The sequence below is a fragment of the Streptomyces lichenis genome (genome assembly GCF_023218175.1).
GTDB classification, from domain to species: domain Bacteria; phylum Actinomycetota; class Actinomycetes; order Streptomycetales; family Streptomycetaceae; genus Streptomyces; species Streptomyces lichenis.
The window spans coordinates 1-87,036 of record NZ_JALPTH010000032.1 but is presented as its reverse complement, the minus strand read 5'-3'; the positions used below and the strand labels follow the sequence as shown (position 1 = coordinate 87,036).

At 73.5% G+C, this 87,036-nt stretch carries 78 protein-coding genes, 7 tRNA genes and 1 pseudogene; 18 read left to right on the top strand and 68 right to left on the bottom strand.

Annotated features, from left to right (window positions below; all coding sequences use genetic code 11):
- Positions 1 to 392: 392 nt before the first annotated feature.
- The 12 genes from coaBC to pyrR all read right to left on the bottom strand — a co-directional run bounded on the left by coaBC (position 393) and on the right by pyrR (position 13,612).
- On the bottom strand, positions 393 to 1,601 hold the full coding sequence (coaBC, locus tag M1O15_RS26760) for a bifunctional phosphopantothenoylcysteine decarboxylase/phosphopantothenate--cysteine ligase CoaBC (protein WP_248636754.1): 1,209 nt from the start codon (positions 1,599 to 1,601) through the stop codon (positions 393 to 395).
- Between the two features lie 98 nt (positions 1,602 to 1,699).
- Positions 1,700 to 1,972: a DNA-directed RNA polymerase subunit omega gene (rpoZ, locus tag M1O15_RS26755; protein WP_005319902.1), complete on the bottom strand. Its 273-nt coding sequence runs from the start codon at positions 1,970 to 1,972 to the stop codon at positions 1,700 to 1,702.
- Positions 1,973 to 2,012: 40 nt separating this feature from the next.
- Positions 2,013 to 2,633 (bottom strand): guanylate kinase, encoded by a 621-nt coding sequence (gene gmk, locus M1O15_RS26750; protein ID WP_248636753.1) that lies wholly within the window; start codon positions 2,631 to 2,633, stop codon positions 2,013 to 2,015.
- A 163-nt stretch (positions 2,634 to 2,796) separates the two neighbouring features.
- Positions 2,797 to 3,120 carry an integration host factor gene (locus tag M1O15_RS26745; RefSeq protein ID WP_105868359.1) on the bottom strand — a complete coding sequence of 108 codons (324 nt, stop codon included), beginning with the start codon at positions 3,118 to 3,120 and terminating at the stop codon, positions 2,797 to 2,799.
- Between the two features lie 410 nt (positions 3,121 to 3,530).
- Positions 3,531 to 4,403: an orotidine-5'-phosphate decarboxylase gene (gene pyrF, locus M1O15_RS26740; protein WP_248636752.1), complete on the bottom strand. Its 873-nt coding sequence runs from the start codon at positions 4,401 to 4,403 to the stop codon at positions 3,531 to 3,533.
- Positions 4,400 to 5,503 (bottom strand): quinone-dependent dihydroorotate dehydrogenase, encoded by a 1,104-nt coding sequence (locus M1O15_RS26735; protein ID WP_248636751.1) that lies wholly within the window; start codon positions 5,501 to 5,503, stop codon positions 4,400 to 4,402. The genes pyrF and M1O15_RS26735 overlap by 4 nt, the downstream gene beginning before the upstream one ends.
- A gap of 88 nt (positions 5,504 to 5,591) precedes the next feature.
- Positions 5,592 to 8,900, bottom strand: coding sequence for a carbamoyl-phosphate synthase large subunit (carB, locus tag M1O15_RS26730; protein ID WP_248636750.1), 3,309 nt, complete (start codon positions 8,898 to 8,900; stop codon positions 5,592 to 5,594).
- A complete protein-coding gene (carA, locus tag M1O15_RS26725) occupies positions 8,893 to 10,053 on the bottom strand; it encodes a glutamine-hydrolyzing carbamoyl-phosphate synthase small subunit (protein ID WP_248636749.1) in 1,161 nt (386 codons plus the stop codon). Before carA ends, carB begins: the two co-directional genes overlap by 8 nt.
- The gene (locus M1O15_RS26720; RefSeq protein WP_248636748.1) at positions 10,050 to 10,652 is read right to left on the bottom strand and encodes a PH-like domain-containing protein; all 603 of its coding nucleotides are present in this window, start codon (positions 10,650 to 10,652) and stop codon (positions 10,050 to 10,052) included. Before M1O15_RS26720 ends, carA begins: the two co-directional genes overlap by 4 nt.
- Complete coding sequence (locus tag M1O15_RS26715; RefSeq protein ID WP_248636747.1) at positions 10,649 to 11,935, bottom strand: dihydroorotase; 1,287 nt, start codon at positions 11,933 to 11,935, stop codon at positions 10,649 to 10,651. Before M1O15_RS26715 ends, M1O15_RS26720 begins: the two co-directional genes overlap by 4 nt.
- A gap of 29 nt (positions 11,936 to 11,964) precedes the next feature.
- Positions 11,965 to 12,918: an aspartate carbamoyltransferase catalytic subunit gene (locus M1O15_RS26710; RefSeq protein ID WP_248636746.1), complete on the bottom strand. Its 954-nt coding sequence runs from the start codon at positions 12,916 to 12,918 to the stop codon at positions 11,965 to 11,967.
- A gap of 115 nt (positions 12,919 to 13,033) precedes the next feature.
- Positions 13,034 to 13,612, bottom strand: a complete 579-nt coding sequence (pyrR, locus tag M1O15_RS26705) for a bifunctional pyr operon transcriptional regulator/uracil phosphoribosyltransferase PyrR (RefSeq protein ID WP_248636745.1) — start codon at positions 13,610 to 13,612, stop codon at positions 13,034 to 13,036.
- 223 nt (positions 13,613 to 13,835) lie between these two features.
- On the opposite strand from pyrR, the gene bldD reads away from it, so the two are divergent.
- The gene (gene bldD, locus M1O15_RS26700) at positions 13,836 to 14,339 is read left to right on the top strand and encodes a transcriptional regulator BldD (protein WP_248636744.1); all 504 of its coding nucleotides are present in this window, start codon (positions 13,836 to 13,838) and stop codon (positions 14,337 to 14,339) included.
- A 204-nt stretch (positions 14,340 to 14,543) separates the two neighbouring features.
- Here bldD and nusB read toward each other — a convergent pair whose 3' ends face one another.
- The 16 genes from nusB to rpsD form a co-directional block, all read right to left on the bottom strand.
- Positions 14,544 to 14,972 (bottom strand): transcription antitermination factor NusB, encoded by a 429-nt coding sequence (gene nusB, locus M1O15_RS26695; RefSeq protein WP_248636743.1) that lies wholly within the window; start codon positions 14,970 to 14,972, stop codon positions 14,544 to 14,546.
- Positions 14,973 to 14,974: 2 nt separating this feature from the next.
- Positions 14,975 to 15,541 (bottom strand): elongation factor P, encoded by a 567-nt coding sequence (gene efp / locus M1O15_RS26690; protein ID WP_248636742.1) that lies wholly within the window; start codon positions 15,539 to 15,541, stop codon positions 14,975 to 14,977.
- A 57-nt stretch (positions 15,542 to 15,598) separates the two neighbouring features.
- Positions 15,599 to 16,705 carry an aminopeptidase P family protein gene (locus M1O15_RS26685; RefSeq protein ID WP_248636741.1) on the bottom strand — a complete coding sequence of 369 codons (1,107 nt, stop codon included), beginning with the start codon at positions 16,703 to 16,705 and terminating at the stop codon, positions 15,599 to 15,601.
- A 215-nt stretch (positions 16,706 to 16,920) separates the two neighbouring features.
- Positions 16,921 to 17,526: a hypothetical protein gene (locus tag M1O15_RS26680; RefSeq protein ID WP_248636740.1), complete on the bottom strand. Its 606-nt coding sequence runs from the start codon at positions 17,524 to 17,526 to the stop codon at positions 16,921 to 16,923.
- A 252-nt stretch (positions 17,527 to 17,778) separates the two neighbouring features.
- On the bottom strand, positions 17,779 to 18,630 hold the full coding sequence (locus M1O15_RS26675) for an AAA family ATPase (protein WP_248636739.1): 852 nt from the start codon (positions 18,628 to 18,630) through the stop codon (positions 17,779 to 17,781).
- A gap of 131 nt (positions 18,631 to 18,761) precedes the next feature.
- Positions 18,762 to 19,202 (bottom strand): type II 3-dehydroquinate dehydratase, encoded by a 441-nt coding sequence (aroQ, locus tag M1O15_RS26670; protein ID WP_248636737.1) that lies wholly within the window; start codon positions 19,200 to 19,202, stop codon positions 18,762 to 18,764.
- Positions 19,199 to 20,314, bottom strand: coding sequence for a 3-dehydroquinate synthase (gene aroB, locus M1O15_RS26665; protein ID WP_248636736.1), 1,116 nt, complete (start codon positions 20,312 to 20,314; stop codon positions 19,199 to 19,201). Before aroB ends, aroQ begins: the two co-directional genes overlap by 4 nt.
- On the bottom strand, positions 20,311 to 20,829 hold the full coding sequence (locus tag M1O15_RS26660) for a shikimate kinase (RefSeq protein WP_308282405.1): 519 nt from the start codon (positions 20,827 to 20,829) through the stop codon (positions 20,311 to 20,313). The genes aroB and M1O15_RS26660 overlap by 4 nt, the downstream gene beginning before the upstream one ends.
- On the bottom strand, positions 20,826 to 22,010 hold the full coding sequence (gene aroC, locus M1O15_RS26655) for a chorismate synthase (protein ID WP_248636735.1): 1,185 nt from the start codon (positions 22,008 to 22,010) through the stop codon (positions 20,826 to 20,828). The genes M1O15_RS26660 and aroC overlap by 4 nt, the downstream gene beginning before the upstream one ends.
- Before the next feature lie 129 nt (positions 22,011 to 22,139).
- On the bottom strand, positions 22,140 to 22,964 hold the full coding sequence (locus M1O15_RS26650) for a shikimate dehydrogenase (RefSeq protein ID WP_248636734.1): 825 nt from the start codon (positions 22,962 to 22,964) through the stop codon (positions 22,140 to 22,142).
- Positions 22,961 to 24,724 (bottom strand): endolytic transglycosylase MltG, encoded by a 1,764-nt coding sequence (mltG, locus tag M1O15_RS26645; protein WP_248636733.1) that lies wholly within the window; start codon positions 24,722 to 24,724, stop codon positions 22,961 to 22,963. The genes M1O15_RS26650 and mltG overlap by 4 nt, the downstream gene beginning before the upstream one ends.
- A 103-nt stretch (positions 24,725 to 24,827) precedes the next feature.
- Complete coding sequence (gene ruvX / locus M1O15_RS26640; RefSeq protein WP_248636732.1) at positions 24,828 to 25,292, bottom strand: Holliday junction resolvase RuvX; 465 nt, start codon at positions 25,290 to 25,292, stop codon at positions 24,828 to 24,830.
- Positions 25,292 to 27,961: an alanine--tRNA ligase gene (gene alaS, locus M1O15_RS26635; protein WP_248636731.1), complete on the bottom strand. Its 2,670-nt coding sequence runs from the start codon at positions 27,959 to 27,961 to the stop codon at positions 25,292 to 25,294. Before alaS ends, ruvX begins: the two co-directional genes overlap by 1 nt.
- A complete protein-coding gene (locus M1O15_RS26630; protein ID WP_248636730.1) occupies positions 27,961 to 28,314 on the bottom strand; it encodes a DUF6167 family protein in 354 nt (117 codons plus the stop codon). Before M1O15_RS26630 ends, alaS begins: the two co-directional genes overlap by 1 nt.
- A gap of 8 nt (positions 28,315 to 28,322) precedes the next feature.
- Positions 28,323 to 28,754 carry a DUF948 domain-containing protein gene (locus tag M1O15_RS26625; RefSeq protein WP_248636728.1) on the bottom strand — a complete coding sequence of 144 codons (432 nt, stop codon included), beginning with the start codon at positions 28,752 to 28,754 and terminating at the stop codon, positions 28,323 to 28,325.
- Between the two features lie 264 nt (positions 28,755 to 29,018).
- Positions 29,019 to 29,633 (bottom strand): 30S ribosomal protein S4, encoded by a 615-nt coding sequence (gene rpsD, locus M1O15_RS26620; RefSeq protein ID WP_105870769.1) that lies wholly within the window; start codon positions 29,631 to 29,633, stop codon positions 29,019 to 29,021.
- 200 nt (positions 29,634 to 29,833) lie between these two features.
- Between rpsD and M1O15_RS26615 the strand changes: the two genes are divergently transcribed.
- Entirely contained in the window at positions 29,834 to 30,532 is a 699-nt protein-coding gene (locus M1O15_RS26615; protein ID WP_248636727.1) for a DUF2470 domain-containing protein, read from the top strand.
- A 337-nt stretch (positions 30,533 to 30,869) separates the two neighbouring features.
- On the opposite strand, the gene M1O15_RS26610 is transcribed toward M1O15_RS26615, so the two are convergent.
- The 6 genes from M1O15_RS26610 to M1O15_RS26580 all read right to left on the bottom strand — a co-directional run bounded on the left by M1O15_RS26610 (position 30,870) and on the right by M1O15_RS26580 (position 37,135).
- A complete protein-coding gene (locus tag M1O15_RS26610; RefSeq protein WP_248636726.1) occupies positions 30,870 to 31,157 on the bottom strand; it encodes a hypothetical protein in 288 nt (95 codons plus the stop codon).
- Between the two features lie 424 nt (positions 31,158 to 31,581).
- The gene (locus tag M1O15_RS31515; RefSeq protein ID WP_308282404.1) at positions 31,582 to 32,847 is read right to left on the bottom strand and encodes a hypothetical protein; all 1,266 of its coding nucleotides are present in this window, start codon (positions 32,845 to 32,847) and stop codon (positions 31,582 to 31,584) included.
- A 27-nt stretch (positions 32,848 to 32,874) separates the two neighbouring features.
- A complete protein-coding gene (locus M1O15_RS26595; protein ID WP_248636725.1) occupies positions 32,875 to 34,236 on the bottom strand; it encodes a replication-associated recombination protein A in 1,362 nt (453 codons plus the stop codon).
- Positions 34,237 to 34,305: 69 nt separating this feature from the next.
- Positions 34,306 to 34,929, bottom strand: coding sequence for a vitamin K epoxide reductase family protein (locus M1O15_RS26590; protein WP_248636724.1), 624 nt, complete (start codon positions 34,927 to 34,929; stop codon positions 34,306 to 34,308).
- A 220-nt stretch (positions 34,930 to 35,149) separates the two neighbouring features.
- Entirely contained in the window at positions 35,150 to 36,409 is a 1,260-nt protein-coding gene (hisS, locus tag M1O15_RS26585) for a histidine--tRNA ligase (RefSeq protein ID WP_248636723.1), read from the bottom strand.
- 15 nt (positions 36,410 to 36,424) lie between these two features.
- Complete coding sequence (locus M1O15_RS26580) at positions 36,425 to 37,135, bottom strand: MBL fold metallo-hydrolase (protein ID WP_248636722.1); 711 nt, start codon at positions 37,133 to 37,135, stop codon at positions 36,425 to 36,427.
- A gap of 176 nt (positions 37,136 to 37,311) precedes the next feature.
- Here M1O15_RS26580 and M1O15_RS26575 point away from each other — a divergent pair, with 176 nt between their 5' ends.
- Positions 37,312 to 38,097 (top strand): peptidylprolyl isomerase, encoded by a 786-nt coding sequence (locus M1O15_RS26575; protein ID WP_248636721.1) that lies wholly within the window; start codon positions 37,312 to 37,314, stop codon positions 38,095 to 38,097.
- A gap of 169 nt (positions 38,098 to 38,266) precedes the next feature.
- Positions 38,267 to 39,496 carry a DUF349 domain-containing protein gene (locus tag M1O15_RS26570; protein WP_248636720.1) on the top strand — a complete coding sequence of 410 codons (1,230 nt, stop codon included), beginning with the start codon at positions 38,267 to 38,269 and terminating at the stop codon, positions 39,494 to 39,496.
- Between the two features lie 80 nt (positions 39,497 to 39,576).
- Here the strand turns inward: M1O15_RS26570 and M1O15_RS26565 are convergent, their stop codons facing one another.
- From M1O15_RS26565 to pgsA, 15 genes and pseudogenes are all read right to left on the bottom strand, one after another.
- Positions 39,577 to 42,060, bottom strand: a complete 2,484-nt coding sequence (locus M1O15_RS26565; RefSeq protein WP_248636719.1) for a RelA/SpoT family protein — start codon at positions 42,058 to 42,060, stop codon at positions 39,577 to 39,579.
- Positions 42,061 to 42,252: 192 nt separating this feature from the next.
- Entirely contained in the window at positions 42,253 to 42,795 is a 543-nt protein-coding gene (locus M1O15_RS26560; protein ID WP_248636718.1) for an adenine phosphoribosyltransferase, read from the bottom strand.
- Positions 42,792 to 43,901, bottom strand: coding sequence for a protein translocase subunit SecF (gene secF, locus M1O15_RS26555; RefSeq protein ID WP_248636716.1), 1,110 nt, complete (start codon positions 43,899 to 43,901; stop codon positions 42,792 to 42,794). Before secF ends, M1O15_RS26560 begins: the two co-directional genes overlap by 4 nt.
- Position 43,902: 1 nt before the next feature.
- Entirely contained in the window at positions 43,903 to 45,669 is a 1,767-nt protein-coding gene (gene secD / locus M1O15_RS26550; RefSeq protein ID WP_248636715.1) for a protein translocase subunit SecD, read from the bottom strand.
- Positions 45,670 to 45,808: 139 nt separating this feature from the next.
- Positions 45,809 to 46,291, bottom strand: a complete 483-nt coding sequence (gene yajC / locus M1O15_RS26545; protein WP_248636714.1) for a preprotein translocase subunit YajC — start codon at positions 46,289 to 46,291, stop codon at positions 45,809 to 45,811.
- A 259-nt stretch (positions 46,292 to 46,550) separates the two neighbouring features.
- Positions 46,551 to 47,621: a Holliday junction branch migration DNA helicase RuvB gene (gene ruvB / locus M1O15_RS26540; protein WP_248636712.1), complete on the bottom strand. Its 1,071-nt coding sequence runs from the start codon at positions 47,619 to 47,621 to the stop codon at positions 46,551 to 46,553.
- Positions 47,622 to 47,703: 82 nt separating this feature from the next.
- Positions 47,704 to 48,315 carry a Holliday junction branch migration protein RuvA gene (gene ruvA, locus M1O15_RS26535; protein ID WP_248636711.1) on the bottom strand — a complete coding sequence of 204 codons (612 nt, stop codon included), beginning with the start codon at positions 48,313 to 48,315 and terminating at the stop codon, positions 47,704 to 47,706.
- 2 nt (positions 48,316 to 48,317) lie between these two features.
- Positions 48,318 to 48,857 carry a crossover junction endodeoxyribonuclease RuvC gene (gene ruvC / locus M1O15_RS26530; RefSeq protein ID WP_248636710.1) on the bottom strand — a complete coding sequence of 180 codons (540 nt, stop codon included), beginning with the start codon at positions 48,855 to 48,857 and terminating at the stop codon, positions 48,318 to 48,320.
- Positions 48,858 to 48,996: 139 nt separating this feature from the next.
- A complete protein-coding gene (locus tag M1O15_RS26525; protein ID WP_248636709.1) occupies positions 48,997 to 49,749 on the bottom strand; it encodes a YebC/PmpR family DNA-binding transcriptional regulator in 753 nt (250 codons plus the stop codon).
- 59 nt (positions 49,750 to 49,808) lie between these two features.
- Complete coding sequence (gene pdxT, locus M1O15_RS26520) at positions 49,809 to 50,402, bottom strand: pyridoxal 5'-phosphate synthase glutaminase subunit PdxT (protein ID WP_308282403.1); 594 nt, start codon at positions 50,400 to 50,402, stop codon at positions 49,809 to 49,811.
- A complete protein-coding gene (gene pdxS, locus M1O15_RS26515; protein ID WP_308282402.1) occupies positions 50,399 to 51,307 on the bottom strand; it encodes a pyridoxal 5'-phosphate synthase lyase subunit PdxS in 909 nt (302 codons plus the stop codon). The genes pdxT and pdxS overlap by 4 nt, the downstream gene beginning before the upstream one ends.
- A gap of 186 nt (positions 51,308 to 51,493) precedes the next feature.
- On the bottom strand, positions 51,494 to 52,033 hold the full coding sequence (locus M1O15_RS26510) for a hypothetical protein (RefSeq protein ID WP_248636707.1): 540 nt from the start codon (positions 52,031 to 52,033) through the stop codon (positions 51,494 to 51,496).
- Between the two features lie 499 nt (positions 52,034 to 52,532).
- Positions 52,533 to 53,705, bottom strand: coding sequence for a glycosyltransferase family 4 protein (locus tag M1O15_RS26505; RefSeq protein ID WP_248636706.1), 1,173 nt, complete (start codon positions 53,703 to 53,705; stop codon positions 52,533 to 52,535).
- Positions 53,702 to 54,610: a phosphatidylinositol mannoside acyltransferase gene (locus M1O15_RS26500; protein ID WP_248636705.1), complete on the bottom strand. Its 909-nt coding sequence runs from the start codon at positions 54,608 to 54,610 to the stop codon at positions 53,702 to 53,704. The genes M1O15_RS26505 and M1O15_RS26500 overlap by 4 nt, the downstream gene beginning before the upstream one ends.
- A gap of 116 nt (positions 54,611 to 54,726) precedes the next feature.
- Positions 54,727 to 55,401: pseudogene (gene pgsA / locus M1O15_RS26495) on the bottom strand (phosphatidylinositol phosphate synthase); the annotation flags it as partial.
- A 287-nt stretch (positions 55,402 to 55,688) separates the two neighbouring features.
- Here pgsA and M1O15_RS26490 point away from each other — a divergent pair.
- On the top strand, positions 55,689 to 57,890 hold the full coding sequence (locus tag M1O15_RS26490) for an elongation factor G-like protein EF-G2 (RefSeq protein ID WP_248636704.1): 2,202 nt from the start codon (positions 55,689 to 55,691) through the stop codon (positions 57,888 to 57,890).
- Positions 57,891 to 58,092: 202 nt separating this feature from the next.
- Positions 58,093 to 59,748, top strand: coding sequence for an AbeC-like domain-containing protein (locus M1O15_RS26485; protein ID WP_248636703.1), 1,656 nt, complete (start codon positions 58,093 to 58,095; stop codon positions 59,746 to 59,748).
- A gap of 66 nt (positions 59,749 to 59,814) precedes the next feature.
- Here M1O15_RS26485 and M1O15_RS26480 read toward each other — a convergent pair whose 3' ends face one another.
- From M1O15_RS26480 to M1O15_RS26465, 4 genes are all read right to left on the bottom strand, one after another.
- Positions 59,815 to 60,381 carry an HIT family protein gene (locus tag M1O15_RS26480; RefSeq protein ID WP_248636702.1) on the bottom strand — a complete coding sequence of 189 codons (567 nt, stop codon included), beginning with the start codon at positions 60,379 to 60,381 and terminating at the stop codon, positions 59,815 to 59,817.
- 81 nt (positions 60,382 to 60,462) lie between these two features.
- On the bottom strand, positions 60,463 to 62,439 hold the full coding sequence (gene thrS / locus M1O15_RS26475; RefSeq protein WP_248636701.1) for a threonine--tRNA ligase: 1,977 nt from the start codon (positions 62,437 to 62,439) through the stop codon (positions 60,463 to 60,465).
- 270 nt (positions 62,440 to 62,709) lie between these two features.
- Complete coding sequence (locus tag M1O15_RS26470; protein WP_248636700.1) at positions 62,710 to 63,918, bottom strand: hypothetical protein; 1,209 nt, start codon at positions 63,916 to 63,918, stop codon at positions 62,710 to 62,712.
- A complete protein-coding gene (locus M1O15_RS26465) occupies positions 63,915 to 64,487 on the bottom strand; it encodes a DUF4365 domain-containing protein (RefSeq protein ID WP_248636699.1) in 573 nt (190 codons plus the stop codon). The genes M1O15_RS26470 and M1O15_RS26465 overlap by 4 nt, the downstream gene beginning before the upstream one ends.
- Positions 64,488 to 64,651: 164 nt before the next feature.
- Here M1O15_RS26465 and M1O15_RS26460 point away from each other — a divergent pair, with 164 nt between their 5' ends.
- The gene (locus M1O15_RS26460) at positions 64,652 to 65,380 is read left to right on the top strand and encodes a 3'-5' exonuclease (protein WP_248636698.1); all 729 of its coding nucleotides are present in this window, start codon (positions 64,652 to 64,654) and stop codon (positions 65,378 to 65,380) included.
- A 68-nt stretch (positions 65,381 to 65,448) separates the two neighbouring features.
- Here M1O15_RS26460 and M1O15_RS26455 read toward each other — a convergent pair.
- Together M1O15_RS26455 and M1O15_RS26450 are read right to left on the bottom strand one after the other, a co-directional pair.
- Positions 65,449 to 65,520 (bottom strand) — tRNA-Val (locus tag M1O15_RS26455).
- A gap of 39 nt (positions 65,521 to 65,559) precedes the next feature.
- Positions 65,560 to 66,036, bottom strand: a complete 477-nt coding sequence (locus tag M1O15_RS26450) for an SRPBCC family protein (protein ID WP_248636697.1) — start codon at positions 66,034 to 66,036, stop codon at positions 65,560 to 65,562.
- A gap of 100 nt (positions 66,037 to 66,136) precedes the next feature.
- Here M1O15_RS26450 and M1O15_RS26445 point away from each other — a divergent pair, with 100 nt between their 5' ends.
- Positions 66,137 to 68,533, top strand: coding sequence for an SCO7613 C-terminal domain-containing membrane protein (locus tag M1O15_RS26445; RefSeq protein WP_248636696.1), 2,397 nt, complete (start codon positions 66,137 to 66,139; stop codon positions 68,531 to 68,533).
- Between the two features lie 76 nt (positions 68,534 to 68,609).
- Here the strand turns inward: M1O15_RS26445 and M1O15_RS26440 are convergent.
- Together M1O15_RS26440 and M1O15_RS26435 are read right to left on the bottom strand one after the other, a co-directional pair.
- Positions 68,610 to 68,684 (bottom strand) — tRNA-Val (locus M1O15_RS26440).
- Between the two features lie 58 nt (positions 68,685 to 68,742).
- Complete coding sequence (locus M1O15_RS26435; RefSeq protein ID WP_248636695.1) at positions 68,743 to 69,219, bottom strand: TIGR02611 family protein; 477 nt, start codon at positions 69,217 to 69,219, stop codon at positions 68,743 to 68,745.
- 189 nt (positions 69,220 to 69,408) lie between these two features.
- On the opposite strand from M1O15_RS26435, the gene M1O15_RS26430 reads away from it, so the two are divergent.
- Together M1O15_RS26430 and M1O15_RS26425 are read left to right on the top strand one after the other, a co-directional pair.
- Positions 69,409 to 69,822, top strand: a complete 414-nt coding sequence (locus M1O15_RS26430) for an SsgA family sporulation/cell division regulator (protein ID WP_003987206.1) — start codon at positions 69,409 to 69,411, stop codon at positions 69,820 to 69,822.
- Between the two features lie 320 nt (positions 69,823 to 70,142).
- Complete coding sequence (locus tag M1O15_RS26425; protein ID WP_248636694.1) at positions 70,143 to 70,703, top strand: CGNR zinc finger domain-containing protein; 561 nt, start codon at positions 70,143 to 70,145, stop codon at positions 70,701 to 70,703.
- A 53-nt stretch (positions 70,704 to 70,756) separates the two neighbouring features.
- On the opposite strand, the gene M1O15_RS26420 is transcribed toward M1O15_RS26425, so the two are convergent.
- Positions 70,757 to 70,921: a hypothetical protein gene (locus M1O15_RS26420; RefSeq protein ID WP_248636693.1), complete on the bottom strand. Its 165-nt coding sequence runs from the start codon at positions 70,919 to 70,921 to the stop codon at positions 70,757 to 70,759.
- A gap of 172 nt (positions 70,922 to 71,093) precedes the next feature.
- Complete coding sequence (locus M1O15_RS26415) at positions 71,094 to 71,606, bottom strand: transglutaminaseTgpA domain-containing protein (protein ID WP_248636692.1); 513 nt, start codon at positions 71,604 to 71,606, stop codon at positions 71,094 to 71,096.
- 160 nt (positions 71,607 to 71,766) lie between these two features.
- Between M1O15_RS26415 and M1O15_RS26410 the strand changes: the two genes are divergently transcribed.
- The gene (locus M1O15_RS26410) at positions 71,767 to 72,285 is read left to right on the top strand and encodes a DsbA family protein (RefSeq protein WP_248636691.1); all 519 of its coding nucleotides are present in this window, start codon (positions 71,767 to 71,769) and stop codon (positions 72,283 to 72,285) included.
- A 19-nt stretch (positions 72,286 to 72,304) separates the two neighbouring features.
- Here the strand turns inward: M1O15_RS26410 and M1O15_RS26405 are convergent, their stop codons facing one another.
- A complete protein-coding gene (locus M1O15_RS26405) occupies positions 72,305 to 73,144 on the bottom strand; it encodes a GNAT family N-acetyltransferase (RefSeq protein ID WP_248636690.1) in 840 nt (279 codons plus the stop codon).
- A gap of 101 nt (positions 73,145 to 73,245) precedes the next feature.
- On the opposite strand from M1O15_RS26405, the gene M1O15_RS26400 reads away from it, so the two are divergent.
- Positions 73,246 to 73,635: a DUF4406 domain-containing protein gene (locus M1O15_RS26400; RefSeq protein ID WP_248636689.1), complete on the top strand. Its 390-nt coding sequence runs from the start codon at positions 73,246 to 73,248 to the stop codon at positions 73,633 to 73,635.
- 187 nt (positions 73,636 to 73,822) lie between these two features.
- Here the strand turns inward: M1O15_RS26400 and M1O15_RS26395 are convergent, their stop codons facing one another.
- Positions 73,823 to 74,653, bottom strand: a complete 831-nt coding sequence (locus M1O15_RS26395) for an aminotransferase class IV (protein ID WP_248636688.1) — start codon at positions 74,651 to 74,653, stop codon at positions 73,823 to 73,825.
- Entirely contained in the window at positions 74,650 to 75,702 is a 1,053-nt protein-coding gene (locus tag M1O15_RS26390) for a chorismate-binding protein (RefSeq protein ID WP_248636687.1), read from the bottom strand. Before M1O15_RS26390 ends, M1O15_RS26395 begins: the two co-directional genes overlap by 4 nt.
- A gap of 370 nt (positions 75,703 to 76,072) precedes the next feature.
- Between M1O15_RS26390 and M1O15_RS26385 the strand changes: the two genes are divergently transcribed.
- The 5 genes from M1O15_RS26385 to M1O15_RS26365 all read left to right on the top strand — a co-directional run bounded on the left by M1O15_RS26385 (position 76,073) and on the right by M1O15_RS26365 (position 76,525).
- Positions 76,073 to 76,145: transfer RNA gene (locus M1O15_RS26385), tRNA-Gly, on the top strand.
- Between the two features lie 36 nt (positions 76,146 to 76,181).
- Positions 76,182 to 76,255 (top strand) — tRNA-Cys (locus M1O15_RS26380).
- Between the two features lies 1 nt (position 76,256).
- A tRNA-Val gene (locus M1O15_RS26375) sits at positions 76,257 to 76,328 on the top strand.
- A 19-nt stretch (positions 76,329 to 76,347) separates the two neighbouring features.
- A tRNA-Val gene (locus M1O15_RS26370) sits at positions 76,348 to 76,419 on the top strand.
- Between the two features lie 34 nt (positions 76,420 to 76,453).
- Positions 76,454 to 76,525, top strand: a tRNA-Val gene (locus M1O15_RS26365).
- Positions 76,526 to 76,657: 132 nt separating this feature from the next.
- On the opposite strand, the gene M1O15_RS26360 is transcribed toward M1O15_RS26365, so the two are convergent.
- The 3 genes from M1O15_RS26360 to M1O15_RS26350 form a co-directional block, all read right to left on the bottom strand.
- Positions 76,658 to 76,942, bottom strand: coding sequence for a TFIIB-type zinc ribbon-containing protein (locus M1O15_RS26360; RefSeq protein WP_248636686.1), 285 nt, complete (start codon positions 76,940 to 76,942; stop codon positions 76,658 to 76,660).
- A gap of 118 nt (positions 76,943 to 77,060) precedes the next feature.
- A complete protein-coding gene (locus tag M1O15_RS26355; protein WP_248636685.1) occupies positions 77,061 to 78,101 on the bottom strand; it encodes a phosphotransferase family protein in 1,041 nt (346 codons plus the stop codon).
- 178 nt (positions 78,102 to 78,279) lie between these two features.
- Positions 78,280 to 78,486 (bottom strand): hypothetical protein, encoded by a 207-nt coding sequence (locus M1O15_RS26350; protein WP_248636684.1) that lies wholly within the window; start codon positions 78,484 to 78,486, stop codon positions 78,280 to 78,282.
- A 697-nt stretch (positions 78,487 to 79,183) separates the two neighbouring features.
- Between M1O15_RS26350 and M1O15_RS26345 the strand changes: the two genes are divergently transcribed.
- Positions 79,184 to 80,515, top strand: coding sequence for a serine/threonine-protein kinase (locus tag M1O15_RS26345; protein WP_248636683.1), 1,332 nt, complete (start codon positions 79,184 to 79,186; stop codon positions 80,513 to 80,515).
- 61 nt (positions 80,516 to 80,576) lie between these two features.
- On the opposite strand, the gene M1O15_RS26340 is transcribed toward M1O15_RS26345, so the two are convergent.
- The 3 genes from M1O15_RS26340 to cobT all read right to left on the bottom strand — a co-directional run.
- Complete coding sequence (locus M1O15_RS26340; protein ID WP_248636682.1) at positions 80,577 to 81,395, bottom strand: TrmH family RNA methyltransferase; 819 nt, start codon at positions 81,393 to 81,395, stop codon at positions 80,577 to 80,579.
- Positions 81,388 to 82,671, bottom strand: coding sequence for a uroporphyrinogen-III C-methyltransferase (gene cobA / locus M1O15_RS26335; RefSeq protein ID WP_248636681.1), 1,284 nt, complete (start codon positions 82,669 to 82,671; stop codon positions 81,388 to 81,390). Before cobA ends, M1O15_RS26340 begins: the two co-directional genes overlap by 8 nt.
- Before the next feature lie 1,749 nt (positions 82,672 to 84,420).
- Positions 84,421 to 87,036 (bottom strand): nicotinate-nucleotide--dimethylbenzimidazole phosphoribosyltransferase (gene cobT / locus M1O15_RS26330; protein ID WP_248636680.1); only part of this gene is annotated, 2,616 nt, incomplete at its 5' end.

The following is an 87,036-nucleotide window of genomic DNA, read 5'->3' as shown; positions in this document are numbered from 1 at the left end:
AGCGATCTTGTCGGGGTGACCTTCGGTCACGGACTCCGAGGTGAACAGGCGACGGGACACAACGCTCCCTGTGTTTGCAGCGGCTGCTGGCGATGGTTTGCGGACCGGCAGGGGGCTGCAGGCCCCTCGTCGATCCGAGGACAGTTTATCGGGCACTTCCGGCGATGGGACCAGGTGTCTCGCACCGTGGGAGACGGATTGGTCACGCGGACGGATCACCTCCGGCTCCATTCCGCCGCATTCCTGCTCCCAAACGCCCGGTTTCCTGCGGATTCCGACCCCTGAGCGGGGCACTGGAAGTTCATCCGGAATTATTCGGCGACACGCGCCGGGCCTTCGCGGGGCACTCGCGGGCCTCCGCGTGGCATGCCCGGTGGGTGGAACACGGGCGCCTACCCGCCGGTGAGGCGCTCGGCGACCAGGTCCCAGACGGTGTCGGCGAGGTCCTCCTTGGGACCGTACGGGACGGGCGTCTCGGTGCCGTCGGCGGCGAGGACCACGGCCTCGTTGGCGGAGGAGCCGAAGGTCCTGGTCTCCCCCACCTCGTTGACCACGAGCAGGTCGCAGCCCTTGCGGCGGAGCTTGGCGCGGCCGTTGGCCAGCACGTCGTCGGTCTCGGCGGCGAAGCCCACGACCACCTGGCCGGGCCGGGCCGGGTCGGCGGAGACCTCGGCGAGGACGTCGGGGTTGCGGACCAGGACGACGGTCGGCGGCTCCTCGCCGTCGCGCTTCTTGATCTTGCCGGTGGCGTAGGAGGCGGGCCGGAAGTCGGCCACCGCCGCGGCCATGACCACCGCGTCGGCGTCGGCGGCGGCCTTGAGCACGGCCTCCCGCAGCTGGACGGCGGTGCCGACGCGGACCAGGTCCACCCCGGCCGGGTCGGGCAGCGCGCTGTTGGCGGCGACCAGGGTCACCCGGGCCCCGCGGGCCGCCGCGGTGGCGGCCAGTGCGTACCCCTGCTTCCCGGAGGAACGATTCCCCAGGTAGCGGACCGGGTCCAGCGGCTCCCGCGTCCCGCCCGCGCTGACCACCACATGGCGGCCGGCCAGGTCGGGGGCGACGGGTCCCCGGGCGAGTACCCGGCGGCAGACGGCGAAGATCGCGTCCGGGTCGGGCAGCCGGCCCTTGCCGGAGTCGGCGCCGGTGAGCCGCCCCACGGCGGGCTCGACGACCACGGCGCCGCGGCGCCGCAGGGTGGCCACGTTCTCCTGGGTGGCGGGGTGCTCCCACATCTCGGTGTGCATGGCGGGCGCGAAGACCACCGGACATCGGGCGGTGAGCAGGGTGTTGGTGAGCAGGTCGTCGGCGAGCCCGTGGGCGGCCTTGGCCAGCAGGTCGGCGGTGGCCGGGGCGACCACGACCAGGTCGGCGCCCTGCCCGATGCGGACGTGCGGGACCTCGTGGACGTCCGACCAGACCTCGGTGGAGACCGGGTGGCCGGAGAGCGCCGCCCAGGTGGGGGCGCCCACGAAGTGCAGGGCGGAGGCGGTCGGCACCACCGTGGTGTCATGCCCGGACTCGGTCAGCCGGCGCAGCAGTTCGCACGCCTTGTAGGCGGCGATGCCGCCGCTGACCCCGAGGACGACCTTCGGCTTGTCCACTCGCGCCTCCCGGCTGCTGTCGCTGACGGTGCCATCACACACCACAGGCCCGGGGACGGGTCCACCGGGCCTGCGGAATGCGGTGCTGGGGATTGCGCCTACTGGGCGGGGCCCTCGATGGCCTCGGAGGTCAGCAGGCCCGCGTTGATCTCGCGGAGGGCGATCGAGAGCGGCTTCTCGTGGACGTGGGTGTCCACCAGCGGACCGACGTACTCCAGAAGGCCTTCACCGAGCTGCGAGTAGTACGCGTTGATCTGCCGGGCGCGCTTGGCCGCGTAGATCACGAGGCTGTACTTCGAGTCGGTCGCCTCAAGCAGCTCGTCGATCGGCGGGTTGATGATGCCCTCGGGCGCGGTGATGGAAGAGGACACGCTCTACCTTCCGAAAAGGGGATGAAGATCAGGAAAAAGATCAGACAACTGCCATCAAGGCTAGCAGCTCACGCGCCACGTCCTCGACGGAGGTGTTGACCAGGGTGGTGTCGAACTCGGCCTCCGCGGCCAGTTCGATCTTGGCCGCCTCCAGCCGGCGCTCGATGACCTCGGGCGACTCGGTGCCCCGGCCGGTGAGCCGGCGGACCAGCTCGTCCCAGCTCGGCGGGGCGAGGAAGACCAGCTGCGCCTCGGGCATCGACTCGCGGACCAGCCGGGCCCCCTGGAGGTCGATCTCCAGCAGCACCGGCTCGCCCGACTCCAGCCGCTCCAGCACGGCTCGGCGCGGGGTGCCGTAGCGGTTGCCCGCGAACTCGGCCCACTCCAGCAGTTCGCCGTTGGCGACCAGCTTGTCGAACTCGTCGTCGCCGACGAAGTGGTACTGGACCCCGTCGCGCTCACCGGGCCGGGGTCCCCGGGTGGTGGCGGAGACCGAGAGCCAGACCTCGGGGTGCACCTTGCGCATATGGGCGACGACCGTGCTCTTGCCGACCCCGGAGGGGCCGGAGAGCACGGTCAGCCGCGGACGTACGTCCGGGTGCTCTGGGGCGTCCCCCAGCGGAGCGTGGGGGCGGGTGTCCCCCGGGGTTGTTGCAGCCATGGGGCGATTATTCCAGGTTCACCCGGGTGCCCGGGCCGCAGGTCCGAACCGGCCGGAACCCGCCCCGCGAGCGCCCCTGGAACGACCATGGGCGATCGGGAGGCGACCGGAACCGGTCCCCGGAGGGTGCGCATCCCCCCGGGGGCCGCCGGCCACCCGGCGATCAGGCGCCGGCGCCGCCGAACTCGCGTTCCAGGGAAGCGATCTGGTTGGAGCCGAGACCGCGCACCCGGCGGCTCTCGGAGATGCCCAGCCGCTCCATGATCTGCTTGGCGCGGACCTTGCCCACGCCGGGGAGGGACTCCAGCAGGGCGGAGACCTTCATCTTGCCGATGACCTCGTTCTCCTGGCCCTGCTTGATGACCTCGTGGAGGGAGGCGCCGGAGTGCTTGAGTCGATTCTTGACCTCGGCCCGCTCCCGGCGAGCCGCGGCGGCCTTTTCGAGCGCGGCTGCGCGCTGTTCAGGGGTAAGGGGCGGAAGAGCCACGCCTACGTCACCTCGGATGTCGAACTGTCGGATACGGACCGGTGAGGAACCTAGTCGCCCTCACCAGGCGAGCAACGAGCAACGCAGTGCACGCCGTCTCTGCGTCGGAGACTAGCGGCCCGGGCCGCCAGAGTCAGCGAGAACGAACGAAAAGTCCTGGTCAGGATCGGCCTACCCCGACATTGCCGACATATAGACCCGGTTTTCGACCGGATTCCGCCGCAGGTCGCCGCCGTGCGCTCCCCGGCGAGGGTCGGGAAGGCCTACCCCTGGCTGCCCGGGGTAGGCGGACGGTCGCCCTGCGCGGTCGGCCGCGCCGCGAGCGGGGCTCCGTGCTGCCCGCACGCGGATACGGGGACCCAGGCGACCGGCCCCGGACACGCGGACGGCCGCCCCCGCCCCGTACCGCCTCAGCCGCCGACCGCCGCCCGGACCTCGTCCGCGTACCGCTCGGCCGCCGTGCGCAGTGCCGCCGCGTCCGGGCCGTGGCGCAGCACCCCGCGGCTGACGCTGGGCACCACGTTGCGGACCGCCGGGCCGAAGACGGCCGGGAGGTCGGCGGGGGTGGCGCCCTGGGCCCCGATGCCGGGGGCGAGGAGGGGGCCGCCGGTGTCCAGGTCGAAGGAGGACAGGTCGCCGAGGGTGGCGCCGACCACCGCGCCGAAGGAGCCGAGCGGCTGTCCGGCCGAGCGCTCGGCCGCGTTCTCCTCGGTGAGGTGGGCGAGCATGGCGGCGCCCAGGGTGCGGCCGTCGGCACCGGTGGCGCGCTGGACCTCGGCGCCCTCCGGGTTGGAGGTGAGGGCGAGCACGAAGAGCCCGCAGCCGCTGGAACGGGCCAGCTCGACGGCCGGCTTCAGGGAGCCGTAGCCGAGGTACGGGGAGACGGTGAGCGCGTCGGAGAAGAGCGGAGCGCCGGGGCGGAGGTAGGTGTCGGCGTAGGCGGCCATGGTGGAGCCGATGTCGCCCCGCTTGGCGTCCATCACGACCAGGGCCCCGGCGGCGCGCAGTTCGGCGGTGGCGTGCTCCAGGACGGCCAGGCCCCGGGAGCCGAAGCGCTCGAAGAAGGCGCTCTGCGGCTTGAAGACGGCGACCCGGTCGGCGAGGGCGTCCACCACGGTGCGGGTGAAGGAGGTCAGGCCTGCGATGTCGTCGCTCAGGCCCCAGGCCTCCAGTAGGGAGGCGTGGGGGTCGATGCCGACGCAGAGCGGGCCGCGGGCGTCCATGGCCTGGCGCAGCCGGGTGCCGAAGGGGGCGAGGGGCGCGGGGGCAGCCGGGGTGCTCATGCGGTGGCCTTCCGGGTGTCGGCGCCGACGGCCTCGGCGAGGGTGGCGTACGGGGAGGCCGCGAGCCGCGCGGCGAGGCCCTTGTGGATCGCGCGGGCGTAGGTGGGGCCCTCGTAGACGAAGGCGCTGTAGCCCTGGACCAGGGTGGCGCCGGCCAGGATGCGCTGCCAGGCGTCCTCGGCGTTCTCGATGCCGCCGACGCCGATGAGGACGAGCCGGTCGCCGACCCGGGCGTAGAGCCGGCGCAGCACGTCGAGGGAGCGGTCCTTGAGGGGGGCGCCGGAGAGGCCGCCGGTCTCGCTGGTGAGGAAGGCCGGGGACTTCAGGCCGTCGCGGGTGATGGTGGTGTTGGTGGCGATGATGCCGTCCAGGCCGAGTTCGGCGGCGAGGTCGGCGACGGCGTCCACGTCCTCGTCGGCGAGGTCGGGGGCGATCTTGACCAGCAGGGGGACCCGGCGGTCGGGGACGGTGCGGTCGGCGGCCTCGCGGACGGCGGTGAGCAGCGGGCGCAGAGCCTCGGTGGCCTGGAGGTTGCGCAGGCCGGGGGTGTTGGGCGAGGAGACGTTGACCACTAGGTAGTCGGCGTGCCGGGCCAGGCGCTCGGTGGACTTCACATAGTCCGCGGCGGCCTCGGCCTCGGGGACGGCCTTGGTCTTGCCGATGTTGACGCCGACGACCGTCCTGAAGACGGGGGTACGGGTGCGCAGCCGCTCGGCGACGGCGGCGGAGCCGTCGTTGTTGAAGCCCATGCGGTTGATCAGGGCGCGGTCGGCGACCAGGCGGAAGAGCCGCTTCTTGGGGTTGCCGGGCTGGGCTTCGCCGGTGACGGTGCCGATCTCGACATGGTCGAAGCCGAGCATGGCCATGCCGTCGATGGCGACGGCGTTCTTGTCGAAGCCGGCGGCGAGGCCGAAGGGGCCGTGCATCCGCAGGCCCAGGGCCTCGGTGCGCAGTTCCTGGTAGCGGGGCGCGAGGGCGGCGGCGATGAAGGTACGGAGGACGGGGATCCGGGCGGCCAGGCGGATCCAGCGGAAGGCGAGGTGGTGGGCGGCCTCGGGGTCCATCCGGGTGAAGAAGAGGCGGAAGAAGAGCGAGTACATGGGTCCTCGGAGGTCCGTACGGCGGGAGGGGCTGGTCATACGAAGGGGGACACCGGTCGTTTCGGTGTCCCCCTTCGGTGGCTGGTCGCTAGTCGCGGGCCGCGGTCAGGTGCTCGGCGTGCTCCTGGAGGGAGCGGACGCCGACCCCGCCGTGGCCCAGGGCCTCGATGCCCTGGACGGCCGCGGCGAGCGCCTGGACCGTGGTGAGGCAGGGCACGGAGCGGGCGACCGCGGCGGTGCGGATGTCGTAGCCGTCGAGCCGGCCGCCGGTGCCGTACGGGGTGTTGACGATGAGGTCCACCTCGCCGTCGTGGATGAGCTGGACGATGGTCCGCTCGCCGTCGGGGCCGGGGCCCTCGGACTGCTTGCGCACCACGGTGGCGTTGATGCCGTTGCGCTTGAGCACCTCGGCGGTGCCGGAGGTGGCCATCAGCTCGAAGCCGTGGGCGACCAGCTCGCGGGCCGGGAAGACCATCGAGCGCTTGTCGCGGTTGGCGACCGAGATGAAGGCGCGGCCCTTGGTGGGCAGCGGCCCGTAGGCGCCGGCCTGCGACTTGGCGTAGGCGGTGCCGAAGACGGCGTCGATGCCCATGACCTCGCCGGTGGAGCGCATCTCCGGGCCGAGGATGGTGTCCACGCCGCGGCCGTAGATGTCGCGGAAGCGGGTCCACGGCATCACGGCCTCCTTGACGGAGATCGGCGCGTCCAGCGGCAGGGTGCCGCCGTCGCCGCTCTTCGGCAGCAGGCCCTCCTCGCGCAGCTCGGCGATGGTGGCGCCGAGCCCGATGCGGGCGGCGGCCTTGGCGAGCGGCACCGCGGTGGCCTTGGAGGTGAAGGGCACGGTCCGGGAGGCGCGGGGGTTGGCCTCCAGCACGTAGAGGATGTCGCCGGCCATGGCGAACTGGATGTTGATCAGTCCGCGCACGCCGACGCCCTTGGCGATGGCCTCGGTGGAGGCGCGCAGCCGCTTGATGTCGTAGCCGCCGAGGGTGATCGGGGGCAGCGCGCAGGCGGAGTCGCCGGAGTGGATGCCGGCCTCCTCGATGTGCTCCATGACGCCGCCGAGGTAGAGCTCGTGGCCGTCGTAGAGCGCGTCGACGTCGATCTCTATGGCGTCGTCGAGGAAGCGGTCGACCAGGACCGGGCGGTCGTGGCTGATCTCGGTGGACTCGGCGATGTACGCCTCCAGCCGGGTCTCGTCGTAGACGATCTCCATGCCCCGGCCGCCGAGCACATAGGAGGGGCGGACCAGGACCGGGTAGCCGATCTCGTCGGCGATGGCCTTGGCCCCGGCGAAGGTGGTGGCGGTGCCGTGCTTGGGGGCGGGCAGTCCGGCCTCGGCGAGGACCCGGCCGAAGGCGCCGCGGTCCTCGGCGGCGTGGATGGCCTCCGGGGAGGTGCCGACCACGGGCACGCCGTTGTCCTTGAGGGCCTGGGCGAGGCCCAGCGGGGTCTGGCCGCCGAGCTGGACGACCACCCCGGCGATGGGGCCGGCCTGCGCCTCGGCGTGCACGACCTCCAGCACGTCCTCCAGGGTGAGCGGCTCGAAGTAGAGCCGGTCGGAGGTGTCGTAGTCGGTGGAGACGGTCTCCGGGTTGCAGTTGACCATCACGGTCTCGTACCCGGCCTCGCTGAGCGCAAAGGAGGCGTGGACGCAGGAGTAGTCGAACTCGATGCCCTGGCCGATGCGGTTGGGCCCGGAGCCGAGGATGATCACGGCGGGCTTCTCGCGCCGCGCGACCTCGCTCTCCTCGTCGTACGAGGAGTAGAAGTACGGCGTCTTGGCGGCGAACTCGGCGGCGCAGGTGTCGACCGTCTTGTAGACCGGGCGGACGCCGAGGGCCTGGCGGACCTCGCGGACCACGTCCTCGCGCAGCCCGCGGATGTCGGCGATCTGGGCGTCGGAGAAGCCGTGCCGCTTGGCCTCGGCGAGCAGTTCGGGGTCGAGCCGCTCGGCGGCGGCCAGCTCGTCGGCGATCTCCTTGATCAGGAAGAGCTGGTCCACGAACCAGGGGTCGATCTTCGTAGCGTCGAAGACCTCCTCGGGGGTGGCGCCCGCCCGGATGGCCTGCATGACCGTGTTGATGCGGCCGTCAGTGGGGCGGACCGCCTCGCGCAGCAGCTCGGCCTTGTCGCCGGGGTCGCCGGTGAAGGCGAACTGGCTGCCCTTCTTCTCCAGCGAGCGCAGCGCCTTCTGCAGGGCCTCGGTGAAGTTGCGGCCGATGGCCATGGCCTCGCCGACCGACTTCATGGTGGTGGTGAGGGTGGAGTCGGCCTGCGGGAACTTCTCGAAGGCGAACCGCGGGGCCTTGACCACGACGTAGTCGAGGGTGGGCTCGAAGGAGGCCGGGGTCTTCTCGGTGATGTCGTTGGGGATCTCGTCCAGCGTGTAGCCGACGGCGAGCCGGGCGGCGATCTTGGCGATCGGGAAGCCGGTGGCCTTGGAGGCGAGCGCGGAGGAGCGGGAGACCCGGGGGTTCATCTCGATGACGATGATCCGGCCGTCCTCCGGGTCGACCGCGAACTGGATGTTGCAGCCGCCGGTGTCCACGCCGACCTCGCGGATGATCGCGATGCCGATGTCCCGCAGCCGCTGGTACTCGCGGTCGGTGAGGGTCATCGCCGGGGCGACGGTGATGGAGTCGCCGGTGTGCACGCCCATCGGGTCGAAGTTCTCGATGGAGCAGACGACCACGACGTTGTCGTTCTTGTCCCGCATCAGCTCCAGCTCGTACTCCTTCCAGCCGAGGATGGACTCCTCCAGGAGCACCTCGGTGGTCGGGGAGAGCGTGAGGCCCTGGCCGGCGATGCGGCGCAGCTCGTCCTCGTCGTGGGCGAAGCCGGAGCCGGCGCCGCCCATGGTGAAGGAGGGCCGGACGACGACGGGGTAGCCGCCGAGGGTGTCGACGCCCTTGAGGACGTCGTCCATGGAGTGGCAGATCACCGAGCGGGCGGACTCGCCGTGCCCGATCTTCTCCCGTACGGCCTCCACGACGCCCTTGAAGAGGTCGCGGTCCTCACCCTTGTGGATGGCCTCCACATTGGCGCCGATCAGCTCGACGCCGTACTTCTCCAGGACGCCCTGCTCGTGCATGGAGATCGCGGTGTTGAGCGCGGTCTGGCCGCCCAGGGTGGGCAGCAGGGCGTCCGGGCGCTCCTTGGCGATGATCTTCTCGACGAACTCGGGGGTGATCGGCTCGACGTAGGTGGCGTCGGCGATCTCCGGGTCGGTCATGATCGTGGCCGGGTTGGAGTTGACCAGGATGACCCGCAGGCCCTCGGCCTTGAGGACGCGGCAGGCCTGGGTGCCGGAGTAGTCGAACTCCGCGGCCTGGCCGATGACGATCGGGCCGGAGCCGATGACCAGGACGGACTGGATATCGGTGCGCTTAGGCACGCTCGGCCTCCATCAGGGCGGTCTGCATCATTGAAACGAACCGGTCGAACAGGTACGCGGCGTCGTGCGGGCCGGCCGCCGCCTCGGGGTGGTACTGGACGCTGAAGGCGGGCCGGTCCAGCAGCCGCAGGCCCTCCACCACGTCGTCGTTCAGGCAGACGTGGGAGACCTCGGCGCGGCCGTAGGGGGTGTCGGAGACGGCGTCCAGGGGCGCGTCCACGGCGAAGCCGTGGTTGTGCGCGGTGACCTCGACCTTGCCGGTGGTGCGGTCCTGCACCGGCTGGTTGATGCCCCGGTGGCCGTACTTCAGCTTGTAGGTGCCGAAGCCCAGCGCGCGGCCGAGGATCTGGTTGCCGAAGCAGATGCCGAACAGCGGGGTGGAGCGCTCCAGCACGGCCCGCATCACGGAGACCGGTCCGTCGGCGGTGGCCGGGTCGCCGGGGCCGTTGGAGAAGAACACCCCGTCCGGGTCGACCGCGTAGACGTCCTCGGCGGTGGCGGTGGCGGGCAGCACGTGCACCTCGATGCCGCGCTCGGCCATCCGGTGCGGGGTCATGCCCTTGATGCCCAGGTCCACGGCGGCGACGGTGAACTTCTTCGCACCGATCGCGGGGACGACGTAGGGCTCCTTGGTGGCGACCTCGGCGGCCAGGTCGGCGCCCTTCATCTGCGGGGCGTCCTGCACCCGGGCGAGCAGGGCGGCCTCGTCGGCCAGCGCCTCGCCGGAGAAGATGCCGACCCGCATGGCGCCGCGCTCGCGCAGATGGCGGGTGAGCGCGCGGGTGTCCACCCCGGAGATGCCGACGACGCCCTGGGCGGCCAGCTCCTCGTCCAGGGTGCGGCGGGAGCGCCAGGAGGAGGTGGTCCGGGCGGGGTCGCGCACCACATAGCCGGAGACCCAGATGCGCTTCGACTCGGGGTCCTCGTCGTTGACCCCGGTGTTGCCGACGTGCGGGGCGGTCATGACGACGACCTGCCGGTGGTACGAGGGGTCGGTCAGCGTCTCCTGGTAGCCGGTCATCCCGGTGGAGAACACGGCCTCGCCGAAGGTCTCCCCCACGGCCCCGTAGGCGCGGCCGCGGAAGGTGCGGCCGTCCTCCAGGACGAGTACGGCGGGGGCCTTGGCGGCCCCCCGGGTGAGGGCGGTCGTCATCGTGCGGCGCCTTCCTTGGTAGCGGTGATCTCGTTCATGTCGACGGGGCCGATGGCCTCGACCCAGGCGGTGTGCTCGGCGGCGGTGTCGGAGCGGAAGCCGGAGTCCAGCAGCCGGCCGCCGTGCTCCCAGGTGACGACCAGCAGGCCGCCCTCGGCGAGCACCTTGCCGGCGATCCCCTTGTCCAGGCGCGCGCCGCGCAGCTGCCCGGCGGGGACGAAGAAGTCCTGGGCCCCGGGGCGTACGGCGGTGAGCCCGGCGTCGGTGAGGGTCAGCTCCACCCGGCTGCGGGTACCCAGTCCATGGGCGACGATCCGGTCCAGCCACTGCCCGGCGGTGGTGGAGCCGTGGTAGCGGCCGCTCATCGTGAGCCGGGGCGCGCCGGGCGCGTCCGGTGCCTCGGGCAGCTCGGGCAGGTCCGACTGGAGGCTGCCGCGCCATGTCCAGCCCTGCCGCATCAGCCAGTAGACCAGGGCGACGAAGAGCACCAGCCCGGCGACCCAGCCGAGCCGGGCGGCCCAGTCGGTGACCTCCGCCGACTTCTGCTCGGCGGCCAACGCGGCCAGTGCGGGGGTGTTGTCGATCAGTGCAGGTGTCACGCCAGCTTCCCGTCCATGAGCGTCGCCCGGCCCCGCAGGAAGGTGTGGGTGACGCGCCCCGGCAGCTCGCGGCCCTCGTAGGGGGTGTTGCGGCTGCGGGAGGCGAAGCCCGCGGGGTCCACGGTTCCACGGTATGCCGGATCGACCAGGGTGAGGTTGGCGGGCTCACCAGCCGAGACGGGGCGTCCGTGGCCGGTGGCGCGGCCGATGCGGGCCGGGGCGAAGGACATCCGGTCGGCGACGCCGGCCCAGTCGAGGAGGCCGGTCTCCACCATGGTCTGCTGGACGACGGAGAGCGCGGTCTCCAGGCCGACCATGCCCATGGCGGCGGCGGCCCATTCGCAGTCCTTGTCCTCGTGCGGGTGCGGGGCGTGGTCGGTGGCCACGATGTCGATGGTGCCGTCGGCCAGCGCCTGGCGCAGGGCGAGGACGTCGCGCTCGGTGCGCAGCGGCGGGTTGACCTTGTAGACCGGGTTGTAGCTGCGCACCAGCTCGTCGGTGAGGAGCAGGTGGTGCGGGGTGACCTCGGCGGTGACGTCGATGCCGCGGGACTTGGCCCAGCGGACGATGTCGACCGAGCCGGCGGTGGAGAGGTGGCAGATGTGCAGCCGGGAGCCGACGTGCTCGGCGAGCAGCACGTCCCGGGCGATGATCGACTCCTCGGCGACGGCGGGCCAGCCGCCGAGGCCCAGCTCGGCGGAGACGGTGCCCTCGTTCATCTGGGCGCCCTCGGTGAGCCGGGGCTCCTGGGCGTGCTGGGCGACGACGCCGCCGAAGGCCTTCACGTACTCCAGGGCGCGCCGCATGATCACCGCGTCGTCCACGCACTTGCCGTCGTCGGAGAAGACGGTGACCCCGGCGGCCGAGTCGTGCATGGCGCCCAGCTCGGCGAGCTTGCGGCCCTCCAGGCCGACGGTGACGGCGCCGATGGGCTGGACGTCGCAGTAGCCGTGCTCGCGGCCGAGCCGGTAGACCTGCTCGACCACACCGGCGGTGTCGGCGACGGGGAAGGTGTTGGCCATGGCGAACACCGAGGTGAAGCCGCCGGTGGCGGCGGCCCGGGTGCCGGTGAGGACGGTCTCGGAGTCCTCGCGGCCGGGCTCGCGCAGATGGGTGTGCAGGTCGACCAGGCCGGGCAGCAGGATCCGCCCCTCGGCCTCGATGACGGTGGCGTCGCCGGCGGGCAGGCCGGTGCCGGTCGCGGCGATGGTCTCGCCGTCGACCAGCACGTCCTGGACGTCGCCGCCGAGCACCTGCGCACCGCGGATCAGGGTCTTGCTCATCGTTCGTGCTCTCCTCGGTACGAAGGGGGTCAGGCGGCGGACTCGTTGCCGCCGAGCAGCAGGTAGAGGACGGCCATGCGGATGGAGACGCCGTTGGCGACCTGCTCGATCGCGGTGCAGCGCGGGGAGTCGGCGACCTGGGCGGTGATCTCCATGCCGCGGACCATGGGGCCGGGGTGCATCACGATGGCGTGCTCGGGGAGCTTGGCCATCCGGTCGCCGTCCAGGCCGTAGCGGCGCGAGTACTCGCGCTCGGTGGGGAAGAAGGCCGCGTTCATCCGCTCGCGCTGGACCCGCAGCATCATCACCGCGTCGCACTTGGCGAGGGCGGAGTCGAGGTCGTACGAGACCTCGCAGGGCCAGTTGGTGACGCCGACCGGGAGCAGGGTGGGCGGGGCGACCAGGACCACCTCGGCGCCCAGGGTGTGCAGCAGGTCGACGTTGGAGCGGGCGACCCGGCTGTGCAGGATGTCGCCGACGATGACGACCCGCTTGCCGGCCAGGTCGCGGCCGAGCCCGGTGTCGTGGCCGACCAGGCGGCGGCGGAGGGTGAAGGCGTCCAGCAGGGCCTGGGTGGGGTGCTGGTGGGTGCCGTCGCCGGCGTTGATGACGGCCGCGTCGATCCAGCCGGAGGTGGCGAGGCGGTAGGGGGCGCCGGAGGCGCCGTGCCGGATGACGACGGCGTCCACGCCCATCGCCTCCAGGGTCTGCGCGGTGTCCTTGAGCGATTCGCCCTTGGAGACCGAGGAGCCCTTGGCACTGAAGTTGATGACGTCGGCGGAGAGCCGCTTCTCGGCGGCCTCGAAGGAGATCCGGGTCCGGGTGGAGTCCTCGAAGAAGAGGTTGACCACGGTCCGGCCGCGCAGCGTGGGCAGCTTCTTGATCGGCCGGTCGGCGACCCGGGCCATCTCCTCGGCGGTGTCGAGGATCTGCACGGCGTCGTCGCGGGTGAGGTCGGCGGCCGAGATGAGGTGGCGCAGCATCGGGGGTTACTCCAGGTTCGCGTCAGGGTGCGCGGAGGCGTGCGGGCACACGGGGGCGCGGTGCGCCGCGCCGGGGGCCCGTCCGTACGTCCTGCGGGGGGGTACGGGAAGGGGGCTAGCGTTCGCCGGCCGGGGCGGCCTCGCGCACCCCGAGCAGCACGGCGTCCCGGCCGTCCTCCTCGGCGAGCTGGACCTTGACGGCCTCCCGCAGCGAGGTGGGGAGGTTCTTGCCCACGTAGTCGGCGCGGATCGGCAGCTCGCGGTGGCCTCGGTCGACCAGCACGGCGAGCTGGACGGCGCGGGGGCGGCCGATGTCGCCGAGCGCGTCGAGGGCGGCGCGGATGGTGCGTCCGGAGAACAGCACGTCGTCGACGAGGACGACCAGCCGGCCGTCGACGCCGTCGGCGGGGATCTCGGTGCGGCCGATGGCGCGGGCGGGCCGCATGCGCAGGTCGTCGCGGTACATGGTGATGTCCAGCGAGCCGACCGGCACGGGCCTGCCGGTGATCTGCTGGAGCTTCTCCGCCAGCCGGCGGGCGAGGAACACCCCGCGGGTGGGGATGCCGAGGAGCACCACGTCGTCGGCGCCCTTGGCGCGCTCGACGATCTCGTGGGCGATGCGGGTCAGTACCCGCGCGATGTCCGGGCCCTCAAGGACGGGGCGTGCGGCATCGGTCTGCTGGTTCGCGTCCATACGAAGCGGACCTCCTTCTCCGCCTCACGGGACGGATCTTAAAGGACGTCTGATGTGCGCCACCCACCGTACCAGCACGTCGGAGGGGGTCCGTCCGGGGTGGGGACGGCAGCCGGTAGGACCTCTCCGGCTTGACGGGGCCAAGTAACGCTGCGTAACCTCACAGTGAGTTACCAGCCGAGCGGCGAGGCCGCAAAGTTGTTCACAGCGTCCCGGGAGCTATATGTCCAGCGAATACGCAAAACAGCTCGGGGCCAAGCTCCGCGCCATCCGCACCCAGCAGGGCCTCTCCCTCCACGGTGTGGAGGAGAAGTCCCAGGGCCGTTGGAAGGCCGTGGTGGTGGGCTCCTACGAGCGCGGCGACCGTGCCGTGACCGTGCAGCGCCTGGCCGAGCTGGCCGACTTCTACGGTGTCCCGGTGCAGGAGCTGCTGCCGGGGACGACGCCCGGCGGTGCCGCCGAGCCGCCGCCGAAGCTCGTGCTGGACCTGGAGCGCCTCGCCCACGTCCCGGCGGAGAAGGCGGGCCCGCTCCAGCGGTACGCGGCGACCATCCAGTCCCAGCGCGGCGACTACAACGGCAAGGTGCTGTCGATCCGCCAGGACGACCTGCGCACCCTCGCGGTCATCTACGACCAGTCGCCGTCGGTGCTGACCGACCAGCTGATCAGCTGGGGCGTGCTGGACGCGGACGCCCGCCGGGCCGTCGCCCACGAGCAGGACGCCTGAGACCGGCCTCCCGGTCCCGCCCCTCCTGTCACCAGCACCACAGCTGTCACAGCAGCCTCAGCAGAAACGTTGCCGCCGGGTGCGGTGAGCGGTCTCGACCCGCTCACCGCACCCGGCGCCGTCGTCTTCGCCGCCATCCGGCGGACACGAGAACGGCCCGCGGCGCGCAAGCGCGCCGCGGGCCGTTCTGCCGCCGTCCAGGGGTCAGTCCCTGCGCAGCGAGGGCTTCAGGTCCTTGAAGCGGGCCAGCAGGCCGTTGACGAAGGACGGGGAGTCGTCGGTGGAGAACTCCTTGGCGAGCTGCACCGCCTCGTCGATCACCACCGCGTCCGGCGTACCGTCCACCCAGACCAGCTCGTACGTACCGAGGCGCAGGATGTTGCGGTCCACCACCGGCATCCGGTCCAGGGTCCAGCCGACCGCGTAGGACGAGATCAGCTCGTCGATCCGGCCCGCGTGGTCGGCGTACCCCTCGACCAGCTCCATCGTGTACTCGCTGACCGGGGGCTGCCGGTCGTCGGACCGGGCGTGCCGGATCCAGTCCCCGAGCACCTCCCGCGCGGAGGTGTCGCGCTGGTCGGCCTCGAACAGGATCTGGAAGGCGCGCTTGCGGGCCGTGTTCCGAGCGGCCACGGTTAGCTGTTCACCCGGCCGAGGTAGTCGCTGGTGCGGGTGTCGACCTTGATCTTCTCACCGGTGGTGATGAAGAGCGGGACCGCGATCTGGTGGCCGGTCTCCAGGATGGCGGGCTTGGTGCCACCGGTGGAGCGGTCGCCCTGGACGCCCGGCTCGGTCTCCTGGATGGTCAGCTCGACGGCGGCCGGCAGCTCGACGTAGAGCACCTCGCCCTCGTGCGTGGCGACGGTGGCGGTGAAGCCCTCGATCAGGAAGTTGGCGGCGTCGCCGACGGCGGCGCGGGAGACGTGCAGCTGGTCGTAGGTCTGCATGTCCATGAAGACGAAGTAGTCGCCGTCCATGTACGAGAACTGCATGTCGCGGCGGTCGACGGTGGCCGTCTCGACCTTCACACCGGCGTTGAAGGTCTTGTCGACGATCTTGCCGGAGAGCACGTTCTTGAGCTTGGTGCGCACGAAGGCGGGGCCCTTGCCGGGCTTGACGTGCTGGAACTCGACGACGGACCAGAGCTGGTCGTTGTCGAGCTTGAGCACCATGCCGTTCTTGAGGTCGTTCGTGGAAGCCACGGTTGCGGAATCTCCTGGACTGACGCTGGCGGACGACCGGGAGCCGCGGTGTTCGCGCTACAGCGCGAGCAGCTCCTTGGTCGTGATGGTGAGTAGCTCGGGGCCGCCGTCCGCCTCGTGGCGCACGACGAGCGTGTCATCGATCCGGACCCCGCCCCGGCCCGGGAGGTGGACCCCCGGTTCGACGGTGACCGGCACGCAAGCGTCCAGTTTACCCATGGCGTCGGGTGCCAACTGAGGGTCCTCCTGGATTTCCAGGCCCACCCCGTGCCCGAGCAGCGGCGCGAGTCCCTCGCCGTACCCCGCCGAGTCCAGCATCTGCCGGGCCACCCGGTCCACCTCGCGGTACTCGGTGCCGGGCAGCAGCGCCTCCCGGGCGGCCCGCTGGGCGGCGAAGACCAGGTCGTACAGCTCGATCTGCCAGTCCGCGGGCGAGGTGCCGATCACGAAGGTGCGGCCGATCTCGCAGCGGTAGCCGCGGTAGTCGGCGCCCAGGCAGACGGAGAGGAAGTCCCCCTCCTCCACCCGCCGGTCGGACGGCCGGTGGCCGCGCCGCCCGGCGTGCGGCCCGGTGGCCACCGAGGTGGCGAAGGCGGGGCCGTCCGCGCCGTGGTCCACCAGCCGGCGTTCCAGCTCCAGCGCCAGATGCCGCTCGGTGCGGCCCACCAGGATCGACTCCAGCAGCTCCCCCAGCGCCTGGTCGGTGATCTCCGCGGCGATCCGGAGGCAGGTGATCTCGTCCTCGTCCTTGACGATCCGCTCCTGCTCGACCGCGCCCGCCAGGTCCGTCAGCCGCACCCGGGGCGCCTCGGCCGACATGGCCCGGTGCCGGGCCACGCTCAGATGGTGCTCCTCCACCGCCAGCCCCTCGGCCCCCGAGGACTGCGCCAGCGCGGCGGCGGCCACCACCGGGTCGGCCCCCGCGGCGGGCAGCACGGTGACCCGCAGCGCCTCGTCGAGCCGCCCCTCCACCGGGTCGCCGGTGGGCGTCCCCGGGCAGAGCAGCGCATCGCCGTCGGTGCCGAGCAGCAGCACCGCGCCGGGCGGCGCACCGCCCGCGAGGTAGCGGACGTTGGCGGGGCGGGAGACGAGCGCCGCCGCGGAACCGGCCGCCGCGCACCGGTCGCGCAGCCGCCCGCGGCGGTCCGCAAAGACGTCAGGCATGAGTCGAGCGTACGGTCGCCAGGGCGCCCCGGCAGGTCGGACGGGTCCGAGTGGGCGCACCCCGCCCGGAACACGCCCCCACCCCGCGCCCTCCCCCGGCGCCCCTCCCCCCTACGCGCCCCTCAGCGCCCGCGCCCGGCCGCGCCCCGCGCCGCGATGGTCCGGGTCGGCGGCCCGCGGAGGCCGCCGGCCCGGACCGCGGCGTCACCCGATCCCTAGCCGCAGGGGATGACGGAGCGGACGGGCTGCCAGTCGCCCGTGGAGTCCGAGCTGTAGGGCACCGGCGTCCGGTAGATCAGGGTGCCGTTGGGGTTGTACATCCTGGCCCGGCGGCTCTCCAGGCCGCGGGTCTGGTCGTTGACCCAGGAACCGCCCCTCCCCCAGGTGGACACGTAGTACCTCGTCCCGCACTGCCACATCCGGATGATGGTCCCGCGGAAGCCCGACTCCTTGTAGGCGCAGAAGTTCCCCGACACGCCCGGAGTGTCCAGACACGGGTCGGCGACGACGCGCGTCCCGTCGCCGGAGGCGAAGTCGCGCGGGCGGGCCTCGCCGGGCAGGGCGACGAGGACCTCGCCCCTGCCGTCGAGGTCGATCTTGTTGAGCGCGACCTGGGTCCCGCCCATCCCCTTCAGATAGCCGTTCACCTCCGACTGCAGCGCGGTGGTCTGCGCACGGGTCAGCTGCGCGGACTCGGCCTGCCGGGCGAAGCGCGAGGCCTCCGGCGCCGCCGATCCCGCCTCGGCCGTGCCCACGCCCGTGGCGAGCATGAGCAACCCGCCTGCCGCCGCGATGGCGACGCGGCTCCTGGTGACTGCCATGTCTTTCCCCCTGCCTTCTCGCGGCTCTCCGCCGCGGCCGCCGCCCTTCGCGGCGCCGAGGGAAGACTCCCACCGGGGCAAGGTCACTTCGTCAGTCCAGGAGTTGAGCCCGGGTAAACCCTCGCGGTAAGCGCCTCGCGGGACGGCGGGCCGAGGCCGGCCGGGCAGGCCGCGGACGGACACGGGCCGGGGTGCGGGCAGCCGTGAAGGCCACCCGCACCCCGCCCCCGTCCCCGGCCCTCGCCGGGGCCTTCAGGACTCGGCGATGGCGCGGGCCAGGACCTCGTCCAGGACGCGGGCGGTGGTCTCCACGTCGTAGGTGGAGTTGTCGATGATCGGGAGGCCCGAGCCGTACCAGCCGACCATCCGGCCGTGGATGCCGGCGACCTCCTCGTCGGAGAGGCGGCGGTTGCCGCTGCGCTCGGCGTTGCGCTCCAGGACGATCTCCAGGCCGGGCAGCAGGACCACGGGGAGGAGTCCCGGGCCGACGTGGCGCTTCCAGCCGCCGAGGCCGACGACCGGGCGGTCGGGGAAGACGGCGTCGTCCAGGATGCAGGAGATGCCGTTGGCCAGGAAGTTGCGGGCGGCGAAGCCGCAGGTGCGGCGGGCGAGGCGGTACTGCGCCTCGGACTGGTCGTTCCAGCCGGACTGCGGGTCGGCGAAGCCGGAGCACACCCATTCGCGGACGTCGTCCAGGCTGATGTGCGCCGTGGGCACCTGCCGGCCGGCCGCCCAGTGCCGGGCGACGGTGGTCTTGCCCGCGCCGGCCGGGCCGATCAGCAGCACGGCGAGGGTGGCGGTGCCGGTGGACGGGCCGGTGGGCGGCGGGAGGGGGAGGGCGACCGGGGCGGCGGGGGCCAGTCGGTAGTCCCCGGTGGGCTCGGTGGAGGCCGGCGGCGTCCACTGCGGGGAGGCAGGGGGCTGCGCGGGCGGCGGGGGCGGGGCGGAGGGCGCCGGGCCGGGGGGCGGGGCGGGGACGCCGGCCGGGGGGAGGGGCACTCCGGGCGGGGTCGCGGGCTGCGGGCCGGGCCGGCCGGCCCAGTCGTGGGCCGCGTACCCCGGCTGGTGGGGCGGCGGCAGCGGGGCCCCCACTGCGTGCTGCATCCGGTCCACTTTCGTCTCGTACGGCTGACACTCGGGCGTCCGTTCGGACGGCCCGTCACCGAACCGTACCGTCCCCGCCCTTCACCGGTGGCAACGGCCGGGGGGCGGGGAAGGTGCCCGGGGGGGGCGGGTCAGCCGTCGAGCTCCTCGGCGAGGGCGCGCAGGGCGAGCCGGTAGGAGCCGATGCCGAAGCCGGCCACCGTGCCGCTGGCCACCGCGGCGATCACCGAGGTGTGCCGGAACTCCTCGCGGGCGTACGGGTTGGAGATGTGCACCTCGATCAGCGGGGCGGTGCGCTGGGCGGCCGCGTCCCGCATGGCGTACGAGTAGTGCGTGAACGCCCCGGGGTTGATGACCACCGGCAGCGAGCCGTCGGCGGCCTCGTGCAGCCAGCGCACCAGCTCGCCCTCGTCGTTGGTCTCCCGGACCTCGACGTCGAAGCCCAGTTCCTTGCCGAGGGTCTGGCAGGCGTCGACCAGTCCGGCGTAGGAGGTGGCGCCGTAGACGTCGGGCTCCCGGGAGCCGAGCCGGCCGAGGTTGGGGCCGTTGAGGACCAGCACCCGGCGGCTCACGCCGAGACCTCGCCGTAGGCGGCGACCAGCACGGCCGGGTCGGGGCCCTCCAGGACGGTGGGCCGGGCCAGGCCGTCCAGCACGATGAAGCGCAGCAGGTCGCCGCGGGACTTCTTGTCCACCTTCATGGTCTGCAGCAGCTTGGGCCACTGGTCGCCGCGGTAGGTGAGCGGCAGCCCCACGGACTCCAGCACCGCGCGGTGCCGGTCGGCGGTGGCGTCGTCCAGCCGCCCGGCCAGCCGGCCCAGCTCGGCGGCGAAGACCATGCCGACGGAGACCGCGGCGCCGTGCCGCCACTTGTAGCGCTCGTTCTTCTCGATGGCGTGCGCCAGGGTGTGGCCGTAGTTGAGGATCTCCCGGAGCCCGGACTCCTTGAGGTCGCTGGAGACCACCTCGGCCTTGACCCGGATGGACCGCTCGATCAGCTCGGCGGTGTGCGGCCCGGCCGGGGTGCGGGCGGCGGCCGGGTCGGCCTCGATGAGGTCCAGGATGGCCGGGTCGGCGATGAACCCGGCCTTGATGATCTCGGCCAGCCCGCTCACGTAGTCGTTGACCGGCAGCGACTCCAGCGCGGCCAGGTCGCAGAGCACCCCGGCCGGCGGGTGGAAGGCGCCGACCAGGTTCTTGCCCTCGGCGGTGTTGATGCCGGTCTTGCCGCCGACGGCCGCGTCCACCATGCCGAGCACGGTGGTCGGTACGGCGATCCAGCGCACCCCGCGCAGCCAGCTGGCCGCGACGAAGCCGGCCAGGTCGGTGGTGGCCCCGCCGCCCACGCCCACGATGACGTCGCTGCGGGTGAAGCCGGTCTGGCCGAGCGCCTTCCAGCAGTAGGCGGCGACCTCGGCGGTCTTGGCCTCCTCGGCGTTGGGCACCTGCACGGCGACCGCCTCGAAGCCCTGGTCGGCGAGGTCTGCGCGCAGCGCCTCGCCGGTCTCGGCCAGCGCCTCGGGGTGGATCACGGCGACCCGCTTGGCGCCCGGGCCGATCAGCCCGGCCAGCTCGCCCAGGAGCTGCCGGCCGACCAGCACCTCGTAGGCGTCGGTGCCGGCCGTGCCGCCGACCTGGATACGGGTGACGGCGGAACCGGTCGCGGTTTCGGTCTGGTCGGTCATACGTCCTTCAGCTCCAGTGCGTCGAGGATCGCCTGCGCGACCTCGTCGGGCGTCCGCTCGTCGGTGGCGACCACGACCCGGGCCACCTCGGTGTAGAGGTGGCGGCGGGCGTCCATCAGTTCGCGCCACTGGCGGCGGGGGTTGACGGCGAGCAGCGGGCGGGCGGCGCCGAGGCCGACCCGCCGTACCGCCTCCTCGACGTCCATCGAGAGGTAGGCGACCGGCCGGCCGGCCAGCAGGGCGCGGGTGCCGGGGTCCAGCACCGCCCCGCCGCCGAGGGCGAGCACACCCGGGTGCTCGGCGAGGGCGGCGGCCACCGCGGCCCGCTCCAGGGCGCGGAAGTGCTCCTCCCCCTCGTCCAGGAAGATGTCGGAGATCTCCCGGCCCTGGGCGGCGACGATGTCGGCGTCGGTGTCCCGGTAGGGCGCGCCGAGCCGTTCGGCCAGCAGCGCGCCCACCGTGGACTTGCCGGAGCCCATCGGCCCGACCAGCACGATCAGCGGGCCGCTGCTCACCGGATGCGCAGGTGGTCGAGGTAGGAGGTGACGTTGCGCCGGGTCTCGGCCACGCTGTCGCCGCCGAACTTCTCGGCGACCGCGTCGGCGAGGACCAGGGCGACCATCGCCTCGGCGACGATTCCGGCGGCCGGCACCGCGCAGACGTCGGAGCGCTGGTGGTGGGCGGCGGCCTCCTCACCGGTGGCGACGTCGATGGTCTTCAGGGCGCGCGGCACGGTGGCGATGGGCTTCATCGCGGCCCGCACCCGCAGCAGCTCACCGGTGGTCAGCCCGCCCTCGGTGCCGCCGGAGCGGCCGGAGGAGCGGCGCACGCCCTCGTCGGTGGCGATGATCTCGTCATGGGCCTGGGAGCCGGGGACGCGGGCCAGCTCGAAGCCGTCGCCGACCTCCACGCCCTTGATGGCCTGGATGCCCATCAGCGCGGCGGCCAGCCGGGCGTCCAGGCGGCGGTCCCAGTGGACGTGCGAGCCGAGGCCGACCGGCACCCCGTACGCCAGCACCTCGACCACCCCGCCGAGGGTGTCGCCGTCCTTGTGGGCCTGGTCGATCTCGGCCACCATCGCCTTGCTCGCGTCGGCGTCCAGGCAGCGCACCGGGTCGGCGTCCAGCTTCTCCACGTCGGCCGGGGCCGGGTAGACGCCGTAGGGGGCCTTGGCCGCGGCCAGCTCCACCACATGGGAGACGATCTCGATGCCCGCGGTCTCCTTGAGGTAGGAGCGGGCGACCGCGCCGAGCGCGACCCGGGCCGCGGTCTCCCGGGCGGAGGCGCGCTCCAGCACCGGGCGGGCCTCGTCGAAGCCGTACTTCTGCATCCCGGCGAGGTCGGCGTGGCCGGGGCGGGGGCGGGTCAGCGGGGCGTTGCGGGCGGACTCGGCGAGCTCGGCCGGGTCGACCGGGTCGGCCGCCATGACCTTCTCCCACTTGGGCCACTCGGTGTTGCCGACCATCACGGCGACCGGGGAGCCCATGGTGAGGCCGTGCCGTACGCCGCCGAGGAAGGTGACCTCGTCGCGCTCGAACTTCATCCGGGCACCGCGCCCATAGCCCAGGCGCCGGCGGGCCAGGTGGTCCGCCACCATCTCCGTGGTGATCGGCACGCCGGCCGGAAGGCCCTCCAGCGTCGCCACCAGTGCGGGGCCGTGGGACTCCCCCGCGGTCAGCCAGCGCAACCTGCTCAACGGTGCTCCTCGTGTTCGCGCCTCGACTGCGACGGCGCGACCGGGTGCGCGGCCCTGGCCCGCCTCCCCTGATCCTCCCACGGCGCGCGGCGGTGTCCGAATGCCGGTCCAGCAGGCGGGACGGGGAATTCAGCGCGAGCCCAGCGCCCTCTCGCCGGCCGCGCGCATCACCGCGAGCGGGGCGGGGGCCTTGCCGGTCATCTGCTCCACCTGCAGCACTGCCTGGTGGACGAGGAGGTCCAGCCCGCCGAGTACGGCTTCGCCGCGGGCCGACCAGGCGGCGGCCAGGGCGGTGGGCCAGGGGTGGTAGAGCACGTCGAAGAGGGTGCCGACTGTGTCAGGTACGGCGGCTGCGAGGGCGTCGGTGGCCCCGGCCGGGGTGGTGGCGACGACCAGCGGCTCGGCGAGGGCCCGCTCGGCGTCCTCCCAGGGGGCGGTGCGCACCCGCACCCCCAGCCGCTCCCCCCAGCCGAGCATCTCCTCGGCGCGGGCCCGGCTGCGGACGTAGGCGGTGACCGGCCCGGCGCATATCTTGGCCAGCGCGGCGAGCGCGGAGGAGGCGGTGGCCCCGGCGCCCAGCACCGCGGCGGACGGCACGCCCTCCACCCCGCGTTCGCGCAGTGCGGCGATCAGTCCGGGGATGTCGGTGTTGTCGCCGGTGCGGCGCCCGTCGGAGCGGAGCACCACGGTGTTGACGGCCTCCACGGAGGCGGCGGTCTCGCTGATCTCGTCCAGCAGGGGTATGACGGCCCGCTTGAGCGGCATGGTCAGCGACAGCCCGCCCCAGCTGCCGTCCAGCCGCTCGATGAACCCGGGCAGCGCGGCCTCGTCCACCTCGTGGGCCTCGTAGCTCCAGTGGTGCAGGCCCAGGTCGGCGTAGGCGGCGCGGTGCAGCACCGGGGAGAGCGAGTGGGCGATCGGCGAGCCGAGGACGGCGGCGCGGCGGGCCGTCATTCGTCGTCCTTCTTCCGTTCCTTCTCGTACTCGGCCCGGTTCCTCTCGTGCTCGGCGTTGGTGACGGCGAACAGGGTCTTCTCCGAGTTGATGGAGACGAAGTAGTACCAGGGGCCGGGGGTGGGCTTGAGCGCCGAGTGCAGCGCCTCGCCGCCGGGGTTGCTGATCGGGCCGGGCGGCAGCCCCTTGACGTTGTAGGTGTTGTACGGGTCGTCGATCTTGCGGAGGTCGTCGACGGCGCCGATGTCCAGGGTGCTGGAGGCCTTGAGGTAGTTGACCGTGGAGTCGAACTCCAGCCGGCCGACGGTCTCCATGTTCTCCGGCTTGAGCCGGTTGTAGACGACCCGCGCCACCTTGTCGAAGTCGTGCTTGTACTTGCCCTCGACCTGGACCAGGCTGGCGACCGTGACCAGGTCGAAGGGCGATTTGAGCCCCAGCTTGGACGCCTGGCCCTCGACGTCGGCCTTGGCGTACTCGGTGTTGGCGCGGGTGACCATCTTGCGCAGGACGGCCTCCGGCTTGCTGCCCTTGGCCACCGGGTAGGACGACGGGAAGAGGAAGCCCTCCAGCGGGTCCTTGACGCCCTGGCGCTGCCTGGCCCACTCGGGCAGGCCGAGGTCGGCGCCCTGCTCCTTGGCGACCTTGGCGGTGGTGCCGGCCTTCAGGTCGAGCCGGGTGTCGATGGCCTTGTAGATGTCGACGTTCCGCATGCCCTCGCGGAAGATCATGTTGTTCCGGCTGGCGTCGCTGAGCATCAGGGTGACCGCGGCCTTGCCGGACATCTCCTTCTTCAGGAGGTAGCTGCCCTCCTGGATGGAGGTGCCGCGCGGGTTGTCGCCCTGGGCGCGGATGAAGGCGTCGACGCTCTTGACCACGCCCTCGCGTTTGAGGATCTGGCCGATCTGGGCGCCGGTGGCGCCCTTGGGGATCTCCACCTGGACCTCGCCGGCCCCGTCGCCCGCGAAGTCCTCGATCTGGCCGCGGCCCTGCCAGAACTGGTAGCCGAAGTAGGTGACGCCGCCGGCGCCGCCGAGCAGCACCAGGGCGACGAAGGAGCAGGCCAGCCCGTTGCGGCTCTTCTTTTTCTTCTTCGGCTGGCGCCGCCCGCCGCCGGGCGCACCGGCCGGCTCGTCGTCGTCACCGTCATCGGCGCCGCCGCCACCGCCGTAGCGGTCGCCCCGGCCGTCGTCCCGGTCGTCGTCGCCGTCGGAGAAGAAGGGGTGCGGGTCCTCGTCCCGGGGCGCGGCCTCGGGCGCCGGGGCCTGGCGGTGGCCGGGGGGCTGCGGCGGCGGGTACGCCTCGGGGGTGCCGTAGAGGTCCGGGGTCCCGCCGGTGGCGTACGGGTCGGGGGCGGCCGCGTAGAGGTCGGCGACGGCCGGGGCGGGCGCCGCGTAGGGCATCGCCGTCTGCCGCCCGGTGTCCCAGCCCCCGTAGCCCTGCTGGGCCGCGTGCGGGTCGCCGTACCCCTGCGACGGGTACTGCTGCTGGGGGTAGCCCTGCTGCTCGCCGTAGCCCTGCTGCTGGGGGTATCCGCCCTGGTCACCGTAGTGCTGCCCGGCGTAGCCCTGCTGCTCGCCGTACTGCTGCTGGTCGCCGTAGCCCTGCGGCTGCTGCCCGTAAGGGTCCTGGGAGCCGTCGCCGTACTGGCCCTGCGCGTGCTGGTGGTAGGCCGCCTGCTGACCTTCCCACCCCTGGTCCCGGTGGGCCGGGTCCTCGGGGTGCCACGGTTCGGAGCCGTGGCTCCGGCCATAATCAGTCATCGATCCCCAAACAGCCGCGAGGCGTCCGGACGATCCGCCTCTACGTCGTGCACAGCGGATGTTCGAACGCCGCCGCGTCGCGCGGAACGTTACCGTACCGCGATCAGATGACCACTTCGACGCTCTCTCCGGGCGGATTACCCGATACCCGTTCGGACTCAAGAGCGTTCTGAAGGATGATCACAGCGGCCGCCTGGTCGATGACGGAGCGACCCTTCTTGGAGTTCACGCCGGAGGACCGCAGCCGCTGGCCGGCCGTGACGGTGGTCATCCGCTCGTCCACCAGCCGGACCGGGACCGGGGCGACGCCCTGGGCCAGGGTGCGGGCGAAGGCGCGGACCTTGGCCGCGGCCGGACCCTCGCGCCCGCTGAGCGAGCGCGGGAGCCCGACGACGATCTCCAGCGGTTCGTACTCCGCCACGATCAGCCGCAGCCGCCGGTGGGCGGCCGGGACATCGCGTCCCGGCACGGTCTCCACCGGGGTGGCGAGGACCCCGTCGGGGTCGCAGGAGGCGACCCCGATCCGGGCGTCCCCGACGTCGATCGCGAGGCGGCGGCCGCGTCGCATCAGGCCGTCTCGCCGACGAGCCGCTCGACGGCGGCGATGGCGTCGCCGATGGCGTCCGGGTTCTGCCCGCCGCCCTGGGCCACGTCCGGCTTGCCGCCGCCCCCGCCGCCGAGGGTCTTGGCGGCGGTGCGGACCAGGTCGCCGGCCTTCAGGCCGCGCTCACGGGCGGCCTCGTTGGTGGCGATCACGGTCAGCGGGCGGCCGCCCGCGGTGGTGAACAGGGCGACCACCGCCGGGCGGTCGCCCGGGATGCGGCCGCGCACGTCCAGCACCAGCTTGCGCAGGTCGTCGGCGGAGGTGCCGTCCGGGACCTGCCCGGTGACCAGGGCGGTGCCCCGGACGTCCTGGGCGCCCTGGGCCAGGCCGGCGGCGGCCTGGAGGACCTTCTCGGCGCGGAACCGCTCGATCTCCTTCTCGGCCTCCCGGAGCTTGCCGAGCATGCCGGCGATCTTCTCCGGCAGCTCCTCGGAGCGACCCTTGACCAGCTCCTGGAGCTGGGCGACGACCGTGTGCTCCTTGGCGAGGAAGTTATAGGCGTCCACGCCGACCAGGGCCTCGATCCGGCGCACCCCGGAGCCGATGGAGGACTCGCCGAGCAGCTTCACCAGGCCGAGCTGGCTGGTGTTGCCGACGTGGGTGCCGCCGCACAGCTCCTTGGAGAAGTCGCCGATGGTGACGACCCGGACCCGCTCGCCGTACTTCTCGCCGAACTCGGCGATGGCGCCCTGCTTCTTGGCCTGCTCCAGGCTCATCACCTCGGCCTGGACGTCCAGCTCGCGGGAGAGCACCTCGTTGATCTTCTGCTCGACGTCGGTGAGCACCGTGCCGGGGACGGCGGCGGGCGAGCCGAAGTCGAAGCGGAAGCGGCCCGGGGAGTTCTCCGAGCCGGCCTGGGCGGCGGTGGGGCCGAGGGCGTCGCGCAGCGCCTGGTGGGTGAGGTGGGTGGCGCTGTGGGCGCGGGCGATGGCCTGGCGGCGGCGCCGGTCGATGGCGGCGTAGCCGGAGGCGCCCACGGTGACCTCGCCGACCTGCACGGCTCCCTTGTGCACGGAGACACCGGGGACCGGCTGCTGGACGTCGCGGATCTCGATGACGGCGCCGGAGTCCAGCCGGATGCGGCCGGTGTCGGCGAGCTGGCCGCCGCCCTCGGCGTAGAACGGGGTGCGGTCCAGGACGACCTCGACCTCGTCGCCCTCGGTGGCGGCCGGCGCGGGCAGGCCGTTGACCAGCAGGCCGACGACGGTGGTCTCGCCCTCCAGGACGGCGTAGCCGGTGAACTCGGTGGCGCCGGCGGTGTCGGCGATCTCGCGGTAGGCGGAGACGTCGGCGTGGCCGGTCTTCTTGGCCTTGGCGTCGGCCTTGGCGCGCTCCCGCTGCTCCTTCATCAGGCGGCGGAAGCCGTCCTCGTCCACGGTGAGGCCCTGTTCGGCGGCCATCTCCAGGGTGAGGTCGATGGGGAAGCCCCAGGTGTCGTGGAGCAGGAAGGCCTGGTCGCCGGAGAGCACGGTGCCGCCGGCGGCCTTGGTGTCGGTGACGGCGGTGTCCAGGATGTTGGTGCCGCCGCGCAGGGCCTTGAGGAAGGCGGCCTCCTCGGCGAGGGCGACGGCCTCGATCCGGCCGCGCTCGGTGATCAGCTCCGGGTACTGCCGGCCCATGGTGTCGATGACCACGTCGATGAGGTCCTTGACGACCGGCCCGGAGGCGCCCATCAGCCGCATGTTGCGGACGGCGCGGCGCATGATGCGGCGCAGCACGTAGCCGCGGCCCTCGTTGCCGGGGGTGACGCCGTCGCCGATGAGCATCACCGAGGTGCGCATGTGGTCGGCGACCACGCGCATGGAGACGTCGGACTCGTGCTTCTCGCCGTAGCGGACGCCGGTCAGCTCGGTGGCCTTGTCCATGACGACGCGCAGGGTGTCGGTCTCGTACATGTTCCGCACGCCCTGGAGGATCATGGCGAGGCGTTCGAGGCCGAGTCCGGTGTCGATGTTCTTGGACGGCAGGTCGCCGAGGATCGGGAAGTCCTCCTTGCCGTCGCCGGCGCCCCGCTCGTACTGCATGAAGACCAGGTTCCAGATCTCCACGTACCGCTCGTCGTTGACGGCCGGGCCGCCCTCGGGGCCGAACTCGGGCCCGCGGTCGTAGTTGATCTCGGAGCAGGGGCCGCAGGGGCCGGGGACGCCCATGGACCAGAAGTTGTCCTTCTTGCCCAGGCGCTGGATGCGCTCGGCGGGGACGCCGACCTTCTCGCGCCAGATCTGCTCGGCCTCGTCGTCGTCCAGGTAGACGGTGATCCACAGCCGCTCGGGGTCCAGCCCGTAGCCGCCCTGCTCCACGGGCGAGGTCAGCAGCTCCCAGGAGAGCGTGATGGCGCCCTCCTTGAAGTAGTCGCCGAAGGAGAAGTTGCCGCACATCTGGAAGAAGGTGCCGTGCCGGGTGGTCTTGCCGACCTCTTCGATGTCCGGGGTGCGGACGCACTTCTGCACGCTGGTGGCGCGCGGGGCGGGCGGCTTGGCCTCACCGAGGAAGTAGGGCTTGAAGGGCACCATGCCGGCGTTGACCAGCAGCAGAGTCGGGTCGTCCGCGATGAGCGACGCCGAAGGGACGACGGTGTGCCCGCGCTCCTCGAAGAAGCTCAGCCAGCGGCGGCGGATCTCGGCCGACTCCATCAGTGGTCCTCATTCCGGTTGTACGTACGGGGGGTGCGGGTGGTGCGCGGGCGGGCGGGCCGCGCCGGGGCGGGGGGCTCGACGGCCCGGGTGCGCCGGGGCGCCGGCAGCGCCGGGTCCTCCGGGGCGGCCTCCAAGCCCAGTGCCTCACCCAGCTCCGCCTCGCGCTGGAGCATTCCGGCGCGGACGTCGAGGGCGAACTCCCGGAGCCGGTGGCTGGCCTCGACCGCCTTGTCGGCGGCCTGGGCGGCCAGGCTCTCGGGGGTGAGCTGCCTGAGCTTGCGGTTGACCTTGGTGGTGGCCCACACACCGGCGGCGGCACCGGCGGAGAACCAGAAGGTACGGCGGAACATCGTGTGGGTCAGCCCTTCCGCTTGCGGCCCCGGGCGCCCGGCAGCGTACGGCCGGTGATGACCGTGCGCCGGGGCTGCTCGGCCGGCTTGTCGTTCCTGTTGCGGCTGACGGCCTGGCGGACGCCGTAGCCGAAGGCCGCGACCTTGACGAGCGGGCCGCCGAAGGTGGAGGCGACCGTCGTGGAGAGCGCGGAGGCGTTGGAGGTGACCTCCTGGACGTCCGAGGCGATGGCGTCGACCCGCTCCAGCTGGGTCTGCGCGCTGCGTACGGTCTGGGAGGCGTCGCTGAGCAGGGGCACCGCCCGCTCGGTCACCTCGGCCACCAGCCTGGTGGTCGCCCTGAGCGTCTGGGCCAGTCTGACCAGTACCACGGCCAGGAAGGAGACCAGGATCGCCCAGAAGACGGCCACCAGGATGCCGGCCACCTCTCCACCGGTCACTGCGCACCGCTCCTTGCTGTTCGGACGTGCTGTTTCGTGGGTCCGCCCGGGGCCCGGGCCCGCGGGGGCGGGTCTGCTCCCGCGGCCGGCTCGGGGCGCGGGAGACCGTCCATCGAGCCTATCGCGCCCGCGTGGCCGGTCCGCACCGGCTTTTCCGCGCGGACGGCGGCCCCGGGGAAGGGGCGGTCGGGACGGCGCAAGCCCGCCGCTCCGGGAGGGAGCGGCGGGCTTGCGGCACCGCGTGGGTGGGAGTACCGCGCCGGGTCAGCGGGCGTAGTACTCGACGACCAGCTGCTCGTCGCAGATGACCGGGATCTCCTTGCGGTTCGGGTCGCGGTCCAGGCGGAAGGCGAGGGCCTTCAGGTTGACCTGGAGGTAGCGCGGGGTCTCGCCGTCGGGGGCGAAGCCACCCTCACGCGCGACCTGGAACAGGCTCTTGGCACGGCTGCGCTCGCGGACCATCACGACGTCGTCGGGGCGGACGCGGAAGGACGGCTTGTCGACCTTGCCGCCGTTGACCTCGATGTGGCCGTGGACGACCATCTGGCGGGCCTGGTAGATGGTGCGGGCGATGCCCGACCGCAGGACCAGGGCGTCGAGGCGGCGCTCCAGCTCGACCACCAGGGCCTCGCCGGTCTTGCCCTCGGCCTTCTTGGCGCGGTCGTAGGCACGCGCCATCTGGCGCTCGCTGATGTCGTACTGGGCGCGGAGGCGCTGCTTCTCCAGCAGACGGACCTTGTAGTCCGAGTTCTGCTTGCGACCGCGGCCGTGCTCACCCGGCGGGTACGGGCGGGCCTCGAAGTACTTGACGGCCTTCGGCGTCAGGGCGATGCCGAGCGCACGGGACTTCTTGACCTTGGGACGCGACTGGTTAGGCACGTTCTCCAGACCTCCGATATAGGTTAGGTTAGGCTTACCTTAATCAAGGAGATCGCATGTCCAGCCCTGGGAACACCACGCGCATCACAGACGGCAACACGAAAGGCGATGCTCCTGCGCAGGCGCAGCAGGGCATCGACATGACGGAGGTCCGATCAGCTCATGGTCAGCCGCGTCCCAGCGGGCTTGAGATCGCCCGGATGCCGTCAGCAGCCGAACGCACACGAACTCTCGTACAGAGTACATGCTCCGGAGTGCTCATCCTCCCGGGGGTGGACGGCGCCCGTCCCGAGCAGCTGATGCCGGACGCCCGGACCGTGGGCACGGACGGCGAGGTCTTCCTGCTCTTCCCCGCCGACGCCCCGCCGGTGCGCGCGGCCACCCATGCCCAGGACGACGAGCTGCCGGCGGTGCTGGAGCTCACCGACGTCGCCCCGGTGGCGGTGCCCAACCGCATCCGCGGCCGCGCCTGGCTCTCCGGCTGGCTGACCTGCGCCCCGGGGATCGCCACCCCCGGTCAGATGATGCTGCGCCTGGAGGTCGGCGAGGTGCATGTGGACGACCTGTGGGGCGAGGGCTCAGTGGACCCGGACGACTTCGCCTCCAGTGTGCCGGACCCGCTCGCCCCGTACGAGACCGAGCTGCTCCAGCACCTGGCGGCCGCCCACGGCGACCAGGTCCAGGGGCTGAGCACCCTGCTCGGCCAGCGGTCCGCCGACGGCCCCCCGGCAATCCACCGGGTGGTGCCGCTGGCCCTGGACCGGTTCGGGCTGCGGGTGCGCTGCCGGGACCAGGCCGGCCGGCTCTTCGACGCCCGCTTCGACTTCCCCGAGCCGGTCGGCGATGTGCACGGACTGCGCCGCGCGATGCACACCCTCTTCGAGGCCGCCCAGGGCTGAGCCCGGCCCGCCCGCGGTCCCTCTCGCCGCGCGGAGGCCGGTGTCCCGGTCATCCTGCTGGAGCCGCGCTGGCACTGGCGCTGGACGGTGATGAGTCTGACCGCGGTGACGGTGGGGACATCGGGTGCGCTGACGTAGGAGACGACGATCGCGTCGGCTCCGGCGACGGTCACCTCACGGTAGTCCCGTTCGCCGGGCTTGGCCTCCACCGACCCGTGCCCGTAGGGACTGGCGCCGATCGTGGACTTCATGGCCTTGTCCAGCGCGGTGCGGCGCTGGGCGGGGAGCCGTCGGCGGGCGGCATCCGCCTGCGAGGCGTAGGCGATTCTGTAGGCCATCAGGTGGCCTCACCGTCGTGGTCGTCGAGGACGGTGACGCCGGAGTAGTCGCCGGCGCGGAGCCGATCGACCTGTTCGTCCATCTCCTCGATCGCGCCCGGGACGGTGCGCAGGGCCCACATCGCCAGGCGAAGCGGCAGGTCGGGACCCGGGGTGGTACCGATCTCGGTGTCGAACGCGGCCCGCCGGTCCTCGGGGAGGGCAGCGCGGACGTCCGCGATCGTGGACGGCAGCTCCACCTCCTCGTCGTGGACGGTCGTCATCCACCGCTCCGCTGTCTCGTCCACCGCTCTGCCCTCCATACCTGTCTGCGGACCTCTGGCCTTCGGCCGCTCACCGTACGGCGCCCCGGGCGGCCCGCGATCCGGCTCCGGCCGGACTCACCCCTTCGGACGACGAACGGATCCTGGTCATGGTGCTCGTCTGGTCAGCGGCCCCAGTCCTCCTGGCGGAGCCCCAGCCGCAGCAGCGGCGCCCGGGTCCGGGCCGCCATGGCCCACCGGCCCCGGACCCGGGCGCTACGAGCCGGGGCGCGCTGCTCGTCGGCCGCCCCGGGCGGGACCGCCGTACCGCCCCGGTACGCGGAGCGGCACGGGCGGCTCGCGGTGGCGCGGTGCTCCGGCGACCGGCGGACGGCGCTGCTGATCCGGCCGGACGGCTACGCGGCCTGGGCAGCCCAATCCCCCTCCCCCGCTGCCGTGGCGGCGGCCCTCAGGGCCCCTCTGGGCTGAGGCCGCCGCACAGTTCCCGGACCTCGGCCAGCAGGGCCGGGTATCCCTGCCCGCACACGGCCACCGCTGCGGACAGCGCCTTCAGGGCGGCCCGGAGCGGGTCGGCGGCGTCAGCCCGCTCCACGGCGAGGAGGGCCGTGTGCGATGCCGAGAACCGGTGGTCCGAGGTCCCGTGCACACCGCCCGCCATCAGCCCGATGGCCTCCCGAAGCTGGACGTATGCCCTCGCCCGGGCTTCCTCCTCGGCGTGGACGGCGAGTGGGCGGGCAGGACCGAGACGGCGCAGGCCCGCCAGGGCGGGCGCGTCCGGGCGCTCTTCCCGGTGAGCCCCCGCTTCGGGCGGCGGTGCGGCCGCAACGACCGTGCGGTCCGGCACCCGGGGGTCGTCCCGGTCCAGGGCCTCCCCCATGGCCTCCCAGTCGCCGAAGGGCGGCGGGAGCGGACGCCCCTCGGCGAGCGCGGTGAGCGCAGGGGCGACCCAGTCCAGCCCGTCGATCCCGGCGACCTCACAGGCGCGGCGGGCGGCCAGCAGGGCCACCGCGCGCTGGATGTCCGGCCCGGCGTCGTCCAGGGCATGCACCAGAGCGGCGTCGAAGTCGATCAGCGACCGAGCGCTTCCCTCCACCGCGCGTAGGGCAGGGCTCGGCCGTCGCCCTCCCCACTGCTCCCGTTCCTCCTCGGCGAAGCGGGCCCGTTCGGCCTCGGCCCGTTCCTCGGCGGTGGGCGGCGGTGGCTGCTCTCGGGCGAAGCCGTGCCAGTGGGCGGCGATCTCCGAGGTCTGCCGGATCACGCGGTCTGGCTCCGGCGGGGCGGGCCAGAACAGGAGGAGGTAGCGGTCCACCTGGGGCATCCCGCCCCCACGGGTGTCCAGCTCCTTGCCCCGGTCCATGCCGTAGGCGCAGTAGCGCAACCGGTGGTCGGTCGCGGGCAGGCCGAGCGTATGGGAGTCGTGCTCACCCCACACGACCAGGGAGCAGCGCCCGGGCTTCGGAAGTAAGGAGACCTCCACCACGTCCTCCCAGGCCGGGTCGAGCTCTGGGGCACGGTCGTGCACCTCCACCCGGAAGCCCACCCGACCGGTGTGCAGCCCGGTCGTCAGCAACAGCGCCCCGGGTACGGCGGCGCCGCAGAGCCCGGACACCTGCCCGGCGAAGGCCTCGTGGAGCCCCGCGTGGTCCTCCTCGCCGCTCTCCACGAAGAGCTGGCCGTAGTGGACCCACACCTCGCCGCCGACCGGTACGCGCACCAGCCCGTCCCCCCGTTCCTCGGCGGTCTAGCCGCCGGACTCCTCGCCGCGCAGTCGGGCGCGGACCTTCTCCACCACGTCCGCGTACCGCGCCTCCGCGCCGTAGCGGGTCGGTTCGTAGTAGCGCTTGCCGTGCACCGCGTCCGGGGCGTACTGCTGGGCGGCGATGCCGCCGGGGACGTCGTGCGGGTAGACGTAGTCCTGGGCGTGGCCCAGCTTGGCGGCGCCCTTGTAGTGGCCGTCGCGCAGATGCGGCGGGACGGGGCCGGCCAGCCCGGCGCGCAGATCGGCGCGGGCCGCGGATATGGCGGTGGTGGCGGCGTTGGACTTGGGGGCCAGCGCCAGGGCGATGGTGGCGTGGCTGAGAGTGAGGGCGGCCTCGGGGAAGCCGATCATGGCCACGGCCTGCGCGGCGGCGACCGCGAGCGGCAGCGCGGTGGGGTCGGCGAGCCCGATGTCCTCGCTGGCGGAGATCATCAGCCGACGGGCGATGAACCGCGGGTCCTCCCCGGCCTCGATCATCCGGGCCAGGTAGTGCAGGGCCGCGTCCACGTCGGAGCCGCGGATCGACTTGATCAGGGCACTGGCCACGTCGTAGTGCTGGTCGCCGTCCCGGTCGTATTTCACCGCGGCGCGATCCACCGTCTCCTCGACGGTGGCCAGGGTGATCTCCTGCTCCGCCTTGGCGAGCGCGGCCCCGGCGGCGGCCTCCAGGGCGGTCAGCGCCCGGCGGGCGTCGCCCCCGGCGATCCGCAGCAGGTGCGCCTCGGCGTCCTCGGGGAGGGTGACCGCGCCGCCGAGGCCCCGCTCCTCGGTGAGGGCGCGGCGCAGCAGGCCGCGGATGTCCTCGTCGGTGAGGGATTCCAGGGTGAGCAGCAGCGAGCGGGAGAGCAGCGGGGAGATGACCGAGAAGTACGGGTTCTCCGTGGTGGCGGCGATCAGGGTGACCCAGCGGTTCTCCACGGCGGGCAGCAGCGAGTCCTGCTGGGCCTTGCTGAAGCGGTGGATCTCGTCCAGGAAGAGCACCGTCTCGGTGCCGAAGCCGCCGGAGGCGCGGCGGGCGCCGTCGATGACCGCGCGGACCTCCTTGACCCCCGCGGTGATCGCCGACAGCTCCACGAAGCGCTTGTTGGTCGCCTTGGAGACGACATACGCGAGGGTGGTCTTACCGGTGCCCGGTGGGCCCCAGAGGATCACCGAGGACGCCCCGGCCGGTCCGCCCGCTCCGTCGCCGACCAGGCGGCGCAGCGGGGAGCCGGGCTTGAGCAGGTGCTGCTGGCCGACCACCTCGTCCAGGGTGCGCGGGCGCATCCGGACCGCCAGGGGGCTGCTGGTCGGGTCCTTCTCCTGGCGTTCCTCGGCGGCGGCGGTGAAAAGATCGGGCTCCACGCGAGAAAGCCTATGCCAGCCCACTGACAGTCATGCCGGGACGGACGGTCATCCCGGGTGCGGAAGGGCTCAGCCGGTCCAGAAGTCCCACCAGCGGGTCAGGATCAGCATCCCGATCACCCCGATGTGCAGCACCGGCAGCACCCAGGTGAACTCGCCGAAGAAGGACCGCACCCCGGCCGGGGCCGGCAGCAGCCCGTGCCGGATGTTGTGCGAGGTGACGTACCAGAACATCACGATGGTGGCGACCCAGGCCAGCGAGCACCACAGGCACAGCGCGTTGATCTCGTACAGCGACTGGTAGGCCAGCCAGGCGCAGAAGCCCACCCCGAACAGCGTCCCGGCGTTGAACCCGAGCCAGAACCAGCGGCGGAAACCCGCCCCGGCCAGCAGGGCGAAGCCGATGCCCATGACCACGGCGTAGGTCGCCAGGCCGAGCATGGGGTTGGGGAAGCCGAACACCGTGGCCTGTTCGCTCTGCATCACACTGCCGCAGGAGACCACGGGATTGAGGCTGCAACCGGGCGTGAACCCGGGGTCCTCGAGGAGCTTGAACTTGTCGAGGGTGATCACCCACGCCGCCAGCAGCCCCGCCGCGCCGGTCACCAGCAGCATCCAGGCGAACGCCCGACCGGCGCCGACGGTCGCCGGGACGGGGTCGGTGGACTGGTCGTCGACCGTGGCTGTGGTCATCTCGCGGGTGTCCTCACTGCGGGCATACGGAAGGGCGTACGGGGGGGTGTGCGGGGCCGGTCGGGGCTCCGGCTTCGGCTCCGGCCATTCTGCCGCAGAGCGGCCGCCGTCCGCCGTTCGGTGGACATAAGCATGGGCGCGGGCACGGCCCCGTACGGCTGTTTACGGACAGGGGGCCCGGGCGCGCGTCGCACGCGCCCGGGCCCCCTCCTCGTACCGCTCAGACCGTCTGGCGCAGCCGGTCCACGACCTCGGCCAGGGCGACGGCCTGCTGCTCGCCGGACTCCATGTCCTTGAGCTGCGCCACGCCTTCGGCGAGATCCCGCTCACCGGCGACCAGCGCGTAGCGGGCGCCGCTGCGGTGGGCGTTCTTCATGGCGCCCTTGAGGCCCTTGGCGCCGTAGGCGAAGTCGGCGGACACCCCGGCCCGGCGCAGCTCGCTGACGAGGCCGAAGAGCACCCGGCGGGCCTCCTCGCCGAGCGGGACCGCGTAGACGCTGGTGGCGGCGGGCAGGTCGAGGGTGATGCCCTCGGCCTCCAGCGCGAGCACCGTGCGGTCCACGCCGAGCGCCCAGCCGACGGACGGCAGCGCGGGGCCGCCGATCATCTCCGACAGCCCGTCGTAGCGGCCGCCGCCGCCCACCGCGGACTGGGAGCCCAGGCCGTCGTGGACGAACTCGAAGGTGGTGCGGGTGTAGTAGTCCAGCCCGCGGACGAGGCGCTCGTCGTCCTCGTAGGCCACGCCCGCCGCGGTCAGCAGCGCGCGGACCTCCTCGTGGTACGCCGTGCAGGCGTCGCACAGGTGGTCGCGCAGCACCGGGGCGCCGGTCAGCTGCTTCTGGACCTCGGCGCGCTTGTCGTCGAGGACCCGCAGCGGGTTGATCTCGATCCGGCGGCGGGTCTCCTCGTCCAGGTCGAGGCCGCGCAGGAAGGACTGGAGGGCGTCCCGGTAGACCGGGCGGCACTCCTGGTCGCCCAGCGAGTTCAGCAGGATGCGGAACCGCCGCAGGCCCAGCGAGCGGTACGCCTGGTCGGCGAGGATGATCAGCTCGGCATCGAGCGCCGGGTCCTCGGTGCCGATGGCCTCGGCGCCGACCTGCGAGAAGTGGCGGTAGCGGCCCTTCTGCGGGCGCTCGTAGCGGTAGTACGAGCCGGAGTACCAGAGCTTCACCGGCAGGTTGCCGGCCTTGTGGAGGTTGCCCTCCAGGGCGGCGCGGAGCACGGAGGCGGTGCCCTCGGGGCGCAGGGCGAGGCGGTCGCCGCCCTTGGTCTCGAAGGCGTACATCTCCTTGGTGACGATGTCGGTGGACTCGCCGACGCCGCGGGCGAACAGCTCGACGTTCTCGAAGCCGGGGGTCTCGATGTAGCCGTAGCCGGAGGCGCGCAGCGGGGCGGCGATGGCCTCGCGGACGGCGAGGTAGGCCGCGGAGTCGGGCGGCAGCAGGTCGTAGGTGCCCTTGGGGGCCTTGAAGGTGCTCACGGGTGGGTCTTTCCGTCACATTCCTCGTCGGGGAGTGCCGAGCGGGCCTCCCTGGCCGGTCGCCACCTCGCGGAGATACGGGTTGGCGGCGCGCTCACGGCCGATGGTCGTCTGGGGACCGTGTCCGGACAGCACCACGGTCGAGTCGTCGAGCGGCAGGCACACACGGGCCAGCGACGCGAGCATCTCGTCCATGTCACCGCCGGGCAGGTCGGTGCGTCCGATGGAGCCGGCGAAGAGCAGGTCGCCCGAGAAGAGCAGCGGCGGGATGTCCGCCGCCTCGGGCATCTGGAAGGTCACCGACCCCTTGGTATGGCCGGGGGCGTGCGCGACGGTGAGCTCCATGCCGGCCAGCTTCAGCGCGGCGCCGTCGGTCAGCTCGTGGACGTCGTCCGGTTCGCCGACCGTCAGCTCGCCCATGAGCGGCATGCCGATGGAGCGGCCGAGGGCCTTCTCCGGGTCGCTCATCATGTACCGGTCGGCGGGGTGGATCCACGCGGGTACGTCATGGGCGCCGCAGACGGGGACGACGGAGGCCACATGGTCGATGTGGCCGTGGGTGAGGACGACGGCGACGGGCTTGAGCCGGTGCTTGGCGAGTGCTTCCTCGACGCCCTGGGCGGCCTGGTGGCCCGGGTCGATGATCACGCACTCCTCGCCCGCGGCGGGGGCGACCAGATAGCAGTTGGTCCCCCAGGCCCCGGCGGGGAAGCCGGCAATGAGCACGATGGCGTCCTCGGTGGTCGTCGGTTCCGGTCCCGGGCGGTGCCGGGGCGCGTCCGGTCTGGTCAGGACGCCGCGGGAGGAAAGCCTACCGGCGCCGCTCATCGCACAGCGAACCCATATACCGTACGGGCACACCCGGCCAGGACGGGAACAGGTGACCGAGAAGGAGTGACCCGGTGGTCAGCAACGAGCAGCGGCGGCGGCAGCTCGCCAGGGAGAAGTACGAGCGGCAGCGGCAGCGCCGGGAGGAGGCCCGCCGCAAGGCCAAGCGCCGCAACGCGGTGATCGCCGCCGCGCTGGCCGTGGTGGTGGCCGCGGGCGCGACCGCGTACGCGGTGAGCGCGGTGGGCGGGGACGAGGACGACCGGGCGGCCCAGCCGCCGGCCGCCTCGGACAGTCCCGCGCCGAGCGAGTCGTCCTCGCCGGAGCCCAGGCTCGCGGTGGACGCCAAGGCCGCCTACACCATGAAGCTGGCGACCAACCGCGGTGACATCTCGATCGCCATGGAGGCGGCGAAGACCCCGCGCACGGTGAACTCCTTCCAGCACCTCGCCGGGAAGAAGTTCTTCGACGGCTCGCCCTGCCACCGGCTCACCACCAAGGGCATCTTCGTGCTCCAGTGCGGCTCGCCGAAGGGCGCCCCGGACGGCGGCCCAGGCTACACCATCCCGGACGAGAACCTGGCCTCGCTGGGCAAGGCGGGCAAGGACGGCAAGGTCCTCTTCAAGGCCGGCACGGTGGCGATGGCCAACACCGGGCAGCCGGACTCCGGCGGTAGCCAGTTCTTCCTGGTGTACAAGGACACCAGGCTGGCGCCCTCCTACACCCCGTTCGGGACCATGGACGCGGCCGGGCTGGAGGCGGTGCGGAAGATCGCCGGGGGCGGGGCCGAGGGCACCGCGGGCGACGGCGCGCCCAAGACGGCCGTCACCGTGGAGAAGGCGACCGTGAGCAAGGCGTGAACCGGGGCGGCCGACCGCTGGTGAACCGGCGAATTCGGTCCGTCTCGGTGCGGACAGCCGGGCGGCCGGTCGCCTAGATTGGCGTTGTGCAGGGCGGGCCGTGCCCGCCCGAGGAAACTGTGGACGATGCCGGCGGGTACCACCCGCGGCATCAGGTGGAGGAGGCGCTGTGAGCAGCGACCCGTGGGGCCGCGTCGACGAGACGGGCACCGTGTACGTGCGGACAGCCGACGGTGAGCAGGTCGTCGGATCGTGGCAGGCCGGTTCTCCCGAGGAGGCCCTGGCCTACTTCGAGCGCAAGTACGAGGGACTGGTCGTGGAGATCGGCCTCCTGGAGAAGCGGGTGAAGACCACCGACCTGTCCGCGAAGGACGCGACGGTGGCGATCGACCACATCCGCACGCAGGTGGACGAGCACCACGCGGTGGGCGACCTGGACGCGCTGCGCAAGCGGCTGGACGCGCTGGTGGAGACGGTCGACAAGCGCCGCGAGGAGCGCAAGGTCGCCAAGGCGAAGCAGGCCGGTGAGGCCCGGGAGGCCAAGGAGAGGCTGGTCGCCGAGGCCGAGGAGCTGGCGGCCAGCGAGCAGTGGCGGTCGGCCGGCGAGCGGCTGCGGGCGCTGGTGGACACCTGGAAGGGGCTGCCCCGGCTGGACCGCAAGTCCGACGACGAGCTGTGGCACCGCTTCTCGCACGCCCGCTCGGCGTTCTCCAAGCGGCGCAAGGCGCACTTCGCCTCGCTGGACGCGCAGCGCGAGGAGGCCCGCAAGGCCAAGGAGAAGCTGGTCGCCGAGGCCGAGTCGCTGTCGGGCTCCACGGACTGGGGCGCCACCGCGGCCCGCTACCGGGAGCTGATGACCGACTGGAAGGCCGCGGGCCGGGCCCAGCGCGAGCACGAGGACGATCTGTGGAACCGCTTCCGCGGCGCCCAGGACGTCTTCTTCGCGGCCCGCGGCGAGGTCTTCGCCGAGCGGGACGCGGAGCAGTCGGAGAACCTCAAGCTCAAGGAGGAGCTGGCGACCGAGGCCGAGCGGCTGGTGCCGGTGACGGACCTGAAGGCGGCCCGGGCCGCGTTCCGGGCGGTCAACGAGCGCTGGGAGGCCATCGGCCATGTCCCGCGGGACGCCCGGCCGAAGGTCGAGGGCCGGATGCAGGCGGTGGAGCGGGCGCTCCAGGAGGCCGAGGAGGCCGAGTGGCGCCGCACCAACCCGGAGGCGCGGGCCCGCGCGGCGGGTCTGACCGGTCAGCTCCAGGACGCGGTGGACAAGCTGCAGAAGCAGATCGACACGGCCCGGGCGGCGGGCAACGACGCCAAGGCCGACAAGCTGGCCCGTGAGCTGGAGGGCCGGCAGGCGCTGCTGGACCAGGCGCTCAAGGGGCTCCAGGAGTTCGGCGGCTGATCTCCCCGTCCGCGTGGTACGTCCGCGTGGTACGACGAAGGGGCCTCCCGTGATCGGGAGGCCCCTTCGCGTAGGCCGGGCTACGGGCGCCGGGCCGAGGTGACCCGATAGACGTCGTAGACGCCCTCCACACCCCGTACGGCCTTCAGGACGTGGCCCAGGTGCTTGGGGTCGCCCATCTCGAAGGTGAAGCGGGAGGTGGCCACCCGGTCGCGGGAGGTCTGCACGGCCGCCGACAGGATGTTGACGTGCTGGTCGGACAGGACCCGGGTGACGTCGGACAGCAGCCGGGAGCGGTCCAGCGCCTCGACCTGGATGGCGACCAGGAAGACCGAGGACTGGGTGGGCGCCCACTCGACGTCCAGCATCCGCTCGGGCTGCTGGGAGAGCGAGTCGACGTTGACGCAGTCGGCCCGGTGGACCGAGACGCCGCTGCCGCGGGTGACGAAGCCGATGATCGGGTCGCCCGGCACCGGGGTGCAGCAGCGGGCCAGCTTGACCCAGACGTCCTCGACGCCCTTGACGACCACGCCCGGATCGCCCTTGGCGCGCCGCTTGGAGCGGCCGCGGGAGGGCGGCGCGGACTCGGCGATGTCCTCGCTGGCGGCCTCCTCGCCGCCGAGCGCCTGCACCAGCTTCTGCACCACGCTCTGCGCGGTGACATGGCCCTCGCCGATCGCCGCGTACAGCGAGGTTATGTCGGGGTAGCGCATCTCGTGGGCGAGGGTGACCAGGGAGTCGCCGGTGAGGATCCGCTGGATGGGCAGGTTCTGCTTGCGCATGGCGCGGGCGATGGCGTCCTTGCCGTGCTCGATCGCCTCGTCCCGGCGCTCCTTGGAGAACCAGGCGCGGATCTTGTTGCGGGCCCGCGGCGACTTGACGAAGCCGAGCCAGTCCCGGGAGGGGCCGGCGCCGACCGCCTTGGAGGTGAAGACCTCCACCAGGTCGCCGTTGTCCAGGGTGGACTCCAGCGGGACCAGCCGGCCGTTGACCCGGGCCCCTATGGTGCGGTGGCCGACCTCGGTGTGCACCGCGTAGGCGAAGTCGACCGGGGTGGCGCCGGCGGGCAGCGCTATCACGTCGCCCTTGGGGGTGAAGACGAAGACCTCGTTGCGGGAGAGGTCGAAGCGCAGCGACTCCAGGAACTCGCCCGGGTCCTCGGTCTCCTTCTGCCAGTCCAGCAGCTGGCGCAGCCACGCCATGTCGTTGACGTGGTCGTCCTTGCCGCCGGCCCGGCGGGGCACGTCGGTGCGGACCTTGGAGGCGCCGGCCACGGCCTCCTGCTTGTACTTCCAGTGCGCGGCGATGCCGTACTCGGCGCGGCGGTGCATGTCGAAGGTGCGGATCTGCAGCTCGACGGGCTTGCCGTTGGGGCCGATCACCGTGGTGTGCAGCGACTGGTACATGTTGAACTTGGGCATCGCGATGTAGTCCTTGAACCGGCCGGGGACCGGGTTCCATCGCGCGTGGACGGTGCCGAGGGCGGCGTAGCAGTCGCGGACCGTGTCCACCAGCACCCGGATGCCGACCAGGTCGTAGATCTCCGCGAAGTCCCGGCCGCGGACGATCATCTTCTGGTAGACGCTGTAGTAGTGCTTGGGGCGGCCGGTGACGGTGGCCTTGATCCGGGCGGAGCGCAGGTCGGACTGGACCTCGTCGGTCACTATGGCCAGGTACTCGTCCCGCTTGGGGGCGCGCTCGGCGACGAGGCGGACGATCTCGTCGTACATCTTGGGGTAGAGGATCGCGAAGGCGAGGTCCTCCAGCTCCCACTTGATGGTGTTCATGCCCAGCCGGTGCGCCAGCGGGGCGTAGATCTCCAGCGTCTCGCGGGCCTTCTTCTCCTGCTTCTCCCGCTTGAGGTAGCGCATGGTGCGCATGTTGTGCAGCCGGTCGGCGAGCTTGATGACCAGGACCCGGGGGTCCTTGGCCATGGCGACGACCATCTTGCGGACGGTCTCGGCCTGCGCGGCCTCGCCGAACTTGACCTTGTCGAGCTTGGTGACGCCGTCGACGAGCAGGGCGACCTGGTCGCCGAAGTCCTTGCGGAGGGCGTCGAGCCCGTACTCGGTGTCCTCGACGGTGTCGTGCAGCAGCCCGGCCATCAGGGTCGCCGGGTCCATGCCCAGCTCGGCGAGGATGGTGGTGACGGCCAGCGGGTGGGTGATGTACGGGTCGCCGCTCTTGCGCTTCTGGCCCCGGTGCCAGCGCTCGGCGACCTGGTAGGCGCTCTCGATCTGGCGCAGGACCGAGGTCTCGGTTTTGGGGTCGTTGCCCCGGACGATGCGCAGCAGCGGTTCCAGGACCGGGTTGTACGGGGAGGAGCGCTGGACGCCGAGCCGGGCGAGGCGGGCCCGCACCCGGTTGGAGGAGCCGCCGCCGCTGCGGCCGGGCGCGGGCGGCGTGGGCTTGGGCGTCGAGACGGGGGCGGGCCCCGCCGAGTGGCGCACCGACTCCGAGAGGCGGTCGGCCGCCTTGTTCGGGGACGTGGCGGGGGGCGCCGCGGCCTTCTCGGCGTGCTGGTCGGGCTTCGCGGCGGAGAGTGGCTGGGCCTCGTCTGGCAAGAGCGCTCCTCGTGCGGGGTCCGGGTCCCCCGGTCAGGCCCGGAATCCCATGGTACTGACCTCGGGCCGCGGGTTCGCCCCGGGACCTCGGGGCGGGGCAAGGGCGCCTTTCGGCCAATGTCCCGGCCGGACAACGCCACGGCGGGCGTCCGTTGTTCCGGACGCCCGCCGTGTACGCGCTGGTGCGGAGGCTCAGAGGGTGATCAGGGCCTGAAGCGGGGCGCCGCCGAGGGCGGGCTCCAGACGGGCCCGGCCGCCGAGGAAGCCGAGCTCCATCAGCACCGCCACCCCGGCGACCTCGGCGCCGGCCCGGCGGACCAGCGCCAGGGACGCCTCGGCGGTGCCGCCGGTGGCCAGTACGTCGTCGATGACCAGGACCCGGTCGCCGGGGGCCAGGTCCTCGGCGTGCACCTCGATCTCCGCGGTGCCGTACTCCAGCTCGTACCCCTGCTTCAGGGTGGCGCCGGGCAGCTTGCCGGCCTTGCGGACCGGGATGAAGCCCAGCTTGGCGGAGACGGCGACCGGGGCGGCGAGGATGAACCCGCGCGCCTCCAGGCCGACGATCTTGGTGGCGCCGTACCGCTCCGCCAGCTCGGCCAGCTCGGCGGTGAGCGCGGCGAACGCCTCCGGGTCGGCCAGCAGGGGCGTGATGTCCTTGAAGACCACGCCCTCGACGGGGTAGTCCGGGACGTCGCGGATGCGGCTGAGCAGCAGCTCGGCGGTGCTCGCGCTCATCGGCGCTTGCCCCGGCCGCGGGCGGGCTGGCGGCGCGGTCCGACGACCGCTCCGGCCGGGGCCGCGTCCTCCGACTCGTCCTCGGGGCCGTGGCCCTCCTCGTCCACCGCGCTCTCCACGCCGCTCTCGCCCTTGGCGGCCGCCTGGGCGCGCTTGGCGAGGACCCGCTTGCGCAGGGCCTTCATCTGCGGCTCGCGCTCCTTGAGGTCGGCGACCAGCGGGGTGGCGATGAAGATCGAGGAGTACGCACCGGCGGCGAGGCCGACGAAGAGCGACAGCGAGATGTCGTTGAGCATGCCGGCGCCCAGCACGCCGCCGCCGATGAACAGCAGGCCCGCCACCGGCAGCAGCGCCACCACGGTGGTGTTGATGGAGCGGACCAGGGTGCCGTTGATGGAGCGGTTGGCGACCTCGCTGTAGGTCCACCGGGTCTGCTTGGTGATGCCCCGCGAGCTCTCCTTGAGGCTGTCGAAGACCACGACCGTGTCGTAGAGCGAGTAGCCGAGGATGGTGAGCAGGCCGATCACCGTACCGGGAGTGACCTCGAAGCCCACCAGGGCGTAGATGCCGACGGTGATGGTGATGTCGTGGATGAGGGCGACCAGCGCGGCGAGCGCCATCCGCCACTCGAAGGCGATGGCCAGGTAGACCACCACCAGCACCATGAAGATGCCGAGGCCCGTCCACGCCTTGTTGGCGATCTGCTCGCCCCAGCTGGGGCCGACGATGTCGGCGTTGAGGTCGCCCGCGGGGACCTTCAGCTCCTGGGCCAGCTCACCGGTGATGCGGTCGGCCTCGCCGGTGCCGACGTCGGAGATCTGGATGCGCAGACCGCCGGTGCCCAGCTCCTGCACGATCGGCAGATGACCGGAGACGTCCTCGGCGACCTCGCGGGCCTGCTCGGCGGAGACCGAGGTCTTGGGAGTGGTGACGACCAGGCCGCCCTTGAACTCGATGCCCATGTTGAGGCCCTGCACCACCAGGCCGAGGATGGCCGTGATGGTGATCAGGATGGAGACGCCGTACCAGAGCTTCCGCTTGCCGACGAAGTCGTAGCCGACCTCGCCGCGGTACAGGCGGGCGCCGATGCTGCCGAGCCGTGACATCTCACGCCTCCTTCGGTTCGGTGGGGGCGGAGGTGCGGCGCGCGCGGCGCAGCGGGGGCTTGGCACCCAGGCGCTTGGGGTCGAGACCCGACCAGGGGTGTCCGCCGCCGAAGAACTTCGTGCGGGCCAGCAGCGACATCAGCGGCTTGGTGAAGAGGAACACCACGACGACGTCGAGCAGGGTGGTCAGGCCCAGGGTGAAGGCGAAGCCCTGCACCTTGCCGACGGTCACGATGAACAGCACCGCGGCGGCCAGGAACGACACGAAGTCGGAGACCAGGATGGTGCGGCGGGCGCGCGGCCAGCCGCGCTCCACGGCGGGGCGCAGGCTGCGGCCCTCGCGGATCTCGTCGCGGACCCGTTCGAAGTAGACGATGAACGAGTCGGCGGTGATGCCGATGGCCACGATGGCGCCGCAGACCGCGGGCAGGTTGAGCGCGAAGCCGATGGCCGGGCCGAGCAGCGCCATCAGCGAGTAGGTGAGCACCGCGGAGACGCCGAGGCTGGCGATCGCGATGAGCGACAGGCCGCGGTAGTAGACCACCAGGTAGACGATGACCAGCGCCAGGCCGATGGCGCCGGCGATCAGGCCGGCGTGCAGCTGCTCGCCGCCGAGGGCGGCGGTGACGGTGGTGGTGCTCTCCTGCTCGAAGGAGAGCGGCAGGGCGCCGTAGGAGAGGATGTTCGCCAGTTCGGTGGCGGACTCCTGGTTGAAGCTGCCGGAGATCTCGGCGCTGCCGCCGGCGATGGCGCTGCTGACCGAGGGCGCGGAGACGACCTGGCCGTCCAGGGTGATCGCGAACTGGTTCTGCGGCTGCTGCTGGGAGGCGAGCTTGCCGGTGGTGGCGGCGAACTTCTTGGCGCCGCCGTCGGTGAAGCCGAGCTGGACGATCCAGCGGGCGCCACGCGAGGTGTCGTAGACGCCCTTGGCCTCGTCGACGTCGGTGCCGGCCACCTCGGCCGGGCCGAGGATGTACTTGGCGTCGCCCTCGGTGGAGCAGGCCAGCGTCGGCTTGGACGGCTCGGAGTTGGCCGCCGGGTTGGCGATCTTCCTGGTCTTCGGGTCGGGCGCGCAGTCCAGCGTGGCGAACTGGTCGCCGAGCTGCTGGAGGGCGGCGTCACCGGTGCCGCTGGGCTGCGGGTTGGGCGTCGGGGCCCCGCTGGGGGCGGACGGGGACGGGCTGGGCGTCGGCGCCTTCAGCGCGCCGGACGCGGCCCGGCCCTGGGTGGTGGCACTGGGCTTGGGCGAGGGGGAGCCTTCGCCGGCGGAGGGCCGGCCGCTGGGCTCGGTGCTCGGCGTGCCGCTGGGCTTCCCGCTCGGCTCACCGCTCGCGGACGGCTCGGGCGTCGGCTGGCTGCCGGCGGCCGCGAGCACGGGCCGGAAGTACAGCTGGGCGGTGGTGCCGACCTGCTTCTTCGCCTTCTCCGAGTCCGTGGCACGGGGGATGTTGACGATGATGTGCCGGTCGCCCTGCTGCTGGACCTCGGCCTCCGACACGCCCAGACCGTTGACGCGACGCTCGATGATGTCGATCGCGGTCTGCATGTTGGCGTTGTTGATGGCGTTCGGCTTGCCGGGCTGGTTCTCCGCCCGCAGCGTGATGCTCGTACCGCCGGCCAGGTCGATGCCCAGACGCGGGGTGGTGTGCCCCGACCAGAACATGCCGCCGACCAGGCCCACCATGGCGATCAGGATCAGGGCCAGGGTGCGCCCCGGCTTGCCCTGCCCCCCCGTCGCCGGCCTGCGGCCCTTCTTGGCTGCTGCCACCTTCTCGTTTCTCCCTGTCCAACCGCCGCGCGCCGGTCAGGCGCCGTGGCGGCCACGAATGGTGTGGGGGTGCCCCCGCGGGTGTCGGCACGGCACGGACCGCGTACGCCGCTGCGGCGCCGCGGTCCGTGCCCGCGCCCTACTTGGCGTCGGTGTCGCCGTCGCGCTTGTCGGTCTTCTCGGTGGCGGCGGGGGTCTCGTCCCCGGCCGCGTCCTTCTTGCCGAGGTCGATCGCCGCGTCCTTCTTGCCCAGGTCGACCCGGTCGGCGTCGGCGTCCTCGTCGGCGGCGGTCAGCGCGCTGGCGTCGTCCGGCACCACGGGGGTCTCGCTCGCGTCACCGTCGCCGTGGACGATGCGGTTGTACTCGTCGTCCTCCAGGACGGCGCCGATGGCGTTCTTCGCGTAGATGGCGTGCACGCCGGGCGCCACCTCCAGGTGGACGGTGTCGTCACCGACCTCCTTGACGGTGGCGTACATCCCCCCGATGGTCCGCACCCCGCTTCCGGGCTGCATCTGGTTGCGCATCTGCACAGCCTGCTGCTGCTTCTTCTTGGCGGACCGCGTCATCAGGAACATGGCCCCGATGAGGACGATGAACGGGAGGAGAGTCATGAGGCTCACGGGACGACAAATCCTTCGCACGGTCGCGGTCGCCCGCGGCCTGGTCTTCGGGGGTGGGTACGCCGGTCCTAGAGAGGTCGGCATCGGCGGAGTCTAGGCGAGTCCGCATCACTGGAACAACGCCCAGCATGGCACCGCGGTTCCTGGTGGGGCGAGTCTCCCCGCCGTCCCGGCCCGCCCGCGCCGCCCCCGCGACCCCGCTCCGGAGGTTCCCGCCCCGGTCAGCGCGGAGGGCGCCCTTCCGCTCGGGGCCTCACCCTCACGGCCCGAAGAGCCCCTGCTGACCGCCCGGAGCCGCCTGCGGCGGTACGAGGCCGAGGTGCGCCCAGGCCGCGGGGGTGGCCACCCGGCCGCGCGGTGTACGGGCCAGCAGTCCTTCCCGTACGAGGAAGGGCTCGGCCACCTCCTCGACGGTCTCCCGCTCCTCCCCCACCGCCACGGCCAGCGTGGACAGCCCCACCGGGCCGCCGCCGAAGAGCTTCAGCAGCGCCGAGAGCACCGCCCGGTCCAGCCGGTCCAGGCCGCGGTCGTCCACCTCGTACACCTTCAGCGCGGTGCCCGCGATCTCCTGGGTGATCATGCCGTCCGCCTTGACCTGGGCGTAGTCCCGGACCCGGCGCAGCAGCCGGTTGGCGATCCGGGGGGTGCCCCGGGAGCGGCCGGCGATCTCGGCGGCGCCGGCGGTGTCGATCGGCACGTCGAGCAGCTGGGCGGAGCGGTGGATCACCCGCTCCAGCTCGGCGGGCCCGTAGAACTCCATGTGCGCGGTGAAGCCGAAGCGGTCGCGCAGCGGCGGCGGCAGCAGTCCGGCCCGGGTGGTGGCGCCGACCAGGGTGAAGGGCGGCAGCTCCAGCGGGATGGCGGTGGCGCCGGGGCCCTTGCCGACCACCACGTCGACCCGGAAGTCCTCCATCGCCATGTAGAGCATCTCCTCGGCGGGCCGGGACATCCGGTGGATCTCGTCGAGGAAGAGCACCTCGCCCTCCTGGAGCGAGGAGAGGATCGCGGCCAGGTCGCCGGCGTGCTGGATGGCGGGGCCGGAGGTGATCCGGATCGGGGCGCCCATCTCGGCGGCGATGATCATCGACAGGGTGGTCTTGCCGAGGCCGGGCGCGCCGGAGAGCAGCACATGGTCGGCGGTGGCGCCGCGGGCCAGGGCCGCCTTGAGCACCAGGTCGAGCTGTTCGCGCACCCGCTCCTGGCCGACGAACTCGGCCAGCGACTTGGGGCGCAGGGCCGCCTCGACGGCCTGGTCCTCGCCGTCGGCGGAGGCCCCGACCAGCCGGTCGGCGGCGTCGGCGGCTTGTGCGGTGTCGTCGTCCCAGTTCACGGTGTGCGTCAGCCTCGCGGTTCGGCGGATTGCGGTACGGGGGTGGGGCCGGTCCGTCGGTGTGCGGACGCGGGGCCCCGGGTCAGCGGGTGCGGTTCAGGCCCTGCAGGGCGGCCTTGAGCAGCTGCCCGATCTGCGGGTCGCCGCCGGCGGCCTCGGCCTGCGGGGCGACGGCCTCCACCGCCTCCTCGGCCTCCCGGGTGGCGTACCCGAGGCCGACCAGGGCGGTGTGCAGCTGGTCCCGCCAGGAGGCGGGCCCGGCCGCGATCGGGGCGGCGGTGCCGGTGCCCAGCGGCGCCCCGAGCCGGTCCTTCAGCTCAAGCAGCAGCTTCTGCGCGCCCTTCTTGCCGATGCCGGGCACGGCGGTGAGCGCCTTCTCGTCCCCGGTGGCCACCGCGCGGCGCAGCGCGTCCGGGCGGTGCACCGCCAGCATCGCCTGGGCCAGCCGGGGGCCGACGCCGCTGGCGGTCTGGAGCAGCTCGAAGACCTGCCGCTCGTCGTCGTCGGCGAAGCCGTACAGGGTCAGCGAGTCCTCCCGGACCACCAGCGAGGTGGCGAGCCGGGCCTCCTGGCCGATCCGCAGTGTGGAGAGGGTGTCCGGGGTGCACTGCACGGCCATCCCGACCCCCCCGACCTCGATGACGGCGGTGGTCGGCGCGAGGGCCGCGACCGGCCCGGTGACGAAGGCGATCATGTTCAACGGCCCTTCCCGGCTCGTTGGGCGGCGGTTTGGGCGGCGACCGCCTGCTGGAGGCGGTTGGTGGCGGGGGCCCGCCAGATGTGGCAGATGGCGAGCGCCAGGGCGTCCGCGGCGTCGGCCGGCTTCGGCGGGGCGTCCAGCCGGAGCAGCCGGGTCACCATGGCCCCCACCTGCGCCTTGTCCGCCCGCCCGGACCCCGTCACCGCGGCCTTCACCTCACTGGGGGTGTGCAGCACCACCGGCAGCCCCCGGCGGGCCGCACACAGCATGGCGACCGCGCTGGCCTGGGCGGTGCCCATCACCGTACGCACATTGTGCTGGCTGAAGACCCGCTCCACGGCGACCACGTCCGGGCGGTGGGCGTCCAGCCACTCCTCCACGCCCCGCTCGACCGCGACCAGCCGCACCGCGGTGTCCGCGTCGGCCGGGGTGCGCACCACGCCGACCCCGCGCATGGCCAGCGGTCTGCCCGCCACGCCCTCCACGACGCCGACCCCGAGCCGGGTCAGCCCCGGGTCCACCCCGAGCACCCGCACAGCCCCCGCCCCCTCCCACATCCGTACATCTGTTTGTCGCAGGCTATCCGCCACCACCGACAACACCGCGCAGCAACGCCACGGGCCGGCGGGCACGACCGTCTCCGGTGTGCCCGCCGGCCCGTGGCGCGACAGGGGATCAGGCGTCGACCTTCTCCATGACCTCGTCCGAGACGTCGAAGTTGGCGAAGACGTTCTGCACGTCGTCGCTGTCCTCCAGGGCGTCGATCAGCTTGAAGATCTTGCGCGCGCCCTCCTCGTCCAGCTCGACCTGCATGGTCGGGACGAAGTTGGCGTCGGCCGAGTCGTAGTCGATCCCGGCGGCCACCAGGGCGGTGCGGACCGCGACCAGGTCGGTGGCCTCGCTCAGCACCTCGAAGCTCTCACCGAGGTCGTTGACCTCCTCGGCACCGGCGTCCAGCACCGCGGCCAGCACGTCGTCCTCGCCCAGCTCGCCCTTGGGGACGATGACGACGCCCTTGCGGTGGAACAGGTACGACACCGAGCCCGGGTCGGCCATCGAACCGCCGTTGCGGGTCATGGCCACCCGTACGTCGGAGGCGGCGCGGTTGCGGTTGTCGGTGAGGCACTCGATGAGCACCGCGACACCGTTGGGGCCGTAGCCCTCGTACATGATCGTCTCGTAGTCGACGCCGCCGCCTTCGAGACCGCCGCCGCGCTTGACCGCCGAGTCGATGTTCTTGTTGGGCACCGACTGCTTCTTGGCCTTCTGGATGGCGTCGAAGAGCGTCGGGTTGCCCTCGGGGTCGGCTCCGCCGGTCCGGGCCGCGACCTCGATGTTCTTGATGAGCTTCGCGAAGAGCTTGCCGCGCTTGGCGTCGATCACGGCCTTCTTGTGCTTCGTCGTAGCCCATTTAGAGTGGCCGGACATCTGCCTGTCTCCTTCGCGTAACCCTGCACTGAACGAACCTGGATCCTACCGGGGTCGCGTCACCCCGCCGTGCGCACCATCTCGGTGAACAGGGCGTGCACCCGGTGGTCCCCGGTCAGCTCGGGATGGAAGGAGGTGGCCAGCGCGTTGCCCTGGCGCACCGCGACGATATGGCCGCCGTGCTCGGCGAGCACCTCGACCCGGGCGCCCACGGACTCCACCCACGGCGCGCGGATGAACACCCCCTCCACCGCCGCGCCCTCGACCCCGGCGACCTCGACAGCCGCCTCGAAGGACTCGTTCTGCCGCCCGAAGGCGTTCCGCCGCACGATCATGTCGATGCCGCCGAAGGTCTCCTGCCCGGACCGCGGGTCGAGGATCTTCTCCGCCAGCATGATCATCCCGGCGCAGGTCCCGTAGACCGGCATCCCGGCCGCGATCCGCTCACGCAGCGGATCGGCCATGCCGAACAGGTTCGCCAGCTTGGAGATCGTCGTGGACTCGCCGCCCGGCAGCACCAGGCCGTCCACCTCGGCCAGCTCCTCCGGCCGCCTGACCGGCCTGGCCACGGCGTCCGCCACGGCCAGGGCGGTCAGGTGCTCGCGGACGTCGCCCTGGAGCGCCAGGACGCCGATCACCGGAGAGGTCATCACCAGCCCCGGTTGGCGTAGCGCTCGGCCTCGGGCAGGGTGTCGCAGTTGATGCCGACCATGGCCTCGCCCAAGTTCCGGGAGGCGTCCGCGATGATCTTCGGGTCGTCGTAGAAGGTGGTCGCCTTGACGATGGCGGCGGCGCGCTTGGCCGGGTCGCCCGACTTGAAGATGCCCGAGCCCACGAAGACGCCCTCGGCGCCCAGCTGGCGCATCAGCGCGGCGTCGGCCGGGGTGGCCACGCCACCGGCGGAGAACAGCACCACCGGCAGCTTGCCCAGCTCGGCGGTCTCCTTGACCAGCTCGTACGGGGCGCGCAGGTCCTTCGCCGCGGCGTACAGCTCGTTGTTGTCGAAGCCGCGCAGCCTGGCGATCTCGTTCTTGATCTGGCGCAGGTGGCGCACCGCCTCCACCACGTTGCCGGTGCCGGCCTCGCCCTTGGAGCGGATCATCGCCGCGCCCTCGGCGATCCGGCGCAGCGCCTCGCCCAGGTTGGTGGCGCCGCACACGAACGGGGTGGTGAACGCGAACTTGTCCGAGTGGTTCACCTCGTCGGCCGGGGTCAGCACCTCGGACTCGTCGATGTAGTCCACGCCCAGCGACTGGAGCACCTGCGCCTCGACGAAGTGGCCGATACGCGACTTGGCCATCACCGGGATCGAAACGGCCTCGATGATGCCCTCGATCATGTCCGGGTCGGACATCCGGGCCACCCCGCCGTCCTTGCGGATGTCGGCCGGCACCCGCTCCAGCGCCATGACGGCCACGGCGCCCGCGTCCTCGGCGATCTTGGCCTGCTCCGGCGTGACGACGTCCATGATCACGCCGCCCTTGAGCTGCTCGGCCATCCCGCGCTTGACGCGCGCGGTGCCGGTCTCGGGGGACTGCGGGGTGGTGGTGCTGGACACGGATGGACCTCACTCGGGAGAACGGGGTGTACGACTCCCCCGAGGAAACCGGGGCCACGGGGGGCCGGGCAAGGGCCAATGTCCACCCGGTGGCTCATTTTCCGGGCCGCCCCCGGGGCGCGGCCCGCGTGCCGCCCCACGGGGCGCGGGTCCCGGACGGGCTCGTGGGCGCCCGCGCGCCCCCTCCTACCCCCGATCGGCCAGGGCCACCGGCGGCTCGTCGTCCATCTCGAACGCCAGTGGGAACGGGGCGTGCCCCGCCAGCCGGAACCAGCGCACCGTACGGTGCCGGCGCAGCGCCCTCGCCGCGCGCACCGCGTCGTTGTGGAACCGGCGGGCCATCGGCACCCGCCGCACCGCCGCCGCGAGCTCCCCGGCGGCCTCCTCACCGCCCGGCGCCTCCCGGACCTCCTCCACCTGCTCGGTCTCCCCGAACACCGCGCGCAGCGCCTGGCTCAGCTCACTTTCGGCCACCTCACGCTGCTCCTCCTCCGCCTGCCGGGCCGCGTGCGCCGCCTCGTACAGCACGATCGAGGCCGCCGGGTCGAGCACCCCGCTCGTCGCCAGCTCCTGCGCCACCGACGCGCGCCGCACCAACTGCGCGTCCAGCGCCGCGCGCGCCGCGTCGATCCGCGCGTGCAACCGGTCCAGCCGCCCGGCGGTCCAGCTCAGATACAGCCCGATCGCGAACAGGCCCACAGCCACGTAAACAAGGGTCTCGATCACCCCCGAAGGCTATCGGGCGCGCCTACGGGCCCTCCCACACCAACCGGTCATGCGCGAACAGCACCCGCCGCGCGCCCAGTTCGGCGAACCGATCCAACCACCCCACCATCTGTCCACGCCCCCACCTCCGCGAGCGCAACGTCCAACTCCCTCCTGCTCGGCCGGTAGTGCGCATCCGTCTCCGGCCCCGGGCCCGTACAACCGGCTGCGGCCCCCTTCCGGCCTGGGGCCCGTACCGCTGGGCCTGGCTGTGTCCCGGCCTCTAGGCCGGGGTCGTGCCACCGGGGGTGCACTCGCCCTCCGGACGTTGGGTGGGGTACGCAGGGTCGCGCGCGCAGCCGCCGAGCGTAATGAGGCGGTGAGATTGACCGTCGAACGGTGAGCGCGAGCGGCGAGCACGTGAGCCCGGAGTGCCCCGCCCCCCACCCACCGGGCAGAGTGCACACCCACCGGACCCGCAAACCGCCACCGGACCGGAACCGGAACAGACGCAGACGCGTCAGCGAGGCCACCGGCCGGACCGGGCCACTGGCGGCGCCAGCCGCCCACGTCGCTCGTCCGCGTCCACCGCCGCAGCCCCCGCCGTGACCGTCTCGTAGACCGCGAGGATGTCCGCGCCGACCGTGGACCAGTCGAAGCGCCGCACATGCGCGCTGCCCCGGTCGCGGAGTTCGGCGCGGCGGAGGGGGTCGCCGAGGAGGCTGACCGCGGCCTTGGCCAGCGCCTCGGCGTCCTCGTTGGCGAAGAGCTCGCCCGCCGCGCCCTGGTCCAGGACCTGGGCGAAGGCGTCCAGGTCGCTGGCGAGGACCGGGGCGCCCGCCGACATGGCCTCGACCAGGATGATGCCGAAGCTCTCGCCGCCGGTGTTGGGGGCCACGTACACGTCCACGCTGCGCAGCAGCCGCGCCTTGTCCTCGTCGCTGACCATGCCCAGGAACTCGACCCGGGAGCGCATCTCGGCGGGGAGGGAGGCGACGGCCTCCTCCTCGTCGCCGCGGCCCGCGACCAGCAGGCGGGTGTCGGGGCGGGCGGCGAGGATGTGGGGGAGGGCCTTCATCAGGACGGGCAGCCCCTTGCGGGGTTCGTCGATGCGGCCGATGAAGCCCAGGGTGCCGCCCTGCCACTCGGGACGCGGCTCGGCCCTGGCGAAGAAGTCGACGTCGACGCCGTTGGGGATGACGACGGCGTCGCCGCCCAGGTGCTCGACCAGGGTGCGCCGGGCGTACTCGCTGACCGCGATCCGGGCGCTGATCTTCTCCAGCGCGGGCTGGAGGATCGGGTACGCGGCGATCATGGCGCGCGAGCGCGGGTTGGAGGTGTGGAAGGTGGCCACGATCGGGCCGCGGGCCGCCCAGCAGGAGAGCAGGCCCAGGGAGGGCGAGGCAGGCTCGTGGATGTGGATGACGTCGAAGGTGCCCTCGTGCAGCCAGCGGCGCACCCTCGCGGCGGAGAGGAAGCCGAAGTTGAGGCGGGCGACCGAGCCGTTGTACGGGACGGGCACGGCGCGGCCGGCCGAGACGACGTACGGGGGGAGGGGGGTGTCGTCGTCGGCGGGAGCGAGGACGGAGACCGAGTGGCCCAGGCGGATCAGGTGGTCGGCGAGGTCGCGGATGTGGAACTGCACCCCGCCGGGGACGTCCCAGGAGTAGGGGCAGACGATGCCGATCCTCACAGCGCCACCCGGGCGGGGTCGAGGTCGGCGAGCCAGAGGCGCTGGAGCATGTGCCAGTCCTCGGGGTGCTCCGCGATGCCCTCGGCGAAGGCGTCGGCGAGGGACTGGGTCATCAGCGCGCTCTTCTCGGCGCGGGTGCCCTCGGCGGGGGTCTCGACGGGCGGGTGGACCCGGCCCCGCATGGAGGTGCCGTCGTACCAGAGGGTGACGGGGAGCAGCACCGCCCCGGTCTGCTGGGCGAGCATCGCCGGGCCGGCCGGCATCCGGGCCCTCTCGCCGAAGAAGTCGACCTCCACACCGGAGGAGGACAGGTCGCGGTCGGCGACCAGGCAGATCAGGCCGCCGGCGCGCAGGCGGCGGGCGAGGGTGCCGAAGGCGGAGCCGCCGGCGTGCGGCAGGACCTCCATGCCGAGCGACTCGCGGTAGGCGACGAACCGGTCGTAGAGGCTCTCGGGCTTGAGGCGTTCGGCGACGGTGGTGAAGGGGACGCCGAGGACCCGGGTGACCCAGACCCCGGCGAGGTCCCAGTTGGCCAGGTGGGGCAGGGCGAGGATGACGCCGCGGCCGGCGTCGAGTCCGTCGGTGAGGTGGTGGAGGTCCTTGACCTCCAAGGAGGCCCGGACCCGGTCCGCGCTCCAGGAGGGCAGCCGGAAGGACTCCATCCAGTAGCGCATGTAGGAGCGCATCCCGGCCCGGGAGAGGGCGGCGAGGCGGGCCGGGGAGGCGTCCGGGACGACCCGGGCGAGATTGGCCTCCAGTCGGAGCACGCCCTTGCCCCGGCGCTTCCACGCGGTGTCGGCGATACGGCGGCCGAGGCCCGCGGCCACCGGCTCGGGCAGCTTCTTCACCGCGCCCCAGCCGAGCCCGTACAGGCTGTCGGTGAGCCGCTCGCTGGCGGTGCTCATGCCCCACTCCCCCTTGTGCCGGGGGCGGCCCCCGGTTCGTCCTGGCCGGCCGCCGGTCCGGTGCCGGGGACGGTGCCGGGGCGGGGGCCGGGGCCGCCGCCCGCCTGGACCGCGGCCGACCCGGCCGCCACATCCCCCGCCGCCGCCACAGCGGCCTCGGCCGCCTCGGCCTCGGCGGACTCGCGCCGTACCGTCACCACCCGCTGCCCCAGGGTCACCGCGCTGCCCGCGGCGACCACCCACAGGGCGATCGGCAGCAGGATCTGGATGCCGGGGACGCCGAAGCCGTGCAGTCCGGCGAGGCCGGCCGCGACGAGGGAGATGACCAGCCGCTCGGCGCGTTCGACCAGGCCGTTGACGGCCACCGGCAGGCCGATGGACTCGCCTCGGGCCTTGGTGTAGGAGACGACCTGGCCGCTGGCGAGGCAGAAGATGGCGACCGCGCAGAGCACGTTGTCGTCGCCCCGGCCCGCGTACCAGAGGGCGAAGCCGCCGAAGATGGCGCCGTCGGCGACCCGGTCCAGGGTGGAGTCCAGGAACGCGCCCCAGCGGCTGGAGATCCCGGCCTGGCGGGCCATGTTGCCGTCCACCAGGTCGGAGAAGACGAACAGGGTGATGACGATGGTGCCCCAGAAGAACTCGCCGCGCGGGAAGAAGACCAGCGCCCCGGCCATCACCCCGGCCGTGCCGACGAGGGTCACGGCGTCGGGACTCACCCCGCGGCGGAGCAGAAACGCGGCGAACGGTGTGAGGACACGCGTGAAGAACGCACGCGCGTACTTGTTCAGCATGGCCTTCCCGACGGTTGGTGGCCGCCCGGCCCCTACGGCCGGCGGCGCCGACCCATCGTAGTCACAGGCTCCGGTGCCTCTCGCCGCGGACGCCCCCGTCGGCCGGGGCCCCGGCGGCGCCCCGCGTCGCGGTGACGGACGTATGGACGCAACCTGGCCTGAGTGGAAAGCTCGAAAGACGACCGCGGGCACCGCCGGAGCCGCCCGAGCTCGGCCGCTCCCCCGCGCCCGCGCCCCCACCTCCCCGTGCACCCACTGCCGGTGCACCCGCGATCAGGAGGATAGCCATGGGCGACAAGGCGAACACACACCCCGGGGCCGCCGGCAGGGCGATAACGGCCGGCCAGCCCTCATCGGTACGGAACGTGGTGCTGGTCGGCCACAGCGGATCGGGCAAGACGACGCTGGTGGAGGCCCTGGCGCTGACCGCGGGCGCGGTCAACCGGGCCGGCCGCGTCGAGGACGGCGGGACGGTCTCGGACTACGACGAGATCGAGCACCGCCAGCAGCGCTCCGTACAGCTCTCCCTGGTCCCGCTGGAGTGGGGCGGCTGCAAGATCAATCTGCTGGACACCCCGGGGTACGCCGACTTCGTCGGGGAGCTGAGGGCCGGTCTGCGCGCCGCGGACGCGGCCCTCTTCGTCGTCTCGGCCGCGCAGGAGGCCGACGCGGTCGCCGGGTCCTGCCGCGCGGTCTGGGAGGAGTGCGCGGCCGTCGGCATGCCCCGGGCGATCGTGGTCACCCACCTGGACACCGCCCGGGTCGACTTCGACGGGCTGACGGCGGTGCTGGCGCGGATCTTCGGCGGGGACGACCCGGACGCGATCCTGCCGCTGTATGTACCGGTGCTGGGCGCCCCGCAGCCGGACGGGCACGCCCCGGCGACCGGGCTGGTGGGGCTGCTCACCGAGCGGATCTTCGACTACGCCTCCGGGGAGCGGACCGAGCACCCGCCGCAGGAGGCGCAGCGGCCGCTGGTGGCCTCGGCCCGGGACCGGCTGATCGAGGGGATCATCGCCGAGAGCGAGGACGAGTCGCTGATGGACCGCTATGTCGGCGGTGAGGCGATCGACGTGGGCACGCTGATCGCGGACCTGGAGAAGGCGGTGGCCCGGGGCTCCTTCCACCCGGTGCTGGCGGCCGCCCCGGCGGCGCCCGGCGGAAAGCAGGGGCTGGGGACGGTGGAGCTGCTGGAGCTGATCACCCGCGGTTTCCCCACCCCGCTGGAGCGGGAGCTGCCCGCGGTGACCACCCCGGAGGGCTCCCCGCGGCCGGCGCTGGTCTGCGACCCGGACGGGCCGCTGGCCGCGGAGGTGGTGAAGACCTCCTCGGACCCGTATGTGGGGCGGATGTCGCTGGTGCGGGTGTTCTCCGGCACGCTGCGGCCGGACGAGACGGTGCATGTGTCGGGGCACGGGCTGGCCGACCGGGGCCATGAGGACCATGACGTGGACGAGCGGGTGGGCGCGCTGACCGCGCCGTTCGGCAAGCAGCAGCGGCAGTTGGGCGCCTGTATCGCGGGCGACATCGCCTGTGTGGCGAAGCTGACCCGGGCCGAGACCGGGGACACCCTGTCCGCCAAGGACGACCCGCTGCTGATGGAGCCGTGGCGGATGCCGGACCCGCTGCTGCCGCTGGCCATCGAGGCGCACAGCAAGGCGGACGAGGACAAGCTGTCCCAGGGGCTCTCCCGGCTGGTCGCCGAGGACCCCACGATGCGGCTGGAGCAGAACCAGGACACCCACCAGGTGGTGCTGTGGTGCCTGGGCGAGGCGCACCGGGACGTGGCGCTGGAGCGGCTGCGCCACCGGTACGGGGTGCAGGTGGACGTGGTGCCGCACAAGGTGCCGCTGCGGGAGACCTTCGGCAACCGGGCCGGCGGGCGCGGCCGGCACGTCAAGCAGTCCGGTGGGCACGGCCAGTTCGCGATCTGCGAGATCGAGGTGGAGCCGCTGCCGCCGGGGTCCGGGATCGAGTTCGTGGACAAGGTGGTCGGCGGGGCGGTGCCGCGCCAGTTCATCCCCTCGGTGGAGAAGGGCGTCCGGGCGCAGGCGGCCCGCGGGGTGCTGTCCGGTTTCCCGCTGGTGGACGTCCGGGTGACCCTGCTCGACGGCAAGGCGCACTCGGTGGACTCCTCGGACGCCGCGTTCCAGACCGCGGGCGCGCTGGCGCTGCGGGAGGCGGCCGCGGACACCCGGATCAACCTGCTGGAACCGGTCGCCGAGGTGCGGGTGATGGTCCCCGACGAGTATGTGGGCGCGGTGATGAGCGACCTGTCCGGGCGGCGCGGCCGGGTGGTCGGCACCGAGCAGGCCGGCGGGGGCCGGACCGTGGTGCGGGCGGACGTGCCGGAGATCGAGATCGGGCGGTACGCGGTGGAGTTGCGCTCCCTGTCGCACGGCACCGGCCGCTTCGACCGCCGCTACGCCCGGCACGAGCCGATGCCGTCGCAGGTGGCCGAGAAGCTGCGGGAGGGCGCCGCCGCCTGAGGGCGTGAACCGGGGCGCGGGGCGGCGGGTTTGCGCCGTCCCGCCCCGGGGCGGCTGAGTGACCGTTAGGCTGGGGTGCCCTGCTCGGCAGGTGTGCGCCGCACCGCGGTCGGGAAGAGGCCGCAGGGGCGGGCGGACGCCTGCGGTGGCCGGGTCGTGCGGACGCCGTGGGCGGTACGCGCGCCGGAAGCACTACGCGGCGATGGGGGCGGCAGTGGCGATGGACGGGTACGGTCCCGGGGCGCAGGTTCCGCTCCAGGGAGTCGGCGCGCAGACGGTGGCGATGAACGCGCTGGCGTCGGCCGCCTACCGGGACGTTCCGGTCGAGGAGATCCTCAAGGCCGACAACGAGTGGCACAAGTCGGAGGTGAAGCCCGGCCGGATGTCCAGGATGTTCCGGCCGAACCTGGGCGAGGCGTTCTCCCGGGCCGTGCAGGTGCGGATGCTGGGCGGGGCGCGGGCCCCGCTGATCCAGTCCTTCGGCACCGAGCCGCAGCCGATCGTGGAGCACTGCCTGGCGGCGACCAACATCCGCAAGCGCCGCGACACCCTGCTCACCGTGATCACCCTGGTCTTCGGGGTGCTGTTCCTGCCCGGCACCCTGGTCTGGCTGCTGGTGTTCTATCTGCGGCGGGGGCTGGCGGGGCGGACCGGGACGGCCGGCGCGATGGGCACCGCGCTGCTGGCCGGCGTCGGCATCCTGATCGTGCTGTTCCTGTGGAAGGTGCCGTTCACCGGGCTGGGCGGGCTCTATCTGCGGCTGATGTTCCTCGCCCCGGTGGTGGGCTGGTTCCTGGCCAAGCGGGTCTGCGAGGCCACCGCGCGGGACCTCAAGGACCGCTGGGCGGGGCTGCTGGCCGGCGGCGGGGTGGCGGCGAAGATCCCCGAGGCGGTGCCGCAGGACCCCAACGAGACGGCCGCCGAGGAGCTGCGGCAGTCGCTGGAGAAGCTGACCGCCGAGCAGCGCTCCAACATGGTCTTCTACGCGGGCCCCAAGGGGATACTGGGCATGGGCACCCGGTGGGGCAGCTGGCACCTGGCCGAGGAGCTGGTGCCGCACGAGGGCAAGGAGATCCACGCCTTCCGCAGCTGGGACGTGATCCGGCCGATCCACGACCAGCTGAAGCTGCTGGAGCGCGGCACCCTGAAGACCGGCTTCCCGACCCCGTCGGTGAACCACTGGATCGTCTCCCCGGTCGGCGAGGGCGCGGCGGGCGTCGTCCGGCCGGAGGGCGACACCATCGTCGCGTACCAGGTCAAGCCGCACGAGATACAGCGCATCTGCAACGAGAGCCAGTTCGGTAAGGGCAGCCGCCACTACCTGGGCGTGCAGTTCGTGCTCTGGGACGGGCAGCTGGTGCTGACCATGATGGTGACCGTCACGGCGCTGCTGCACACCCTGCGGATCGAGGTGACCGGGCACGCCCTGGGCCCGGTGCACTCGCTGTTCACCACTCCCCCGGCGCCGAAGACCAGGACCGTCTCCAAGACGGTCCGCTTCTGGGAGACCAAGGAGATCTCACTGCCGCTGGTGGAGACCGACGAGGTGGTACGGCTCGCGGTGCGCGCCCCGCTGACCTGGTTCCCGGCGGTGCTGGACTTCCTGGGCGGCCGGCTGGTGCTGCCGGAGCCGTTCGGGCTGCGGCACGCCTGGGCGGAGCAGCCCTGGCGCCACCGCTTCATGGCCGACGACGCCATCCGCGCGGCCACCCCGGTGATGCGGGCGGTGCACGCGGCGACCATCAAGTTCCTGGAGGAGCACGAGGTGAACACCGAGCGGTTCACCAACCGCTCCATGGTGCTCAGCGGCGCGGTGCAGGACGCGGCGCCGAAGAAGGCCGACACCTACGACGCCTGAGCGGAGCGTGCGTACGGGGAGCCGGTGTCCCGCTCGGGGCATCGGCTCCCCGCTGTCGTCCCCGGATTACGCCGCGCCGCCCGGCCAGACCGCGGCGAGCATGGCCCGGGTGTCGCCGAGGAGCTGCGGCAGCACCTTGGTGTGGCCGATCACCGGCATGAAGTTGGTGTCCCCGCCCCACCGCGGCACCACGTGCTGGTGGAGGTGGGCGGCGATCCCGGCGCCCGCGGCCCCGCCCTGGTTCATCCCGATGTTGAAGCCGTGCGCCCCGGACGCGGCCCGCAGCGCGGTCATCGCCCGCTTGGTGAACACCGCCAGTTCGGCCGTCTCCGCCTCGTCCAGCTCGGTGTAGTCGGCGACATGGCGGAACGGGACGACCATCAGATGGCCGCCGTTGTACGGGTAGAGGTTGAGCACCGCGTACACCGACTCACCGCGCGCGACGATCAGGCCGTCCTCGTCGGACTTCGCGGGGAGGGAGCAGAAGGGGCAGCCGTCGTCGGCCCCGGGGCCGCTCGGCTTGTTCTCGCCCTGGATGTACGCCATGCGGTGCGGCGTCCACAACCGCTGGAACGCGTCGGGCGACCCGACTCCGATCTGCTGCTCCGGCTCAGTCGTCATGCGAGCCAGCATATGCGCCGGTCGCCGGTGGGTGCGGCGGAGGGGCGGCCCCGTGAATGGGACCGCCCCTCCGTCTCGTACAGCGCCTGGTGATCAGACCTGGACGCGGCGCTCCACCACGTCGACCAGCTTCTCCAGCGCCTGGTCACGCGGGATGCCGTTCTCCTGCGAGCCGTCGCGGTAGCGGAAGGAGACCGTGCCGCCGCTCATGTCGTCGTCACCGACGATGATCATGAACGGGACCTTCTGCTTCTGCTGGTTGCGGATCTTCTTCTGCATCCGGTCCGAGGAGGCGTCCACCTCCACCCGCAGGCCCTTGCGCTTGGCCTCGGCGGCGAACTCCCGCAGATACTCCACATGCGCGTCGCCGACCGGGATGCCGACCGCCTGGACCGGGGCCAGCCAGGGCGGCATGGCGCCCGCGTAGTGCTCCAGCAGCACCGCGAAGAACCGCTCGATGGAGCCGAACAGGGCGCGGTGGATCATCACGGGCTGCTGCTTGGAACCGTCCGCCGCGGTGTACTCCAGGCCGAAGCGCTCGGGCAGGTTGAAGTCCAGCTGCACGGTGGACATCTGCCAGGTACGGCCGATGGCGTCCTTCGCCTGCACCGAGATCTTCGGGCCGTAGAAGGCCGCGCCGCCCGGGTCGGCGACGAGCTCAAGCCCCTGCTTCTCGGCGACCGCCCGCAGGGTCTCGGTGGCCTCCTCCCACACCTCGTCCGAGCCCACGAACTTCTCGGGGTCCTTGGTGGAGAGCTCCAGGTAGAAGTCGTTGAGGCCGTAGTCGCGCAGCAGGTTGAGCACGAAGGTGAGGGTGCGGTCCAGCTCCTCCGCCATCTGCTCCTTGGTGCAGTAGATGTGCGCGTCGTCCTGGGTGAAGCCGCGGGCCCGGGTCAGCCCGTGCACCACACCGGACTTCTCGTACCGGTACACCGTCCCGAACTCGAAGAGCCGCAGCGGCAGTTCGCGGTAGGAGCGGCCGCGGGCGTCGAAGACCAGGTTGTGCATCGGGCAGTTCATGGGCTTGAGGTAGTAGTCCACGCCCTCGTCGAGCTGCATGGGCGGGTACATGCCGTCGGCGTACCAGTCGAGGTGCCCGGAGGTCTCGAAGAGCTTCCCCTTGGTGGCGTGCGGGGTGTAGACGAACTCGTACCCCTCCTCCTCGTGCCGGCGGCGCGAGTAGTCCTCCATGACCCGGCGGATGATGCCGCCCTTGGGGTGGAAGACGGCGAGACCGGAACCGATCTGCTCGGGGATGGAGAAGAGGTCCAGCTCGGCACCGAGCTTGCGGTGGTCGCGCTTCTCGGCCTCGGCGAGGAAGTCCAGGTGCGCCTTCAGCTCGTCCTTGGACGGCCAGGCGGTCCCGTAGATCCGCTGGAGCTGCTTGTTCTTCTCGCTGCCGCGCCAGTACGCCGAGGCGTTGCGCATCAGCTTGAACGCCGGGATGGTGCGGGTGGTCGGCAGGTGCGGGCCCCGGCAGAGGTCCTTCCAGCACAGCTCACCGGTCTTGGCGTCCAGGTTGTCGTAGATGGTCAGCTCGCCGCCGCCCACCTCGACGTCGGCGCCGTCCTCGCTGGAGGCGGAGCCCTTGAGCCCGATCAGCTCCAGCTTGTAGGGCTCGTCGGCCAGCTCCTCGCGGGCGGCCTCGTCGGTGACGACCCGGCGGGAGAAGTGCTGGCCGCGCTTCTGGATCTCCTGCATCTTCTTCTCGACGGCCTTGAGGTCCTCGGGGGTGAAGGGCCGGTCCACGTCGAAGTCGTAGTAGAAGCCGTCCCGCACCGGCGGGCCGATGCCGAGCTTGGCCTCCGGGAAGAGCTCCTGCACGGCCTGGGCCATGACATGCGCGGTGGAGTGGCGCAGGATGTTGAGGCCGTCCTCGGAGGAGATCTCCACCGGCTCGACGGTCTCGCCGTCGGCGACCTGGTAGGAGAGGTCCTTCAGCTCGCCCGCGACCCGGGCGGCGACCACGGTGCGCTCGCCGGGGAAGAGGTCGGCGGCGGTAGTGCCCGTCGTCACCACGCGCTCTTCCCGCTCGGAATCGCGTTGGATGATCACACGGACGTCTGACACCGGTCTCTCCTGACTGAAGGCTTCCGACTGCGCAGGGCAGGCGCTGAAGGGGCGGCCATGGACGCATGGCGCGCGAGAGGCCATGTTAGCCAGCCGCCCCTGGCCCCCGCGAAACGCGTTTCCGGGCCCGGGGGCCCGGCCCCCGCGAAACGCCTTTCCGGCCCCCGGGGCCCGGCCCGCCCGAAGCCGGGGCATGCGCACCCTCGCCCGGCACCCCGCGACCAGGCGCCGCCCCCGCCCCCGTACGCCCCCTCCGCCCAGGGCCCCTGCTCAGGCCCCCGCCGCCGGGCTCGTCCCGCCGAGGTAGTCGGAGCCCTCGTGGGCGGCCTTCATCAGCCGGTCGCGCTCGGCGTCGTCCACCGGCACGGCGGCCACCTCGGTGGCGCCGGTGAGGCGGCGGAAGCCGCCGCGGCTCTCCAGGCGCCCGGCGACCCGCAGCGGCAGCCCGGCCAGATGGGCCTGCCCGGCGGTGCGGTACGCCTCCTCGTCCAGCACCACCCGGATGTGCGGCACCTCCGCGCCGGCCAGCACCCGCAGCCGTACCGTTCCCTCGCCGCGCGGCCCCGAGCGCCGCATCCGCACCACGGCCCCGGTGATCCGGACCGGGACGGACGGCTCGCCCTGGAGGTAGCGGGCGGCGGCCTCGCGGAGTGCGGGCAGGTCGCCCGGGGAGAACTCCACCGGCTCGGGCCGGGCGGCGCAGCCCTCGGGCACCCCGGCGGCGGGTGACCAGGCGAGGGCGATCCCGGCGCCCTCGGTGCCGCGGACCAGGGAGACCAGCGCCTCGGTCAGCTCGCGGCTGACCCCGGCCCGTACCGCCGTGTCGAAGGCGGCGGGCGAGCCGGTGGCGCGCCGGTAGTCCACCGCCTCGCGGGCGGCGTGCAGGGCGTGGTGGAGGCGGACGGCGACGGCGCGGCCGGTGTCGACGGGGAGGAAGGCGGTGAGCCCGCCGCGGCCCGGGTCGCCGCCCGGGCCGGTGCCGAGCAGGACGCCGTCCAGCGCGGCCTGGGCGTGCCGGCGGTGCCGGGTGCCGTGGTAGCCGGCCGGGGCCCGGGTGGCGAGGGCGGCGGCGAGCAGCACCTGCCGGGCGGCGGAGCGGAGCCGTTCCTGCTCGGTCCAGGGGGTGGTGCCGAGGGGGCCCTGCGGGGTCTCGCGCCACCAGCGGACCTCGTCGCTGGGGACGGCGAGCCCGGCCAGCACCTCGCGGGCGGCGGGCTCGGCGCTGCGGGCGAGCGCGGTCAGGGCCTCGCCGAGCAGGTCGGCGCAGTCGGGGAAGGCGCGGCTCTCCGGTACGAGGAGGCTGGCGGGTCCGGCACCGGGGGCGGGCGGGGTCCAGCGGCCGTACCGTCCGGGGGCGCCGCCGCGACGGCGCCAGCCGTGCCGGCCGAGCAGGGCGCCGAGGACCCGGGGGTCGACGGCGGCGGGGTCGAGAGCGCGGTGGTCCACGGGTGCGGGTTCGCCGGCCGGGCGGTGGGTCACGGTCTTCCTCCTGCCCCGACGCGGGTCATGATCTCGCACAGCGCCCGGTCGTCGAAGATCCGGTGGGTGGGGATGCGGACGGTGGTGCGGCGCCGGCCGGTGACCGGGTGGCCGGCGAGGTCGGTCCAGTAGCAGCAGTGCCGTAGGTCGAGGCCGTCGTGTCCGGCACGGAGCCAGTCCTCCTGGGTGCGCGGCGCGATCATCACCACCAGGATCTTCGGTACGGCGACGGGGGTGCGGGCCAGTTTCACCAGGTGCTCGTTGTCCAGGGTGAAGGGGAAGCTGGCGCCCGGCGGGTTCGGCCGGAGCTGGTAGGTGCACTTCAGCTGCACCTTGACGGTCACCTCGTCGTCGACGGTGTGCGCGGGCGAGCCGTGGCTGAGGTGCCAGTCCACGCCGTTGTCGGGAAAGGGCTGGGACAGCGAGCAGCCGGCGGCGGCCGCGACCGCGTGCAGATAGCCCACCTGAAGGGTCTCCATGCAGGCGGTGGTGGCGAGCGATCCGCGCAGCGGTGCCGGCCGGACCGTATCGAGGGGGGTGTGGCCCTGTTCGGGCCGAGTGAGCGACATGCTCCCGTGCCTTCCCGAGGAGCGCCGTTCCGGTGGATCCGCCGCCGGACCGGCGTTCTCATCTGTGTTGTCGCCGCCTGGCGTATGCCGCAAACAGCCCGGGTATCACCGAATCGGGCAGGAGGATCAGGCCATCTGCCGGGCAGGAGCGAGGAGTTCGGGGCATGACGCTCTGGTTTGACGGCCCGCTGGCCGCATTTGACACAGAGACAACAGGGGTCGACGTCGAGCACGACCGCATCGTGTCGGCGGCCGTGGTCGTCCAGGACGCCGTCGGCGGGCGGGTGCGCACCACCCGCTGGCTGGTGAACCCGGGGGTGCCGGTACCGGCCGGGGCCACCGCCGTCCACGGTCTGACGGAGGACCACCTCCAGCGCAACGGCCGCTGGCCGTCGCCGGTGGTGGAGGAGATAGCCCGGACGCTGGCGGCGCAGTGCGCGGTGGGCCGTCCGCTGGTGGTGATGAACGCGCCGTTCGATCTGACGTTGCTGGACCGGGAGTTGAAGCGCCACCGGGCCTCGTCGCTGGACCGCTATCTGGACGGGGCACCGCTCTGCGTGCTCGACCCGCGGGTGCTGGACCGCCAGCTGGACCGGTACCGCAAGGGCCGGCGGACCCTGGCCGATCTCTGCGCGCTCTACGAGGTGGAGCTGGACGGCGCGCATGACGCGGCGGCCGACGCGTTCGCGGCGCTGGAGGTGGTACGGGCGGTGGGCCGCCGGTTCGCCGCCCGGCTGGAGCGGCTGTCACCGACCGAGCTGCACACCCTGCAGGGGGGCTGGCACGCCGCCCAGGCGCGCGGGCTCCAGGCCTGGTTCACCCGCAACGGCACCCCGGAGACGGTGGACCCGGCCTGGCCGCTGCGCCCGGAGCTCCCGGCCGCCGCGGCCTGAGGGCGCCTCGGGGGCTCGCGGACATGGCGAAGGCCGGCCCGCCTGACGGCGGACCGGCCTTGCTCCGGTGGGCGATACTGGGATCGAACCAGTGACCTCTTCGGTGTGAACGAAGCGCTCTCCCGCTGAGCTAATCGCCCGGGAACGGACTGAACCATACAGGTCCGGGCGCCCCTCGTTCAAACCGCTTCCCCCACGGGCCCCTCCCCGGGCCGCCGCAGCCAGGCGGTGAGGCCGCGCTCCCCGCAGCGCATCATCCAGGCGTGGTTGGCCCGCAGCAGCGGCCGGGCGGGGACGGCCAGCCGCCTCAGCAGTTTCCGGCGCACCACCACCTCCTGCTCATAGCGGGCGAGGCTGCCGCCCCTGCCGTCGGACACGGTGGTCCAGCGGGCGTAGCCGTCCATGTCCCCGCCGATGCCGCTCTCCAGAACCCGCGCCACCGGATCATCGCGGCGTTCGGTGAGGGTGACGCGGAGGGTGTACGGCAGGGCGGAGCGGATGCTCGCGGTGCCGGTGCGCTCGTCGCGGCGGGCGACCTCGCGGACCTGCGGCCACCAGCGGGGGTAGTCCTCGGGGCGGGCGAGCACGGCGTGCACCCGGTCGGGCGGGGCGGGCAGCCGCCACAGGCTGGTGAAGCGGTAGTGGTGCCGGTCCATGGGGACGAGTCTGCCCCGCCCGCGCGTCCGGATGACTCGGGTAGCGGGGTGAGTACGGGTACTCAGGCCGTGCGGCGCGGCGCGGCGCAGACTCCGGTCCATGGTGAATGTGCCTTCCCCTCATGAGGAACTGGCGCTCCTGGACCGGGAGCTGGCATGGCTGGACACCCGGCGGACGCAGCTGCTGGCGCGGCGGGCGTGGCTGCTCGGCGTGGTACGCGGTCCGATGGCCGGCCCGTCCGCCGGTCCTGCCACCGGTCCGGCGCGGGCGTGGGCGGCCGGCGCACCGCCGATGGCGGGCGGCGGCGGTGGCGAAACGTCTCCGCGCGGGGTGCGTGATGTGCTGCTGACGCTGGGCGGGGTGCTGCTGGCGGTGGCGGCGGTGGCGTTCACGGTGGTCGGCTGGGGACGGCTGGGCGTCGGGGGCCGGGCGGCGGTGCTCGCCGTGGTGACCGCCGGGGCGCTCGGGGCGCCGGTCCTGCTGCTGCGCCGGGGGCTGCGGGCGACGGCGGAGGCGGTGAGCGCGGTGGGCCTGGTGCTGACCGTGCTGGATGCCTACGCGCTGCGCCAGGTGCCCGATCTGGAGGTGGGCGCGCTCGGCTACACGGCGGCCGCCTCGGCGGTGCTGGCGGCGGGCTGGGCCGGGTACGGGGCGGCGCTGGGCGCGTTGCGGGCGCCGCTGCCGGCCGCGGTGGCGTTGGCGCAGCTGCCATTGCCGCTGTTCGCCGCGGCGGTGGACCCGCGACCGCTGACGGTGGCATGGGCGCTGCTGGCGACGGCGGCGGTGGACACCGGGCTGGCTTTGGCCGGGCGGCTGCCGATGGCGGTGCGGGTGGCGGCGTGCGCGGGGGCCTGTGCCACCGGTGGCTGGGCGGTGCTACTGGCGGGCGGTTACGCGGTGGTGGGCACGGGTGCCGAGCCGGGTGTCCTGCTCCTGGTCGCCGGTGGGCTGGCGCTGGCCGGGGCGTGGCGGACGCCGTGGGGGCGGACCGGCTGGGCGGTGCCGGCCGGGGTGCTGCTGGTGGCGGGCGCGGGGGCGCTGCTGCGGCTGGTGGCGCCGGAGGGCTGGGCGGTCGCGGCCTGGCTGCCGCCCGCGCCGGCGCTGGCCGCGGTGGCGGTACGCGGTGGGCTGCCGCGCGCGGTGGCCCGGGGGCTGCTCTGGGCGGCGGCCGGGGTGCAGGCTCTGCTGGTGGCGGTGTGGGCGCTGCCCCTGGTGGCGGCCGGGCTGACCGGGCTGCGCGCCCAGGTGCCATGGGCGGTGGTCGCGGTGCTGGTCGCGGTGGCGGTGGGCGCGGTGCCGGGCCGCTCGCTGGAGACGCGACTCGGGGCCCTGGCGGTCGGCTGGCTCGCGCTGGTGGCCGTCCCCTCGGCGGCGGCCTCTCCGTTGTGGGCGGCGCTGGCGTGGTGGCTCGGGGTGGTGGCGGTGTTCCTGGCGGGGGCGGTGCGGCCGGGGTGGCTGCGGTACGGCGTGCGGGTGGAGGAGCCGGCGCCCGGCGGTGCGGCGCCCTGGTGGGCGCCCCGTACGCCGGAGTGGGTGCTGGGCACGGCCGCGCTGGCCGCGGCGGTCGGGGCGGCGCTGGTGGCGGTGGGGGCCGCGGTCCCCTCGCCGACGGCCGCGGTGGTGGCGCTGGCGGTGCCGGCCGGGCTGTTCGCGGGGGCGGCCGTGCTGCTGGGGCCCGGTGGCCGGCAGGCGGTGGCGGCCGGTGCGGCGGTGCTGGCGGCGGCCGGCGCGGTGGCGGCGGGCGCGTGGGCGGCCGAGTTGCCGGTGCATCTGACCGGCCTGGCGCTGCTGGTGGTGCCGGCGGCGACGGCGGCGGTGGGGGCGCTGCTGCGGCGCCGCCGGCCGGCGGTCGTGGTGGAGGCGGTGGGCGCCGGGGTGGCCGTGGTGGCGCTGGGCTGCGCGGCGACCGACGGTGCGGCGCTGGCGCTCGCGCCGGGGCTGGCCGGGGTGGTCGCGGCGGCGACGGCGGTGCGGCCGGAGCGGCGGCCGGTGGCCGGGTACGCGGCGGCGGCGCTGCTGGTGGCGGCCACCTGGGTGCGGCTGGCGGTGTGGGGGGTGTCGGTGCCGGAGGCGTACACCCTGCCGGTGGCCGTCCCGGCGCTGGCGGTGGGCGTGCTGCGGCGGCGCCGCGATCCGGCCGCCTCGTCCTGGGCGGCGTACGGCCCGGGTCTGGCCCTGGGGCTGCTGCCGGGGCTGGTGGCGGTGTGGGGCGAGGGCGGTGCGCTGCGGCCGCTGCTGCTGGGGGTCGCGGCGCTGGCGGTGACCCTGGCCGGGGCGCGGCTGCGGCTGGTGGCGCCGCTGGTGCTGGGCGGCACGGTGCTGGCGCTGACCGCGCTGCACGAGCTGGCGCCTTATGTGGTGCAGGCGGTCGGGGCGCTGCCGCGCTGGGCGCCGCCGGCGCTGGCGGGCGCGCTGCTGCTGGCGGTGGGCGCGACCTACGAGCGGCGGCTCGGGGAGGTGCGCCGGATGCGCGAGGCGCTGCGCCGGATGGGCTGAGGACGGTCCGGGCAGGCGGCGAAAACGCGTCAGGCCCCGAGATCAGCGAGGTGGTCTCGGGGCCTGACGTCCGGGCTGGTGGGCGATACTGGGATCGAACCAGTGACCTCTTCGGTGTGAACGAAGCGCTCTCCCGCTGAGCTAATCGCCCGGGCGCACCGCAAACATTACCGCATGTCAGCGGGTGCGCCGACCACCGGTGGCGCCGGTCACTCGCCGATCTTCCAGGGCATGACCAGCCCGTACTTCCACAGATAGAAGCCGACCAGCGCGGCCATGATCACCAGGCCGACGGAGGTCAGGATGATGTTGCGCCGCCGGACCTTCGGGTCGAGCGCGCGCTGGGCCGCCTCGGTGACCTTGCGCTTGGTCCAGCGCAGCACCAGCTGGGCCCAGACGAACTCGGTGGCCCAGATCGCCAGGCCGGCGAAGATCACCACCCAGCCCGGTCCGGGCAGCACCAGCATGGCCACGCCCGCGGCGACCACCGCGAGGCCGACCACGAAGACCCCCACCTGCCAGCTCAGATGGAGGGTGCGGCGTGCCTTGATGAATGCGGGGGCCCGGGAGCCGAGTACCCGCTCCTCCCCCTCCTGCTCCGGTGCCGTCACGTCCCCCGCCACGGGCGCGGTGGTCACCGGGGCGGTACCGGCGCTCACGCTCCGCTCGTCACTCTCCGCTTTCATGCGGCCAACCTACCCGACTCCGCCACACCACCGGAATGGCTGCATAACGCCCGGTTGCATACCGCCATCCGAGGTAACCCAAGCCGCACAAAACAGACAGAGGGGTTTACAACGGCACCGTAGGTGGCATGTCGAATTCGCCGACGTGCGAATCCCCGAGCGCACACTGAGCGAAAGGCCCTGGCGCTTATGAACACCACGGTCAGCTGCGAGCTGCACCTGCGCCTCGTTGTATCGAGCGAGTCCTCACTGCCTGTACCGGCGGGCCTGCGGTATGACACGGCCGATCCGTATGCCGTGCACGCCACCTTCCACACCGGAGCCGAGGAGACGGTCGAGTGGGTGTTCGCCCGCGACCTGCTCGCCGAAGGACTCCACCGCCCCACCGGCACCGGCGACGTCCGGGTCTGGCCGTCCCGCAGCCACGGTCAGGGCGTCGTCTGCATCGCGCTCAGCTCCCCGGAGGGGGAAGCCCTCCTGGAGGCCCCGGCGCGCGCCCTGGAGTCGTTCCTGAAGCGGACCGACGCGGCCGTGCCGCCCGGCACCGAGCACAGACACTTCGACCTCGACACGGAGCTCTCCCACATCCTGGCCGAGAACTAGGGCCAGGCCGAACGCCGCACGGCGCCGTCCGACTCGGGGCGACGGCGCCGCGCGGACACCCCGCGCGGCCGTGCCGGGCCGCACCCGGCGACACCGGCCGCCATCGGGCGCCGCCACCGCGGAGAGACACCGCGGCGGCGGCGCCCACGCGCGTGCGCCCGTACGCGCACGCAGCCGCGGCGCACCCGCCGCCGGGCCTCCACCGGGCCGCTCCCCGCCTCCCCCCGGCCCGCGACCGCCTCCCCCGCCCCGGAGGGGAGCGGCTAGAGTCGGCCCCCACACCGGCGGGCGCCCGCCCGCGGCCGGCCAGGGAGTGAACCGTGCTCATCCCCCACGACACCCGCATCGCGCTCGACACGGTCGTCGACCTGGTGAACAGCGCGCCGGAGGGCGGACGGGGCGACGGGCTCGGGGACCTCACGGCGCTCTACACCTTCGTCCGCGACCACCGCGTCAGCGGCGTGGAGGAGTTGACCGACCGGGACCTCAGGGCCGTCCAGGCGGTACGGGGACGGTTCACCGAGGTGTTCGCGGCCCCCGACTCCCGTACCGCGGCGGAGCTGATCAACCAGCTGGTCGCCGCGGCCGGCACCACCCCGCAGCTCACCGACCACGACGGCTACGACTGGCACGTCCACTACTTCGCCCCGGGCGCCTCGGTCGGCGACCACCTGGCGGCCGACTGCGGCATGGCGCTGGCCTTCATCGTGGTGGCCGGCGAGCGGGAGCGGCTGCGCCGGTGCGAGGCCCCGGACTGCGGGCGGGCCTTCGTGGACCTGTCCCGCAACCGCTCCCGCCGCTACTGCGACAGCCGCACCTGCGGCAACCGGCTGCACGTCGCCGCCTACCGGGCCCGCCGCAAGGAGGCGGCGACCGGCTGAGCCGGGCACGGCGCGCGGACGGCTGCCCAGGGGCAGCCGCTCATCAGGGGCCCTCACAGCAGGAACAGGTCATGGACGGCGCCCATCAGCAGCAGGCAGCCGATCACCGTGAGGAAGATCAGCAGCGGCGGCTGGGAGAGGGCGAACAGGCAGCCGCGGGGTTCGTCGGACGCGGCGTCGGCGGTGGCGGGGGTGTGCTCCCGCGAGGTATCGAGCATCTCGGCCGCATCATGGCCCGCCCGGCGGACCGGTGATCACCGAAACGGCCCCATCCGGCCTGCCGTTCATCCCATCTTGTGGTTTGCGACCGGATTCCCCCCGGCTCCGCCCGGGCTGTCGTGATAACGGCCCTCCAAGGAGCGGACCTCTCCCAGGAGCGAGCCCGGCGGCTCAGATCCCGTGCTTCTTCAGAATCGCCTCGATATCGCTGAAGTCGTCCTCGCCGCCTCGGGCAGCGCCGGTGCCGGCACGCTTCGGCGCCGGCCGGCCGCCGGGGCGCGCGGCCGGGCCGGTCACCGCCGCCGGGGTCGAGGCGACCGGCCGGCCGCCGGGGCGCGCGGCCGGGCCGGTCACCGCCGCCGGGGTCGAGGCGGCCGGCGCCTCGGCCCGGCGCCGGGCGGCCCGGCGCTCCTCGCGGGTGCCCAGACCGCGCCGCCTTTCGACGGCCCGGGTGGTGGCGAACAGCAGCCAGGCCAGGCCCAGCACGCCGAAGCCCGCCCAGGCCACCGGGGAGAAGGCGGTACGGGCCAGCCAGGCCACCGCACCGGTCATCACCAGCCCCAGCGGCACCAGGGCGTAGCCCGCGATCCGGGCGGCGGTACGGAACCGCTTGCGGTAGGCGGTGATGGCGGCGAGCCCCAGCCCGGCCGCGGACACCGCGGAGCAGATCGTCTCGGCAAGCATCCGGTCCTCCAGACGGCGGCGGGCATACGTCCCCTCCATCGTGCACCGGACCGCAGCTCCCGGGCCATGCCCGCCGGCCCCCTCAGAGAGATCTCCGGGTGATCTCAGGGTGGTCTCCGGGGCGGCGCCTCCCCAGGTCCCCCGATGAGAGACTTGATCCATGGACCACTCCCCCGCCTCCCCCGCGGTGCTCGACTTCTGGTGCGAGCTCCAGTGCCCCGACTGCCGCAGCGCCCTCGCCGATCTGCGCGCCCTGCGTGAGCGCTACGGCGACCGGCTGGAGGTGCGGCTGCGCCACTTCCCCCTGGAGAAGCACAAGCACGCCTACGCCGCCGCGCAGGCCGCCGAGGAGGCGTTCACCCAGGGCAAGGGCTGGGCGTACGCCGAGGCGGTGCTCGGGGCGACCGAGGAGCTGGCGTCCGGCGGTGAGCCCTTCCTCGTCCGTACCGCGGACCGACTGCACCTGGACAGCGGCGAGTTCGACACCGCGCTGATCGACGGGCGCCATCTGCTGGCGGTCGACGCCGACCAGGCCGAGGGCCGGGCCATCGGGGTCACCGGGACGCCCACCTATGTCATCGGCGGCGAACGGCTGGACGGCGGGCAGAGCCAGGAGGGACTGCGCGCCCGGATCGAGGAGATCGCCGACCGGCTGCTCACCGAGGGCGCCGAGGGCTGAGCTCTCGACTCCGGGGTGACTACAGCAGCGGCTTGTACAGCCGTAGCCGCACCGTCTCGTACCCCAGCGAGGCGTACAGCCGCAGCGCCGGGGCGTTGTCCGCGAAGACGTGCAGCCCCAGCCGCCGCCGGCCGTCTTCCCGTACCACCCGCTCGGCCACGCCCATCAGCGCCCGCCCGAGCCCGCGGCCCCGCCGCTCCTCGGCCACCCGGATGTCGTACACATAGCCCGCCACCTCCCCGGAGTCGAGGGTGCACCGGCCGGTCCACAGCCGGCCGGCGATCCCGCCGTCCTCGTCCACGGCCACGAACAGCCCGGCGCCCTCGGTGGCCAGGCCGTGGGGCAGCAGCTCGCGGTGGCCGCGCTCGGACAGCTCCCCGGCCCGCTCCTCCGGCACCCCCCGGGACGCCCACTCCCGCGCGTACTCCTCGCGGGCGGTGCTCAGATACGCGGCGAACTCCGGCTCCGTCATGGGCCGTACGACGATCTCCGGTGCCGGCCCCGGCTCGTCGGGGAGCGCCTTGAGCAGATCGCGGCCCCGCTCCCGGTACCCCAGGGCCGCCGCCAGCGAGCGGGCCGCCTCCGCCCCGGCCGGCACGGCGGCCTGCACGCTGGTGCAGCGCCAGCCCCGCAGCACCTCCTCGGCGGCCAGCGCGGCCACCGTGCCGCGCCCCCGGCCCCGGTCGGGCGGGTCGACGCGCAACGAGCGGATCTCCCCGGCCGCCGGGCCGAAGCGGGCCGAGGTGCCGAGCTCGATCGCCCCGACCGGCCGGCTGTTGACACACACCTCGTAGCGGCGGACCCGGGTGCCGTCATCGGACTGCTGGAGCGGCCCGGTCGGCCGCAGGGTGGTGGTCATCACCGGTGTTCTACCCACCGTCCGGGCCCCTGTCATCCGTCTTCCGTCCGTCGTTCCCGTCTCCGCAGGCACCACGTGGACCACACCACCAGGAGGAACCAGTGTCATACCCGCAACCGCTCACCCCCGAGGAGAAGCTCGCCGCCGCGAAGAAGCTGCTGGGCCTCCCGCGTATCGTCGTGATCTGCGGCTCCACCCGTTTCATGACCGAGATGAACGAGGCCGACCTGCGGGAGACCAAAGCCGGAAAGATCGTCGTCAAGCCGGGCTTTGACATGAAGTCGCCGCACGGACTCCGGTCCGATCCTGTCGAGACCGAGGCGCTGAAGGTTCGCCTCGGCGATCTGCACCGAGCGAAGATCCGGCTCGCTGATGAGGTGCTCGTGGTCGGCGACTACATCGGAGACAGCACCCGAGCGGAAATCGCCTACGCCCGGTCGCTGGGCAAGCCCGTGCGGTTCACGCATCCTGAAGTCGACCCTTACGCCTGACCGACCGGAACCCGGCCGGCGGGCCGGCCCGGCGGAGCAACCACTGTCCACCGGGCGTCGGCCCACCGGCCGTCGGGCGCCGAGCCTCGCCCCGGCGGCCGCGGCCGGTGGGGGTCGGCCTCGCTGACCTGGTGGCGACCCGGGCGGGCTTCGGCGCGGCCCGGCCGCGCGGGGACTCGTCCTTCGCTCAGGCGCCGTCCGTGGCCAGCATCCGCTCGGCGCGCTCGGCGAAGACGCTCATCGCCTTGGCGGTCACCGGGCCCGGGGCGCCCGGGAGTTCGCGGGCGTCGATGCGGCTCACCGCCTGGACGTCGCGCAGGGTGGAGGTGAGGAAGACCTCCTCCGCGTCGTCCAGCGCCTCCAGCGGCAGGTCGGTCTCCTCGGCGCCGGACCACTCGGCCACCAGGGCGCGGGTGATCCCGGCCAGGCAACCGGAGGCGACCGGCGGGGTGTGCAGCCGGCCGTCGAGGACCACGAAGACATTGGAGCCGGTGCCCTCGCAGAGCCGCCCGACCGTGTTGCCGAACAGCGCCTCGGAGGCGCCCCGCTCGTGCGCCCGGGCCAGGGCGACCACGTTCTCCGCGTACGAGGTGGTCTTCAGCCCGGTCAGCGCACCGCGCTCGTTGCGGGTCCACGGGACGGTGATCACCGCGGTGGTGTCGGGGCGGGGCGCGGCCTCGCCGACGGCGACGACCAGGGTCGGGCCCGCGTCGCCGCGGTCCGAGCCGAGCGGGGAGGGGCCGCCGGTGTAGGTGATCCGCAGCCGGCCGAGCGGCAGCGGGTTGGCCTCCAGCACGGCGGCGCAGGCGCGGCGGACCTCGTCCAGGTCCGGGTCGGGCAGCCCGAGGCCGCGGGCGGAGCGGGTCAGCCGGTCCAGATGGGGTTGGAGCGCGAAGGGCCGGCCGTGCACCGCCTTGATGGTCTCGAAGACGCCGTCGCCCACGGTCAGACCGTGGTCCAGCACCGACACCCGCGCGGTTTCCGCCTCGCGCAGCCCGCCGTCGACCCAGAGTTTCATGTTCCGGCTGTCCTTCCGCTCGCCTCGTACGCTCCCGACGCTACCGCCAGCAGCCTCGACGCCTTCAGCTCGGTCTCCGCCCACTCCCGCTCCGGGTCGGAGTCCCAGGTGATCCCGGCGCCGGTGCCGAAGCGCAGCACGCCCTGCGGCCGGTCGATCCAGAAGGTGCGGATGCCCACCGCCAGCACTCCGGTGCCGCGGTCCGCGTCCACCCAGCCGATCCCTCCGCAGTACGGGCCCCTCGGCGCCGTCTCCAAGGCGTCGATGATCCGCAGCGCGCTGGACTTGGGCGCCCCGGTGACCGAACCGGGCGGGAAGGCGGCGGCCAGCAGCTCGGCCCAGCCGGCCGAGGGCGCGAGTTCGCCGCGCACGGTGGAGACCAGGTGGACCAGGCCCGGGTGCGGCTCCACGGCGCACAGCTCGGGCACCGTGACCGTTCCGGTGGCGCAGACCCGCCCCAGGTCGTTGCGGACCAGGTCGACGATCATGACGTTCTCGGCGCGGTCCTTGTCCAGCAGATCGGCGGCGGTCCGCCCGGTGCCCTTGATCGGCCCGGACTCCACCGTCCCGCCACCGCGCCGCAGGAACAGCTCGGGGGAGGCGGTGGCGACCTCCACCCCGTGGGCGGGCAGGCGAATCGTTCCGGCATACGGGGCCGGGTTGCCGCGGGCGAGCAGCGCGGTGAGCGCGTCCACATCGGCCGCCGCCGGGTCGGGCAGCGGCGCGGACAGCACCCGGCAGAGATTGGCCTGGTACACCTCGCCCGCCGCGATGTGCTCCCTGATCCGGCGGACGCCGGCGGTGTACGCGGCGCGGTCGAGCGAGGACGTCCAGTCGCCGGCCATCGGGCCGCGCCAGGCGCCGGGGACCGGCTCCGGCACCGGGGCCGGGCGGACGTCCCCGAACCGGGCACAGGTCAGCCGGCCCTCGAAGTCCGCGCAGACCGCCCAGAAACCGGTCGAGTCCAGGGCCTCGGGGTCGCGGGTGACATCGCGCAGATCGGTGGCGAGCAGGCCGCCGAAGCGGGCGAGGGGGGCGAGCGGGTGCACGGGGGCGAGTCTATGGCGCGGCCCGGGGGCGGACCGCCGGGGCGGCGTACGGGCCTGATCCGGGGCGGGGGCGGGGGACGGAGCGGGGTACGGGTGTGTGCGCGGGCTCGGTGACCGGGCGGGGCGCGGGAGAGGGTACGGCGCTGGTCGGGGGGCTGATCCACGGTCCTCACCGCCTCCCTGCTCCCGGTCACCGGGTCCTCGCCGCCGCCCCCGCGGTCGAACGGGCCGGGGGCGCGGACCGGGCGCCCAGGGCCGCCGCGCGCCGAGGTCAGGGCAGCACGCTGCGCAAACGCGTTTTTGTACTGGCCCGGGAATCCGCTAGAGTTCAACACGTCGCCGGGACGCGGAAGCGATCCGGATCCGACAGGCGGACGTGGCTCAGTTGGTAGAGCATCACCTTGCCAAGGTGAGGGTCGCGAGTTCGAATCTCGTCGTCCGCTCGACGTGGGGGATCTTCCCGAACCCCCGCAGCTCCTGGTGGAGTGGCCGAGAGGCGAGGCAACGGCCTGCAAAGCCGTCTACACGGGTTCAAATCCCGTCTCCACCTCCAAGGACGATTAGCTCAGCGGGAGAGCGCTTCCCTGACACGGAAGAGGTCACTGGTTCAATCCCAGTATCGTCCACTGGCCCGCGAGGGCCCCCGCGCGATTAGCTCAGCGGGAGAGCGCTTCCCTGACACGGAAGAGGTCACTGGTTCAATCCCAGTATCGCGCACGCATCACCGGCGGCCCTCGGGTCGCGGTCCCGAGGACGATTAGCTCAGCGGGAGAGCGCTTCCCTGACACGGAAGAGGTCACTGGTTCAATCCCAGTATCGTCCACACCTTGATGAAGCCCCGGTCGCGTCTCGCGATCGGGGCTTCGTCGTGCGGTCCCGCCTCCGGGGAGGAGGGGGAACGCGGCGCGCCCGCCGCCCGGGACGGGACGGCGGGCGCGGCCGGGCGCGGGCGGGCTCAGGAGGAGAAGAGCATCCGGCCGAAGCCGCGGTGGTGGCTGTGGTGCCCGTGCCCGTGGTGCGGGGCGCCCCAGGCGGGGGCGTGCGCGGCCGGGTACGCCTGCGGGGCCGGCGGCGCGGGCGGGGCGGGCGGTGCCTGCTGCGACCACTGGGACTCCAGCCGGGTCAGCGCCTCCAGCTCCCCGTAGTCCAGGAAGATCCCCCGGCAGCCGCTGCACTGCTCGATCTGGACGCCGTTGCGGTTGTACGTGTGCATGGGCGCATGGCACTTGGGACACTGCATGCTCGGTTCACTCCCTCAGGGCCGGTACGACAGCCCTCGCCGTCGCGGGCTCTCCCCGGGGAGGACGCCGACACGGCCCGCCCCGGTTCTCCCCCCGCCGTTCGATGGTGCGTCCACCCTACGCCGGGGCGTGTTCCCCCTGATGGGGAGGGAGGGCGGCCATCCGGGCGCAGGCCGCGACGACTTCCGACTCGACCTCGTCCAACTCCCGCCCCTCGGCGGTGCTCTTGGCGATCGCCAGGGCCGCCGTCTGCACGGTCAGGGCCCGGGCCGGAACGTCCAGCCGGGGCCAGGGATCACCGTCCGCCGGTACGGCCGGGCCGGCGGCCGCCCGATACGCGCCGAGGAACCGCTCCCAGACAGCCGGGGCCAGCAGCCCGGCGGCGAACCAGGCGGCCGGACGGGCCAGGTCCCAGGCCGGATCACCGGCGCCGAGGTCGTCCACGTCGATGAGCAGCCACGCCCCGTCGGGCACCGGGTGGCGCACCAGTTGGCCCAGATGGAGATCGCCATGGCAGAGGGCGGGCCGCCCTGCGGGGGGCAGCGGGTCGGCGGTCCCACCCCGGGCCCAGGGCGGCAGCCGCCGCCAGGCCGCCTCCACCGGGGCGGCGGCCGGATGCGGGCCCACCGCGCGCATCCGCTCCACCGCCAGCGCCGCCTTGGCCGGGCCGCGCATCGGCGGCAGCGGTCCCAGCGAGGTAAGCGGTGTGCGGTGCAGCCGGGCCAGCAGAACGGCCGCCTCCTCCCAGGGTGCCGCCGCCGGGTCCTCCGGGTCGACCGGCACCCCGTACGGCCATGCCGACACCGGCCGCCCCCGCACCTCGTCCAGGGCGACCGGCAGCGGCGGCAGCAGGATCCCGGTCAGCAGCGGATGGGCCGCCACCGCGAGACGGGCCCGGTGCCCGGGCGAACCGGCGCCCGGTGCGTGCGCCTTGGCCACCGCGCGGCCGTGCCGGACCACGGTGCCGTCCGGACGGTCGGCGAGCACCCCGGCGGCGGGGCCGCCCCGGCCCGGAGCACCGGACGGGGCGCCGCAGGCGGCGCAGGGGGTGCGGGGGCCGGGCGGATGCGCGGCGGACCGGGCGACCCCGGCGAGGGTACGGAGGAGGGTGTCGGAGTCGCGGGTGTGGGAGTCGCGGAGGTCGGAGTCCTGCTGCACGGGGCGACCCTACGCGCCGCCGCGCAGGGACGGGCATGCGCGGGGCAGGGCCGCGAAAAAGCGGTGGCCGGCAGCTCCCCAGCTGCCGGCCACCGCTGCCGTCCGCCGCACCCCCGTCCCCACGGGGTCGGGCCGGATGTCCTTGGCCCGGGCCGCTCTCCCGGACCCGGAGCGCCGATCAGCGCCCCAGCATCACGCCCACGGACGACGCCTGTGCGACCACCTGGTCCCAGCCGCCGAAAACGACGAACAGGACGGCGGCCAGAGGGAGGACCATCGCGGCCGCCGCCAGCGGATGCCGGCGACCGGACGGGCGGACGCCGAACGAGGAGAACACCTCGCCGGCCCGGGTACGGCTGATGCTTCGCGCTGCCGTGTCCGCCATCGTCCCTCTCCCATCGAGTTGACAGCGGCGGGCGTCCTTGCCTCGGGGGACGAGTGCCGCGCCCACCGCTTGCCTTCCAACTTAGGGAAACGAACACCTCTGGTCGTCATGCCCGCGTACCGATCGGCGGGCCTCCCCGAGGATGAGCCCAGGACCGGCGGCGTACTCCCCTGGGTGGAGACGTCCCCCGAGGAGTGCGGGTCTTCCCGGAGGGGGCGGGTCTTCCGGGGGCTCTGCGAGCACCTTCCGGGGGCCCTGCGAGGGCCCTGCGAGGGCCTTCGGGGGGGCTCCCGAGGGTGGCGGCGAGGGTGGCGCGGGGCGGTGGAGGGTCGGGTGACATGTCTCACGCCTTTACCGCCGGCTCACCGCTCGGCGTTCGTGATGTTGACGCGCGCGGCGGGCTCGGTGGGGACGGGAGGGGGCGGCCGAGACCCGGACGGTGGGAAGTGGAGTGCCTATCAGACGGTGCATCAAAAAGCCGCGCGGGTAATGGGGTTGCTCGGACGGGTGCAGGGAACTCGTGGATGCGGCTTGCTGAGCGCGCCTCATATGCGCTTTCTGGCTCGCCAATCGGTCCGCGCGGGAGGGCGCGGCCTATGAGCGCGCCGGGACATGGATACGTAAGCTGTGCCCAGTCAAACGGATTACCGCGACTGCGGGGGTGGGGGCAGCTCCCCACCGAAGGTAGGGGACGGACATGGCGATGATGCGGCTCCGGCGCGAGGACCCGCGTGTCGTCGGCTCGTTCAGGCTGCACCGGCGGCTGGGGGCCGGCGGGATGGGGGTCGTCTATCTGGGCTCCGACCGGCGCGGGCAGCGGGTCGCCCTGAAGGTCATCCGCCCCGACCTGGCGGAGGACCAGGAGTTCCGGTCCCGTTTCGCCCGCGAGGTGTCGGCCGCGAGGCGCATCCGCGGCGGCTGTACCGCGCGGCTGGTGGCGGCCGACCTGGAGGCCGACCGGCCCTGGTTCGCCACCCAGTACGTGCCCGGGCCCTCGCTGCACGACAAGGTCGCCGAGGAGGGTCCGCTGGTCGCGGCGGACGTGGCGGCGATCGGGGCCGCGCTCTCCGAGGGACTGGTCGCCGTACACGAGGCCGGGGTGGTCCACCGGGACCTGAAGCCCTCCAACATCCTGCTCTCCCCCAAGGGCCCGCGGATCATCGACTTCGGCATCGCCTGGGCGACGGGCGCCTCCACCCTCACCCATGTCGGCACCGCCGTGGGCTCCCCCGGCTTCCTCGCCCCCGAGCAGGTGCGCGGCGCGGCGGTCACCCCGGCGACCGACGTCTTCGCGCTGGGCGCCACCCTCGCGTACGCGGCGATGGCGGACTCGCCGTTCGGGCACGGCAGTTCCGAGGTCATGCTCTACCGGGTGGTGCACGAGGAGCCGCAGCTGAACGGCGTCCCGGACGCGCTCGCCCCCCTGGTACGGGCCTGCCTGGCCAAGACCCCGGAGGAGCGGCCCTCCACCCTCCAGCTGTCCATGCGGCTCAAGGAGATCGCCGCGCGGGAGGCGCAGGGGCTGTCCGGCGGCCGCCCCACCACCCCCCGGCCGCGCCGCGCGGTGGACGAGCGCCCCACCGGCCGGCTCACCGAGCGCTACCCCGAGCAGGCCGCCGAGCGAGTGGTGGAGCGGGGCGGGGAACGAGGCCTGGAACGGGACGACACCCAGGGCCGCGCGGCGCAGGGCACTCCGGCGCCCCGCGGGCCCCAGGGCGGTGCCCGGCCGGCTCCGCCCCGCGGTCCCGCCCGTGCCGGTGGGCGGGGTGACGCCGCGCGTGGGGCGGCCCCGGCGCGTACCGGGCCCGGGACCGGGTCCCGTACCGGCTCGGGATCCCGTACCGGCCCCGGCACCGGATCCGGGGCGCGGACCGGCCCGGGCGCGCGGACCGGGTCCGGCTCGCGCACCGGGACGGGCGGCCTGCGCCCGGCCAACCCCCGGCTGCTCCGCCAGCGGCTGTTCGTCTTCGTCGTCGTCACCCTGATCGTGCTGCTGGGCATCGCGGCGGCGCAGGCGCTCCAGGGATAAGGCTCGCTCCAAGGGCAGGGCCCACTCCAGGGATAGGGCTCGCTGCCAGGGGTAGCGCTCTCTACTGCTCGGGGCGGCCGGTGGTCACCGCGTAGAAGGCGACCGCGGCCGCCGCGCCGACGTTCAGCGAGTCCACCCCGTGGGCCATCGGGATCCGCACCAGGGTGTCGGCCGCCGCCAGCGCCCGGCGGCTGAGCCCCTCGCCCTCCGCGCCGAGCATCAGCGCCGCGCGCTCCAGCCGGTGCGGGGCCGCCTCGTCCATGGCCACGGCCCCCTCGGCCGGGGTGAGGGCGAGGAGCCGGAAGCCCGCCTCCCGTACCGTCTCCAGACCGGCCGGCCAGGGATCGAGCCGCGCGTACGGCACCGAGAAGACCGCGCCCATCGACACCTTCACCGAGCGGCGGTACAGCGGGTCGGCGCAGTCGGGCGACAGCAGCACCGCGTCCATGCCGAGTGCCGCGGCGCTGCGGAAGATGGCGCCGATGTTGGTGTGGTCGTTGACGCCCTCCAGCACGGCCACCCGCCGCGCCCCGGCCAGCAGCCCGGCCGCCTCCGGCAGCGGCTCGCGGCCCATCGAGGCGAGCGCCCCGCGGTGCACGTGGTAGCCGGTGACCTGCTCGGCGAGACGCGGCTCCACCACGTACACCGGGCAGTCGGCCGCCGCGATCACATCGGCCATCACCTCGACCCACTTGGCCGACAGCAGCATCGAGCGCATGCCGTACCCGGCCCGCACCGCGCGGCGGATGACCTTCTCGCCCTCGGCGATGAACAGTCCCTCGGCCGGTTCCCTGCGGCGTCGCAGCTCCACGTCGGTGAGACCGGTGTAGTCGCCCAGGCGCGGGTCGGCGGGGTCGTCCAGGAGCAGGGGTTCAGCCACGGGGAGCCTCCGGGTCCTCGACCGGGGGCTTGGTGGGGCCCTCGGCGACCACCTCGCCGACGACGATCACGGCGGGTGGGCGGACGCCCTCGGCCACCACCCGCTCCCCCACGGTCGCCAGGGTGGCGTCCACCCGGCGCTGGGCGGCCATGGTGCCCTCCTGGACCAGTGCCACCGGCGTCGCGGGGTCCTTGCCGTGGGCGATCAGCGCCGCGGCGATCGCGCCGATCTTGTCGACGCCCATCAGGATCACCAGGGTGCCGGTGAGGCGGGCCAGCGCGGCCCAGTCCACCAGGGAGCGCGGGTCCTCGGGGGCTACATGTCCGCTGACCACGGTGAACTCGTGCGCCACCCCTCGGTGGGTCACCGGGATGCCGGCCGCGCCCGGGACGCTGATCGAGCTGGAGATGCCCGGCACCACCGTGCAGGCGATGCCCTCCGCGGCGAGGGCCTGCGCCTCCTCCATCCCGCGGCCGAAGACGAACGGGTCGCCGCCCTTCAGCCGGACGACCGACCTGCCCGCCTTGGCGTGCTCGATCAACGCGTTGTTGATGGCCTCCTGGGCCATGAAGCGGCCGTACGGGATCTTCGCCGCGTCGATCACCTCGACGTGCGGCGGGAGCTCGTCCAGCAGGTCCCGGGGGCCGAGGCGGTCGGCGATGACCACGTCCGCCTCGGCGAGCAGCCGGCGTCCTCGGACGGTGATCAGGTCCGGGTCGCCGGGGCCGCCGCCGACGAGGGCGACGAAGGGGGTGCGGGCGCGGTGGTGCGGGGCGGCGATCGTGCCCTCGCGCAGGCCCTCGACGATGGCATCCCGGACGGCGGCGCTGCGGCGCGGGTCCTGGCCGGTGAGCACGGCGACCGTCACGCCCTCGCTGCGGCCGGTCGCCGGGGTCCACGCGGTGGCGGCGGCTGCGTCGTCGGAGCGCACACACCACACGCGCTCCCGCTCGGCCTCGGCGGAGGCCCGAGCGCAGGCCACCGGGTCGCTCGCGGTGATCAGGGCGTACCAGGCTCCGGCCAGGTCGCCCTCCTCGTAGCGGCGGCGCTCCCAACGGAGCTCGCCGGCCTCGACCATGGCCTCGACGGAGGGGGTGGCCGAGGGGGACACCAGGGTGACGTCGGCGCCCGCGGCGACCAGGGCCGGCAGCCGGCGCTGGGCGACCTGGCCGCCGCCGATGACGACGACGCGGCGCCCGGACAGGCGCAGTCCGACGGGGTAGGCGGGGTGGTCGGCGTACTCGGCGGCTTCGGCGGTCTCGGCGGTCTCGGCCATGCGGGGTGCGGCTCCTCGGCGGGGCCCGGGGGCGCTGCGGGGCAGCGCGGGGCGCGGTGCGGTGGTGTCGGCCGCTGCGGCGGTGGAGCGGCTGGTCGGAGGGGGTGGGGTGTTCTGGCCAACGATAGCCGTGGGGGCGGCTGACGCCGCCAGTGGCCCGGTCCGGCCGGTGGCCTCGCTGACGCGCCTGCGTCTGTTCCGGTTTCGGTCCGGTGGCGGTGTGCGGGTCCGGTGGGTGTGCACTCTGCCCGGTGGGTGGGGGGCGGGGCACTCCGGGCTCACGTGCTCGCCGCTCGCGCTCACCGTCAGACGGTCAATCTCACCGCCTCATTACGCTCGGCGGCTGCGCGCGCGACCCTGCGTACCCCACCCAACGTCCGGAGGGCGAGTGCACCCCGGTGACTCCATCTCCCGGCCTGACGGCCGTGACAAACGCCCGACGCGGCGGTACGGGCCCAGGCCCGATTGGCGCCGCATCCGGCGTACGGGCCCGGTGGGGCCGGCTCATCCACCGGGCAATGGCGTCCGACCGGTGCGGGCCCTCGGCCCGGGGGTCATGAGCCGCCGTGACGGGATCGGTCGGCCTCGCGGTCGAGCGGAGCCGTACGAGTCAGTGCGGGCCCTTGGCCATGGCAGGGCCCATATGCCCGGGGGCAGCAACCCCAGGCGGCGGTACAGGGCCGAAGGCCGGTGGAGCCGTATCAACCGCCGGGCGGTGGCGTCCGACGGGCACGGGCCCTCGGCCCGGGAAATCAAGAGCCCCTTGCCTCGGGGGCACGTCAGCCACCGCGATGAGGTTCCGTCGCCCCACCGGTCGGGCGGGGTCGTACGGGCGGTGCGGGTCACCGCCCTGGTAGGGCCCGTATGCCCGGGCAGCAGCCCGGCGCGGCGGTACGGGGCGCGGCCCGGAGGGGCGTATCAACCGCCGGGCGGTGGTGTGTCCGGCGAGGATCAGGCCCTGGGCCCGGCAGGACCCACACGCCGGGCCGCAGCTACAGGTGGCGGTATGAGGCCGGGGCTCGGTAGGGGCCGTATCCGCTGCCGGTCGGTGACGTCCGGCTGGTACGGGTCCGGGGCCCGAATGGACAGCAGGCGGTCGTACGGGGCAGTGACCGGGCGGGCTGCATCGCCCGACGGGCGGGGAGTCCGTCTGGCGCGGGCCCTCGGCCCGGGAAGATTTGGTAGGCCGGAGCCCAGACCCCGGGCGGCGCGATATGGGGCCAGGGCGCGGTGGGCCGTACCCGGCCGCTCGGGCCCGGGAGGGCCGCTGTAGGTCTACGGGACTGAGGCCTGGCGGGGCGGTACTACCGCCGGGCGGTGGCGTCCGACCTGTGCGGGACCTCGGCCCGGCAGGACCTCGTACGCCGGAAAACAGCCCTTAGGGCGGTCCGAGGCCGGGGAGTGGCGGGCCGTACCGATCGCCGGGCGGTGGCGTCCGGCGGGTGCGTGTCGTCGGCCCGGGATATCAGCCACGGCGAATCGGTCAGTGCGCCGCCGGTCGGGTGGGGGTACGCAGGGTCGCGCGCGCAGCGGCCGAGCGTAATGAGGCGGTGCGCTTGACCGTCTGACGGTCAGCGCGAGCCGCGAGCACGTGAGCCCGGAGTGCCCACGCCCCCACCCACCGCAGAGCGGACCCGACCACCGGGCCTGGAAATGGCCACCGGACCCAGGCCGCAACAGACCCAACCGCGTCAGCGAGGCCACCGGCAGGGGCCCGGCCCGGACACCGGCGGCGCCAGCCGCCCACCGCTACTTCTCGGTGACTCCGGCGGAGTCGAACGTGGCTACCTCGTGCATGGCGCGGGCGGCGCTTTGGATGACGGGGAGGGCCAGCAGGGCGCCGGTGCCTTCGCCGAGGCGGAGGTCGAGGTCGACCAGGGGGCGCAGGCCGAGCTTGTTGAGCGCGGCGACATGGCCGGGCTCGGCGCTGCGGTGGCCGGCGATGCAGGCGGCCAGGGCCTCCGGGGCGATGGCGCGGGCCACCAGGGCTGCCGCCCCGGCGCTGACGCCGTCGAGGACGACCGGGGTACGCAGGGAGGCGCCGCCCAGGATGAAACCGACGAGCGCGGCGTGCTCCAGGCCGCCGAGCGCGGCGAGGACGCCGAGCGGGTCGGCCGGGTCCGGGCGGTGCAGCTCCAGGGCGCGGCGGACCACGTCGACCTTGCGGGCGTGCATCTCGTCGTTGATGCCGGTGCCGCGGCCGGTGACCTCGGCGGGGTCGGCACCGGTGTAGACGGAGATGAGGGCCGCGGAGGCGGTGGTGTTGGCGATGCCCATCTCACCGGTGAGCAGCGCCCGGTTGCCCGCGGTGACCAGGTCGCGGGCGGTCTCGATGCCCACCTCGACGGCGGCCATCGCCTCCTCGCGGGTCATCGCGGGGCCGGTGGTGAAGTCGGAGGTGCCGGGGCGGATCTTGCGCGGCAGCAGTCCGGGGGTGGCCGGGAGTTCGGAGGCCACGCCGACGTCCACGACGCAGACCTCGGCACCGACCTGGTTGGCGAAGGCGTTGCAGACCGCGCCGCCGCCCAGGAAGTTGGCGACCATCTGCGTGGTGACCTCCTGCGGCCAGGCGGTGACGCCCTGGGCGTGCACCCCGTGGTCGCCGGCGAAGATCGCCACGGCGGCGGGCTCCGGGATGGGCGGCGGGCACATCCGGGAGAGCCCGGAGAGCTGCGCGGAGATGATCTCCAGCATGCCGAGCGCGCCGGCCGGCTTGGTCATCCGCTTCTGGCGCTCCCAGGCCTCCCCGAGCGCCTTGGCGTCGAGGGGGCGGATTCCGGCGACGGTCTCCTGGAGGAGGTCGTGCGGTTCCGCGCCGGGCAGCACCCGGCGGCCGTAGGTCTCCTCGTGGACCACCCAGGAGAGCGGGCGCCGCTTGGACCAGCCGGCCTGGGCGAGCTCGGGCTCCTCGGGGAACTCGTCGACATAGCCGACGCAGAGGTAGGCGACGACTTCGAGGTGGTCGGGCAGGCCGAGGCTGCGGACCATCTCGCGCTCGTCGAAGAAGCTGACCCAGCCGACGCCGAGCCCTTCGGCCCGGGCGGCGAGCCAGAGGTTCTCCACCGCGAGCGCGGAGGAGTAGGGCGCCATCTGCGGCTGGGTGTGCCGACCGAGGGTGTGGCGGCCGCCGCGGGTGGGGTCGGCGGTGACGACGATGTTCACCGGGGTGTCGAGGATGGCCTCGATCTTCAGTTCCTTGAACTGCTTGGCGCGGCCCTTGGGGAGGGAGCGGGCGTAGGCCTCGCGCTGCCGCTGGGCCAGTTCGTGCATGGTGCGCCGGGTCTCGGCGGAGCGGATGACCACGAAGTCCCAGGGCTGGGAGTGGCCGACGCTGGGCGCGGTGTGCGCGGCCTCCAGGACGCGGAGCAGCACCTCGTGCGGGATGGGGTCCGGGCGGAAGCCGTTGCGGATGTCCCGGCGCTCGCGCATGACGCGGAGGATCGCTTCGCGTTCGGCGTCGTCGTAGGGCGGGGCGGCGGGGGTGGCCACCTCCTCGGTGGGTCCGGCCGGCTCGGCCTCGGGGGCGGCCACGTTCTCGGTGGGCACCTCCTCGGTGACCACTGACGTGGCGGGTTCCACGGTCGCCGTCTCTTCGGCGGGTGCTTCTTCGGCGGGTGCTTCTCCGGTGGGTGCCTCTTCGGTGAGCACGACCGCTGCGGAGGGCGTGCTCTCCGGGTCGGCGGGGGCGGGCTCGGGCCACTCCACCGGGGCGGGGTTCGGTTGCTCGGCGGTGGCCAGGGGCTCTGCCTCGGGCGCGGGGTCGGGGATGTGCCCGGTCGCCGACTCGGGAGCGGATGCGGTCTCGGCCTGGGGGGCCGGCTCGGACTGAGGGGCGGGCTCGGACTCGGGCACGGAGACGGAGACGGATTCCGGCGCGGGTGCGGGGGCGGCCTCGGTCGGCGCCTCGGTGGGCTGGGGGGTCGCCTCGACGAGGTCGGCGGCGGGGGCCGGTACGGTCGCGGGCTCGGCGGCCACGGCCTGCTCGGCCATGGCGGCCGGCTCGGCGGCCATCGACTGTTCGGCTACGGGGGCCGGTTCGGGTGCGGGGGCCGGTTCGGCGAGGGCGGCGGGCTCCTGGGCCGGTGGGGCTGCCGGGGCCGGGGGCTGCTCGGGGGCCACCGGCTGCGGGGCCTGCTCGGGAGCGACCTCGGGAGCGGTCGGCTCCGGGGCGGGCGCCTCGGACACCGCTGCCTCGGGCGCCGCTTCCTCGGTGGCAACCGCCTCGGTGGGGGCAGGCTCAGTGGCCGGGGACTCCGGGGCCGGAGGGGCCAAGGGGGCCGCTTCGGCGGGCAGAGGGGTGGCGGACGTGGCGTCGGTGAGGGGGGACTCCGCCACGGCGGGGGCCGGGGCCTCAGGGGCCGGGGA

Coding starts and splice junctions, on each gene's coding strand:
- M1O15_RS26485 (WP_248636703.1), top strand. CDS start 58,093: ATGGGGGCGGCAGTGGCGATGGACGGGTACGGTCCCGGGGCGCAGGTT.
- alaS (WP_248636731.1), bottom strand. CDS start 27,961: ATGGAGTCGGCCGAGATCCGCCGCCGCTGGCTGAGCTTCTTCGAGGAG.
- M1O15_RS26445 (WP_248636696.1), top strand. CDS start 66,137: ATGGTGAATGTGCCTTCCCCTCATGAGGAACTGGCGCTCCTGGACCGG.
- M1O15_RS26435 (WP_248636695.1), bottom strand. CDS start 69,219: ATGAAAGCGGAGAGTGACGAGCGGAGCGTGAGCGCCGGTACCGCCCCG.
- M1O15_RS26360 (WP_248636686.1), bottom strand. CDS start 76,942: ATGCAGTGTCCCAAGTGCCATGCGCCCATGCACACGTACAACCGCAAC.
- gmk (WP_248636753.1), bottom strand. CDS start 2,633: ATGGCTGCAACAACCCCGGGGGACACCCGCCCCCACGCTCCGCTGGGG.
- pyrF (WP_248636752.1), bottom strand. CDS start 4,403: ATGAGCACCCCGGCTGCCCCCGCGCCCCTCGCCCCCTTCGGCACCCGG.
- M1O15_RS26450 (WP_248636697.1), bottom strand. CDS start 66,036: ATGGACCGGCACCACTACCGCTTCACCAGCCTGTGGCGGCTGCCCGCC.
- M1O15_RS26500 (WP_248636705.1), bottom strand. CDS start 54,610: ATGAGCACCGCCAGCGAGCGGCTCACCGACAGCCTGTACGGGCTCGGC.
- M1O15_RS26685 (WP_248636741.1), bottom strand. CDS start 16,705: ATGCCTGACGTCTTTGCGGACCGCCGCGGGCGGCTGCGCGACCGGTGC.
- M1O15_RS26465 (WP_248636699.1), bottom strand. CDS start 64,487: ATGTCGCTCACTCGGCCCGAACAGGGCCACACCCCCCTCGATACGGTC.
- cobA (WP_248636681.1), bottom strand. CDS start 82,671: ATGGCCGAGACCGCCGAGACCGCCGAAGCCGCCGAGTACGCCGACCAC.
- M1O15_RS26680 (WP_248636740.1), bottom strand. CDS start 17,526: ATGGCAGTCACCAGGAGCCGCGTCGCCATCGCGGCGGCAGGCGGGTTG.
- bldD (WP_248636744.1), top strand. CDS start 13,836: ATGTCCAGCGAATACGCAAAACAGCTCGGGGCCAAGCTCCGCGCCATC.
- ruvX (WP_248636732.1), bottom strand. CDS start 25,292: ATGCGACGCGGCCGCCGCCTCGCGATCGACGTCGGGGACGCCCGGATC.
- M1O15_RS26560 (WP_248636718.1), bottom strand. CDS start 42,795: ATGAGCGCGAGCACCGCCGAGCTGCTGCTCAGCCGCATCCGCGACGTC.
- M1O15_RS26415 (WP_248636692.1), bottom strand. CDS start 71,606: ATGCTTGCCGAGACGATCTGCTCCGCGGTGTCCGCGGCCGGGCTGGGG.
- M1O15_RS26715 (WP_248636747.1), bottom strand. CDS start 11,935: ATGAGCAAGACCCTGATCCGCGGTGCGCAGGTGCTCGGCGGCGACGTC.
- aroB (WP_248636736.1), bottom strand. CDS start 20,314: ATGACCGACCAGACCGAAACCGCGACCGGTTCCGCCGTCACCCGTATC.
- M1O15_RS26630 (WP_248636730.1), bottom strand. CDS start 28,314: ATGTTCCGCCGTACCTTCTGGTTCTCCGCCGGTGCCGCCGCCGGTGTG.
- carA (WP_248636749.1), bottom strand. CDS start 10,053: ATGACGACCGCCCTCACCCGGGGGGCCGCCAAGGCCCCCGCCGTACTC.
- M1O15_RS26490 (WP_248636704.1), top strand. CDS start 55,689: ATGGGCGACAAGGCGAACACACACCCCGGGGCCGCCGGCAGGGCGATA.
- M1O15_RS26525 (WP_248636709.1), bottom strand. CDS start 49,749: ATGTCCGGCCACTCTAAATGGGCTACGACGAAGCACAAGAAGGCCGTG.
- M1O15_RS26350 (WP_248636684.1), bottom strand. CDS start 78,486: ATGGCGGACACGGCAGCGCGAAGCATCAGCCGTACCCGGGCCGGCGAG.
- M1O15_RS26405 (WP_248636690.1), bottom strand. CDS start 73,144: ATGACCACCACCCTGCGGCCGACCGGGCCGCTCCAGCAGTCCGATGAC.
- mltG (WP_248636733.1), bottom strand. CDS start 24,724: ATGACTGATTATGGCCGGAGCCACGGCTCCGAACCGTGGCACCCCGAG.
- M1O15_RS26650 (WP_248636734.1), bottom strand. CDS start 22,964: ATGACGGCCCGCCGCGCCGCCGTCCTCGGCTCGCCGATCGCCCACTCG.
- ruvA (WP_248636711.1), bottom strand. CDS start 48,315: ATGATCGCCTTCGTCACCGGGCCGGTCGCGGCCCTCGCGCCGACCACC.
- M1O15_RS26430 (WP_003987206.1), top strand. CDS start 69,409: ATGAACACCACGGTCAGCTGCGAGCTGCACCTGCGCCTCGTTGTATCG.
- M1O15_RS26735 (WP_248636751.1), bottom strand. CDS start 5,503: ATGTACTCGCTCTTCTTCCGCCTCTTCTTCACCCGGATGGACCCCGAG.
- M1O15_RS26590 (WP_248636724.1), bottom strand. CDS start 34,929: ATGACCACAGCCACGGTCGACGACCAGTCCACCGACCCCGTCCCGGCG.
- secF (WP_248636716.1), bottom strand. CDS start 43,901: ATGTCACGGCTCGGCAGCATCGGCGCCCGCCTGTACCGCGGCGAGGTC.
- pyrR (WP_248636745.1), bottom strand. CDS start 13,612: ATGGACGCGAACCAGCAGACCGATGCCGCACGCCCCGTCCTTGAGGGC.
- M1O15_RS26460 (WP_248636698.1), top strand. CDS start 64,652: ATGACGCTCTGGTTTGACGGCCCGCTGGCCGCATTTGACACAGAGACA.
- M1O15_RS26615 (WP_248636727.1), top strand. CDS start 29,834: ATGCCGTCAGCAGCCGAACGCACACGAACTCTCGTACAGAGTACATGC.
- M1O15_RS26420 (WP_248636693.1), bottom strand. CDS start 70,921: ATGCTCGATACCTCGCGGGAGCACACCCCCGCCACCGCCGACGCCGCG.
- M1O15_RS26675 (WP_248636739.1), bottom strand. CDS start 18,630: ATGCAGCACGCAGTGGGGGCCCCGCTGCCGCCGCCCCACCAGCCGGGG.
- M1O15_RS26710 (WP_248636746.1), bottom strand. CDS start 12,918: ATGCTGCGCCACCTCATCTCGGCCGCCGACCTCACCCGCGACGACGCC.
- M1O15_RS26410 (WP_248636691.1), top strand. CDS start 71,767: ATGGACCACTCCCCCGCCTCCCCCGCGGTGCTCGACTTCTGGTGCGAG.
- M1O15_RS26395 (WP_248636688.1), bottom strand. CDS start 74,653: ATGAAACTCTGGGTCGACGGCGGGCTGCGCGAGGCGGAAACCGCGCGG.
- M1O15_RS26345 (WP_248636683.1), top strand. CDS start 79,184: ATGGCGATGATGCGGCTCCGGCGCGAGGACCCGCGTGTCGTCGGCTCG.
- M1O15_RS26480 (WP_248636702.1), bottom strand. CDS start 60,381: ATGCTGGCTCGCATGACGACTGAGCCGGAGCAGCAGATCGGAGTCGGG.